Genomic DNA, 115,343 nt, shown 5'->3' on the forward strand with positions numbered 1-115,343 from the left:
TGGAAAAATTTTGAATAATGTAAACTTTAATGTGAAGTGCACATTATGAAAAATACACTCATCAACCAGCATGTAAGACAGCTGTAATATACCTCGTTGTTAATTTATGGAACCTTTATGCAAGTCTAGTGGCTTATTAACGCTATTTTTAGTCAAAATTACGAAATAAGCGGATTTTCTCCGTCTATTTATCAGCTCAGCTGCTAAACTAACACCAATCCTTTAGAAAAAAAGAAAAAGACCCCCTACGGAGTCCCTAGAAATTATAAAATTATTGCAATTAAGCCGCCTGAGCCTTCATTAATAATTCTTTCTAATGTTTCTTTTAATTTATAACGGGCATTTTCAGGCATCATTGCAAGTTTTGCTTGGATTCCTTCTCGTACAATTGAACTAAGGCTTCTTCCAAAAATGTCAGAATTCCAAATTGATAATGGGTTATCCTCAAAATCCTGCATTAAGTATCGAACAAGCTCCTCACTTTGCTTCTCCGTCCCAATAATCGGTGAAAACTCTGATTCAACATCTACCTTAATCATATGGATGGATGGAGCAACCGCTTTTAATCTTACACCAAATCTTGAGCCGTGACGTGTAATTTCTGGTTCATCCAAGCTCATATCAGCCAATGACGGAGCTGCGATTCCATAGCCTGTTTGCTTCACCATTTTCAATGCATCAGAGATTTGATCATACTCTGTTTTCGCATGTGCGAAATCTTGCATGAGCTCTAACAGATGATCCTTGCCTCTAATTTCAACGCCTACAATTTCTTTTAATACATCATCATAAAGATCATCCGGGGCGAACAAATCAATCTCTGCAATCCCCTGGCCCATTTCTATACCAGCTAAGCCTGCCCGATCAATAAACTCAAAATCACTAAATTGGTGTACGACTCTGTCAACATCTCTAAGTCTTTTAATATCCTTAACTGTTTCTTTCACTGCATCCTGATAGCTTTCTCGTAACCAATGATCTTCATGTAAAACCATGACCCAGCTTGGTAAATTTACATTCACCTCTAATACAGGGAATTCATAAAGGGCTTCACGCATGACATTCAATACATCTGATTCCCTCATTCCTTCGACACTCATAGCTAGTACTGGAATATCATACTTTTCAGCCAATTCATTTCGAAGTGCTTCCGTATTTGGGTGATGCGGCTGTACACTATTGATGACCATAATAAATGGCTTTCCAACCTCTTTCAGTTCATCAATGACTCTTCCTTCAGCTTCAAGATAGTTCACACGTGGGATTTCCCCAATTGTCCCATCTGTCGTTATGACTACTCCAATCGTGGAATGCTCTTGAATGACTTTCCTCGTACCAATTTCTGCTGCCTCATGAAACGGAATCGGTTCTTCATACCATGGTGTATTAATCATTCTTGGGCCATTTTCATCCTCATAACCTTTCGCCCCAGGAACTGTGTAGCCAACACAATCAACCAAACGAATATTCACATCTAATCCTTCATCAACATGAACTGTGGCTGCCTGATTGGGCACAAATTTCGGTTCTGTTGTCATGATTGTCTTACCCGCCGCACTTTGAGGGAGTTCATCCTGGGTGCGAGCGCGGTCAGCTTCATTGCTCATATTCGGCAATACAACTAGCTCCATAAATTTTTTTATAAAAGTTGATTTGCCTGTTCTTACAGCTCCAACTACCCCGAAATAGATATCACCACCAGTTCTTTCGGCAATATCCTTAAAAATATCTACCTTTTCCAAGTGATCCCCTCCTAAAATCTGTGGGATAATATTATCCTATCAAATACATCTGGACATTATATATTTATGATGTTGTCCTACTGTGTTATGACAGTTTTTTTAAAATTACCCCAGTTGAAGAGTAAAATCTTTTACAAACTTTATTTCTTGTTCATTACTTTTAGAGTTAAGAATCGCATAGAAGAAAAAAACCCTTCTCCCACATTATATTTTGTAGAAAAAGGGTTATGACTATTTCGTTAAAAAGATCGGGTTATTTGTTGCTGGATCAATAGTATATGGCAAGGAATAAGCAGGAACAAACGCTGAATCCTCAACAAGAATCCCTCTAATATCCTCACCAGGCTGATAGTTTATTTCTTTCTTCTTTGCTATCTCGAATAAATCACTCGTGTAGTCAACATATACTTCCGCATCACCTGTAACAACGAAAGGGAGATGCCTTCCAGTATAAGGACTTAACGCATATGGATCTTCCTTAAAGCCGATTTTACTAAAATCTAAAGAAAAAACATGTTCATCGAGTTTTTCTTTATAGGGAGGATAGCCTTGGGCTTGTATTCTAAATTTAATATCACGAATCGTCTCCGCAATTCTTAAATCAAAGAGCTTAACCGTTGGGTTTGTTTCAGCATCAACTAATACATATTGAAAAACACCCCCAGATTCATATGCATTTCCTGGTGGTTCCGCCATATACTTCGGTGTAAGCTTCTTAAAATCGATTGGATACTTATGATAAATCGGTGTAGACTGACTCTTCGTCTTGATTGGAAGGAGTCCACCATTATCCTCTTTATATTTATTCACTACTGTTTGGACAGCTTGAATCTGGTCCTCATACGGAATTTGGTTTTGTTTTAATTGGTCATCAGGATACATGCAACCCGATAATAATAGAATGGATAGCGTGAACAAAGAAAATATTTTAATCTTTTTTCTCAACAGGATCAATCCTTCTTAACTATGTATTTAATAAACGGACTATCTATTTCGCTCACTATTCGGGAGTAGGCCCAGAAAATACGACTATAAAAATAATTATTCCTGCTATAATCATCAAAATATAAGCGAATAGAGCGGTGATAAACTTCAATACACCTTTTAGCTTAAAACGACTCAAAAATATTAATAAAATTGATACAAACATAAAGCCCATTGAACCAAGTGATATCCACATTTTCATTAAAGAATCCGACATAATTTCAACTCCTTTTACCGAGAAGTATTATAACATAAGTTCTACTGTTTATCATTATCAAAAACGCCGGCCTTACAAATATAGAGCATATGAATAAATGGACATACAATAAAAAAACCGAGCTAAAGAGGGGCAATTCTTTAACTCAGCATTTGACTAAATAACCCATTTATCCTGTTCATTTTACTAGTTTGCTTCGTTGCATTGTATGCAAAAGTGATGTTCCTCGCATCCTCGAAATGCCTATATTTTGCGAAAAACATTACTTATTTTTAAAAATACATGCTGGTTCGTCAATTTAGCTGTTTTTTTCACCGAGAACATTCATGAGATCATCCATTTCATTCTTTTTCCCACGTGCCATAAGACGATCGACAGCATCTTTTGCATTTACATTATTAAAAAGAACATCATAAAGTGCATCCGCAATCGGCATATTCACTCGATATTTTTCAGCAAGCTGTTTCGCGGCTTTTGTCGTTCTTACCCCTTCAACGACCATTCCCATATTATCAAGAACCTCTTGAAGATTATGGCCTTTTCCAAGTAAATGACCTGCTCTCCAGTTTCGTGAATGAACACTCGTACATGTTACGATTAAGTCACCTATTCCAGTCAATCCTGAAAATGTAAGCGGGCTAGCTCCCATTTGCATGCCAAGCCGAGCTATTTCCGCTAATCCACGAGTCATTAATGCTGCTTTGGCATTATCCCCATAACCTAATCCATCTGTTATCCCAGCCGCAAGGGCAATGATATTTTTAAGTGCTCCACCAATTTCAACACCGATGAGATCTGGATTCGTATACACCCGGAAATGATTATTAATAAAAAGATCTTGAACCTTATCTGCTGCCTCCATATTTTTCGAAGAAACAGTAACAGTTGTTGGATGCCTCAAGCTTACTTCCTCTGCATGACTAGGTCCTGAAAGTACAACCACATGATCTAAAAGATTATCAGGCATTTCTTCTTCAATCATCTCAGAAATGCGAAGCAATGTATCTGGCTCAATCCCTTTACTCACATGTACAATCGTTAATGGTTCCTTTCGAATCGCACTAATTTTACCGATGACTTCCCTTATTGCCTTTGTAGGAACAGCTAAAATGATTGTATTAACGCCGAATAATGCTTCCTCTAATGAAGCATGACCAATAATTCTTTCTGGTAATAAAATATCTGGCAAATATTTACGGTTTGTATGATTTTCATTTATTTCTTTGATTTGATTAGGCTTATGTCCCCAGAGCTTCACATCATGCTCATTATCTGCTAAAACCATAGCTAAAGCTGTTCCCCAGCTCCCCGCTCCAATGACAGCAATCGATTCTTTCTTTTGCTCCATAAGATCACTACCTTCAAATAATATTGTTCTGTCAGTCCTTATAAAATTTACTTTCTTTCTCTTGCAAAGATCCTAATTGGTGTTCCCTCAAACCCAAATGCATCACGAATACGATTTTCTAAGAAACGCAAATATGAGAAGTGCATTAATTCAGGATCATTCACAAATACAACAAATGCAGGGGGCTTAACAGCAACCTGTGTTACATAGTAAATTCTTAGTCGTTTGCCTTTATCCGATGGTGTTGGATTCATTGCAACTGCATCCATAATGACGTCATTTAACACACTAGTCTCTACCCGTAATGAATGATTTTCACATGCTTTATTAATCATTGGGATCAACGTATGTATCCGTTTTTTTGTTTTTGCAGATAAGAAAACAATCGGTGCATAATCAAGGAATAGAAAATGTTCACGAATTTGCTCTTCAAAAGCTTTCATTGTCTTTTCATCTTTCTCAACAGCATCCCATTTATTCACAACAATGACGACAGCTCTTCCTGCTTCATGCGCATATCCAGCAATCCGCTTGTCCTGCTCGATTATCCCTTCTTCTCCATCAATAACAACAAGTACAACATCCGAACGTTCTATCGCCCTTAATGCGCGCAGTACACTGTATTTTTCAGTTGTTTCATATACTTTTCCTTTTTTACGCATGCCTGCTGTATCAATGATTACATATTGGTCACCATTAAATTTCAGTTCTGAATCTATGGCATCTCTCGTTGTTCCGGCAATATTACTAACAATCACTCGGTCCTCACCAAGAATGGCATTCACTAAAGAGGATTTCCCTACATTCGGACGACCAATTAATGAAAACTTAATCACATCATCCCCATAATCCTTTTGACCAGATTTCGGAAAATGCTTGGCTGCTTCATCAAGCAAATCACCTAGTCCTAATCCGTGTGAGCCCGAAATCGGAAATGGCTCCCCGAAGCCTAATGAGTAGAAATCATAAATCTGTTCCCTCATTTCCGGATTGTCAATTTTATTCACTGCTAGAACGACTGGCTTCTTAGCTTTATAAAGGATCTTTGCAACCTCTTCGTCTGCAGATGTTACTCCCTCTCTTCCATTTGTTAGGAAGATAATTACATCTGCTTCATCAATGGCTATCTCAGCCTGTTGGCGAATTTGCTCAAGGAACGGCTCGTCCCCTATATCAATTCCACCTGTATCAATAATATTAAATTCATGTGTTAACCATTCGCCTGAACTGTATATACGGTCTCTAGTCACGCCCGGAATATCCTCAACAATAGAAATTCTTGAACCGACAATTCTATTAAATATAGTTGATTTCCCTACGTTTGGACGCCCGACAATCGCCACCACTGGTTTTGCCATGAACATCACCCCTTTAATTTATTTCTTTCTAACATTACTTAAACATTCAACTCATCGCAAATTAACAGTCATAATGACTTCCACTCTCATAAATCGAACGGCAAAACTATCATACGAAGTCGGAAAGCAGCAGCCTGTTAAAAGCCTGACAATAAAACTTGTCCAAGTCAGACGAAAACCACTAGTTGTGGCATTTCTAAGCGTGATTAATCCAGCTATTCATCAGAGGTCATAAGCAGAAACCTTCCAATAGATGTCTCGCTTTCTTCATAAAGAAGCCTAAGAACGTACAAAGTTATTAAATAAACCCTTCCTTTAACAGAAGGGCCTAACTTCATTATATTATCAAAGCATTCCCTACATAAGCAAGAACAAATGCGCAAGCGCCTCGATCATCGCCGTACAAACTGGAAGGACTGGTTCTTTCGATAAAGGAAACACGGTTTGCGTGAGCGGACCGATGTTGACGCAATCGTTGAGGAGCAGTACTGAAGTTTGGTAGGCGATAGGCGCTCCTCCTATAAGAAGATCACTTATACTCGTGCGATGCATACGCTGCCGAAGTGTTCCTTGTGGAGCTGGACGTTAGAAAAGCAATTCAAATTTATTAACAACGTACGGTTATAAAATTATCTTGTGTATGAAAAACTTAGCAGATTGGTTAATGTTTCACAATCACATACAATTCATCATTCAATGCATGTGCAATTCCATCAAGGATTGCCTCAAGATTTCCAGCAATAGACTCCATTTCCTCCTTGCTATCACAGGAAAATACAGCAGGTGCCGCAGGAATCTTGGAAGGATTAGTTGTGATGACAGCTAGAATATATTTCTCTAAAACCATACTGCTTAACTCCCTTCTTTAGACGTATTTCTCTCTGTTGGCATCCGAATGGCATTTTCCAATGTAGGCACAGCTCCGATAATCTTCAATGCCTTATCTATGTTTTTCTCCTGTGGCAGTACGAATACCGCCACTCTGCCATCATCAAGATCCCTTTTCGCAAGCGGAACGAGAGCCGGTGTTCCAGAATCGCGATATACACCGAGAGCAGTTGAAACATCATGCAGAATAGCCTGCCTTTGCCCTAAATTCGCAATGGTTGAGCGTGAATTGAAATTTTTTGGTTTTAAAATAAAGCCCATCCCGTATCGTAAAATCTCTTCCTGTCTTTGTGGCAGTCCAATATTCATAATATATATATTGTCAACATATAGTCCTGCCCCATCAAAACGCGGTTCCATATATTCCACGTCGACAATATCAGCAATCCTCCCACCTGACATGAGGATTTTTGAAATAATTAATGAAATGACAGCAAAAAGAATACCGATCCAAATATTAAAGAGGAGATAACCTAGAACGCTTACAAGTGAGGTGAATATAACAAGATAATTCCTGCTTTCAAATGCAATGGCTATTCCTTCAATATACGTCTTTCCTCTTGGAACCATTTCATAACTATCTAATTCAGTTAACGTATTTCGTTCCATATTCCTTACCTCTCGAAACTGAGAAGCAGCTAACGTTAGAAAGGTGATTGCAGTAAACTCTTCGTTCAAAATAGATGGAATCGCTACTGCCCCTAGTCCCGCTGCAATAAACCCGAGTGCGAGATGAATGATTTTCCCATGTAAATAGGTTGGATATTGACGATAATCTGTCCGAAGCATGTAAAGTCTAGTTAATGTACCTGTAGTGATTCCGAAAAGAATCGGTAATGTATATTCATTCATGATAGTTTTTGCTTCTCCCTTTCCAATTGGTTAAAGTATTTTTCATAGAATGATGCCAATAGCTCTATTCCGTTCCATAATGCAACCAATCCTAATGCGATTGTCATTGTATCCAAGAAGGTCAAAGAAGCAATTAAATACGGAAATGAATATTTACTTAGAATGAGTGCATAAAGAATTTCCCCTTGGAATGAACCAAGGATGATAATATACATACGATTTCGTTTATTTTCTTGTAAAATTAAAGCTAGAAAGACAACCATCACTGAAAGCATCCAATTCCGCGGAAAAATGAGCCACACTGGATCAAAAAGTTCAAACAAATGAAAACATACATAAGCAAGCATAATTATAAACGCACAAATACATCCATAAACCATTTTCAATCTTTCCATCTTTGTTGCCAAATAAAAGAAAATGCTACAAAGAAAGATCCCAGCCATTGAAATTTCAAATTGAAAAATGGGCACAATATGCGGGGAAGCGATAATGATGACTAACAGAATCCATGATAACTTTAGACGTAATTGATCTTTCTTCATAAAGAAGGTTGCCATGATCCAGACCATCCACGATACCCAATAAAATATGATTCCTTCCAATTTCACTCACCCCCTATTATTTCCATTATGTCTTTTTGATATGTAATCTAATCAATTTTCATTTCAGTATAGGGTGAATAAATAATGTTGCCTCGTTTCATCTTATAGAGAGGGAGGTGTACATAATGGGAAAGGATCGTCAAGAAAGAAAGTTAAAACAAAGCAAAAGAGTAGAATCTGATCGTGATCAAGCACTTCACTATCCTGGTGCGACAAAAATGCAAAGCCCAGAAGAAGCAAGAGAACTGAATAATAATAAGCTGTAACAAGACCAAAAGCGCATGTGCCTTGATCAGATATGGGCATGGAATAGGGCTAACTGGCATGAGGGTTGCTCATTTAACCTTTTTTTAAATAGCTTAGATCAAGGAGGCCGTAGGAGCTCGTCCTATAAGAAGGTCACATACTCGTGTGAGTGACGAAGGGTTCCTTCTGGAGTTAAAAAGTAGACCCAACCATTCACAAAGTGATACACAACATGCGATTTTTTTATTTCCCAGACAACGAAAGAGCTCCCGCCTATTGGCGAGAGCTCTTTCATCGTTGACTATATTTCTTCGTATCAATATTTCTTTCATTTAACCAGTGATACGTTTTTCCAGATATAATGATCTGTGCATTTTGAAGCTCTTTAAGATTTTTAGCACCCAATGCTGTCATCATCATTTTTAGTTCCTCATGAATAACATGAAGCTCTTCCACTAAAGTGTCGACGCCTTCCTTCATAAGAATCTTTAAGAAGTAACCCGCTACTCCAACTCCATCTGCTCCAAGCGCGATTGCCTTTGCTATCTCTAAGCTCGTTTGTATCCCACCAGAAGCTAATACAGCACCTTGTTTGCTCGTCGCTTTAGCTTCTGCAATCGAAACCGTTGTAGGGATTCCCCATTCATCAAAAAAAGCTAAGGTGCTTTTACGCCTATTGTTCTCGATTCGTGCAAAATTAGTTCCACCAAACCCGCCAATATCAACTGCGGAAACACCAATCGAGAAAAGTTGTTCCACTGCTTCCTTATTCATACCAAAGCCAACTTCTTTAACAAGGATAGGAACATTTGCTCCTTTTACAATATTTTCTATACGTAAAAGTGCGGATGAAAAATCTCGGTCCCCTTCAGGCATCGTTAACTCTTGGACAACATTTAAGTGGATTTGTAACGCATTCGCTTCAATCATTTGAATGGCAGCCTTTGCCTGATCAACAGTTGCCTCGCTGCCTAAATTTCCAATGACCATTCCATTTGGGTTTTCTTTACGAACGATTTGATATGTTTTTGCTTCTGCAGGGTCTTTAAGCGCTGCCATTTGTGAACCAACAGAAATAGCCATGCCCATTTTTTCAGCAACAATCGCGAGGTCACGATTAATTTGTAATGTACGTTCACCGCCGCCACCTGTCATAGCATTGATGAAAATTGGCGAACTTACAGAAAGTCCGCCAATTTTTGTATCTAGCTTTATTTCATCTAATGAACAATTAGGCAAGCTTTGATGAATAAATGTAATATCTTCAAATCCCGCCTTTTGTTCCTGACCAGTTGCTAGAGCATAACGAATATGATCCCATTTTCTTTTTGACCTAGACACAATATATCACCATTATTTTTTCAAATTCTTTAATTGATCACCAATCATTTCACCAAGCTGGAATCCAGTGGATTCTTCAGGTAGCTCATAATCAGTTATATATTGATCTTCTTTTTCTTGCAATTCTTTAATACTTAGTGATAAGCGTTGATCCTTTTCATTGACTTCCAGAATCTTCACTTCGATTTCTTGACCTTCTTTTAACACTTCATGTGGTGTTCCAATATGTTTATGGGCAATTTGTGAAATATGAACAAGACCTTCCACGCCAGGGAATAATTCTACAAATGCACCGTACGATACAAGTCTTTTCACCGTTCCTTTAATTGTGCTTCCTTTAGGAGCCTTTTCAGCAATATCACTCCATGGTCCTGGGAGTGTTTCTCTTATTGAAAGGGAAATTCTCTCATTATTGCGATCAACACTTAACACTTTCACTTGAACACTTTGGCCTTCTGAAACAACTTCAGACGGCTTATCGATATGTTCATAGGAAAGTTGAGAAATGTGAACAAGACCATCAATTCCACCAATATCTACAAATGCACCAAAGTCAGTGATTCTTTGGACTGTCCCTTCTAATACTTGGCCAGCTTGCAGTGAATCAAGAATTTGATGCTTTTGCTTGCCTTTTTCTTCTTCAACTACTGCCCGATGAGATAAAATTAAACGGTTTTTATCCTTTTCTAGTTCGACAATTTTGAATGTCATTGTTTTTCCTTTATAATTAGAGAAATCTTCAACAAAGTGTGCTTCAACAAGTGATGCAGGGACGAATCCTCTCACACCTAAGTCAACAACTAATCCGCCTTTCACAACATCCTTTACTTCAGCTTCAAATATTTCACCTGATTGAAACTTCTTCTCTAGATCTTGCCAAGACTTTTCTGCATCCACTTTACGTTTTGATAAGATTAAAGCTTCCTCTTCCACCTTTAATACTTCTAGGTCTAAGAGATCGCCTTCAGATACAGCATCACTTGCTTTTTCTACATGAAGGCTCGATAGTTCACTAATTGGAATAATTCCATCTAGTTTGCTATCACGAATATCAACAATCACTTGTTTTTCTTCAACCTTTGTTACTTGACCTGTTACCTTGTCACCAATTTCGAAATTTTTCACTTCAACTTGATTCATTTCTTCAGACATATGTATTCCTCCTATTTTTAGATGCGGAAGCGCCATGTTTTGACACTGAAGATAGACTGCACGCCTTTTTACTAACTTCTTACAAACTACTTCTTTTGTCAAGCAAGAAGCTTTAGCTATGCTTTTTAATGAGGTTACTAATTTCTTTCATAATGATTTCTGTCGTTTCCTCCGCTGAAGCCTTTTGCTCACGTAAAGTCACCATATCAATTGGTGTACCATACACCACTTTTAATCTTTTAAAAGCTTTATATGGACCGATAATTGCACATGGCACAACCGCTGCCTCTGTACGGAGTGCGAAAAAACCTGCACCAGCAAGTCCCTTCTTTAATTCTCCATCTTTACTTCTCGTCCCTTCAGGGAAAAGCCCTAAAACGTGCCCATCTTTTAATAAGGATAGACCTTTTCTTAACGCTTCTCGGTCACTCATTCCCCTTTTAACAGGAAAGGCATTTAAATGAGGGACAAGCTTTCCTAGTACAGGGACGTGAAACAATTCTTCCTTCGCCATAAAATGAACTGGCCTTGGGGCATTTATTCCAACAACGGGTGGATCAAAATTGTGAATATGATTAGAACAAAGAAGAACGCCACCCTCCTTCGGAAAATCTTCTGTGCCAAGTACTTCAAAGCGATAAATTGGCTTTAAAACCCCATAGCAAACTGATTTTGCAAAATCATAAAACGTCAATCACGCCCCATCCTTTCATTAGTCAGGTCCATTATCTTTTCTACAACCTGTTCTATTGTTAAGGAAGTTGTATCAATTTCTTCAGCGTCCTCCGCTTTTTTCAATGGTGCTACTTCCCGTTCTGAATCTAATTTATCCCTAAGCGAGATTTCTTCTTTTAATTTCTCCAAATCTGATGGAAAACCCTTTTGAATATTTTCATTATGTCTGCGAAGTGCTCTTTCTTCAACAGATGCTAAAAGAAATACTTTCACTTCCGCATTCGGTAATACATGTGTACCTATATCTCTTCCATCCATGACAACTCCACCAGAATGTGCAAAGCTTTGCTGTCTGCTAACCATTTCTTCTCTAACTAGACGATGCATCGAAACGATGGATACTGAATTGGTTACTTCTGATGTTCTAATATCATTTGTAACATCTTCTCCATCCAAATAAATTAATTGACCTTTTTCACTAGGCAGCAGCTCAATGGATGTTTCATTTAAAATATTCATTAATGCTTGTTCATCTTCAAGATCAACCTTATTAGAAATAGCTTTATACGTTAACGCTCGATACATTGCACCCGTATCAATGTATATATACGAAAGCTTTTCAGCCACAATCTTTGCGACAGTACTTTTCCCAGCCGCAGCAGGGCCATCAATTGCAATAGAAATCTGATTATTCATAGTGCCTCCTAAATAGCGATAAATGCTCTAATTATTATTATATTTTACCATATGATCTAGTAAAATCACGTTATTTCAATCAGTTTGAAAGAAAAGCCATTTGACCACCAAAAACAATCGTTTGTGACCGCATTAAGTCATTTTTTCTCATAAAAAATAAGCAGGCGATTACCTACTTATTTCCATTAAATGTTTCGAGCAATTCCGTGAAGTTGTTGTCTGTTACCCCTTCATACTGGATAAGCTGGTTAAGTTCGGGAAAGGCATTCAATTTATGAAAAAAAATCTGTGTAATAATTAAAAATAAACATTGAATAATAACAATTTTAAGAAGAATTCTTTCAAATGTTTTCATATTAATCACTCCGCTCTGTGCTTTCATTCTATTATGAGAGCAAACGGAGGAAAATATTCCATTTATTAGTTAATCCAGCCCTTTTTTCCTGTATGCAAGCTGGCGATCGAAGCAGAAACGTAGAAGGAGCTGTCGATCTTTAGGGGAAATATCTACAAATTGAACAGAAATAATCGGATTCGCATCTTTCTTCTCTAATAACCTAACAACCTTACTTTTCAGCTTCAAATAATGTGTTTCTCCATTTTGCATAGGCAATACAAACCAATTATTAATCTCCATGCTTGGCTTCAACGGACAGTTCTTGGGGCTAATTATTGCGGCACCCCCTGCACTAATGTCATCAGTAATTGTAATCATTGGCGGAAATTCTGCGTTCATTGAATGTACAGCAACATCTACGGGCGTTTCAACACGGACATATTGTCTTCGTTGAATTCGCATGAGGTGTTCCTCTCCTGGATAGGATAAGACAATCATCGGAATATTATGCTTTACTCGACTTAGTACTTCACACTCAAAAAGGTAAACAGTATCATCCTCTGTGACAAAATTCCCTTTTAACTGTGTTCCGTCTAGGAGAAATACGGTTCGATTCGTTTCCATATTTTTAGGGTAATCAATGTATATTTTATTGTTTGTTTTTTCAACAATCTTACATTTATATTTTTCATCTTTCTCTGAATCACTCGGTTCCAAAATAAGAATATCACCAATATTAATCATGCTGACCACACTTTCTCTTCTAAGGATCATCTTATCTTAATTATGACATGCACGGAAAGGTTTGTACATATATGAAAGGGGAAGAACTTACCAAAAAAAAGCATAGTGATTGTTTCATAACAGCCTTTAATGAATTCATTATATAGCGCCTATATGAAGTATTTTTCGTCATATCCTAAAAAAAAGAAAAGCCGCTCGGGCTTTCCTTTTAGATAACATTTTCGTATATTGGTTCAGCATTTTTTAATTTTTCTACCTTTTCCTCTGTTCCATCTTCGGCATTAATAAATATACGATACGTATCATCGCCAAGTATTCCTAGGAATTCATAGCATAAAACTTCTTGATTTAGATCATTTATAATAATCGCCTTGCCTTCTTCCATTACATTCACTTGTGAACTAATTTTTGACCTAGCCTCTTCCGCCGAGATAGTTGGCACTGGTATTTCCCTTACATGATGTGCCCTTAAATAATCTTCTGCAGAAAAGCCAATCATCTTACCATTGTCCATTGCAATCTTAATTTTAACTGAATCTGGATAGATTCGAACACCCTTTTCTTTTGTGACAAAAGTAAATACGCCAATATTATCGTATTGTACACTTTCAAATAAATCTAGGCTCTCAAACTGATTATCCTTAAGAAATTTAACTGCCTTTTCACTCGCTTCATTAAGGCTGATTGTTTGTTTTTTCACATCTCTTGAGAGAATGAACCAAATTGGATACCCACCTTTTTTCGTAAGATCCATGCTCGCTTCGTTTTTTGTTTTTTTATCAAGAATAGTCACACTGTAAAATCCGTATTTAGAACCATCCCCATTTTCGGTTATGTTCACTTTCACATTATTGCCGAGCGATGCATATTTCTTAGCAATTTCTTCTGCCTCATTTTTCGTAATTTCTTTTCCTTCAAGATATTTGAAGTTCTCATCCTTTTTCTGCATATTGACAAATGCAGGGCCAAAATCAGTTTCTCCATAACCTTCTACCGTTTTTTCAACTGTTTTAAATCCATCGATAATTGTATTATCTGCAGGCTGCGAATCAGTGGCAAGCGCTAATTCTACATCCATCCAACGAAGATTATTTTCAAGCACCATATGCTGAACCTTGCGTAAATCCTGCTGAATGTCTCCTGCTTGCGAATATAAATTCTTTAAAGCCTGATATTCCTTATCTGATAATGGTTCTTTATCTAAATCCCTTACAGCTGTTTTATAACTGAAGTCACCAATTTGCGCAAGGAATTCCTCTGTCTTATTAAACGGAAGCAATGTTAATGGAAGCTGCCCAACATTTGAATGTGCTTCAGATGTAAGCTTCCAAACATCTGCTAATGCTGGTGACAAAGAAGAACGTGAATTCATCGCTAAAGTTGTTCCAATTTTATCATGCAAAACATCCATTTGATACGTTAAATCATGGAACGCACGTTGATAATTATTTTCCGCGTTAATTAAGATTGCATTTTTCTCGCGATGCTCCTGATACCCCCAAAATGCAGTTCCTGCTACACCGATAGTGAGTACACCGATCAAAATTCCTCTAAGCAATATTCTTCACCTCTCTATTTACAAAAAATATGTTTACCAATTTTCTTAATTTGAGGTCTAGTCCAAATCCAGCCGCTTGTAGCTGTATCCGGATTAAAATAATATAAAGCATTGCCTGTTGGGTCCCATCCATTAATCGCGTCTAATACTGCTTCTTTCGCCTTTTCATTCGGTGTTAACCAAATTTGGCCATCAGCTACTGCTGTAAATGCCCTCGGTTCGAAAATAACACCTGAAACAGTATTCGGGAAGGAAGCACTATTCACACGATTCAATATGACTGCTGCAACAGCTACTTGACCAGTATACGGCTCCCCCCTTGCTTCACCATAAACTGCATTTGCCATTAGTTGAATATCGTTTGAAGAGAAGCCATTTGGTGTATTTGCAGCTGACGGCTTTTGCTCTGTATTTTTATCAGCAGTTCCTGATCCGGTATTTGCCGGCTGTTTTGGTGCCTCAGTATTTTTTTCTCCTGATGGCTTTTGCTGCTTTTCAAGATCTACACCACCATAATGAGTAAATTTATTTCCCTTTTTGATTTGTTCGTTAACAAATTCTTTATTATACTTTGATGCATCAGTTAATTTCTTTTTTGTTTTCTCCCCTGCCATTCCGTCAATATCTAATCCAAATTCATATTGAAAATTTCTTAAAGCCCAATAAGTTCCCCAACCAAATACACCATCAATCTTTCCGTTATAAAAACCAAGGTATTGCAACCTTGCTTGCAGTTCAATCACATCATCTCCTACTGCACCTTGCTGAATGATTTGATTTGTAAACGCTGTGGCTTTTTCCTCATTCCCACTAATTGGAATCAAGAGCATACATAAAGTAATGATTAGAAATACTTTAGTTATGAACATATTTTTTTTCACAGATAGCACCTCCAAAGTAAATCGTTTTGCATTATCTCTATAATTTGTAGTAACTGGCTTTTTATGCAATTTCTATAGATTTAAATTAATGCAATTAAATTTCAAAGTTAAAACTAGCATATTTTGACGGCTGTTTTCGCAAATATTGTTGCTTATTAAGATAAAGTTGGTAAAGGTTGATTCCTGCGTACGTGTGCTCGCTTTCCGTGGGGTTGTCCACTTTAGCCTCCTCGTCACTCACGCTCCTGCTTAGGTCTCAGCTGTCCAACGCTTCCCACAGGAATTTGAGTAGGCTACTTAGAATTCACACCACACGAAGGAAATGCGACAGCATTTTCGAGGAACTCGCACCTTCCGCTCCAATCAACCGACCTATTTGGTCAAACTTCAAATATTTGATTCAAAAGCAATAATCCTTTAGATAAGAGCCTTTTATTTAAATCCTTTGCCCTTCAATTAACCTTCATTTAACACTTTCCTTTATGTAACTAAATTACATTTAGATAAGAGAAATGAAAAAGGGTACGATACCCATGATGGATTTCGTACCCTTTTTTTAATGTTGATGTAGAAATTCTTTGCTTTTAAACTGTTAAATTTATTAAAAGTGGAGTTGGTTTTCAAGATGTTTTGTATTTAAGGCTCTAGCTTTCTTTACTTTTCTTAAGCCTAGCCACCAAAGAAAGATCATGAAAGGAAACATAATAAACATCCAATTTTTCTGAGTCATTAAAATAAAGTCATATGTGCCATGCAAAACAAAGGGGAAAAATAGCGAAAGGAAAATCCATTTATATTTATGTGTTGCTGTAAATTTCCCTTTTCCGATATAATAACCCATGATAACACCAAAAAGGGCGTGGCTTGACACAGGAAGAAGTGCTCTTCCTAGTGCATGATCAATGCCATGGGCAACTAAATACAAAATGTTTTCTAACGTAGCAAATCCTAAGGATACAGATGCACCATAGACGATTCCATCATATGGTTCATCAAATTCAACATGCTGATAAACAATGTAGTAAATAATAAACCATTTAAAAAACTCTTCCAGCATGCTTGAGGAAAAAAAGGCACTTAAGAAGTTTGATTGGATAATGCTTTCAGTTTCAATAATATATTGGATAAACATGATTGGGAATACAAGGATTACCCCAAAAAAGAATGTTCTTAAAACCATCGAAATTGGCTCGGTGCTATATTGATCCTTTAAGTAAAAATAACTTAATAATGCTAATCCTGGGGCAATACCCGCAGATAAAATTCCAATCATGAGCTGCCCTCATTTCAAGTTGCTTTTCTCTAATCGTAACATGTTCATTTAAGATTGAAAATGATTTTTCAAATATTGGAATCAGAAAAGTAAAAGCAAAATATTTTATTATGATGGAGGAATAGATGCATATGAAAAAAATCTTAGTTATACATACAGGTGGAACGATTTCAATGAGTGAGGATGCTGCTACTGGTACAGTGAAACCTACAGAAGTAAATCCTTTAACTGAGAAAACAAATGAATTACTATCGCTAGCTGATATTATTATTGAGGAACCCTTTCATCTTCCTTCTCCGCATATTACGACTATTGAAATGTTTGAATTAAAAAAAATAATTGATAAATATCTTGATGAAAAGGAAATTTCAGGGGTTGTTATTACACATGGAACAGATACATTAGAAGAAACAGCTTATTTTCTTCATTTAACAGTTAATTCAACGATACCAATCGTAGTGACCGGGGCGATGCGTTCAAGCAATGAGATCGGTGCAGACGGTCTTTATAACTTGATTTCATCAATTCGTGTTGCAGCTTGTGAAGAAGCAAAGAATAAAGGTGTGCTCGTTGTATTAAATGACGAGATTCATACAGCAGAGAATGTAACAAAAACACATACAAGCAATGTGTCTACCTTCCAAAGTCCACAGTATGGGCCGATCGGGATCGTGACAAAAAGAGGGGTTCTCTTTCATCACCTACCGACAATAAATGAATTTTATCCCATTACAGGCATCACTAAACGAGTGGCTTTAATAAAAGCACATGCAGGGATGGATTCAACCTTATTATTTGCTATTAGAGATTTAGATTATAATGGAGTAGTAATAGAGGCTCTTGGACAAGGCAATCTTCCACCTGCATCAATAGATGGTATAAAAGCATTATTAGCTAAAAAGATTCCAATTGTCCTTGTCTCTCGCTGTTTTAACGGCATTGCACAGGATGTATACAGCTATGAAGGTGGAGGGAAGAATTTAAAAAGTTTAGGTGTTATTTTCTCCAATGGGCTTAACGGGCAAAAAGCAAGAATCAAACTCTTAATTGGCTTAGAGAGTACAGATCATGAGAAGACAATTGATCAAATGTTCGAAGTATAAACCAAAGAGCTGGCAAGGAGAAACAATCTCCTTGCCAGCTCTTTTATATTTAGGCTGTTTTCATAAATATTGTTGCTAATTAAGATAAAGTTGGTAAAGGTTGATTTCCACTCCAGGTTGCTCCCTTTCCGCGGGGTAGTCCGCTTGAGCCTTCTCGTCGCATTCGCTCCTGCATAAGTCTCAGCTGTCCTACGCATCCCGCAGGACATTGAGTAATTGAGTAGGCTTCTTAGAATTTACACCGCACGAAGGAAATGCGACAGCATTTTCGAGGATCTCGCACCTTCCGCTCCAATCAACCGATCTAGTTGGTCGACTTATTCATTCAAATATTTGATTCAAAAGCAACAAACTTTTGGAAAAGAGCCTATATTTAAGTTCAAAATTAAATGATTCTTTACTTCTTCTTTTCCATTATTGCTTTGGCTATGAGTTCACCATGAAATCGGCCATTTTCGATAAAGATTTCATTTGCATTATTTCCTGCTGCGATCACACCTGCGATGAAAATACCTTCTACATTCGTCTCCATCGTTTCATTATTTATAAATGGTCTCCCTGACTCTGCATCAATGGCTATACCCATTTCTTTAAGAAATTGATGATCGGGATGATATCCTGTCATTGCAAAAACGAAATCATTATTAATTACAAATGACTGTCCATTTTTACTATATTTCACTTCATCTTCGGATATTTCTTCTAAATGGGCATTAAACTCCATTTTAATCAGCTGATTTCGGATAAGTGAATCAAACTCCGGTAGAATCCAAGGCTTAATACTAGGAGAATATTCAGATCCCCGATAGATAACAGTTACCCTTGCACCAGCCTTTACTAACTCTAAAGCAGCATCTACACTTGAGTTCTTCCCGCCTACAACGACAACATCTTTATCAAAATAAGGGTGGGCTTCTTTAAAATAATGAAATACCTTTGGCAAGTTTTCCCCTTTAATATTCAGTAAATTTGGATGATCATAATAGCCTGTTGCTATGATGACGTGATTTGTTACATATTGTTGCTTCGATGTCTTAATAAGAAATTCCTGACTTTCAAGCTTTTCGACTTTTAACACTTTTTCATATGCTTGTACATTTAATTTTCTTCTTTTCACTACTTCCCGATAATAGGTCAATGCTTCATTTCGACGAGGCTTATATTCCACTGTAATAAATGGGATCTTGCCGATCTCTAACTTCTCACTTGTACTAAAAAATGTTTGATGTGTAGGATAATTGTAAATGGCGTTTACGATATTGCCTTTTTCAATAATTAAGGGGGTAAGATTTATTTCTTGCATGGCAATTGCAGCTGCTAAGCCGCAAGGACCTCCCCCAACGATAATGACATCTTCTCTTTTCATTTCTCCATGCTCCTTTAAATAATGGCTATTCCCATAAACCTTATTGCTAATTAGCACATATATGGCGAAAGTTGATTTGCTATTGGATGCGCATCAAACCTAAAGGAACGAGCGATAACACTCCTGCTCAGATCTCAGATGTCCCACAACTTCCTCTTCAATCAACTAGACCATTTTTGCACTAGTATAATTTTAATATTTTAACCAATCACAACATTCTTTTAGAAATAAGCCTAATAATAATAAAAAATCTCCCACCAATAATGATAGGAGATTTTTCTTGATAATTCAAATATACGTTTAAACCCAACCGCGGAATCTTGAAGCTTCAGCCATTTTTCTCACACCGACCATATAGGCAGCTAAGCGCATGTCTACACGGCGAGCCTCTGCCGTTTGATAAATATTTTCAAATGATTGGATTAAAATTTTCTGTAGCTTTTCTTCAATTTCTTCTTCTGACCAATAATACCCTTGATTATTTTGAACCCATTCAAAATAAGATACTGTCACTCCACCAGCAGATGCCAATACATCTGGTACTAGTAAAATGCCTCGTTCAGTCAAAATTTGTGTAGCTTCTAATGTAGTTGGTCCGTTAGCGGCTTCAACAACAATTTTCGCTTTAATATTATGTGCGTTTTCATCTGTTATTTGGTTTTCAATCGCAGCTGGAACTAAAATATCACAATCTAATTCCAATAGCTCTTTGTTTGTAATCGTATCATTAAATAAATTAGTTACTGTACCAAAACTATCACGACGGTCAAGTAAATAATCAATATCAAGTCCATTTGGATCATGAAGCGCACCATACGCATCAGAAATACCAATTACTTTTGCACCAGCATCATGTAAAAATTTAGATAAGAAGCTTCCTGCATTACCAAATCCTTGTACAACTACTCTTGCACCTACAAGATCGATGCCTTTTTTCTTAGCAGCTTCTCTAATACAAATTGTTACACCTTTAGCAGTTGCCGTTTCTCGGCCATGGGATCCACCTAATACTAGCGGCTTACCTGTGATAAATCCAGGGGAGTTAAACTCATCCATTCTACTATATTCATCCATCATCCAAGCCATAATTTGTGAGTTTGTGAATACATCTGGAGCTGGAATATCTTTTGTTGGGCCAACGATTTGACTTATCGCACGAACATATCCGCGACTTAAAGCCTCTAGTTCACGGAAGGACATATTTCGTGGATCACAAATAATTCCACCTTTCCCTCCTCCATATGGAAGATCGACAATCCCACATTTTAAACTCATCCAGATAGAAAGAGCCTTAACCTCTTTTTCTGTTACACCTGGATGGAAACGAATACCACCTTTAGTTGGACCGACTGCATCATTATGCTGTGCCCGGTAGCCGGTAAAGACTTTCACAGTTCCATCATCCATCCGGACTGGAATTTTCACTGTCATCATTCGAAGAGGCTCTTTTAAGAGCTCGTACACTTCATCTGAATATCCTAGCTTCTCCAATGCCTTGTGAATGACAGTTTGAGTTGACTTTAAAACGTCAAGTTTGTCCTCATTATTCGTTTCAGTACCATTCTTGGCTACCATCAGTAAACCTCCTAGAAATCTCTTTCATCATTTGATGTCCTATCCAGACATTAGTATACACCTTTGTTTAATTTATGCAAGAAGAAAAAATGTTTTTTCTCATTTTTTGATCAATTTAATGTAAACGCTCCCAATCCTTTATCTACACTAAAAGAGGAGAGAAAAGTTACTCTCCCCCGCCTATTATTGAAAATGCTTGATCAGCACTTCAATTGCCTTATTTTTAATGATTTCATTCCCATATTCCTTTAGCATATGAATACTTACAATCGATGGATTTCCATACTCTGTAAGTAGTGCAACTAATTTATTGATTTCTGCGGGATTATGGTTTGCAAGATGGAAATAATATTGATCATTAAATGAATACAATGATCCCTGTGTAATATTAATATTAGCGAGTCGTTTAGCCATCTGTATTACAGTCTCAAACTCATCCATTTCAAAAAGAATATCCTCACCCTCCATGATCACTTGCATCTCAATCAAGCCATCTTGAAAGTTTTCATCATCTTCCTGTTCTTCCATCGTTACAATCATAATCATCCCTTGAGCCTGCATGGAAAAAATCTCAACCGCAACAGAGCCATGGATTTCAACACCAAACTCTTCACTAGCTTCCTCCAACATTTCATGAAAAAGCTGGTGCCATTTCAAGGAATCCTTCCAAATATCATCTTTTGTAAGGCCTCTTTCCGTTAAATCATCTAATGTGAGGAAAAACTTAATCTTATTATAATTCAAACGTTCTAAGCGCATGCAAATGCCCCCTGCCGTGAACCAACTCTTTTGTTTAGTGTATGAAATGCTTCCATCTTTGTGAGTCGTCCATAAATATTGCATGCTGCGCTTTTACAAAAACTTATCCTTTACTTAATGTAATAAGATGCGTCTCCGACTTCGCTCCTAATCTAAAGGGCAAAGCTGTTGTTCCATACCCATTACTAATTAATAAGGTTGTGTCCTTTATCTTTTTTACCTTTCCTTTTTCATACGGACTGTACCCCAAAATATGAATTTGTCCGCCATGTGTATGACCACTTAATACAAGCCGTATTTGATGTTCAGGTTCAATTTGACTAATGATTTGTGGATTATGACTAACAAGAATTTTGAATCCTCCTTCACCAGCATCCGCTAAAGCTAGATCTAGCCGATCCCTTTTTTGGCTTATATCATCTACCCCCAAAAACGTTAGTCTCTCACCTTTTCGAGACTCAAAAAAGACAGCCGTGTTATCTAATATCTTTACACCATACTCAAGCAATAATGCATCTAAATATCGATATTCCACTTCATAATCATTGTTTCCCCAAACAAAGAGAACATCTCCAAGTGATGTTAACTTTTGAAGATTTTTTTTTACTTTTTCAAAGGAAACGCCCTTTTCTAATAAATCCCCACCAATAATAACAATATCTACTTTCAATTTCTGTACTTCTTCAATGATCTGATCTGTTACTTCTCTTTTATGAATGTCAGAAATAAAAAAGAGCTTTACATCTCCAAATGTTTCCGGAAAATCAGCAAAATTCATCTGCAATTGAATCACCCGGTTGGCAAATGCCTCCTTGATCATATAAATAATTAAGAAACACACGAATAATAGTATGGCAATGATGAAAAAAAAGCCCATATTTCCTCCTAGCTAAAGCAAAATTATAATCTAGAGTAATATTACTTTTATATTATCTAAAGAAATAATAACATGATGATAAAAAAGATGAAATGAGCAAGTATCCTCATGGGCCTTAAAATCTGGCAATGATGGAGGAGCCGCCTTCTCTATGTATAACTGGATACATAATCAAATCAATTAAAAACCCTCATATTTCAAAATATGAGGGGGGACTAGTATCACTTCATTTAATCAGTCTTCCGTCACATCAAGAATTCGGAAACCTGAATTTTCAAGTTTTTTAATGAATTGATTGATATTATCATTCTTTTCTACTTTCATCACGATTCTTCGGATAAGCTTATCTGTTTCATCAAACGTCACAATTGAAATAATATGCTCATGGTACTGGTGGGCAATATCTGAAAGCTTCGCCAATCGGCCTTCGATCTCAGAACTAGTAAAGGCAATTCGGATGCCTGGTTTATTCATACCAAATGCAGATTGAAATTGAGCCAAAACATCATAACGTGTAACAATTCCTTGGAATTTTTGCTTTTCATCAAGGACTGCCAGCAAAGGGAAATCCTTTAAATCAATAAGGGTATTCTCAAATATTTCATTCCCCTTTAAATAATGATCCTTGTGAGTAGCAATATCCTTCACTTTTGTATTCTGTAAATAGTCCTCTTTCATAATATTAGCCGAAAAGTAGTTTTCGTATATTCCGTATCTTGTCACAATCCCAACATACGTTTCTCCATCCAAAACTGGCAAGCCATCAATATGATTTGCTTCTAATTGTTCAAGCGCTTCCTTTACTGACTTGTTATGGTCAATCGTATAGCTTTTATATTTTGGAATTAAAACACTTTTCACAAACATTATCCATCACCTCAAAATATTATTTACAGCTACAATAATATTATTCCACATTCAGCTTAGGAAACCTTCTTTCAAAGAAAACATTCGTATTAATTTGTGTACAAATAGAGAATTCCGTATATCCCATTAAGGATTGTCTTCGTCTTTCTGAACTATTTCCAACAATTCTATATTACACTCTTCACTATTTATTCTCATGATAAAGATTAATATCATAGTTTGCTTTCATCATTTCAAAAACGATATGACGATTCTTCCATTCTTCTTCCTTTTTCCATAAATCTTTGCTTTTATCAATGATTTCACATCGAAGTGCTTGATATTCTTTCTCCGCTTTTTCTTTTTTTGTTTTTAATAAATTCATGAAGCCAAAGAGGCTCACAGTAAAAACAATTAAGTATAAGTTTTCGGAATGATTCACATAGGCGGAGAACATAGCTGCAAAAGAGTAAAAATATGGTTCAATCACAGTCTGATTAATATACAGCAAGTAGAAAAAAGAAAGAAATACGGTTGCCCACATAACAATTAAATGGCGGAGCTTCAATTTATCGAATTTTCTTTTTCTCTCAACAACTTTTTGAAGCATCTGTCTTGTTGCCTGATCTGTTCTTTCATCAAGCATTTTAATTGACGTTTCCATTTTACCCTCCTTACAAAGCTCAAGTAGGAATGAATACTTATGTATTCTAACTATATGAGCTTGTACGAGAGGTTATGAACATTTGAAAACAAATTAATTTTTCGGAATCGTTAATACTTGACCTACACGAATTTCATTGTTCTTCAGATTGTTTGCCTTCTTAATCTTTTCAACACCAGCTGGTGATTGATAATAATTCATCGCAATCCGATATAATGTTTCACTCTGCTTAACCGTATGGTATACGACCTTCTCTTGCTCTGGTTGCTGCTTCTCAACTGGGGCTTTAGGCTGTTCCTCTTGTTCAGCCGCATCAGAAGCACCTTTATCCCCCTCATCTCCCGTTACAGGATCTCTTGGAGGAGGAATGACCTCATCTGTTACATTATTAGCAGCATCATCAGTTGATGGACGATCCTTATGAACCGGTGTCTCTTCGCTTTCTTCGATCATTATTTCCTTATTTTCATCTCTATTCTCATATCCAACTGTTTCAAATCCCGATTTTGTTGAATCCACTTTTTCTGCATCATCCCTATTTTGTAGATATTGATACATACTAAAAATAGTAATTGGCAAGAGGATAAAGAATAGAGCAAGCAATCGAATAACAGGGTATTTAATCTTCCATTTATTTTTCTTGCGTTTTTCTTGATGTAGCCTGCTTCTAGGGGGCAATGCTTCTTTTACTGGCAATGGTTGATCTGATTCGATTTTATTTTTTGCGATTTTTTTCCGAAGCCGTTCAGCTTGATCTCTGTAAGGATCTTCTCTATTCATTGAACATCCCTTCCTGTTTGTTATTCCTGTACTTAATCAGTACACCTAATAAAAAATCAATAATAAAATGCATAAATATTGTTACGACTAAATTACCTGTTACTTCGTATAAATAACCGATGAAGAAGCTCAAAAGAATAATATTTAAAAATAAAAACCAGTTAAATAAGTAACGATAGTGGATCACTGCAAAAATGATACTTGCAAAAACTAAGCCAACATTTGTCTGGATAATTCCACGAAATAATATTTCTTCACTGATTGAAATCATCGCAGCCATTAAAGCAATATGGGAAATAGAACGGTTGCGAAAAATCCTTTCATTCAATCCACCATCATCATAGTAAGATGATGGGAGAATTTTCATTAACGTAAAATCAAGCAAGACGACAACCAACCCTGCGCCACCGCCAATTAAAAGAATATTCCGATCCTCCCAATTAAATAGCTGAGTGAATTCACCCACATCATCAAATAATATCATACCCAAAATAACTGCAATCGTTAATAGGATGATTTGCGTTAAATAAAGATGAAATACTAGCTCTCGATCAGACAGCTCTTTTATCATTTCCGCATGCTTATTTTTCATCGCTTCGCTCACTTACTAAAAGAATATTTGCCAATTGTTGTTTCCAATTATAAGAGGAATTGGCAACTTGATGTTTGCTTATTTTCAAATCAAAAACTGTCAAATCTATTCCACATTGATCACAGCAATTCTCTACCTCTATTGTCATATCTTCATCAAAATACTTCAAGATTTTTTTTCTCCTGCACTGCTGTATTTGTGAACAAATCCATAAATGCATCTCACTAATTTTTCTTTTTTTAACTTGTAGACGCTCATTTATAAATAATGTTAACTTTTGGAATTGAACCTTTAGCAACAATTCCTTTTGATCTACTAAATAATCCCTTATTATCCGCCATTGAGTTTCTGTTAGCCCCGAAATTCTTCTGATGTCAATTTCGAATGAAGCTAGATTAGTTGTCATATGATGATTCATTTCAAGATACTGATAAACAGCGTTGACTTGGACTTCACTTGGCAATTCTGCCTCTGCAATCTGGTATGGTAGCTGCTCATCACCAGGAGAATATAAAAGGATGGCTACACTTTTCTTTCCATCTCTTCCAGCCCTGCCTATTTCCTGTAAATATGATTCAAGCTGGAGTGGCATATGAAAATGGATGACAAATCGAATATCCTCTTTATTAATACCCATCCCAAATGCACTAGTTGCACAAATGAGATCTAATTGACCATGTAAAAACTGTTGCTGAATCAGAACTCGGTTTTCCTGCTCCATGCCCCCATGATAGGCCATGACCCTAGTCATTCCATGCTCCCTTAAGTAGGCGGACATCCACTCTGTTAGTTTTTTACTCGAGAAGTAAATAATTCCAGGACCTTCTAGTCTTTTGACTAGTTCAACTATTCGTTCTGACTTCTCCTGATAGGATTCAACCGTTTCTACTACTAAAGAAATATTGGGGCGATCAACAGAATAAATAAATTCATTCCAATGATCCAAATGAAGCGAAGCGATTAACTCATTCTTTACTTCCTTAGTTGCTGTAGCGGTTAGAGCGAGAGTTAATGGCTTCCCTAATTTATCACGCGATTCCCCTAGCTTTAAGTATTCTGGTCTGAAATCGTATCCCCACTGTGAAATACAATGTGCTTCATCAATAACAAATAAAGAAATATGCAGTTTCTTTAATCCATCTATCACACTTTTTGATCGCAGCATTTCAGGTGAGAGGAAGATAAATTTATAGTGATGCAATTGTAATAAAGCATGATTCTTCTCATCAGCAGTTAAGAAAGAATTAAAGGCGATTACTCTCTTTTCACCATTCATCATTAACTGTTCAACTTGATCCTGCATTAAGGATAATAACGGTGAAATAATAATGACTTGCCCTTCTAATAAATAGCCAGGTAGCTGATAGCATAATGATTTCCCTGTACCTGTTGGGAGCATGGCAATTGTATGATTCCCTTCTAACAAGGAAGTAATAATTTCCTTTTGACCTGGCCGAAAGGATGTGTAGGCAAAATACTTTTCTAATTGTATTTCCAAATTCATTTCTTCTCACCTGCCTTCGCAAGAACTAAGCGAATTTCGAAATAATCCGCATTGGGAACAAGTTCTCGAATATACTTGAGCTGCTTTGAAGTGGCAGTCTTAATTGCATTTGAGATGACTTTTTGCTTTTCATCATTTATAAAAGGAGAAATATCAAAGGACGGCATATTCAGAGCTATTTCAACTACATGATCTTCAATCGTGCTTCTTTTTAGCTTCCTTATCGTACTAATCTTCTCTAATGAATAGCCATTATTTAGTAATGAAAGGGTTTTACGGCTTGTTTCAGTTAATGGGACAAAACTTCTTCTATCCGCTATAAGCAAATTTAATAAAGGATACTCACTCTGTTTCATTTCGCATATTTCTAACATATAATGGAGAATCCCGAGAAATTGAAGATGATATTCATCCTTTTCCATACAAAGTTGCTCAGCTGCCTGACCTTCTGTTAATCCAATCTGACGAAAACCTGTTAATCTTTTCACAAAAATATCTGGATTTACGTTCGGATGAGCTTCCAAACATTTCACTAACTCATCATATAGACGATCTCCTAATTCATCTCTGCTTAAATGGGCTTCTCGCAAAAAAAATTTGAGCCATTTTTGCAATTCCCTTTTTTTGTGAATTGGCAAGTATTTAGACTCTTGATTTCTAAGCTGTGAAATTACTTGAACAACTAAAGAAAGCCTTTCCCAAAATAATTTCGTCGTCTTATGAAATTGCCATCCGTTTAAATGATTGGGAATCGGATGCCTAGAAAAATAAGCTTCTATCGCTTTTATACCTTTTTGTGTAACAAGAAAACTTTGTTCAGAAATAGGTGCAAGGTATTCTTGTTTACACAGGCTTGAAATTATCTCATCTAAGTATGATCTCGTTAATAACGGATACGTACTAAATACATTTGTCAGCTTAAATAAATGAGCATCCTGAATGGTTTGAGCTGATTTTTTTCCGTTTAATAAATGCAGAATAGAATAAATTGTCCGCTCTCCACTAATGTGCTGCAAACATTGTAAAATGATCATTGCTAAATATTTTTTTTCCAATTAATCACCCGCTAATCTCAATAAAAAAACAGGATTGATTCCTATTAATCTATTCATTATAATATAGTGACCTAGATCTTATTTTATCATGAATGAATTTAATAGAGTTTGTTTATTCTCACTTTTGTTTGGAATCTTTGTGTGATAAGCATTCTCATTACTTTTTCTATTGAAATATTGTTCATTCAGTCTTACAATAGAAATGAGAAATACAGATTACGATTCAAAAATAACAGAATATTTGTTTTAAATCTTGGGAGGTATTTTCATGGCAAAGTATACTATTGTTGACAAAGACACTTGCATCGCATGTGGGGCTTGCGGCGCAGCTGCACCAGACATTTATGATTATGATGACGAAGGCATTGCATTCGTTACACTAGATGATAACCAGGGAATTGTCGAAATTCCAGATGTATTAATTGATGATATGATGGATGCTTTCGAAGGCTGTCCAACAGACTCCATTAAAGTTGCTGATGAGTCATTTGATGGCGACGCACTTAAATTTGAATAGTTCTTTCATATTGCTGTAAGATATTAGCTCCCTTCGATCGAGAAAGGGAGTTTTTTATATGTCATGAATGGAAATCCGCTATTCAAGGAGGAGACAAATGTATACTTATATAGAGTTTAATCAAACAATGGCTGATGAATTAGTAGAGTTTTTAACATCAGAAACATGGAGTTTTCATGGGCAGGAGAATCCAACTGAGGAGTCTATAAGAAAAAATGTGGCGAACGGATTTTATAATGAAAATGGGAACCAAACATTTTGGATCGTCGATAATCATTCAAAAATTGGTATTATAAGAATTTTCGATTTAGACGATCCCATATGTTTATTCGATTTACGATTGAAAAAAAAAGTAAGAGGCAAAGGAATGGCTAAGCATGTCCTTCATTGGTTAAGCGCGTATGTCTTCAATACTTACACTCATATTATTAGAATCGAAGGTCATACGAGATCTGATAATCTTGCGATGAGAAAAACGTTCTTTAATAGCGGATTTGTAAAAGAAGCTTATAACCGCAGATCATGGAGACAAAGTGGACAATTATTTGATTCAGTTGGGTATGCAATGATAAGAGAAGACTGGGAGAACAATACTAAAACAATAGTAGATGATCACTTTCCATATTAACGGACAAAACTACATAGAACAAATGCATAGGCGCCTAAGGTCTCGCCGTACAAACTGGATAACTGCCCCTCTCGATAAAGGAAACACGGTGAGCGTGAGCTAACCGCGTTTGACGCAATCGTTGCGGAGCGGTACTGAAGTTTGATAGGCGATAGGCGCCAATGCTGGACGTAGACTAAACTACTCATAAAGTTATACACAATGCGCAATTTTATAGTTTCCCAAACAATAAAAAAGCAACGGTACAGTGGCCGTTGCTTTTATCTATTAAATAGCTGTTTTGAATGAACCTTGTTTTTTGATCCAAGGACTCATACGTGCAAATAACAGCATAAATACAAATGTAATTAGTAAGCCTTTAACAAGATTAAAGGGCAAAATCGCTGTAACTACAACCGTCCGTATTTCTGGAGCGGACATTGCAGGCATATTCAAAAACAGTGTATAGGCTGGATAAATGACAAAATAATTCAGCACACTCATAACAGTAGCCATTATGAACGTACCTATAACTAACCCAAAAGTCATGCCTTTTTTTGTTTTCATTTTGTTATAAATATAATACGTAGGAAGAATAAACAAAACGCCTGCAGCGAAGTTTGCAAGATGACCAACTGGAACACCCGTTGCACTTCCTGTCATGAAATAATCTAAAATATTTTTGATTAATTCAACTAAAATACCAGCAATGGGACCAAAGATTAAAGCAGCAATCAATGCAGGAATATCGCTGAAATCAATCATTAAAAATCCCGGAAACGGTGGCAATGGAAAGTTCAGCAGCATTAAAATATACGAAATACTGCTTAGCATCCCAATCCCTACTAAAGCTTTAACTGTTAATTTTTTCATTTTCCTCTCTCCTTTTTAGGACTATCTCTCCTAAAGAAGAAAGGTTCAGCAGAATTAAACGCCCATGCAAAAGAAAACCCTCAAGCTTATCACTTGAGGGAGATTACAAAGGCTCACTTAATAAACGTTCAAATAACCTGCATTTTTTGAACGTCTGCAGAACCTCCATCTTCTCCCATCCAGACTGTACTGTCGGCTTTGGAATCACACCAAATCCTGCCCCAAGCAAAAACTTCATCATGTTTAACATGTAAACATTGAAGAAAGAATTTGCTATTATAGGCTCGCGGGCTTAGAATCAAAGACTCATCACCGCCGGTCGGGAATTTCACCCTGCCCCGAAGATAGACCGTATAATTTTATACAAATATAATTATACTCGAAAACAAATAAATTTGGAAGAATTTCATATGTAAATTGTCAAATACTTATTAATCATTATTTTCGACAATTATACCCCAGCTGCATTAGGTAAAAACTTGGCGTATTGGTTTTCATAAATGGATCATTAGCCAAGTGCCCCCATCTCTTTCTACATTAACTTTTGAAGACAATTCTAGCTTATTATCTCTTCAACTTTAGCCATTTCAATTTCTAGCTGGTCAATCTCAATCATTTCCGCCTGTATATTCCTCCCACCAAGGAATAACAAGCTCACACATACCCCCATAATTCCTGCTATCGCAAAACGTTTAACATAATCCACTTTACTTTCTCCTCCATTCAATCCATCCTACCATATTCACCATATGAAGATGGGACAGCCTTTAGTACAAGATTTGCGTAAACACCTTGATATTCGCATGCATAGCTGAGTAAAGCTTATTTTTGACTGATTGGTGTGTTGCCTAGAGGGTAACTACTACTTAGTAGATGAAAGAAATCGAGGCATCATGATTATCCTTCTATACTTTTCAAAAGCGGCTTACCCTTCAAAAAAAAGATAAGCCAGATGGCTTATCTTTTTAGTTACGGCAAGCTGCGTTTATTAGCTGCTATTGGTACCTTGATTTCCTGATTCAAATCAAATTTGCCTACTGATTCAATATTTGCATTTTCAATTTTTACTGTTTGATAATCAAAATCCTTAGCAGTTAGTAGAATGGCTTCGATTACATGCAATGTCGCTTCGTCATTCATTATAGTAGACCCTTCAATAAGATGGATCGTTAAATTTTTATTAGTTTCATCCTCTTTTGTTTCAAAATTTAAAGTTTCTGGAATAGAAGGTTGTAAATTCGCTTCTTTCCGATGTTCTTTCATTGCTACAAATGCTTCTTTTATCGAATCTAATTTTTCTCCATATGGAACTATAAATGGCTGGGATGCTGTTGGATCTGGATAATAAAAATAATAAGCATGATTGCCGGTAAGAGCATCCGGTACGAAGCTCTCGATAAATCCATAATGGCCAAAATCAATTCCTAGTTTTCCATTTGTCAGTAATTGAACCTTTTCAATATTTAACTCAGCCATCGTATAGCTTAGCGCATCATTAAAAATGTTTTCAGAGGCGGAACCCATCCCATACGTATGATCAGTCGGAACATCTACTGTTAATAAATTACTTTCCTCATCAAATGAGAGCTCAGCGTTTAGCGGGAAATAATCAGTAAGTCCCCATTCCTCTTCCATTAAACTTCCCATATTTTTTTTGAACAGCTCAAATTTCGTCTGTCCCTCTTCCTTCGAAACAAGAATGCTTACTGGAACGGTCAGCATTATATTCGGATCTGGAATGGCGTAAGTTAACACCTCCAGGTCACCAAGGTCTTCTTCATATACAGCGGTGGAAGAATCAGACTCATTAAACATTCTGATGCCCCTGTCACTTTCATTCTCAGTATCAATACTTTCTTCTGTTTTCTTTTCGTTTTCGTCAAGTACCGTTATATTCTTTTGCTGTTTATCAATAGAATCCTCATTCATAATTGAAATTTCCGATGTGGCAGTATCCATTTGGTCCAATGCTTTTTCTTCAGAAAACTGACCTTCTAAAAGGGTGGGTGCAAGAATGAAGAATAGGAGTGCAGCGGCTGCAGCTGCGGCTGTAGGCATGATCCATCCTTTTTTCTTTTGTTTATTCATCTTCATCGTTATATTTTGATAAAGTTCGTTTGGATCACGTTCATCTTTTATTTTTGGCATTTGTGCTAGTAATTCTTTAATCTGCTGATCGTTCCAATCTGGCTCCTTCACTTTCCGGCCCCTCCTTCCCATTCATTTCTTCCATATGTTTTCTTAATACTTTCAATGCTCGATGCTGGGTTGTTTTTACTTTACTTTCTGTCCAGTCTAAGCTTTGAGCTGTTTCAATGATTGAAAATTCGTGAATATATCTCATAACAATGACAAGTCTTTGATCAATCGTACATTTATCTAGGCATTTATAAATTTTTTGAATCTCTTCATTTTGAACAGCAATCTCTTCAGGAATTGGATGATCATCCTTCACTTGAGCGGTAGACCAGTCAAATTTCTCCAAAATACGCTGTTTCCATCCTTTTTGTTTGCGGAAAGAATCGATTGCCACATTTCTCGCAATTGAAAATAACCATGTTTTTTCACTGCTTTTCCCTTCGAATCTTTCATATGATTTTAATACTCGAATATATACTTCTTGTACTAAATCTTCAGCCTGCTCTTTGTTTTTGACCATATAAAAAAGAAATTGAAAAACGTCATGATGATATTTTCTATATAATTCATCAAAAACGGAGTCCATCGATTCCCCTCCCCGTTCATTAATATAGTCGCAAAATAATAAAAAAAAGTTACACCTTTAAATATAGTATTTCCTATACAGAAAAGGAAGGATTTTTCTAAAAATCCCTCCTCTTTCAAAAAAGATCATTATGAATGTTTCTCATGAATCAAGAACAATCGGCAGCTTCTTCTATATTATTCGAATTTTCGAGGAATAAAGATGGAAAATGTCGTCCCTTGTCCTAGTTTGCTTTGAACTGAAATTTGTCCTTTATGTGCAGTGACAATATGCTTAACAATTGCAAGCCCTAAACCAGTTCCAGAACGTCCTCTTGTTCTAGCTTTGTCCGCTTTGTAGAATCGCTCAAAAACAAATGGCAAATCCTCCTCAGGAATACCTGTTCCTGTATCAGTAACTTCAATAAATAATCCCCGCGTATCACATCGTTCGATTACCGTCACATTCCCTGCATTTGGCGTATGTCTAAGTGCATTATCAATTAAATTGATTAATACTTGCTCCATTCGGTCAGGGTCAAAACGAAAGTATCTTTCTGCTTCATCTATTTTACATTCTAGATGAATTCCCTTTTCTTTTGCGAGCCCAAGAAATTTCCTAGTAATTTTCTCAAGATAGGGATTGATTTCTACGTCTTCAATCGTAAGCTGAATATGACCTGCTTCCATTCTTGCAAGATCAAGTAGTTCATTTACAAGCCTGCCCATTCGTAATGATTCATCGTAAATCACTCGAGCCATTTCTTTCTTTTCCTCATCTGTTCCAGCAATATCATCAACAATGGCTTCACTATATCCTTGCATCATTGAAATAGGTGTTCTCAACTCATGTGATACATTTGCAATAAAGTCCTGTCGAAGTTTATCAAGCTTTCTTTCTTCTGTCATGTCACGAATAACAGCCACTGCACCTCGAATGTACTCATTATTATAGAGTGGACTGACAATCATCACCCAGAATCTTCCCTGAATAGAGATCTCTCCAACCTGCTCTTTCTCTGTATCGACAGCCTGCTGATAGAGTTCCATCACTTTTGAAGGGACTGCACCTGCATCTATTTCTCCATCCACTTTTTCATAATGCCAATTTTGCAAGAAGCGTTCTGCAGGAGGATTCGTAATAAGAATGGTTCCATCCTTATTAAATGTAATTACGCCGTCTGCCATCCCACTTAAAATACTTGCTAGCTGCTCTTTTTCTTGGCTTAAAGCATTCATATTAAACTTTAGCTGTTTGCCCATTTGGTTAAATGCAATCGCTAATTCACCAATTTCATCACTCGATGATAACAAAATCTTCGTATCGAATTTTCCTTTTGCCACTTCAAATGCTGCTTCTCTCATTTTTCTTAATGGTGCAGTAATTCGAGTGGATAGGAAAAAAGCAAAAATAGTTGTTAAAATAATCGCTACCCCTGCAGCAAGAAAAATAAATTTTGTTGTTGTTCTTGTTGTTTCCTGCATCACAGTTAATGATTGATAAATGAATACAGCATCATCCATATTTTCTGTATCTTTTAACGGCACACCGATAATTAATATTTTCGAATTATGATCTTCATCAATCCCACTTTCAGAAATAGAAGACATTTTTTGCACCGTTTTATTTTCTGTAAAAACCTTTTGTAAATCCTTGTCCTGCCTTAAGTACGACAATGGCAACTTGAATGCTTGATTTTCATTAGGTGAATAACTAAATTCATTTTCATTATGGATAACAACAATCTTTGTCACATCATCGACTAATTCCCAGGCAATCTCTAACCCAATATCTTTTTCATGCTCATCTAATATACGAGCAATCTTTTGTGTAGTATTTGTAAGACCCTTTTCTGTTTGATTAATATAATAGTTGTCGAAAAACTCTAGAAGCATAATGGTTAAAATAAATAGAACAAAAGATACGAGTAAAATAATAGTAAACCAAAGCTTACCTACTACACTGCGTAAAAACATCATTCATTAATAACCTCAAACTTGTAGCCTACACCCCAAACAGTAACAATCATTTTAGCTGCTTGTTCAGATACTTTATTAAGCTTTTCTCTTAATCGTTTCACATGAGTATCCACTGTTCTTAAATCACCAAAGAACTCATAATGCCATACTTCTTTAAGCAATTGCTCACGATCAAATACTTTATCTGGTGATTTTGCCAAGAAATATAATAGTTCGTATTCTTTCGGTGTAAGACTTACCTCTTTCCCATCAGCTAACACACGATGTGCATCATTATCAATGGTTAAGTGTGGGAAAACGATTACATCTTTTGTAGTTGTTTCAGTTTGAATATAAGTTGTACTTGATGCACGGCGTAATAACGCTTTTACACGCAATACAACTTCTCTTGGACTAAATGGCTTAACAATATAATCATCTGTACCTACTTCAAATCCTTGTACTCTGTTAACTTCCTCCCCTTTGGCAGTTAACATAATAATAGGCGTAGCTTTCTTCTCTCTTACTTCACGACATACTTCAAGTCCATCCTTACCAGGCATCATTAAATCAAGAAGAATGACGTCATAATCATTTCCTAAAGCCTTAGATACAGCCTCATTTCCGTCTTCCGCTTCATCAATGATATAATTTTCTCTTTCTAGATACATTTTTAATAAACGACGAATTCTTTCTTCATCATCTACAACCAAAATCCTTACTTCTTTTTCCATAAATAGCTCCCCCTTCTTATATCCCCCAAATTATTTTAAAGAAGCCTCCACTAACGTGAAGTGAAGGCTTTTGTTCAATCTGTGTTTAACATTGAATGACACTTATCCGGCATATGAATGAAGACCAGCAATAACAAGGTTTACTGCAACAAGGTTAAACATAATAATAATGAAACCAATTACAGCAAGCCAAGCAGATTTCTCTCCATGCCATCCTTTTGATAGACGTAAATGCAAGTACGCAGCATAGAATAAGAATGTAATTAATGCCCATACCTCTTTAGGATCCCATCCCCAGAAGCGCGTCCACGCGATTTGCGCCCAAATCATTGCAAAGACTAAAGCACCAAGGGTGAAAACAGGAAACCCAATTAATACGGAACGATAACCAATTTCATCTACTAAATCAAGATTAATATGCTTTGTTAAAGGTTGCAAGGCTGCTCCAATTCGTTTTCGTAAAACTAATCTTAGCAACAAGTATAGAATTGACCCAGCAGCTATTGACCAAATCACAGTATTGAGTTTTTTTGCATTGATAATACCAGGCATAGCGAGAAGCGGTTCAAATTTATCATCTGTAAGAAGTTCCCATTCATTAGGACCTATAATAGCAGGCATTGCATATTCAATTTGCGCTTCTTGATCAAATTTATCAATATAATTAAACTCTGCTTTATAGCCCATGCTTGAGAAGACTGTTGTCATGATGATAAAACCAAGCGTACAAACAAGCCCATACATGATTGCCTCTAACCAAAAATTACTTTTAGTTGCTTTTGTCTGATCTAGCGACTTAACCAAATAGATTAATCCAGCAGCAAAGCTGATTGCTAATATTGCCTGTCCAGCAGCAGCAGTTGTCACATGGATGTGAAGCCAATCACTTTGCAGAGCAGGGATTAGCGGCGATATTTCCTTCGGGAACATACTCGCATACGCAATCAATAGAATCGCTACAGGCAATGCAAATACACCAAGTACCGGTGTTTTATAAATAAAGTAAATGATGATAAAAGCACCAACAAGGCACATGCCAAAAAACGTTGTAAATTCAAATAAATTACTTACAGGTGCATGTCCAGCCGCAATCCAACGAGTAATAAAGTAGCCTACATTTGCTACAAAACCAAGAATCGTTAAGAAAACTCCGATTTTCGCCCATTTATTCGGTCCTTTTTCTAATTGTTTCCCCTTTTTATCTTTAATAGAACCTGCAAAAAAGACTGTTGCTATTAAATATAGTATAAAAGCAACATATAATAAATTCCCACTTAAAGAAACCATTGAGTTCCCCTCCTTATTCTTGACCTTCTTCTTTTTGCACTTGATCTTCTGGTTCTTTAATTCCTGTATCTTCTAGAACCAATTCAATATCTCTCTTTAAACCGTGCCAATTTTTATTTGTATGTCCAGCTACCCATACTTCATCATTCACCTTACGAATCCAAATACGACGATGATTCCAATACGAGCCCTGGGCAACACCGATCATAAAGATTATTCCACCAACCGCAAGAATCCACAAGGTTAAATCTTTACGAACAGTCAATGCCGATACATTTAGTGTATCAATCCCTACAAAATCCAACTTATAATCATTATCCCCAAATGGCTCAATTGTTTGCTGGATAGCAACAAAGCTAATCTCGCCATCTTGTTTGTCAGGTGTAATCATCTTGAAAACAAATGCTGGGTTATTAGGAACTTTAGACTTTGTTGTTGGCTCTCCCTCTGTATTAAATTCAAAATCTGGGAAGTAGCTCATTATTTCTACAGAATAACCATTTCCTAGATCATATTGATCTTGTGGATTGTATAAATCAATCTTCAGCTCACCAAATGTTTCATTCTTTTGCTTATTTGATAGAGAGAAGGTCATTTGATTTAACTCATCCATTTTGTAATCCACCTGATATAATGCGAAGCTCTCAAATTTCAATGGTTGATTTACTTGAATGGCTTCATCTTTTACTTTTTCAAGTTCTTGTTCTTGTCCAGCAACCGTTTCACCGATTTTCTTATATAAAGTTACATTTGATTGATAGTTTTTAGCTACCATCCCATTTTTTTCGATTGCTTCACTAAATGCCTCATTATCTTTATCTTTATCGTATACTTCTAGAATAAACTCATTATTTTTTAAGTAATATTCTCCATCCGTTTCTGGAATGAGCTTCGTTTCTCCTTCTCTAACCCAAAGGACTTCATCAATATACATTCCAGGTACAAATCGCAGCATTCCACCGATTAAGAAGATAATTAAGCCGATGTGGTTTACATAAGGACCCCATCTAGAAAATCTTCCTTTTTCAGCAAGAATATTTCCATCTTCTTCACGAACATTGTATCTTTTTGCTTTCAATTTTTCGATAATTTTTTGAGAAGAATCATCTAGATTTACTTCTGTTACACCAAAAACACGCTGGCGCTTTAAGAACCCTTCATGTCTTGTTACTCGCTGAGCTTTTAATGCTCTCCATAACGGAATCATTCGATCAAGACTGCAAATGACTAAAGAGATCCCAATTGATGCGATTAATATTAAGTACCACCAAGAACTGTATAAATTATGGAAGCCTAAATCATAAAACAGCTTACCAATCCATCCATATTGATCCTCGTAAAATTCAGAAGCCGGCATTACAGGCGGAATATACATTTCCTGTGGCAATAATGTTCCCAGTGCTGATGCGACTAAAGTAATCACAATTAGCCACACACCGACCTTAACGGATGAGAAAAAGTTCCAAATTTTATCGATAAACGTTTTATTATATGTTTGTGATCGGCGTGCACTTCCTTCATAACGCATGTCTACAAGTTTCTTCTCTTTTTCTGACTCTACAAGAACTCTTCCACATGACTCACAAAGTATCGTTCCATGCGGATTTACATGCCCGCATTCACATTTCACATGATTCATTTTAAAATCTCCCCGTAACTTATGGCTGCACTTCCTCCATAAAGTCTTTAATCATTTCTTCTGTCAATTGTCCAGTATGGTATTTAACGACCTTTCCTTCTTTATCAATTAAATATGTCGCAGGAAGGGCACCAATTTTATAAGCAGTCTGAACTTGTCCGTCTTTATCTAAGAGAATCGGGAATGATAAATTATGACGTTCTGTAAATTTACTTACTGCAAGCTCTGACTCACCTACATTCACAGCCAATGTTTGTACACCATTGTCTTTAAACTGTTTATACTGATTATCCATATATGGCATTTCTCTTTCACACGGCTTACAATATGTACCCCAGAAATTTAAAAAGACACCTTGCCCTTCATAATCAGAAAGTCGATGCGTTTCCCCATCCAAATCCACTAACACAAAATCAGGCGCTTTTTCCCCCATGACAACCTTTTTACTATCTTCTTTTGTAAAATTTGCATACAAGGTATAGGCAACTGCCGCTCCTAAAATAAGCAGAATGACCGACCTCATCACTAATCGTCGTTTTTTCATTACATTCTCCCCTTAAATAAATGGTAGCCGTCTTTCGTGAAACAGTCGATTTTAATTATAGCATTTATCAACATACTAATAATGTTAACAATTTGAAGTAACTGTGACTTTTCTATGAAATTTCCATAAAAAATCACTTTACATTATTTAGCTTGTGCAAGTGTGCGTAACTGTTTCACTTCATGTGCAGTTAATTCTCTTGCATCTCCTGCCGTTAAGCCTTGAAGTGTTAATGAACCATACCTTTCTCTTTTCAATTTCAGAACAGGATGGCCAATCGCTTCAAACATCCTTCTTACTTGACGGTTTCTTCCTTCATGTATCGTTAACTCAATAATGGCTGTTTGCTTCTTCTTATCCATCGAGATCATTTTTGTTTTAGCAGGAGCCGTCTTCCCATCTTCTAAGCGAACTCCTCTTTCAAGACTTCTCATTTCTTCTCGAGAAGGAATACCTTTCACTTTTGCCACATATACCTTTTCGATTTCACTTTTAGGGTGCATTAATAAATTGGCAAACTCCCCGTCATTTGTTAGTAACAACAGTCCAGATGTATCAAAATCAAGCCGTCCCACAGGATAAATTCTCTGTTCAATCTGTTGGAAGTAATCCGTTACAACTTTTCTCCCTTTATCATCTGTCACACTCGAAATGACTCCTCGAGGTTTATATAGAATAAAGTAGACTGGCTCCTCTCTCTCAACAGGAATTCCTTTTACTTCTACACGATCAGAAGCTGTTACTTTAATTCCTAATTCCTTTACGATCTTTCCATTTACTTTCACATGCCCTTCTTTAATAAGCTCCTCCGCTTTCCTGCGAGAAGCAACTCCTGCATGTGCAATTACCTTTTGTAATCTTTCCATTTATATCACTCCAACTTCAGCTCATAAAAATTATACCTATTTCTATCCTTATGAATTATGACATAAATCATCATTTTTTCAAAGTAGACACCTTTTTTTAGAATATTTGCATGAATGGATGGGGAAGTTTTTCTTTATTATATATCCTTTTATTAAGGCTATTTTCGCAAATATTGTTGCTATTTATATCTAATTTGTAAAGGTTGATTTCCGCTCCAGGATGCTCGCTTTCCGCGGGGTTGTCCGCTTGAGCCTCCTCGTCACTCACGCTCCTGCGGGGTCTCATCTGTCCAACGCATCCCGCAGGAGTCTCGCACCTTCCGCTCCAATCAACTGACCTATTTGGTAACTATTCATTCGAACATTTGATTTAAAAACAACAATCTTTTAGAAAGAGCCTTTATTAAAGACATCCTTTCCTCCTTTCTATTCGTTATTAACATTTTTACGCAAAAAAAATACCTGTTTTCAGGTATTTCTTAACTAGTAAATAGGAGGGTAACGACAACAATTGCAGCAATAATTCCTACTAAATCAGCTAATAACCCTACCTTCAGCGCATCACCCATTTTCCTAATACCTACTGCACCAAAATAAACAGTCAAGACATAAAATGTTGTATCTGTGCTTCCTTGAAGAACAGAAGCCAGACGGCCAATGAATGAATCTGGACCATGAACAGCAATTAGATCACTCGTTATTCCAAGCGCAGCTGATCCTGAGATGGGTCTGATAATTGCTAACGGTACAATATCTGGCGGGACCCCGATAGCCAAAAGAGCAGGTCTGATAAATTCCATGAAATACTCCAATGCGCCAGATGCTCGGAATACTGAAATAGCTACAAGCATACCAACTAGAAAAGGGATGATTGAGACGGCAATTTTTATCCCTTCCTTTCCTCCATCCACAAAGCTCTCATATGTTGGAACACGCTTGATCGTTCCGTATACTAATATGAAAGCAATTAGAACAGGGATAAACCATAAGGAAATTACTGATATAATTTGCATTGGACTTCATCCTTTTCTTGTTCTCCTGTAATAGAAATACCGGTCAATTAATATCGCGCCAAGTGCAGAACAAAATGATGCGACTAGAGTAGGGCCGACAATTTCAGTTGGTGATACGGACTCATATTTCATCCGAATGGCTATAACCATTGTGGGAATAAGTGTGATACTAGATGTATTTAACGCTAGAAATGTAATCATTGATCTGCTTGCTACATCTAAGCCTCCATTTAATCGCTTCAGCTCTTCCATTGCCTTGATGCCAAGTGGGGTTGCCGCATTGCCAAGTCCAAACATATTTGCCATCATATTCGATAAAATATAACCCATTGCAGGATGATCTTTCGGAACTTCAGGAAATAATCTTTTCACAATTGGGGTAAATAATAAGGATAATTTCTTTAACAGCCCTGCATTTTCGGCAATCTTCATTATTCCTAGCCAGAATACAAGTACACTTATTAACCCAATACACAAGGTTACTGCCTCTGCTGCCCCATTAAAAATAGCCTCATTTACTTGATCCATCGTTCCATTTATCATCGCAAAGATAATTCCAATTACCGTTAGAAATACCCAAATAATATTAACCATTTGTTCTGACACCAACTATCGATATGAATAAGTTTCTAAATCGATCAAAAAAAGACTGCTTGTCTTCTTCCTCTACCTGCTTATAGTAAATAGGCATTGTTTTCACTTGCTGATCACCAAAGTAAATAATCGTTCTCCCTACAATTTCGGGAATATCCTCTTTCCACTCTCGATTAGGATTCAACATTTTGTATTCAATTCGGAATTGTTCTTTTTCCTTGGCTGTAACAGGGTAAACAAAGGAATGATCCACATACACTTTCTTTTTATAAAATTCATCCTTCATATTTTTAATCAATCCCTTTGGCAAAACTTCTACTAATTGATATGTTTTAAACCCTGCCTCATACATTTGGATATGATCATTCCAATCATCCGGACCATTTAATGTAACAGCAATTAGATCCAGTTCTCCCTTTGTTGCAGTTGATACTAATGTCCGTTTCGCACGTTTTGTGAAGCCAGTCTTGCCTCCAGTTGTATAATCATATAAACCTGTTAACAATCGATTTTTATTCGTCCACTTCCGATCCCAATTTTCAGTCGGGTGTGGGGAGCGATGGACTTTTGTTCCTGAAATTTTTTTATAGACTTTATTATTCATTGCGTAACGAGTGAGAAGTGCCATATCAAATGCAGTTGATAAATGGTTTTCGTGATCATCAAGACCATGCGGATTAGCAAAATGAGTATTTTTCATTCCAATTTCCTCCGCTTTCTGGTTCATTAAATAAACAAAACCATCAAGGCTGCCACCCACATGCTCAGCAATTGCGATGGCTGCATCGTTCCCTGAGCGAAGCATTAGGCCATACACTAAATCCTCTAATTTGATTTTCTCACCAGGGATTAAATAGACAGAAGAGCCCTCTGTCTTAACCGCGCTATTACTTACCTTCACCATCTCATCCATTTCCCCTGATTCAATGGCGATGATTGCTGTCATAATCTTAGTAATACTTGCAATTCGCATCGGTTTATATGCATTTTTTTCATACAATACTCTACCAGAGCTTTGCTCCATTAATATGGCACTTTGTGCACTCGCGTAAAAGGAAGCTTTTGCTTTACTCGGAATCAATGCCAGCAAAAGGGTCATGATTATCGGGATGATTAGCCACTGTTTCATTTTATTTTTCATTGCAGTCTCCTTCATCGGTTTGTACAATTTTATGCAGGACAAGTATTGATATGACAAAAAAAAACCGCTAACAGCGGGAAAAAAGTCAAAATGGTTTCCATTTCAATTTAGAAGCTTCTATATATCGGTCACTTACATCTTTCCAGTTAACAAGATTCCACCAATTTTTCACATAATCTGTGCGCTTATTTTTATATTGTAAATAATAAGCATGCTCCCAAACATCCAAGACAAGCAATGGAATCGTATCCCACTGTGTTAGAAGCATATGTCTCTCTGATTGCAAGATTTCCAGATGGTGTGCTCTTGGCGACCAAACGAGCACCGCCCACCCAACCCCTTCTACTTGATTTGCAGCCTCTGTAAATTGCTGCTTGAACGCCTCAAAACTGCCAAAATAGTTTTCTATTGCTTTTAATAATGCCCCTGTCGGCTTCCCACCGCCATTTGGCGTCATATTATGCCAGAAGATCGTATGCAAATAATGCCCTGAGCCATGGAAGGCAAGCTCCCTTGACCAATGCTTGATGAGTGAGAAGTCGCCTTTTGCCCGTGATTTTTCAAGCTCTTTCTCTGCTTTATTCAACCCATCCACATAGGATTGATGATGCTTATTGTGGTGAAGCCGCATAATTTCCTCAGAAATATATGGCTCAAGGGCATGGTATGAATAGGGCAAAGGCGGCAATTTATGATTGCCTACAGCTACGCGTGTTTCGTTTAAAAATCCACTGCCTAGCTCCTGCCTTTTCGAAAAATACGATTCCATCTCTGCATGAAGCTCATCTACTTGATGTTGTACATCTACTAATGATTGATCATTTAGAGGCTGTTTAATCCCATCCATAATATTCGTAAAGTGATCCATTTTTCTCCAAAGTTCATCATTTTTATTGACGTTTTCTGATTCAAGAAATGATTGCATTTCTTTATTCCACTTAAATACATCTTGAATATACGCATCCAGCTTGCTCATCCACTTTCCTCCCACTATTCTTTAGTCCCTAACTATCGTATGAGATGCTAGATGAAATATTGCCTTTCCATGCATCAGATGAACAAAATAAAGAGCAGCTTGATAGCTGCTCTTTACATTTTTATTCTTATTGTGGCTGTACGATAAATTCAAGTGGAGAACGGATCGAATAGCTTTTACTTGCCTCTAATTCTTCAAAAATAACAGGCAGCTTTGTATAATCAACATTGTCAAAATATGAGGCAAATTCATGCTTAGAGTTAATGTATACACGTTTACGATGCCTAAACTCTGGATTCTTCAATAAACAAACGAGTGCAACAATGTCTTTAAAATCCACTTCTCTTGCACCCGCTTTAAAAACAGGATTCGCTTTGTAAGGTGTATATTCTTCCATCATTTCATCAAAAAAACGGACATATAAAACATGCAATGTTTTCTCTTTTCCATTCTCTTCAAACGTTATTTCACTCCGATTAAAAAAATCCTCTGACGTATTTGACTTCTCTTTTTCCAATTCATATCCCTGGCATTGTTTAATAAGCATTTATTTCCCTCCCAAAACGTATTCATATGTATAAATAATAAGGAAAGAAAATGCTTCATTAGAAAATGAAGCATTTTTGTACAATTATATAGTAACATAAATAGTTTCAATTGTAAGAAAAAATCAGGAATCGAGTGTCTCTTGAAATTTATCAAAGAATAAATCGGCTTCCCCTTGAAGAAAATCGCCATCCTCATCTATTTTTTCAGGCAGCGGCGGCAGCTCCTCAATCCGTTTTAATCCAAAATAATCGAGAAATTCCTTTGTTGTACCGTACAGGAATGCCCTCCCTGTTCCCTCTGCCCTGCCTACTTCTTTAATTAGTGCTTTTGCAGTCAAGGTATGTATTGGCCGCTCTGTTTTCACACCTCTTATTTCTTCAATTTCTACTCTTGTAATTGGCTGCTTATAAGCAATGATAGCAAGTGTCTCCAATGCAGCTTGAGACAATGCGGCTGAAGATGGGGCTGCAACAAGTTTTTTTAAATATAGAGAATGCTCCTTTTTCGTTACTAATTGAAACGTCCCTGCTAGTTCAACGATGGTAATCCCACGCATGTCATCTTCTTGATAATTATTCATTAAATCTTTAATAATTTCCTCCGCCTGTAACTCATCAACCTCTAGTACAATCGCTATTTGCTTTAACGAAAGTCCTTCATCACCTGCAGCAAATAGCAAACTTTCTACAATCCCTTGCCAATTAATCATGTTAACTAACCCCTTCCATTGATGTAACAAAGATTTCCGAAAAATTGTTTTCTTGTTCAATGTGAATTTCTTGACGTTTGATTAACTCCAAAACAGCTAGAAATGTCACAACGATTATTTCACGGTCATGTACTGGAAAAAGGTCATTAAAGCTTTTTGGCCCATTCGCTTCCCTTAAATCATCAAGAATTTCATTCATTCTTTTCTCGATCGGTATTTCTTGTCGAGCGATTTTAGTAGTTAATGGTTTTTGAAGCTTTTGTCTCCTTAAAAGCTTTTGAAAGGCACCTATCATATCATACAAGGTAACGTTTAGTTCTGTTTTTTCTGGTTGAATCTCTTTAGCATAATCGGATAGATCACTAGGAGGCTTCGTAAAAATTAATCCTCTTTCTCTTTCCATATTCTTCAAATCAAGCGTTGCTTCCTTAAATTTTTTGTATTCAACGAGCTTTTCAACGAGTTCTTCCATCGGATTCTCTTCATCTTCCACATCAAATTCCATTTCATCTAATTCTTCCTCGTGTTTAGGAAGCAGCATTTTGCTTTTAATTGCCAGCAATGTGGCAGCCATTACAAGATATTCACTAGCAATATCAAGCTGCAACACCTGCATTGTATGAATATATAATAAATATTGCTCTGTTATTTCTGCAACTGGGATATCATATATATCAATTTCAAGCCGATTAATTAAGTGAAGGAGTAAATCAAGCGGTCCTTCAAAAGCATCAATTTTCACATTATAATGTTCCATTACTATTCACCAATATTTCTTTATAAGTTCCTTTTCAAAGACTACTTAAGTATAAAATATATATACAAGTTATCCAATAGAAAAGTTTGCTGGTAAAAGCAGGAAAAAATTCTCGCGCATTCGCCCAAACAATTATGATTCTGCCTACATAAAATAGCTTGAAGAGTAAAAAGAAAACAGGAGGAATGCTGCATGTCTAAAGGAAATCATGGGTGTGAGGGCTCTAACTTGGGCTCTGGCTTCGCGTTAATCGTCGTACTGTTTATCTTGTTAATTATTGTTGGAGCTGCTTGGTGCTAAGATTATTGCATTTAATTTATGACCCAGTTTATCTGGGTTTTTTATTTTTTTCATGCTTTATATTATGATAGGATAGGTGTATAGCTACTGGGGGTGAAGTGGTGTATACAAATGAATACATTGAGTTTTTAATTCAATTCCACGGGAAAAGAGATTATTTTGAATGCCACGAAATTCTAGAAGACTATTGGAAAAGTGTTGATCCCAAAAATAAACAATCTATATGGGTAGGTCTGATTCTTTTAGCTGTTTCTAATTACCATCATCGCCGTGGAAATTTCAGTGGATCAGAGAGAACCTTAGCAAAATCAATATCCATTCTTCAAAAGAATTATAAGCAGTTGTCTGAATTAGGACTTGATGCAGAATCGTTGATGAATGACCTTCACATTAGGCAAGAGAAAATTTCAAGTGGAGAATATTATATTAGTTATCATATGCCCATTCAAGATGAAGCTTTGCTTGCTACTTGTATAAAGCAATGTGTCGAAAGAGGAATAAAATGGGGAGTAGAAAGTAATTTAAAGGACCTAGAACTCATCCATCGACATTCCTTAAGAGATCGAAGCATGGTCATACAAACGCGATTAGAAGCGTTAAATAATGGCACTGAGTAATAGGAAGAATCGTGCAGTCTCACCGTACAAACTAATCTGGATAACTGCCCCTCTCGATAAAGGAATTACGGTGAATGTGAACAGTGCCGACATTGACGCTCTTGGGCCGTAGCCGGATGTAGACTAAACTGCTCATAAAGTTATACACAACATGCAATTTTATCATTTCCTAAAAAGAAAAAAAAGACAGGAATTTTATTCGCTGTCTTTTTCCCTTGTACTATTGAAATCACATTTACTTAAGAATGATTCCGTCTCCTCATTCGCTGTTAAGGTTCGTTCTGGATATAATTCAATGAATGCTTTCACCATTTCTTTTCCAATTCCTTGCTGTCTATGGGAAGGATTCACTGAGATATGTTGAATAATTGCTGTATTCTCATACATGGAAACACCTAATAAACCAATGATATCTTCTCCTGCTTTCCACAAAAATAATTGCAGGTCCTCATCATTTTCATATTGTTTCATCGTTTGCTGTAGCTTCTTCAACTCTTTTTCATTTGGCATAAATGATAACAAGCCCATAGCAATTTTTTCGAATGTTTTTTTATAACGTATTAACATGATTATCCCTCATTATTTTCAAGCATTCCAATCTATTATCCCCAAAATCTGATCATTCTAAACTATATTTATACTATATGTAATAATTCTTTGTTTGCACAGTTCTTAATCCATTTTATTATTGTGCCGGAACAATAAAAAACCAATAGTACAGTCCCCATAGTATACCCAATAGTAATATGAAAATAAAAAGTATCCAGTTGTTCTTTCTCATAAATCCTCCTATCACAAAATCGTTACATTTGTGTTTTTATGCTTGGATTATGTTTATTCTACACGAAATATAATAACTTTTCCATTGTACTCTTTGAATGAACGAAAGTGCAAGTGACTTGATTAAGCATTCAAACTGGAAGGACTCCTTCTCACGATCAATGAAACACGACATGTTATAAGGATTATTAATTGAATTTGATGTTTTGCATTCGTATTTCTTTTTTAAAAAAACTTCCTAAATAAGGAAGTTTAATTGTTTATCTTTGCTTTTATCGATAAGTCCATCTGGATCAAATCCTCATAGGTTTCTCTTCTTACAACGAGCTTAGCTTCCCCATTTTCGATAAATACAACAGGAGGCCTTGGAATTCGATTGTAATTATTCGCCATCGCATACCCATAAGCACCTGTGCAAAATACGGCAAGCAAATCACCACTGTTTGACTTAGGAAGTGGAATATCCCAAATGAGCATATCTCCTGATTCACAGCACTTACCCGCAATGGAGACTGTTTCTTCTGTCTCTGCTAACACTTTGTTTGCAATCACAGCTTCATATTTGGCTTGATAAAGAGCTGGTCGAATATTATCACTCATTCCTCCATCTATCGCTACATATTTCCGGATATTTGGGATTTCTTTTCTTGAACCTATTTTGTATAAGGTCGTACCAGCATCCCCAACAAGTGAACGGCCAGGTTCAATCCAAATTTCCGGCATTTGCATTTCATACTTTTCTACTTGCTTTTGGACTTCAGCAATAATTTCAGACACATATTGAGCAGCTTGAAGTGGGTGATCATCATTTGTATAACGAATGCCGAATCCTCCACCAAGATTCAATACCTTTGATTCAAAAGCAAAAGTATTCTTCCATTCATTGAGCTTGTCGAATATTTTCTGAGCAGCGACGATAAAGCCTGTCGTTTCAAAAATTTGAGAACCAATATGACAGTGAAGGCCGAGCAGCTCTATTCTATTAAACTCCAATGCTTGCAACAATGCTTTTTCAGCTTGTCCGTTTTGAAGATTAAAACCAAACTTAGAATCTTCTTGCCCAGTTGTAATATAATCATGTGTATGCGCTTCTACACCAGGAGTTACTCTTAGCAGAACCTTCATTGTCTTATTTATAGTTTCACATATTGATTGGATCAGTTCTAATTCATAAAAATTATCTACGACAATACATCCAATTTCATGCTGTAATGCCATTTCTAATTCTTCTTTGCTCTTATTATTCCCATGAAAATGGATCCGTTCGGCAGGAAACTCCGCTGCAATGGCAGTATACAATTCTCCACCTGATACGACATCAAGTGATAGACCTTCATCTTCTGCTAATTGTACCATTGCTATAGTTGAAAAAGCCTTACTTGCATAAGCCACTTGAGCTTTTACCCCTGAATCATCAAAGGCTTTCTTAAATCCCCTTGCTCTTTCCCTAATTAAAGAAACATCATATACGTATAACGGTGTTCCATATTGTTCAGCTAGCTTTACAGTATCGACACCGCCAATTTCAAGATGCCCCTTATCGTTCACTTTCGATGTGCCATGAAAAAACATAAATCAACCTCTTCTCTATTTCTCATTTTAACTTGAGAGAAATAGACAGTATCTAAATTAGAAACTGTCTATTGTATTTCTTGCCCCATTTTATTTTAAGAAATTTTAACATAATTCGGTTAAATCCGCAATTTCGAAAGTAGTATATTAAACAAATTAGTTGTTTGGCTGTTTAAAACGATTACGTGTATGAATAATACTTGGTCGAATATTTGATCCAGGAACAGATGTACGGATTAATATCTGCCACAGTGCTTTTGGATGAAACGGGATAAATGGCCATAAATAAGGTGTGTTTAACGCTTTTATACTCACTTGCCAAAGGATAAATAATGTAATACCAATCACAAATCCTGGCGTATGGAATGCTGCCACTAGAATTAAAAAGGCCAGTCGTACGATTTTATTTGCAATACTTAACTCATAACTAGGAGTAGTATACGTACCAATCGCAGCAAGTGAGACATAAAGTATAACCTCAGGAACAAATAATCCTACATCAATGGCAATTTGTCCAATTAACACGGCCGCAATTAAACCCATCGCTGTCGATAGTGGGGTTGGTGTATGAATAGCAGCAATTCTTAAAAATTCAATCCCAATATCTGCAAGAAATAACTGTACAATGACTGGCACATTCGTTTGTTCATTGGGACCAATGAATGCGATGGATTCAGGTAATAAGGAAGGCTCTAACACAAATAAAAACCAAAGCGGCAACAAAAATAGTGAGGCAATGACACCAAGAAAACGAATCCAACGGACAAATGTACCTACAGCAGGAGATTGTCTATATTCCTCCGCATGCTGTAAATGATAGAAGTATGTTGTCGGTGTGATCATAACACTTGGTGAAGTATCCACATAAATAAGGACATGTCCTTCAAGCAAATGGGTAGCCGCTACATCTGCCCGCTCAGTATACCGAACGAGTGGATATGGGTTATATCCTTGTTTTAGCAGAAATTCTTCAATTGTCTTATCCGCCATTGTTATTCCATCAATTTGAATGGCTGCGATTTCTTTTCGAATAACTTCAATTAAATCAGGATCTGCAATATCCTTAATATATCCGATTGCCACATCTGTTTTTGAACGTTCCCCCACTCTCATGATCTCAAATCGCAGACTCTCATCTCTAATTCTTCTTCTCGTTAATGCTGTGTTAATGATTATATTTTCCACAAAGCCATCTCTTGAACCACGAACAACCTTTTCTGTATCAGGCTCCATAGGTGTTCGGCCAGGATAGCTTCGGACATCGACAACTAATCCATGTCCAACACCTTCCATAACAACAACAATAAGACCTGACAATACTTGATCAACTAGCTCGTCCATCGTTTTTATTTGTGCAACAGATTGATGAACTAATCGATTCTCAACCACTTTACTAATATTTGTTGTTAGTTTCTCATGATCATTGATTGCTACTAACTCTTCTACTAATTCAATAATGAATTGAGTATCAGTGAGCCCATTCACATAATAAAAATGGACATTTTTTTTAAGGATAATTAATTTCCTTACTCCTAGATCAAAGCTTTCCCCTAGTCCAATCCGATTCTTCATATACTTTTCGATTTCTTCTAATGATTCAGGAATAGGAATTTTATTATTCTTGTTGTCTTTCACGATAGCCACTCCTTTCCAAAATTAACTCGACAGCCTTCTTTGTTATTGGTGAACCGATATCAAGATGATCCTTTTTCGCCATTTTTCCGATATCACCAATTCCTACAATGATCGGAACATCGATTTCATCGAGACAGTAGACTGTGTCACCATAAAGCCGGCCTTGTTCCATTTCAGGAATACCGAATTTATCAACTCCATATGGAGTAAGTTCACCATCACGATCAATACATATATCTACTTTCGTCCATTCCGCCTGTCTTGTTTTTGCTGCAACAGCAATCACACCTAATACTTCAATGTCTGCATGGGTGGCCACATACTTTAATGCACGCTCTCCAGCCCCCTCTCCCGCTAGACCACTATCATCAAACATAACGAATACAGGATCATACGGTGCTTTTTTAATTAGCTTCACAATGAGCGGTCCATCAATGGTTGTAGGATTACCGTGAGATAATGAGATACATCTACCCCCGATTTCCTTTGCTACGTATTCAATCGTTTTTCTTGCATAGTCGTCTCCATCTGTAATTAAAATGACGTGCCTCCGTTCATCCATATTCTTAAATCCTTTCATCATAGGATGGTGGCTTTCTCAAGCTCTATTACTTATTCTGTTTTCGCAAACATTGTTGCTATTTACAAAAAATTAGGTAAAGGTTGATTTCCGCGCACGTGTGCTCCCTTTCCGCGGAGCAGTCCGCTTGAGCCTCCTCATCGCTTTCGCTCCTGCGTAAGTCTCAGCTGTCCCACGCATCCCGCAGGACATTGAGTTGGCTCCTTAGAATCCACACCGCACGAAGGAAATGCGACAGCATTTTCGAGGAGTGTCGCACCTTCCGCTCCAATCAACCGACCTAGTTAGTCAAACATTGATTCAAAAGCAACTATCTTTTAGAATAGAGCCTAAAAACTACAAAGTTCTATTATTTTTGGACAAAATAGATCCACTGATAAAGCGAGCCGAGAATTTTTCCTAAAACGATTGCCATTAGTAAATAAACAATTTTTCCATCTATCCCAATTCTCTTCGCTAAAATTGGAAAGACATTCAGCACCTCTGTTAAAGCAGCAGCTAACATTCCTACAAATACGCCTGTTGCCAAGCCGATTGGAATGAGCAAATAGCGTGTGAGGGTAAAGATTGGATTCCATAATGAAGCCATTGACCCAATAATGACTCCGATCACAACAGCCCATTCATAGAAACGAATCATTTTCATTGTTTTTGTAAGCTGCATAAGCCTTGGGATAATTCCTAAAACAGATAAAAATGCGACAACGCCAGACCCAACTGCCAAGCCACTAGCAAGGCCTACAAACATAACAAACAGAACATTACCTGTCGTCAAATTGCTTCATAATCTCCTTGTTTTCTTTTAAAGCAACATAATTATCAAGATCGAGCTGGTAATTAAACATCTCAACTTCTAATGGACTTGGCTCTTCATTTAAACGTTTTTTAAATAAATGATTAAAAAAAAGAATCATCCCTAACCCTAAACCAATTGAATATGGGATCTGAAAAATTAAAGGTTTAGAATCAACTTCCCCGGTAATAATGGTGTAAATTCGTTGCTGCACTGCTTGCATGCTAACATCTTCATGAAAATTCATAATCGTAAGGGCAGCCCCGAAGAATAATAATAGCCATACTAACAAAAAGAGTGGAAGTGACACTTTTTGTCTTTTTGCTATAACTTCAACTAGTACTTGAGCTGGCCCTTGTGGCTGTATATCAACATTTGGCATGATTCCTTTAATTAAACGAATCACCATCATGACATCAATAACAACCCGGTTTTTATCCTTTTCAGATACTTCATATACTTTTAAATTTCTAACCTGCTCATACAGATTCTCCTCAGCAACCATTTGAGCAATATCCTTTAAATAAATCGTTTCATTTGTTCGTACTTGTATGCGGTGTCGCAATCGAATATAAATACTTTTTTCCACTTCGTTCACTTCCCACACATTAATTTCCTTGTATGTGTAGTATGAGTTACATATATTGACTTCATGATGACCAATAATTGGTTGTCATATAAATAAGCCTGTTGATTGGAGCGACAATCAGCCTTTATTAATTATGTATAAGATTGGAAAAATAACTTTTTTTACTAGAATAGGTCAGTTTAAGTCCATTTGCAGATTTTCGGAATTTCAACCAAGTCCATCTTGATTTTCTCCTATGCAAATCCTCAAAAAAAAAGACCGAATAGATTATATATCCATTCGGTCTTTCATCTGCTGGAGAATCTTTTTTTCTAGGCGAGAGACTTGAACTTGTGAAATGCCAAGCCTAACAGCTACCTCTGACTGTGTTTGGTCCTTATAGTAGCGTAAATAAACGATTAATCTCTCACGATCATCAAGTTCATTGATCGCTTCCTTTAGCGCAATTTTATCGAACCATTTCCCTTCATTGCCATCATCAATTTGGTCAAGCAATGTAATTGGATCCCCATCATTTTCATACACTGTTTCATGAATAGATGCTGGACTGCGGCTTGCTTCCTGCGCAAGAATGATATCCTCCGGCGGGATATCAAGAAACTCAGACAATTCGGAAACTGTCGGAGTTCTGCCAAGTGATTTTGATAATTCATCCTTAGCCTTTCGGATTTTATTCCCCATCTCTTTTAAAGAACGGCTAACCTTTACTGTTCCATCATCACGGATAAACCGTTGAATCTCACCAATAATCATTGGGACCGCATAGGTTGAAAACTTCACATCAAAAGATAAGTCAAATTTATCAACTGACTTTAATAATCCGATGCAACCAATTTGAAAAAGATCATCCGGCTCATACCCACGATTTAAGAACCGCTGGACAACGGACCAGACGAGTCGCATATTTTTTTGGACAATTAAATCCCGCGAGTCTTGATCCCCTGCTTGGCTTTTTTTGATTAAACTTTTGACTTCATGATCCTTCAAAAAAGTTTGGCTTTTTTCTGTTGTTTTAACCTCCACATCCATAGCAAGACTCCCTTAATTGCATAGCATTTTACTATTTGATAAATGCTTTCTTAATCGGACCTCTGTGCCTTTACCTGGTTGCGAACTAATTTCTATTTCGTCCATGAAGTTTTCCATAATTGTAAAGCCCATACCAGATCTCTCAAGTTCAGGCTTAGTCGTAAACAGTGGTTGACGCGCTTCTTCTACATTCATAATTCCTAATCCTTCATCCCTAATTGACATATCAATAAAGCCATCCTCTATTTCTACTGAAATATAGACAAGTCCATTTGAATCATTGTCATATCCATGAATAATTGAATTGGTCACCGCTTCAGAAACAACCGTTTTAATTTCTGTCAGCTCATCCATCGTTGGATCTAATTGACTAATAAATGCAGCAACAGTCACACGAGCAAAGGATTCGTTTTGACTTAATGCACTGAATTTTATTTGCATTTCATTTTTCATGGTTCATGCAACCCCCAGTCTTTGCAAAGCGAATTCTTCTGTCGGCTCTAGACGGATAATCTTAAATAAGCCTGACATATCAAATAATCTTTGAACGGCTGGAGAAATCGCACAGACAACCATTTCACCGTGCTGCTGTTTGATTTGTTTATATCTGCCTAGAATGACGCCTAATCCCGAACTATCCATAAAGGACAGCTGTTCAAGGTTGAGGACAATATGATGAATATCATATTCTTCAATCGCATTAGACGCTTGTCTCCTAAGCTCGTCAGCAGAATGATGATCTAATTCTCCGCTTAAACGAATACATAATACATCTTTTTTCACTTCTAAATTAATCGTAAGACTCACTATCCTAGCCTCCTTATCTAGTATCCCATTTTATGAATCAATCGCTTTTTCAAAAAAAGCAGCTCATTCATTTATCGGATCTTTTCGATGCCTATAACTAAAAATGACATCCTTCTGGCCTTATAGTGAGTCAATTTCGATATGCACGAACTTATTTCCTTCTTCAAAACAAAACTAGTGTGATTTCGCTAAAAGTTGCAGGAATGTTCTTCGATTCGACAAGAGGTAATTCCTATTGTCCCGCCTTCGTAAACATACCCATCGAACGCTTAAATAACGTCCACCAGCCCGCTTTCTTGCTTTCACCCTTAGCTACAAGCTCTGTTTCAACGATTGTTTTTCCATTTTGCTTTAATTGAAGCACACCGACCTTATCTCCTATTTGAACAGGTGCTTTTATATTTTTATCGAGAACAATCGATTGTTTAATGTCTTCAATTCCTTCGCCTTTTTTCGTTAAAATGGAGATTGGCTCACTCGTTACAGCATCTACTCGTTTCTTCTCCCCTTTGCTAACTACTACTTTGCCTAACGTTACATTTCTTTTATACATTGGATGTGTTTCATATTGACTAAATGCGTAATCAAACATCTTTGTCACTTGTGCATTTCTAGCTTTTGAAGTCGGCGCACCGAATACAACAGCAATCACTCGCATGCCATCCTTTTGGGCTGTAGCTGTTAAACAATATTTTGCTTCATTCGTGAATCCTGTCTTTAATCCGTCCACTCCTGGATAGAATTTAACAAGACGATTTGTATTCACTAGCCAAAATTTCTTGTCTGTATTTTCCCGAAGATAGGATTCATATGTTCCCGTAAATTTCGTTATTTCTTCATATTTGAGCAATTCCTTCGCCATAATGGACATATCATGAGCCGTGCTGTAATCTCCATGACCAGGCAAACCTGTCGCTGTTTTAAATTCTGTATTTTCTAGTCCAAGCTCTTTTACTTTCTTGTTCATTAGCTTGACGAATTCTTCTTCAGATCCGGATAACCTCTCAGCCATAGCAACAGAAGCATCATTCCCAGAACCAATTGCAATTCCTTGAAGCATTTGTTCAGTTGTCATCTCTTCCCCTGGTTCAAGGAAAATTTGCGAACCTCCCATGGATGCCGCATATTCACTTGTACGGATTTTCTCATCCATTGTGAGCTTCCCTTGATCAATGGCTTCCATAATCAATAACATCGTCATGACCTTTGTCATACTTGCTGGTGGCAGTTTGTCATGGCTATTTTTATCGTATAAAATTGTACCCGTATCCCGCTCAATTAATATCGCTGATTTCACATCTTTTGCTAAATCCAATCCATCATTTTCCTTAGCAAAAGTAGAAGGTACAAAAATGGTTGTTAATAAGAAAATCATAACAATTAATGAGATAATTCGTTTCATCACATAAACCTCCATTCTTTATAGCCTCCATCTTTTCCATTTCAGGTGAATTTATACAATAATACAACCTTATTAAACGAAAAATTTGCAGTCTTTTTATCAAAGGGAGGAGCTTCACTCAAATGAAGCATGCTTTTTTCAGCCTAGGCATAAACAAGTAGGAAATCGTTATTGGTTACACAAATTACGGCGAAAAGCATTGACAAAATGGGGCGAATTATGTATTGAGAAGAGATAAAAAGGTCCGTTAGGGGGATCCAGTTGAGCAATTGAACGGAGAAATAGGCGGAGAAAGTCCGCTTATTTCATAATTATTAATAAAAACAGCTTAGATAAGCGGAAAAATTCCGCCTATTGCCTCAAAAAAGTTCAATAATGAGAAATTTGCATTGCATAACCGGAAAATCTCCGCTTATTTTCTCCAAAATGAGCTTCATTCTGCATTTAAGCGGAAAAACTCCGGTTATTTTACTTTTGCTGGTTACTCGATGATAGACAGGAAGTGAGGTTTATAGCAGGGATGTGAATTTGTTTGATCATCTAAAAAAAATAGTAATAATTAGATTATAAAAAAGCAGAGGATACAAAACCCTCTGCTTTTTTCTGTCTGAAAGTATGTGAATTTGCTTGATGAATTTGCTTTTTCTACTTCAAAACCTCCTGACACTTTTTTATTACTCAGTAATTTCACAATGAACAAGTGTTGGTGCTGCTACTTTTTCGCTTGAAATAAGAATATTTTCATATAGCATTTCTTTCACTTCTTCTACATTTTCGAAATTGCTGTAAATCGTAACAATTGAATCTCCTTTTTTCACTTGATCCCCAATTTTTTTACGAAGTACAAGTCCTACAGCAAGATCAATCACAGATTCCTTTGTTGCTCTGCCAGCTCCAAGAAGCATTGCAGCTGTTCCAATTTCATCTGCTACCATTTCTGAAACATATCCATCTGTCTTTGCTTCTAATTCAAATGTATATTTAGCTTGCGGAAGTCTGGATGGATCATCAACAACTGAAGCATCTCCACCTTGTGAACTTAGGAATACTTTGAATGCTTCTAGTGCCTTCCCATTTTGGATGACCGCTTCTAGCTTTTCACGAGCTTCTTTTAATGTTGATGCTTCTTTTGCAAGGTAGACCATATGACTTCCTAATGTTAAGCAAAGTTCAGTCAAATCTTCCGGTCCTTCTCCTTTAAGTGTATCGATAGCCTCTTTTATTTCAAGCGCATTTCCAATAGCATAGCCAAGAGGTTGGCTCATATCTGAAATAACAGCCATTGTGTTTCTTCCAACATTATTTCCAATGTTGACCATTGCTTTTGCTAGTGCAATCGAATCATCAATGGTTTTCATAAAGGCACCTGCACCTGTTTTTACATCTAGAACAATCGCATCTGCACCTGCTGCAATTTTTTTACTCATAATTGAGCTTGCAATTAAAGGAATGCTATCAACAGTTGACGTAACATCACGCAGAGCATAAAGCTTTTTGTCAGCTGGTGTTAAATTGCCACTTTGCCCAATGACCGCAATTTTGTTTTTATTGACAAGATTAATAAATTCATCATTTTCAATTTCAACATGGAAACCTTCAACAGCTTCTAACTTATCAATTGTTCCTCCAGTGTGCCCCAAACCACGGCCAGACATTTTTGCCACTGGCACACCAAGAGCTGCAACTAATGGGCCAAGTACAAGTGTTGTTGTATCACCAACACCACCTGTTGAATGCTTATCAACTTTGATTCCTTCAATTTTTGTTAAATCAATTTGATCGCCTGATTCAACCATAGCCATTGTTAAATCGGCTCTTTCCTTCTCAGTCATTCCCTGGAAGTATATCCCCATTAATAATGCACTCACTTGATAGTCAGGAATTGAACCGTCTGTATATCCATTCACAAAAAATTGTATTTCTTCTGTTGTTAATTCTCTTCCGTCTCGTTTATTTTCAATTATATCGACCATTCTCATTGTAATCACCGATCACTTTCATTAAAGTATTATTTTGTTCCTAATTCCTTTACGAGTGCCTTTACATAGCTAAGAAAATCAGCTTTCACTCTTTCGGTTGTTTCGATTACTTCTTCATGATTTAGCGGCTGATCCAAAATTCCAGCAGCCATGTTCGAAATACAAGAAATGCCTAATATCTTCATTCCTGCGTGTCTTGCAACAATCACTTCAGGTACTGTAGACATGCCAACCGCATCTCCCCCTAAATGACGAAGCATACGGATTTCAGCCGGTGTCTCGTAAGTTGGACCTGTATTCCCAACATATACGCCTTCTTGAACATTCAATCCCAATTTCGCAGCAATTACTTTGGCTATCTTTCTATATTCAGCTGAATAGGCTTCCGACATATCAGGGAAGCGTACACCTAATTGCGCATCATTTGGTCCAATTAATGGATTGCTTCCCATATTATTTATGTGATCACTAATGAGCATTAAATCTCCAGGAGAGAAGCTTTCATTTACACCTCCAGCTGCATTCGTTACGATTAATTGTTCAATCCCTAATGCTTTCATCACACGAACAGGGAATGTAACCTTGTCGAATGAATAGCCTTCATAATAATGAAAACGTCCTTGCATAGCTACAACCTGCACACCATTAAGGAGACCAAATACAAGCTGACCTGCATGGCCTTCCACAGTCGAAACTGGAAAATCAGGAATCTCATTATAAGGAATTTTCACAGCCTCTTCAATTTCATCAGCTAAAATACCAAGTCCTGAGCCAAGAATCAGTCCCATTTTTAGTTGTTGAGGATATTTTTCTTTTAAAAAACTTGCTGCTTTTTCTATTTTTTGAAAATCCATCTTTCTCTTCCCCCCTATTTCAAATCTGCTAAAAAGCTTTTTCCATATGAAGGCATTTTCACCTGGAAATTATCAGCAATCGTTGCACCAATATCGGCAAACGTTTCTCTTATCGGCAGTTCTTTTCCATTTTCATTATTTTTTGCATAAACAAGTAGAGGAACATATTCTCTCGTATGATCTGTTCCATGATGTACCGGATCATTTCCATGGTCAGCTGTAATCATCAGTAGATCGCCTTCACGCATTTTCTCAAATACTTCTGGCAGACGTGCATCATACTCCTCAAGCGCTTTTCCGTATCCTTCTGGATCGCGTCTATGGCCATATAATGCATCAAAATCAACTAAATTTAAAAAGCTTAATCCTGTAAAGTCCATATCAAATGTTTGAACTAATTTATCCATTCCGTCCATATTTGAGATCGTACGCAAGGATTTTGTTACACCTTCACCATCAAAAATATCTGAAATTTTTCCGATTGCAATGACATCCAATCCAGCATCCTTCATTTCAGACATGACTGTACGATCAAAAGGCTTTAATGCATAATCATGACGATTGGAAGTTCGTTTGAAACTGCCAGGTTGTCCAATAAATGGTCTTGCAATGACTCGACCAACCATATATTTTTCGTCCAGTGTTAATTCACGGGCAATTTGACAAATTTGATATTGTTCTTCCAGTGGAATGATTTCTTCATGAGCAGCAATTTGGAGAACTGAATCAGCTGAAGTATAGACAATTAATGCGCCCGTCTTCATATGTTCTTCACCAAGCTCATCTAGAATTTCCGTTCCACTAGCAGGCTTATTGCCAATAATCTTTCTGCCTGTGCGTGATTCGATTTCAGCAACTAATTCCTGTGGAAAGCCGTCAGGAAAGACTTGAAATGGTGTTTGAATATTCAAACCCATGATTTCCCAATGACCAGTCATTGTATCTTTTCCATTTGAGGCTTCTTGCATTTTTGTATAATAAGCAAGTGGTTTCTCTGCTTTTTCAATTCCTTTAATTTCACGAATATTACTAAGCCCAAGCTTCCCCATATTCGGCATATGTAAGCCATTCATTCTTTCAGCAATGTGACCGAATGTATCTGCCCCTTTATCCCCAAATTGCTCAGCATCGGGCGCTTCACCAATCCCAACTGAGTCCATTACTACGACAAAAATCCTTTTGTATGCATATGAATCCATTTTAATTCCTCCTACTGTAGATGAATGCGGTTACATTAGCAATTGGATATTAATAGATTACCCCTTATAATTGTGTTTATCACAATGATCTTTTTAAAAATACGTCAGAAGTCTGACATCTACATTTTACCTAATATCAATAAAAAATGAAAGAAAAAGCTACCAAATTATTTATGGCAGCTTTTTATGCTCTTGGATGAAATTGACTATACACATCTTTTAATCTTGTTTTTGTTACATGAGTATATATTTGTGTTGTTGATATATCTGCATGCCCGAGCATCTCCTGAACGGCCCGTAGATCCGCTCCATTTTCAAGTAGATGGGTTGCAAATGAGTGTCGCAATGTATGTGGTGTTAAATCCTTTTCAATACCAGCTTCCATTGCTAGCCTTTTTAAGATTTTCCAAAAACCTTGTCTTGTTAATCCTCGTCCATGATGATTTAAAAATAGTGCATCATCCCTATATTTTTTAGAAACAAAATGGCTTCTTCCCTCTTGTAAATAGCGATCAAGCACTTGTGCAGCTGTTTTCCCAATTGGAATAATTCGTTCTTTATTCCCTTTCCCTATACAACGAACAAACCCCATTGTTAAATGGACATCACCTAACTTTAGTCCAATTAATTCACTTACTCGGATGCCTGTTGCATATAACAGCTCCAGCATTGCTTTATCACGCAAGCCATAATGATCTCCCGCCTTTGGGGAATCTAATAAGATTTCCACCTCTTGCATATTTAAAACCTTTGGCAATGTTCTTTCCTGCTGTGGTGACTCTAGATGCACAGTTGGATCCTGCTCCACTGTCTTTTCACGCAGCAGAAATTGATGAAAAGCTCGTATAGATGCAATATGCCTTGCCAACGTTTTGGAAGATTTCCCTTGTTCCTTTAACATTTTAAGGAAATGTACAATTTGAACTCGTTGAACATCATTCAAATTATTAATTGCTTCGACCGTATCTAAATACTTTACATAACTTTTTAAATCTCGTTCATACGAAATAATTGTATTCTTTGCCAATCCTTTTTCTACAACTAAATAATGAATGAAATCCTTCAATTCATCCTTCATTTCCGACACTACTCCCCATTTAAATAGAACAGAATTAACCGATCCAACCAGTTAGCTGAACCATCACTGGTTCCACTCGAAGATACCTTTACAGCAGTCCCCTGTGGCTCCTCATAACGGTGATAATCCTGATATTCTTCATTTAACCACATAATACCATAATAAAAAAGGATTGTGCATCCAGTGAAAAGCACGAACACCTTGATTGTTTGCAACGTCATCTTTAGCCAGGATTTCATTCATACGTCCTCCACATGATCTTTATATTAAAAGATATGCCAATTTGGACAAGAATTATACCTGAAATTATCAAAAGAGGAAGCGCCTGAGGTCATCGCCGTACAAACTGGAAGGACTTCGACTAAGATAAAGGAAACACGGTGAGGTACGAACCGATGTTGACGCAATCACTGCGGAGAAGTACTGAAGTTTGGTAGGCGATAGGCGCTGGCGCTGGAGCTAGACGAATCAAAAGCGGAAGCGCCTAAGGTCTTGCCATACAAACTAGAAGGACCTCATTTCACAAAAAGGATAACAAAAAACCTTTTCCGATTTTAGAAAAGGTTTCGTTATTATTTTTGTTCAATTTTTTCTGATTCTTCGTTTTTAGTTGTATCATGACAACGATAGCATATCCCATGAAAGGTTAAACGATGGTCTTTAATCTTAAAATTCCATCTTCGTTCCACAACTTCTTCTACATCCTCTAGCAAGTCTTCCTGAATCTCGTCAACTGCACCACACTCAATACAAACTAAATGATGATGAAAGTGTGCTGCACCTTCTTGACGAAGATCATAGCGAGAAACACCGTCACCAAAATTAATTTTATCGACAATCTTTAATTCTGTTAATAATTCAAGCGTTCTATATACAGTTGCTAAACCGATCTCAGGCGATTTTTCTTTTACCAGGAGGTAGACATCTTCCGCACTTAAATGGTCTTCTTCATTTTCTAATAACACGCGAACAGTAGCTTCACGTTGAGGCGTTAATTTATAGCTTGACGAATGCAAATGTTTCTTTATTCTATCAATTCTACTTTCCATCCGAAGTTCCTCCCTCGCCACTAACATTCTCATTATAACAGATATAGCATTAGATTCAAAATAAAATTATTACAAATAACACTTTATATATATTACTATATAATAATTATTATCGAAAATAAAGCGTTTGTTTTCGACAGTAAATGATAAAAGCGGATAAACATTTTTAGTTTATCCGCCTGATTATTATTTATAGCTTGATTTTATCATTAAAAAGAATTGATAACTGATTTCATCAAGATTGGAGAAATTAGGGCTTCAATGCTTGCAGCAGCACACAAGAAAAGGATTGCAACAACAAAAGTAAACATGTATCTGCCTAGCATCGGCAGCATCGGATGACCAACCTTTTTCTGAAACTGCCTACTAATCATTTTTAATGAGAAAGAAACAGAAATCGTTGCAGCAATGATAAAGACAGGAATAATAATTAAGTTTTGCGGCAAAACAGTGACAAATGAAAGCAGAAATCCATCCCAGCCCATTTGACTTACGAGAAACCCTACCGTAAATCCAACAACCATCCCTTTCATAAACAATAGAATCAAAATAACTGGCAAACCAATAATTGAAATGCCTAAAATCCACATTAAACCAATAAATTTTGTGTTATGAAAGAAGCTTTGCTTAAATAAGTCGGTTGCTCCAGCTACATTTCCATCTGAAACTTGTCCAAAAAACTGAGAAAGATAAAAAAATAAATCTTCTTTCTGTGTAAAGCTAAGACTATTAACAATAATCGCACCAAATATAACACCAATTAAAAATAACACAACTATAAATAAATAAATTGAGGAATGCTCACGAAAATGATTTGCGACGACGTTCTGGTACATTTTTTTTCTCATTGCGATCCTCCTGCAAGCTCTGATTATTAGTAAATTGTATGCTTGTCCTTCGGATGTATGACAAAAAAAATCTAGCTCCATTATCGGGAACTAGATCATAGGAAATATTTTGTTTACGTTCAGCTGCAGCACCTACCCCTCTTGGATATAAGTCAAGTCTCTTAGAAAGGAAAAGAACACCTTTCAAGAGACTCGTCTTATGCTTGTCGGGGGTGAGCAAGGTGCTTCCGCATTTGTTGTTATTCTGCAATTTTTCCGTACTTCCCGCCACCGCCGGCAGATAGGCTTAGTTTCCCTTCACGTGCTTTGATGATCAATTCTGCTGTTTTTGCTGGAATGATCTGCTCTAGTTCTGCTAAAGGAACTTTATGCAAAATCGCCATTTCCGTTCCAAAATGATCAAGCAGCTTCCCAAGCATTTTCGGTCCAAGACCTGAAATGAATTCAAGCGGCACTTGATGGATATATGGCGGGCGATTCACAGGTGATGTGTTTGCTGTTTTTAGTTCGGTAATTCGATCGGCCACTCCTTTAATATACTTCGTGCTGCCGCAATGATTGCATACACCGTTTTCTGGATCAAACGGAGTAAAGCACTTGGAACATACGGTCTGATGATATTTTCCAAGGAGCGGGTCAAGGCCGTAATTCGCTTTGACTTTGCGTCCATCTATTTTATGCAATGCTTTTTCCAGTTCATTAAAGGTTGGCTCTGCCATTTGCAGAACATGATATTCCCTGGCAATCTTTTTCAGAGAATGAGCGTCCGAATTGGTTACATAGGAAAACTCATGCAATTCTTTAATTTGGTCTGCCATTGCTGTATCTGCACTTAACCCCAGTTCAATTCCATCGATCAGGTTTTTATCAAACACTTCAGTTAATGAGTGAATGACCCCTTTTCCGAACAGACTTTTAAAAGGGGTAAACACATGGGCAGGAATAAATAAACCGCCCAGCTCTTTCACCTTTAATTGCAGTTCTCGGCCTGAGACATAAATTCGCTGAGAGCTGAGTGTAATATTTTTCAGATGATTAGATAGCCACATCGAAAAGCTTTTCATTTTATCCAAAGTGGCAAAATAACAGAGTACATGGATAGGCCCATGACAATTCTCATCATAAATTTCCAACTCTGACCCTGGAATGATCGTTAAATCGCCAAATTGCAATCCACCTTCTGGATGCTCGATTACATCTCCTGTTTCCATCAGCTCAGCAATTTCTAAGATCACTTCAGGAGAATGGCAATCAATAATTCCAATAATATTCAAGCCCTTTTCATTTCTTGCATGCTCGATAATATTCGTAAAGGTAAGAGACTTTGCTCCCGTTATTTTTACTGGTTTCCCTGTTTTTGTTCTTCCGATATGAATATGCAGATCTGAGTAATACTGATTCATTTCTTACTTCAACGCCTTCTGTAATTGTAAATATTGGACAGCATAAGCGGTTTTTGCATCATATATTTTCTGTTCTCTTATGTAACGCTCTGCTTCTTCTAATGTGATCTCCATTAAATGAACAAATTCATCCTCATCAAGGGATGCTGCATTTTCCTTCTTTACTAAGCCTTTTGCAAGATATACATGAACGATTTCATCTGCAAATCCAGGTGATGTGAAAAAGGAAATAAGCAACTCCAATTCCTTACAGCTATACCCTGTTTCTTCTTCTAATTCTCTTATAGCACAAGTTTTTGGATCTTCATTAAGCTCGAGCTTTCCTGCAGGTATCTCAATAATAGTTCGTTCTAATGCCTTTCTATATTGCTCCACCATGACAATTTTATTCTCATCTGTTAACGCTAGAATAGCAACTGCCCCTGGATGCTTAATGATTTCACGTTTTGAGGTGTTTCCATTTGGCAATTCTACATCCTCTATTTGAAGGCTTATCACTTTGCCACTAAAAATTTTCTCTGTTTTAATTGTTTTTTCTTCTAGGCGACTCATCTTTCATGGCACTCCCGTTCTATTCCGAATATGTTTTCTCATACATATTATCATACTTTAATTGGAGGAGTTGGCTATGAGAATTTATGTACATGAGAAAGGCATTGTACTCGTCGGGAAAGCTTGGGAAATTCGTGCGAAATTAAAGGAATATAGCAAGGATCATCATTTATTGAAGGACTGGGTTCATTCCTGTTCGAAAAAAGAGAATTAAACCTCTTTCATTGCAATCCCATTTGTTTATTTTATAAACTAGAAGAAAATGAAATCGAGGGCTAGAGAAATGAAAAAAAGACAATTAGGGAAATCAGATTTATACGTAAGTGAACTTGGCTTAGGGTGTATGTCGCTTAGTACAAATCCAAAACATGCTCAAGCTGTTATCGAAGCAGCATTAGAAGAAGGGGTTAATTATTTCGATACTGCCGACCTTTATGACTATGGGAAAAATGAGCAAATTGTCGGACAAGTGCTAAAGCCTATAAGAGACAAGGTCATTATTGCTACGAAAGCAGGAAACCGCTGGAATGAGAATAAAGATGGCTGGAGCTGGGATCCATCAAAAAAACATATAAAGGAAGCAGTTAAACAGAGCTTAACAAGACTTGGCACAGACTATATTGATTTGTATCAGCTTCATGGCGGCACGAAGGAAGATCCCATTGATGAAACAATCGAAGCTTTCGAGGAGTTAAAGGACGAGGGCTTTATCCGCTATTATGGCCTTTCATCGATTAGGCCAAATGTCATTCGTGAATACATGAAAAAATCAAACATGGTCTCGGTCATGATGCAATACAGCCTGTTAGATCGCCGTCCAGAGGAAGAGCTATTGCCACTTCTTTTAGAAAATAGCATTAGCGTAGTTACCCGAGGACCACTGGCAAAAGGTTTATTAAGCAACAAAATGCTAGAGATGGCTTCTGAAAAGGGATATTTAGATTATAGCTTCGAAGAATTAAATCATATCCTCCCACTATTAAAAGAAAAGCTTACCGATTCCCGTACAATGACAGAAATCGCCCTTCAATATAATCTAGCTCATCCAGCGATTTCTTCAGTAATAGCAGGTGCAAGCAAGGTTGAGCAGATGAAAGAAAATGCTAAGGCGGTGCAGACGAACCCACTCTCAGAAGAGGAACTTTCGATTATTCAGTCCATTACTAAAATGAATCAGTATGAAGAGCATCGGTGAAAGGAAAGGATAGATAAACAGGAAAGATAGTACCTGTTTTCATCTATCTTTTTTTTACTACATATGACTCCAAAAGCATTCAGAAAAACACATAAATTATCTAATCAGTTTATATATATGTAAGTAGAGTATTTAAATTAACAATTCGGTAATTACTCAATCCTTAGTTTTAAATGGGGGAAAATATTAAGTAGGAGTGATAAAGTGAACAGATCTAAAAGGATTTTTTACTTTGCAATAATTTTATATTGTTTAACGCTAACAGGCTGTAGCGAAGCCAGAATGAATAATAATCTCGAAATTGTAAACAGTACTATTCTCGATACCCTAGATACATTTCATGATAATGAATTGTATCTGTTTAAATACTTATTAATTCAAGTTGTGGAGGAAGAACAACCTGAAAAAATTGAGGGTATGATCGAACTCTACTTATTAAATAATAATAAAACGCTTCCTTATATTCTTTCCTTAAATAATAGTAATACCATTCCAGCAGAAGATAGTACTACATTAATTGAATTATATGAAAAATTACATAAATATATAAACACACTAGATTTTATGTTAAAAAACAACACTATTAAAAATGATGCAAAGGAACTAGAAGAACTTATTATTTTAACAGAAAAATCACGGAATAAAAAAATTTTATCTGAAGAAAACATGAAAAAAACCAAGTTGCTTTTAACCACACTAAATAAGTATGTAAAAAAATAATTTTCAGATTTTTTGCATTTATTAGTCATTATAGGAGATATTGACGTTTTCTTTTTGTTGTATAAGTTCCCTTTTGAAATCTTTACGTTTTTCCTTTTGATATTTTCAACACTTAGGTTTGGCTTTATTAGTTGTTAATAAGGTTATTTAAGAGGTCTTAAAAACAAAAAGTACACCACTTTATATAAATGATGTACTAATTTTAATATAATGTGTGACATATTCCTGCTTATTTAAATTCCTTCCAATTCATATTGCTTTCACCAAGCAATTCTTCAAAGCTTTTGTTCTTTTCGCGCAAGCGTCTTTCTTCTTTTTTGCGTTGTTCTTCCTCTTCTTTTTGCTTATCTTCAGCCGCTTTTAATTGCTGCTTTGTATCCTTTAATTTCTCCATTAATTCTTGGTTTAGCATATCGCCAAGTGTTACTGGCTTATCCGCCTTTTTAGGCTGGGTCTGCTGTTTTTTCTTTTTCATTGAAATCCCCTCATACTAATAATTTACGATTTATTATATCATTTTCATCGCAAAAACTCGAGAAACTCAATCCGATTGCCGAATGGATCATCAACGAAAAATCGGCTTCTTCCCTCAATTGGCGGTTCCTCTTTTATACGAATCTCGTGCTTTTCCAAGCTTTCGCGCAAAACTGATAAATTTTCTACGACAAATCCAGGATGAGCTTTTTTCGCAGGATGAAAATCTTCTTGCACACCAATATGTATTTCTTGGTTTCCACACATAAACCAGCAGCCTCCACGTTTTTGCAGGTTTTCAGGCTTCGGGATTTCTTTCAGTCCAAGAATGCCCCCAAAGAATGCTCGCGCTTGTTCCTCACAGTCCTTTGGTGCGGCTAGCTGAATATGATCAATGCCTATAAATGAAAAATTCATACATCTCTCCTCCTAAAAATAACGAAAAGCACAGCATTTACTACTGCACTTTTCGAAATAGATTAATAAGCTTCTGTCAGTACATTCTCATCTACTTGTAATTCTGCTCCAGTCGATTGGATAATCTCCTCTACCGTGTAGCCTTTTGCAACTTCGACAAGCTTTAAGCCTGATTCCGTTACATCAATGACTGCCCGCTCTGTAATAATACGATTCACAACTGCTTTTCCTGTCAGCGGAAGTGTACATTCTTTTAAAATTTTTGACTCTCCATCTTTATTCGTATGATCCATAATGACAATAATTTTTTTCGCACCATGGACAAGATCCATCGCACCGCCCATTCCCTTAATCATCTTCCCAGGAATCATCCAGTTTGCAAGATCACCTTTTTCTGAAACTTCCATACCGCCAAGGATGGCGATATTCACATGCCCGCCACGGATCATCGCAAAGGATTCGGCACTGTCAAAATAAGCTGATCCCGGAATGGCTGTCACCGTTTCCTTGCCCGCATTAATTAAATCAGGATCCACTTCTTCATTCGTAGGGTATGGACCAATGCCAAGCAAGCCATTCTCTGATTGTAGTACCACTTCTTTATCATCTGAAATATAGTTAGCTACAAGTGTTGGCATGCCAATCCCAAGATTAACATAAAAGCCCGTTTCAATTTCCTTCTCAGCACGTCTAGCAATTTTTTCGCGAACAGCAGCTTTATCATTAGTCATTGCAGCGTCTCCTTCCTAAAGCGTTTTTACTTTTGCACTGTTAGCCTTTCAATTCGTTTCTCCTGATTTCCTTCTATCAATGCTTGAACATAAATACTCGGGGTATGAATACCGTTTGGATCTAGCTCACCGATTTCGTACAGATTTTCTACTTCAGCAATTGTTACCTTCCCTGCCGCAGCAATCATCGGATTAAAATTTCGAGCTGTTTTGTGATAGACGAGATTACCCATTTTATCGGCCTTCCACGCTCTCACCAAACTGAAATCAGCAATCAATGATTCTTCAAGTAAGTATTCTTTTCCATGAAAATTCTTTGTTTCTTTCCCATCAGCGATTGGTGTTCCTACTCCAGCAGGCGTATAAAAGGCTGGGATTCCTGCTCCGCCAGCACGGATTTTTTCAGCTAATGTTCCTTGAGGAAGCAGCTCCACTTCGATCTCTCCAGAAAGCACTTGTCTTTCAAATTCTTTATTCTCGCCAACATAAGAGCCGACCATTTTCTTTATTTGCTTATTTTTTAGAAGTAAGCCAAGCCCCCAGTCATCGACACCACAGTTATTCGAAATGACTGTTAAATCCTTGACACCTTTTTCCACTAATGCAAGAATTAAGTTTTCAGGTATGCCACAAAGACCAAATCCGCCAACCATTAACACAGCGCCATCATGAATATCCTTCACTGCTTCATTAAAGGAAGTACAAATTGTTTTCACGTCATTCTCCCCCTCGTTTGAGAACGTTTATTTATATAAAAAATGAAAATTGCTTGTGTTAGTGAATTAAGTTAGCTCGACAATGGTTGCGACTCCTTGGCCACCGCCGATACATAGAGTGGCAAGACCTTTTTTCGCCTGCCTTTTTTGCATTTCATGAATTAATGTAACAAGAATTCGAGCGCCGCTTGCACCAATCGGATGGCCTAAGGCAATGGCACCGCCATTGACATTTAATACTTCTTTATTAAAGTGAAGCTCTCGGTCAACGGCAAGTGATTGGGCTGCAAACGCTTCGTTTGCTTCAATTAGCTCTAAGTCTTCCATTGATACCGCTGCTTTTTCTAATGCTTTTTTTACTGCATTTACTGGTCCAATTCCCATAATGCTCGGATCGACTCCTGCACTTGCATTGGCTTTAATGACAACTAATGGCTGAAGTCCTAGCTCGTCGGCCTTCTTTCTGCTCATTACGACAAGCACAGCTGCTCCGTCATTTATGCCTGACGCATTTCCAGCTGTTACGCTGCCGTCTTTTCTGAATGCTGGCCGCAGTTTTGCTAATTTCTCAGCTGTTGTTCCTTTTTTCGGATATTCATCCGTATCAAAAATAATCGGATCTCCTTTTCTTTGCGGAATGACAACAGGAACAATTTCATCCTTAAATCTGCCTTCTTCTATCGCATTTACTGCCTTTGTCTGACTGGCTGCAGCAAATTCATCCTGCTCTTCCCTTGTTAATTCGTATTTATCACAGAGGTTTTCTGCAGTCACCCCCATATGATAATCGTTAAATGCACATGTTAAGCCGTCAGAAGTCATTGTATCGATCAGCTTCTGGTCACCCATTTTGAAGCCATTGCGCGCATTTTTTAATATGTATGGTGCCTGACTCATATTTTCCACGCCACCGGCAACAATAATTTCTGCATCCCCTGCGATAATTGCCTGTGTTGCCAAATGAACGGCCTTTAAGCCAGATCCGCAAACCTTATTAATTGTCATCGCGGAAACGCTTACAGGAAGTCCCGCTTTAAGTGCTGCCTGTCTTGCAGGGTTTTGGCCAATGCCTGCTTGAAGTACATTTCCTAAGATAACCTCATCTATTTGCTCAGGTTTCAAACCCGCTTTCTCAAGTGCGCCTTTGATGGCTATTGCCCCTAGTTCTGGAGCAGAAACATCCTTTAGACTTCCGTTAAAACTGCCGATCGCTGTTCTTACAGCACTTACAATAACTACTTCTGTTTGTGTCATATCCCTCATCCTTTCAATCCCATATCACTACTAATATTTCGCGAAAAATCATAGAAATCCTTTTATTATGTCAAAATTTCTATTATTCTTGCTTTTTGAAAAACAAACAGAATAAAATAAGAGAATAGAAGAGCGGTCGCTCAGTTTTGATTAAGAAAAGCGCATGCACCTAAGGTCTCGGCCGTACAAACTGGAAGGCTTCTCCTCTCGTTAAAGGAAACACGGTGAGCGTGAGCAACTGCTTTTGCGCAATCGTTGCCGAGAAGACCTGAAGTTTGATAGGAGATAGGATGCTTGCGCTAGACAGTTCTCTGTCTCAAAAGTTATACTTTCTTAATTTATTTGTAATCGTTTACAGCTTAAATCCTACCCTTATAAACTATGTGATTGGAGAGAAAAACATGACGCTGCAATTGCCTGAAAAAGTAACAATCATTGAAGTTGGTCCCCGTGATGGGCTGCAGAATGAAAAAGCTTTTATCCCAACTTCGGTTAAAAAGGATTTTATTAAAGGCTTGAGAAACGCTGGTTTAACGGAAATAGAGCTTACTTCTTTCGTATCACCAAAATGGGTTCCACAAATGGCTGATGCCGCTGAAATTGTCGCCGATTGCCTTGATGATCAAACAAGGAACATCGTTTTAGCTCCGAACCAAAAAGGAATAGACAGAGTTTATAAAACTGATTGCAAAGCGGTTGCTGTTTTTGTTGGGGTCAGTGATACATTTAATCAAAAGAACATCAATAAATCGACGCAGGAAAGTATGCTTGAGCTCATCCCAATTATTCATGAATTAAAAGAGAATGGATACTTCGTCCGTGCTTGTATTTCTACTGCCTTTTACTGTCCTTATGAAGGAAAAATAGAATTGGAAGATACGATGCGTTTATGCAGGCAATTTGTTGAGGCAGGGGTTGATGAGCTAAGTGTAGCTGACACAATTGGCCTGGCTGTACCGCATGAATCCTTTGCCGTATTTAGCAGCTTGAAGAAGGAATTTACGAATACCTTATTGACTGCTCATTTCCATGATACGAGAAAGATAGCCCTCGCCAATATTTTTGCTGCATTACAAGCTGGGGTTGACCGTTTTGATACATCAGCTGGTGGTCTTGGCGGATGTCCATTTGCTCCAGGGGCTTCTGGAAATGCAGCTACTGAGGATGTTGTCTACATGCTTGAACGTATGGGCATTCAGACGAATATAGATTTAGATAAATTAGTTGAGGCCATTTCGATTGTTCAGCCACATTTATCACGAGCAATCGATAGTACATATTACCGTTTTCAGCAACAAAACCGTTAGCTAATGAATAAATTCCTCCTCTATCATCCATCTTATTAGGTGAATCATATTAGAGGGGGGATTTTTTTATGAGTCAAAAAAGGGATAAAGGCTTCAGCCAAAAGGGAAAGCCGAATAGTGATACAGTAAACCAAACAATTGCTGCTGAAGAATTAGAAAAAGCGATTCATCCGACAAAGCGTCAAAATTCAAAGCAATAATACTTTAGGAACGCTTGGCTACCGGATTTGTGCTTTTATTAAGGGGACGGGATTAGACCTCCCCTTTTTTATTTCCCCCATTTTAAGCTGAGTTCATGTTTTAAATTCCACTAAAATGGTAAAATAAAGAAAAGGAATATTAGGGGGATGGGACATGAAAAGACTGCTTCGTATTATTCGCTACCTTCTTTCTTTCCTTCTCTTTCTCACTTCCATTGGTATTTATTTTACAAATCGGCTTATGTACATGAGGAAGAAAGAAGATCAATTTATCTTGGATCGGGAACAAGAAGCTGGACGGCTCGATTTGATGGAATATGAAGGACTTCCAAAGAAGGAAATTCTCATTCCTTCTCCTTTTGGCTACAACCTCAAAACAGTGATAATCAATCCAAATAACAATCATCGCTTCATAATTATCTCTCATGGTGTAACGGAAAATAAAATGAATTCCATTAAATATATGCAGCTCTTTTTAGAACGCGGATTTAATGCCGTAATTTATGATCATCGCCGTCATGGGGAGTCCGGCGGAAAAACGACAAGCTTTGGCCATTATGAAAAATTCGACTTAAAGACCATTGTCGATTGGCTAAAGGAAGAATATGGATCAAATATTGAGATAGGCATTCATGGTGAATCAATGGGGGCAGCAACCATGCTGCTATATGCAGGCATGCTTGAGGATGGAGCAGATTTTTATATTGCCGACTGTCCTTTTTCTGACTTTAGGGAACAGCTTACTTACCAAATTAAAAGAGAATTAAAGCTTCCGCCAAAGCTTATTCTGCCTGTTGGTGATTTATTTTTGCGCATGCGGCAGAAGTATTCCATTAAAGATGTCTCTCCTATTTCAGTTATTGAAAATATCCAAAAACCGATCCTCTTTATTCATAGCCAAAAGGACGATTTTATTTTGCCAACAATGTCTAAAGCGTTGTATGATTTAAAAAAAGGCCCCAAAAAGCTCTTCCTTGCTGCCAATGGAGTCCATGCGCAATCTTTGAATGAAAATAAGGATGACTATGAAAAGGTCATTGATGAATTTTTAGAGGAATATGTTGATGGAAATGAGGCTTAGACGTTCATATGCCTCATTTCTATTCCAGATACACTTCATTGCTCACGTTTGTAGATACTCCCCTAGCAAACTCATACTCTCCTACTTTTAAGAAGTAGCGGCCGCTCTCCCTTTCAATAATCCTTGCCCTTTTCAACTCTTCTTTCCCTACTACTTCAATTAGGCTAATATCACTTTTCTCTATTTGCCCATAAATAACGGGGATTCTATTTTCCAATCCTCCCCTGGAATCATAATCATAGAAAACATTTTTAAAGACGGTCAATCTTTCATCTTCACCAAATTCCCAATGATTATGCCCGGCATTTTCCCACCCATCCTTCTCATTCCCCTTTAGATAGGCTACTGTGACCGCATCGAATTCCTCTTTCTTTTCATTTTTCTGTCTTGTTGTATACAACAGAATCACGCCGTCTCTCACTTTTTCTTTATGGATGACTTCCTTTACATTAAAAGGAATTTCCTCTTCGATTACTTTATTTATTGGTACCGCCCTGCAAGCTGTCAACAATAAAAAAAGAATCAATATGATCGGCCATGTTTGTTTCACATCTGTCCCCCCACTTTAGCAACATCTTTACCATTAGATGTTGCTAAGTGAAGGAACATGCCTCGTTTTTGAATTTTCTGGATAAAATTACGAAAACAAGCTTAATTTATGATTGTCTTTGCAATCTCTAGTAATGCTTTCTTCTCTTCTTCCTCTAAGACACATAACTGTCTACTCATGTGACAGTTTTCAGAAAATAAAAAGTGAAACTTCTTAGGAGAGTCCCTTGCTAGAAGTTTCACTTTCTACTTAAAGTTATTTAACTGTCTGTCCTGTCATACAAACTCATTCTTGGATTTAAGTATTGGTTCGGGCTTTTTAATTGAAAGCAATTCGCCTTCTCTGAAAAATCGATTGTCATTGATTCTTCGAAAAAGACTTCCTTTGATTTTTCAATGTAGATACTGCCTATATTTGTTTTAATCTCATGATCCTCAACTTCTAGTCCATTTACTAGCCAAAGAGCTGATACACCACTTACTACACACCCGCAGCCCTCTGTATCATATTTAAGCTTCAAGTAGCCATTTTTGTTAGCCAATTTCGATTCTATTTTATTTGCTGCTTTTTCGGTTACGATAATTTCCAATCATATAACCTCCTTACTGCATTATTTTATCATAATTTAGTATACATACCCTTTTTGTTGCTTTTTTTTCGTTTACCTTATAACATCAAGAGAAATATGACAATTTTATGAAGGAGTGGATATGTATGTCAAAGATTACGATTAAAGTGAATGATAATGGATCTTATCGTATTACAGGTGATGTTGAACTCATTGATGGGGAAGGAAATTCATTTGTCACAAAGCAGTCATTTTCGCTCTGTCGCTGTGGGAGAACATCTAATGCTCCGTTTTGTGATGGAAGCCATAAAGGGGTGTTTGAATCAGTTGTTCGTGCTCCGAAGCCTACTGAAGAATAAAAGAATGTTCATGCATGAATAAGAGTAAAAGGAGAGTTAGATTGGCATCATTTCCAATCACACTCTCCTCATTCATCTATACATTCCTTAATTAAATGATTGCTTAATATTTTCTGTACTATCTACTGTTTGTTGAATATATTCTGCGATTAAATGATTATCTGCGGTAATCTCATCAATCGATGCACTTACTTGCTGTAGGCTTGCAGTTGCTTCCTCAATGATTGCAGCAAATTCATTCGTTGATGATTCTACATCTTCACTGTTTTTCCCTACCCTTTTAGCTAGAGAGTCAAACTCTTGAAACTTTTTATTTACCTTATTCAGCATGGCATTCAGTTCAGAGAATTTATCGTCTACTTCTTTGGATGATTCAACACTTTGCTTTAAATTCACACTGCTCGTTTGCATATTTCCTTGAGCTAATTCATTTGTCTTATTAACCTCTATAAGGTTTTCGGTAATTTTAATGGTAATTCTTTTCGTTGTATCAGCTAAATTTCTTATTTCTTCTGCAACGACGGAGAAGCCTTTCCCCGCTTCACCTGCTCGAGCGGCCTCAATTGAAGCGTTTAATGCCAGTAAATTTGTTTGTTCTGTAATTTGCTGAATTTGATGGGCAAATTGATTGGTTTCCTCTATTTTTTGAGTTAATGTTAGAAAGTTTTCATTAAGTGCATGAATAACTGTTTGTAAGTTATCCATCTCACCTATTAGATGCTTAGCCTTCAATTGACCTTCATCAGCAGCAATACTTGATTGAATCGATTCTTCAATCAGTTCTCTCGTTGACTCATTCATTTCCTTCAAAACAATTAAATTATTATGAGCATTACTGGAAATTCCCGTGATTTGTTCGCTTTGTACTTGGCTGCCTGCTGACACTTCATTTATTGCAATTCTCATTTCATCTTGTGAAGCAACACTAATCTGAACTTTTCCATTCAGCTTACTTAACGTATCGGCAATTGTAAATAACTCTTTCTCAAGCTTCACTTTTTGTTCTGCCTGTGCTTTTTCATTTAATTCTGCTTGATCGATATATTCGATAAGCTTTTTGTATTGCTTATCATTTAAATAGATTAATACTGTTAGAAGGACACTAGACAATAAATAAACCATTAAAAATGCAGCAAATTCTTCTTTTAGATAGACATACGATTCCGAAGGGAAAAAGCAATTATAAATAAGAATAAATATCCCGAAGCCAAAACCAATACCAAATAAATCTTTTTTGAATTGAACAGCAGCAAAAATGGTAAAGAAGAATACGCTTATGATACCCGATAAACTACCGCCATATATATAAGTAGGGATGATCGTTCCTATGTTCATACCAATAACAATAATGTACGGAAAGATGATTTCCTTCTTACTTTTGTTTGCAATAAAATAGACAATTGGATAAACGATTAATTGAATAAGATAAATGATACTTGTTATTGAAGTGGCATCTAATGCCACAGCCCCAAACAATCCGATAATCGTGGAAATTAAATAAACAGAGAGCATTAATTTGTTCTTACTTTTCAAATCCATTAATTTTAATTGTTGTATGGCATTCATCTTATTCCTCCGATAGAAAATGATTTATTATTTATACTTATCTATCGACTTAATTAAGGATTTTTCAATAGACATGATTGCATTAATTTTGAGTAAATATTGTCTTTATTTCTAGTTTATTCATATCCTCATTTATCCCCATTCAAAACAGGACATCAATAATATCAGCTATATTTATCCAAACGAAGGTATCCTCTTGAGTAAGTTGTATCTTTTTCTGTTGCTGATCTACTTTCACTACGATCCCTCTTAATTCTCTATCGTTAAATTCCTCAAATAAAACGAAAATAACCTCCTTCCTATCATGCATAGCTTCGAAAATAATCTGAGAGAGTCGCTCTTTTTCTTGATCGTCAATTAGTGGACGTACTTTCTTTTGCAAGCTTTTCTGATGCAGGATAAAAGCCTCCTTATGCTCTGGAAGCATCATTCTTGATGATTCGAACAAACCGTTTCCTTGTAGTTTTTTGCTCATTTCGTATGCCCTCCAATTTTTTGCGCTCGCTCTCTTGCTTGACCGAAGCGCTTTAAAGAAGATGCTCTCATAATTACGGCATTCCCGTATTTTTCTTTCATGCGGTCAATCGTCCTTTCCAATAATAACTTTTGCTCACGATTATCAAATAAGGTTAACTGATATTCATGATCGCTTATAAGTTGACTGAGCGTAATCCCAATCTTTCGAATCGGCTGGCCATCCCAGTTCCTTTGAAATAATGTTGTTGCTGCTTCGTACACCTCATTTGTCAGATTGGTTGGATCGAACAATTTCATTTGTCTGTGAAAGCCGTGGGGGTGATTAAAATCTGCTCCTTGACAATCTACTGAGACGACCCATCCCATATACCCTTTCGCTCGCATCCGCTGACATACTAGCTCAGAAAGTTCTAATAAAGGCACCTTAATTTCATCAAGTGTACAAAAATCAAATGGAAGAGTCATCTGATGTCCAATTGCTTTTTGTACATCATGGGCAGCTGGTTTGACAGGGGAGAAATCCTGCCCATTAGCAATAAGCCACAGCACCTCACCGTTAACGCCCCATTTCTCCCTCAATTTTGATAATGGCGTTTGTGCCAGCTGCCCAATTGTAAAAATCCCCATTCCTTTCAAATGCTGACGCATCCTAGAACCTACCATGAACATTCGCTGAACTGGCAGCCGCCAAAGAGTCTCTTGCAATTCCTCCTTGTGTAAAGTGAAGATACCTGAATGGTTCTTCTTAGCAAAATTGTCACATGCCATCTTTGAGAGCACTTTATTTTCACTCATTCCAATCCGTATATATATTCCCGTTTCGTTCATTACTTTTTGTTGAATACTTGTAGCAATTTTAATGGGATTACCAAACAGTTTTAAACTTCCTGTGATGTCCAAAAATTGTTCATCAATACTGTACGGCTCAACTAAATCCGTATAAGATTGAAAAATCTCTGTAATTTGCAGAGACACGTTGATGTATTCTTGCATATGCGGGCGAACGAGCACTAAATCAGGACATTTTTTTAGTGCCTCGCCAAGACTTTCTGCTGTCGTCACACCGTATTGTTTTGCTAAAGGACATGCAGCAAGAATAATTCCTGAGCGACGAGCTGGATCTCCCGCAACAGCAAGCGGTCGATTGGCATATTCTGGGTGAGCCGCTTTTTCAACACTCGCATAAAATGACTGACAATCCGCCAGCATGACAATTCGTTTTTTCTTGTCGTTATTCATCTTTTCTTCCTCAAATCAATGTGCAAATACATATTTAAGCATTTGTATTGTTCCGCCCTTACTAGATTCCAAAGCATGGAGAACTTGTGATGGTAGCCTCTGCACAAATAATGAGCCTCAACGAATAATTTGTTCTGTTGCTGCTCATACACTTTTATTCCTCGTTCGCGCATCTGTTTTCGGAGTTCGGCCATCTTAGTAATAATCTGATCTTGTACTTGCCTTAGGCTTTTTTCGTAAATATCATTCATCTTTAATTTTGCTGTTCGGAATTTTGTAATATCGCTTTCTAAAACATCCAGTAGAATAGGGAGGAGGACGTATTCTTTCACCAATTGAAGATCCTCTTCCATAACTAGAGGGGCTTGCTTCATCCTTATCCGTCCTTTCAGTGGATACCTACAAGAAATAAGCATAAATAATGAATACTCATTTTTAATGCCCTTCATATTCGTGTTTATTTCAAATTTTCATTACTCCTGTAATCCTTAGGAGGAGTCATCTATACACAAAATTCGTATTTCTGGCATCATGTGGTTATCCATCCTATCTATCCTCTCCTAAAAACAGGAACGTTTGTTCTTATCCTATCCATCATAATACTCGAATATACGTTCGGTTTCAATGGAAATTTATCGACTAATTTCTTGAAATTAGGAAGTTTTCTCCACAACAAAAACGTATACTCTTTTATAAAGAGGAAAGGGAAACTAATTTATAAATGGTGCAGAAGCGCTTGAAGCAATATAACGAGGATAGCGAAGAATTTATTGCCATACATGACAAAATCCTCACTTCTTAAAAAGTGGAGAATCATTTACACAAGGTTGAAAATGATGTTGTTTATGGATGGATAACGGATTCACCTTATTTTTAAAAGTTGAAAAACCGCCAGACATGGCGGCTTATTTATTTCTTATAAAATAATGTAAGAAGAAAAAACATCATGAAACTTACAAGTAATGCCACACCGCCACCAATGTATAAGGAGAGTGTAACACCTTCCGGCAAGTTAAATGGTTTAACCATATATAACCACATACCTACAGATAGACCGACAGAACCAATAATAGCGCTCCAAACATGGATTCTCGTTAAAATGGTCTCGGTCGTCTGAAACACTTTATAGAAAACGGCCCATCCAAAAAGTGATAACCAGCCAACAACAAGGATATGTGCATGGACAGGACGGAAAGCATATGCCCCCGATCCAGCCATATGTGCGCCAAGGATTGCTCCGATTAACCCAAAAACACCTGCAAATCTTAATAAAACTAAACTATGGTTATTCATCAAAAATCATCCTCCATTTTATACAGATCTTCTCTTTCATACTCTTAAATTTACTTTATGAATATGAACGGAGGATGAATAGATATTTACAAATTTCAGCTTATAGGCAGCTCCACAATAAACGTAGTTCCTTCATTTTCTTTGCTTCTAACGTGAATGTGACCACCATGGAGACGAATAATCGTTTCAACAATAGATAGCCCTAATCCTGTTCCCTCTACTGTTCGTGTGCGTGCAATGTCGGCCCGATAAAAACGATCAAAAATTCTCTCTACTTCCGTCTTGTTCAATCCGATTCCAGTATCTTCAAATGTGATAAAAACCGATTCACCTTCTTCTCTAATCGATAGCTCAATACTGCCGTCCTGTTTATTATATTTAATCGCATTTGATAAAAGATTATCCCACACAGTATTCAGTAAAGAAGGGTCCCCGTTAATATCGATATCAGGCAATGAATAGCTAAGCATTAATCCTTTTTCACTAACTGCCCATTGATAATTTCTCACTAATTCCTTTATTTGCTTGGCAACATTAAATCGTCCTTTATTTAAAAGATCCTCATTTCGATCTAATGAGGCAAGCAGTAATAATTGTTTTGTTAAAGTGGAAAGTCGTTTAATTTCATCATTAATAATGGAAACATATTGCCGTCTTTCTTCCACACTTATCGATTCATTCTCTAATAGATTCGTATAGCCTTTAATATTGGATAGTGGTGACTGGATATCATGAGAAATATTCGATGTGAATTCCTTTCTCATATCATCCATTTGTTCTAGCTTTTTTGCCATTCGTAAAAAGCTATCAGTAAGATCTCCAAGTTCATCCCGACGTGTGCGATCAAGTTCAACATTGAAATTTCCATTTGAAAGTAACTTAGTCGCCCTCGTTAAGTTAGAAATTGGTTTAACTAAATACTTTGTACTAATAACGACCATAGAAATACTTAAAGCAACCGTTAATACAAGAATCCAACCAAATAAAATATGCATCTCATTGAAAAGAAGTTTAATATCTGGTCTCACAAAGAGAGCAAAGCTTCTTCCATTGTGCTTCAATGGAACACCAATCGTATTTCCAAGTTCATTTGCAAAAAAGCCCGTTACAAAGGTTTCCTGTGGAAAGTCGAGAATTCCGTGGAAAACACTCCCATTCAATACATACTCTTTTGTTGAGTCAGGCAGACGTTTATCTCTAAATGCTTCTCCATAAAAAACACCATGTCCATTACTGTCTACTAGATACATTTGGTAGCCGACTGCGGTAATGCTTTCTAAATACTCTGCTAGGTCAACCGTTGGGTGCTCTTTTGCAAAAGCAGCAATATCTAAGGCGATTTTTGTATTTTTTTCGTCATTATAAGGCTTTAATTTTTGCTGATAATAACTATTAGAAATTAAAAAAGCTAAAATAAAGCTTACAAACATGATACTAATCGTCATTACAGTAAATTTCACATACAGCGTTTTCATTGACGGTGGACCTCCAATAAATATCCAATCCCACGCACTGTTTTTATTTGAAAATCATCAGTCAATTGAGAAAAACGCTCCCTTAATCTTTTTATATGAACATCAACAGTTCTCTCATCCCCTTCATAATCTAGACCCCAAATCTGTTCAATTAGCTGCTCTCTCGAAAACACTTGCATCGGGTTAGAAAGGAGAAAAAATAAAAGCTCAAATTCCTTTAAGGGCAAAAGAAAGGTTCGGTCCTTAATCTTCACTTCATAGCTTTTTTTATTTATTGTTGTATTTCCTACGCGCACGATTGATCCATCTGGTTGATGATCATAACGGCGCAACAAGGCTTTTATGCGAAAGCTTAATTCCTTTGGTTCAAATGGCTTGACTAAATAATCATCTGTTCCAGCTTGAAACCCACGCTCCTTGTCTTCAATTTGATTTTTAGCAGTTAAAAGGATCACCGGAATATCATACTGATTTCGAATCGCTTTCGTTAGCTCATAGCCATCCATGAACGGCATCATTAAATCCACAACAGCTAAATCACATGCTTCAGTTTTCAGAATATCTAAAGCTTCCATCCCGTCTTTTGCTTGAATTACTTTATACCCCGCCTCAGTTAAGTGGATATGTACGAGTCTTAAAATATTAAGATCGTCATCTACAATCAGAATATTGGTCATCATCAATTCTCCTATACGATAGCTAAACTAGCCCTGATTGATATCAAGGCTAGTTAATAATTTTAATATACTATACAACTTGCCCATCACTTATTGTAATGATTTGATCGGCATAAGTAAGCATTTCTTCGTCATGGGTAACCATCAATGTAGCTATATTTAGCGTTTTCGTTAAATCGCGGATTAGCTTCATAACATCTTTTGACCTTTTTGAATCTAAGCTTGCCGTCGGTTCATCTGCAAAGAGAACTTTTGGTTTATGGATAATCGCACGAGCAATGGCAATCCGCTGTTTTTCCCCACCTGATAATGAAGACGGATACGCTTTTTTCCGATGGGACATTTCTACTAAACCTAGTAGCTTGTTTATTTCTTTTTGTGCTTCATCCTTCTTTAATTTCGTTTCGGCAACATCCAGCATGAGCATCAATTGTTCTTCTACTGTAAGAAAAGGAACGAGATGGGCAAATTGAAAGACAAAGCCAAATTTACATGCTCTGATTTTCCGCACTTGCTCTGAATTCATGGAAATCATATTTTCCCCTTCAAATATGACTTGTCCATCAGATGCACGTTGAAGTCCTGCTGCTATTGTAAGCAACGTACTTTTTCCAGAACCTGATGCACCAACTAATGCTGTGATCTCCCCTTCTTTCAAAGAAAGATTCACACCTTTTAATATTTCTTCCTTCACTTCGCCATTCAAAAATGTTTTTCTAACTTCATCTATAGTAAATATTGTCATCTTAAACCTCTCCTTGTTGAATGGCTTGTAATGGTTCGACTTTTTTGATTTGTATCCCTGAAAGTGTCGCTCCTATAAATCCAATCACCAGGAAAATAATCGACAATTGTATAGTCGTCTCCATCGTTAAATGAAACGGCATTCCATTAGGCGCAATTTGAGTAAACACTTGGCTAATTGCAATCGATAGACAAAGCGCCATGACTGTAATAACCATCATTTGTGTCCACATCATTTTAAACAAAGCATTTGTCTTTACTCCAATAGCTTTAAGAATCCCGTAAAGGCCCATTTTTTGAACATTCATCATGTAGAAGAAAATCGCAAATAGCATCCCACTAATGACGACTAAAAACCAAACAATCATATTTAATGACATTTGCTCTGCGCTATAGCTTGGAATTGTATTGAGAAAATCCTTCTTTGAAAATAACTGTAACCCAGCAATTACATGTGACAACTCTCCATCTGGTACGAAAACAAACTGCATTTCCAAGGCACGGTACATGTCCTGATAGTCTCTCATATGAATAAATGCAACAGGCGCATGACTGTATTTCTTTTGATCGACAAATCCTTTTACAATAAACTGACCATTATATTGATTATTTGTCAGTGTATCACCAATCTTCACTCCTTCTTCCTGTAATGAGCGATCCAATACAATTTCTCCCCTTTTCACATGAGGAAAAAATGTTGAGTCCGTTGCTGTTACAAAAGCAACACTACGCTGCTTACCCGCTTCCTCATTCAAAAAACCCATTTGAATGGACAGCGCTACGGCATCCTCCTCTTTATTTAACAGCCTCTCTTGGGTACTACTATCTATTCTTGACAGATTATAGGTTTCCTCTGCATCTTCACTCATATAAAATGAACCATTTGGTAAATCTTTAATTAATGCGGCATTGTCTTGTGATAGTCCACTCGCCAAACCAGATATAATAAACGTCAATAAACTAACAAGAAAAACGATTGAACCTAAAATCAAAAATTTCCCCTTATTTTTCTTCATTTCTTTCCAACCAATGTTCATCTTTATTCCTCCAATCTCCTCTTTGACATCCTTAGTTTATAATCGTTATGTGAACTGCAGATGAACGAGTCGATTCCATTGGAAAGAAAAATGACGATAATAAAGAGCCAAAGAAATATATTCTCAGGCTCTTTATCATCATCATCTATTTTTTATCAAACATTTTCCCAGCAACTTTCTCAGCCAGATGAGGAAAGACATTGTACAGCGTACTGCCAATATCCATCCATCTTGGCAGATTCAACTCACGCTTAGGATGAATCATTAATTGAGTAATTTTATTAGCTACCTCATCGGACTTAAGCATGAATCTCTTTACGTTTTTTATATAATTCCCCGATTTATCAGCAATCGTGAAGAAGTTCGTTTCAATTGGACCTGGATTCACAGCTGTCACAAATATATTTGTCTTGGCAAGCTCCATCCTTAAACTATTTGTGAAACCAAGCACCGCATGCTTCGTCGCAGAATAACCGCTTGATTTAGGAGTGGCTAATTTTCCTGCTTGAGAGGCAATGTTAATGATATGTCCTGCATTTCTTTCAAGCATGGACGGAAGGACTTCCTTTGTACAAGCCATTAATCCTAGTACATTCACATCAAACATCTTTGCAATTTCCTCAAAGCTTGCTTCAGAAAAAGCATCGAACACACCAAAACCAGCATTATTGAGAAGGATATCCACATACCCAACCTCTTCATAAATTTGTTGAAAAACCTTTTTTACTTGTTCAAAATCGCTCACATCAAGTTGAAAATAAATACTATTTACGGCTGTTTTTTTATTGATAGTCTCGCAAATTTTATGTAATCGATCACTGGACCTAGCTAAAAGTATCGGCCGTGCACCTAGTTCAGCTACTTTCATGGCGACATTTTCACCAATCCCTGATGAGGCACCTGTAATGACAATATTTTTATTGACTAATTTGTTCATTTTTCACCTCAATAATAATTGTGAGAGCCTATTGCGATAAAACTATATATGATATAGAAATGCCTGTCCCTTTTTATTAATCATAATTTCGCCGATTGCGTGCAAATAGTCAAGCTGGGCAACTGTTTCAGACAGTGTCAGAGAAAGCTCTTTTTCATACACAGTTGGAAATAGGCGGCGACATATTTCAAACACAGTGAGCGACTCTGACTCTAACCATTTCCTCACATGCAAGGCCCGTTCATGCTGGCGGGCAAGCCGTTTTTCAATGAGCTCATTCACTTGATCAATATCCTCCCCATGCCCAGGATAAACAACCTGAATCGGAAGGTGCATTAATTTTTTCAGTGATTCATTGTATTGTAATTGGGGTCTAGGTCGTTCTGTTTCTCCTGGTAATGGCGGCTCAAGCAATGGATTTGGTGAAATGTGAGCAAGCAAGTGATCACCGCCAATATATACTCCATCTATTTCTCGAAAAAGTCCAATATGGCTTTGAGCATGGCCAGGCGTTTCAATCACTCGCCACGATTCAAGACCCGGCGGTGTATCTCCTTCTACTAATTCACCAGTAAGTGAACGATTACAAGTGAAGCGTAGCGTTTTTTTCATTAAACCAATCAATGATAAATATTTCTCAGGTATGCCAAATTCATGGAAGAGCTGATAATAAAATTCATCATGTGAGCTTAAAAAATCTTCTGTACGAGATAGCCATCTTTGATTAAAGCGATGTCCATACACTTCTAAGCCCGGTGCAAAATAATCCAAAAGACCAGCATGATCTGGATGATGATGGGTTAGCACAACCTGCTCAATATCATGTGGGGTTAATTCTAAAGCTTTCAGCTGTAATGTTAAAGCTTCCCATGCCGTTTCTGTTTTAGGCCCAACGTCAATAAGGGTTAGTTTCTCCCCTTTTACAACATATACATTGACATCACCGACTGGAAAAGGAGTCGGGATTACGAGTTTGGCAATGCCATTTTTCCATTCTGCCATCATTTCATCTCCTCAAAATACTATATCTAGATAGATTTATATTCAACTGTATTAATGCTTTTTTAAATATACAACTAATTTTACCTTTCTTCTTGATAATTGTCATTATTTTCACATAACTTTAGGGTTTGTTTATTCATATAACACTTCCGCTGCAAAAGAATCGATAGAACAACATAGGTTGTTCTTTTTAACGAATATCTGTTATTCTGTACTTAATTGAAACTTTAGCATTTGATGGAGGGATAATGAAATGAGGTCCACTTCTAAAAAGAAAAAAAGAAAATGGATCCTGATAACCGGAATCATCAGCCTATTTGTACTCATCTGTGCAGGGATATACGGGTATTCCATATACAAATCATTAACAACAGCGGTTGCAACGATGCATCAACCAATCGAAAGAGAACGATCCGAAAAAAGAATAGAAGAAATTATCTTTGAAAAAAAAGAGCCATTTTCCGTTCTCATGCTAGGGGTTGATGAACGCGAGGACGATCGTGGACGTTCTGATTCAATGATTGTTTTAACCGTTAATCCGAATCAAAATTCTGTCAAGATGCTCAGCATCCCTCGCGATACTCGCACAGAAATTATTGGCCGTGGAGAAGAGGATAAAATTAACCATGCCTATGCTTTTGGGGGCATCGAGATGTCAATTGCTACCGTTGAACATTTATTAGATATCCCCATTGATTACTATATCCAAATAAATATGGAAGGTTTTATGGATATCGTTGATTCGGTTGGTGGGGTAACTGTGAATAATGATTTAGATTTCACGATAGGCGATAGCCATTTTCCTAAAGGTGAAATCACGTTAGATGGTGAAGATGCTTTGCTGTTTTCCCGAATGAGATATGAGGATCCGAGGGGTGACTTTGGCCGCCAATTAAGACAGCGTGAAGTCATTCAAGCAATAATTAAAGAAGGAGCAAGTCTTTCATCCTTAACTAACTATCAAAAGATTTTTCGTGCATTAGGGAAAAATATTAAAACAAATCTAACGTTCAATGAAATGATCGATATCCAAAGAAATTACCGGAATGCAGCAAAAGCGATTGAACAACTGCCACTAGAAGGAGATAATCAATTAATCAATCAAATTTATTACTTTATGATTTCCGACGAAGAAGAAGAACGTATTCAAGGGGAACTAAAAACTCATCTGGAATTAACATAATTTTTCGTTTTTTCTCATAATGCCTCTTGACAAACAAGCTTGTCCACCTTCATAATCACTATTAATATCTTAAGAATGAAAATGTAGCGATGAATAAGGCCAGTAAATGGATAATGACGAAAGAGAGTGAAGTTCGAACCCGGCTGAAAGACTTCACCGTCCACTTCCCCATTGAACCTACCTTATGAGCGGTTAGGCAAACCTAAACGTGTGATCCGGCGTTAACGGAATTGAGATGCCTTTTTCTCAGCTTTTTTGGGAGAGGCAATTGAAGGTGGTACCGCGAAAAGCTTAGTCCTTTCGTCCTTTACAGGATGGAGGGGCTTTTTTTATTGAAATTACATTTCTAGGAGGAGGAACAACCATGAACAAATTAGCTATCATCGGTGCGGGCTCAATGGCAGAGGCTTTGCTGTCTGGCATTGTGAAAAATAAGTTAATGGATAGCAAGCAAATATGGATGACGAATAAAGCCGATCATGAAAAATTAATTGCCTTGCAAAATCAATATGGTGTGCAGACTACTTATGATTTAGAAGCAATTTTTCAAGATGTCGATGCCGTTATTCTTGCAGTAAAGCCAAAAGATGCAGCTGAAGCCATTTCTTATATAAAAAGCTACTTAAAAGAAGGATTGCTCCTCATTTCTGTCATGGCAGGCGTGGGCATTCAAACAATTGAGAAACTTGTCGATCCATCTTTAGCCATTGTTCGTGCTATGCCAAATACATCCGCTGCCATTGGAAAATCCGCTACCGCTCTTGCAATCAATACGAAGGTATCCCCTACACAGTTAGAACTTTCACTTAATATATTTAAAACCGTTGGCCTAACAACAACTGTCCAAGAAGATCAGCTTGATGCTGTCACTGGTCTTTCTGGCAGTGGGCCTGCTTATATCTATTACTTAGCAGAAGCAATGGAAAAGAGCGCAATCGATAGCGGTCTTGAGAAAGATGTTGCAAAGGAATTAATTATCCAAACATTAATAGGTGCAGCAGAAATGCTAGCAAAATCAAAAAAAGAGCCTGAACAGCTAAGAAAAGAAGTAACAAGTCCTGGCGGAACAACAGAAGCAGGTTTGAAAATTTTAGAAACCTATCGTGTACAGCATGCATTTATCGATTGCATTAAAGAAGCAACCGCACAGTCTAAACGACTTGGCGAACATATTCGTGCTGGGATGAAAATGAATAGTTAGCCTTTTGCGATCGGCTTTACGGACCTTATTTAGTTTTTTTGAGTATACATTCTTCCTTTTTTTGATCCAGTATAGGGAAGGTTCATTTTCTTTAAGAGGCGGCTTGCTGTATAGGGTGAAGATAGATGGAGAAATTCACATAATTTTTTATTTGTAATTGTGGAATTTATTAGAAGGAAATAATCATTCATTGCTTGAAGATGTGCATCTTTATTTTTCAATTGGCAAGTTGGGCAATGCCAGGTTCCATGTATTCGTTCCATGCCAAATTTTTCACATTGAAGACACTGAACGCCAGTTATAATATCCGTTTCAGGTATTTTAAAATAGCTTAGGACATCATATGTTTCTGGAATATGATTTTTAATTAACAATTTTGCTAATTTCTTTATATCATTGGATGTTAACTGATCCTCTGTGTATTGCATACTTAGTTTATTCATTCTTTCTCCTATCTCTTGTGGATGGATTACATTCCGCTGCGCTTCATAGTACTGAGGATCTGATTTTATGATTGTGGATGGATTGCTGATAACAACTAAATAATCTAAGGGTAATTGAATTTTTCTTTCTTTTAGCCAGTTTGTCCATTCCTCTCGCTGCCTTTTCGCTTGAACAATTGGGCAAAGATAAGCCTTTTCAAGATTATTAACTGACTGAATAAGTTGCTTGTGCTTGGAATCAAAGTAAATTGTACCTATATAATTCTTAATCTCAAGGTTCAAAGTTAATTTCTTACTAAGAATCATCGTATCCATTTGGAAGAAACTATCCCCATTTTGAAGTCGTAATCCATGAAAAATAAGGTATTCCTTCTCAGGTAGCTTTTTCACAAAATAATCGGATGCCTTTTCTCCCTGGTATCCAGCCATTCTTTTCCTTTGTTCCGATTCAATAAGAGGACGTTTCACATGATTTTTTGAGAGCCTGTTAAGTAACACCTCATTTTTGTGTAACCTAAGGGGCTTAACTCTTTCCAATGCAATCAAAGATCTCACACCTTTCTTAAATTTCAAGGATATATTCGATTCAATTGATAAGAACTCCTGCTTTATGAATAACTATTTGCAAAGGTTTGCGATATTTTTGCAAATACAGATATATTTTTTGCGGAATGAGTTTAATAGCCATTGTATTTATTTGCAATCTAGTTACTATTTTTGCGAGATTCGATTTTTATTTGTGATCTTGCTACTTTTTTGCGATATTTAGTTTTTATTTGCGAACTTGCTACTCTTTTTTGCGATATTTTTCTTTTATTTGCGAAACAGCTACTCTTTTTTGCGATATTTTTCTTTTATTTGCGAACCGGCTACTTTTTTTGCGATATTCGATTTTTATTTGCAATCTTGCTACTTTTTTGCGATATTTTATTTTTATTTGCGAAACAGCTTCTCTTTTTTGCGATATTTTACTTTTATTTGCGAAACAGCTACTTTTTTGCGATATTTTATTTTTATTTGCGAAACAGCTACTTTTTTTGCGATATTTTACTTTTATTTGCGAAACAGCTTCTCTTTTTTGCGATATTTTACTTTTATTTGCGAACCACTACTTTTCTTGCGATATTCAAGCTTTATGTGCAATCTAGCCATTTTTTACAAACCCCTACCCAAAGAAGCTAGTTCTTTTTCATTTAACGAAGCGATTGCTATACTAGAGAGGGACATACATAATAGGAGGTTTTTCTAATGGAAGCAAAGCTTTTTACCCCTTTTACGATCAAGGATACGACGATTAAAAATCGGATCGTCATGGCACCGATGTGCATGTACTCGTGCCCTAACGAGGATGGCATTGTCCAAAATTGGCATAAAACACATTATACGAGCCGCGCTGTCGGTCAAGTTGGTCTCATTATTATCGAAGCGACTGCTGTGACACCACAAGGGCGCATATCTCCGAATGATCTAGGGATCTGGAGCGATGACCATATAGCTGGATTGAAGGAATTAACAGATTTAATGAAGGAACATGGAACAACAACAGGCATTCAGCTCGCACATGCTGGAAGGAAAGCAGTACTAGAAGGCGAAATCCTTGCACCTTCAGCGATCGCCTTCAATGAAAAATCAAAAAGGCCAAAGGAAATGACAAAAGAAGAAATTCAAGATACGATTGAAGCCTTCAAACTTGGGGCTGAACGGGCAAAAAAGGCGGGCTTTGAAATCATTGAAATTCATGGTGCACATGGCTACTTAATAAATGAATTCCTGTCTCCACTGTCTAATCAGCGTACAGACGAATACGGAGGATCAGCAGAAAATCGGTACCGTCTTCTTCATGAAATCATTGAAGCAATTAAAACGGTATGGGAAGGTCCGCTTTTTGTAAGAGTTTCAGCAAATGATTATCACGAAGATGGCTTAACTCCTCAGGATTATGTCCAATTTGCTCACTGGATGAAAGAGCAAGGCATTGATCTGATTGATGTAAGCTCAGGAGCTGTTGTTCCAGCCAAAATCAATGTGTATCCAGGCTATCAAGTGACGTATGCGGAAAAAATCAGAGCAGAAGCGAATATCCCAACTGGTGCTGTTGGCTTAATTACCTCTCCCCTGCATGCAGAGGAGATCTTGCAAAATGAGCGGGCCGATTTAATTTTCCTTGCACGAGAGCTTCTACGTGATCCGTACTGGCCACGACGTGCAGCCAAGGAGCTTAATACAGAAATTAATTTCCCTAAACAATATGAGCGTGGTTGGGTGTAAGTAAAAAAAGTGGATGACCTCTCAAAAAGGCCATCCACTTTTTTATCCTTATATAAGATTTAACGAATCCAAAAACACAACAATAATGACAATCGGAACGATAAAACGCATTAAGAAATACCAAATCGTAAAAACAAAATGAAGTCCCTTTGATCCTTGAATGAGCTCACTCTTGAGAAGATCCTTCTTCATCTTAAACGACACAAAGATTGAGATGAGCAACGCACCAAATGGCAACAAAATATTACTAACAAGAAAATCTGCACTATCAAAAATAGTTCTTCCAAAAATTGAGATATCAGACAAAAGGCTATATGATAGCGCTGAAGGAATGCCTACTGCAAAAATAGCGATCCCCATCAACCAAGTCATTTTATTCCTTCCTTTGCCCTTCGTTAAAGCAGCAACAACAATTTCAAGCATTGAAAAGGCAGATGTTAATGTAGCGAATAAGAACAAGGATAGGAATAAGAACAAAAATACTTTTCCAAAAACCATTTGTTCAAAAACAGATGGGAGTACGATAAACAATAGACCTGGACCATCCGTTGGTTCAAATCCCAACGAAAACACGGCTGGGAAAATAGCTAATCCTGCTAAAATCGAGATGAATAGATTCATCAAAACGACAGATATAGCCGGCTGCAACAAGCTCTCTTTCTTTGATAAATAAGAGCTATATGTAACCATAACCGATATCCCAACACTTAAAGAGAAAAAGGATTGGCCCATTGCATAAAGAAGGCTTTCAGAGTTTAAGCTTGAGAAATCTGGCTTCAAAAAGAAGCGAACACCATCCATTGCACCATCCAATGATAAAGAACGAACGATTAAAATAAGAAAGATAAGAAAGAGTGCAGGCATCATGATTTTACTCATCTGCTCAATCCCTTTTTGAACTCCTCTTGCGACAATAACAACTGTGATCAATAAGAAGATTCCTTGAGAAACAACAGCAATTGTTGGATTAGCAACAGAGTTTTCAAAAAAGACTTTATATCCACCAGCTTCTTGATCCATCCCACCAGTTACAGTAGCAAATAAATAATGGATAATCCATCCGCCGATCACACTGTAAAAAGACAATAAAATAAAACTTGTAAATACACCTAGATAACCAATCCAATGCCATTTCGTCCCCGGTGCAATTTTCTTATAAGCACTAATTGCTTCCTTCCCCGTACTGCGTCCAATCACAAATTCTCCAAGCAAAAGAGGAAATCCAATTAACACAGAAAAAATCAAAAACAGGAGAATGAATGCGCCACCACCGCTATTACCTGTCACATAAGGTAATTTCCAAATTGCCCCTAGGCCAATTGCTGACCCAGCAGAAGCTAGTATAAAGCCAATTTTTGAAGACCATTGTTCATTTTGCTGCATTTTACTCTCCTCCATTTTCCTACAAGGCGTGAATCGTTCAGAAATTGGCCAAATTTCGACGAACTGTTTATCGTATTTTTGTTGCAATCCAATTGGTAATTGTACATGAGATGATCCGTCAAAGACGCAAAAAAAGCCATCTCTTTCTAAAAGGGACGTGATGAACTCACGCGGTACCACCCTTTTTGAAAGCAAATGACTTTCCACTCAATAGGTTAACGAAAAATGATTCCGTTCTCCTGCCAAAAATATGCAGGTAGAAAAAGCTCCAAGGTGAAATTCATCTTATTTTTGTATCAGTTTCCACCAGCCACTGACTCTCTATTAACAGGGAAATAAGACTTAGTTACTCTCTTCATAGCTTTATAAATATGAACTTTTTTGTATAAATGTGAGTATATTATACTCATTAGGACAAGTCAATACTTTTTGAAAAAATAAAAAAATGAAGATTACCGTAATGGAAGATGAATCTCTTTAAAATCCTCTGCTATAACGGTTACTGGAAAAGATTCTCTTGCTTCTTCCACTAATCGCATCCAATCTGTTCGATCATACCTTGAGCTAATATGTGTTAAACAAAGCTTTCTTACCCCTGCTTTCTCAGCAACCTTGGCAGCTTGAACAGTAGTGGAATGAAAATATTCATAGGCAAGTGATTCTTCCCCACTAGAAAAAGTTGCTTCGTGTACAAGAAGATCAGCATCAAGAGCTAATTGAATAGCAGCATCACAGTAGCGTGTATCACCAAGAATAGCAATGATTCTTCCCTTTTGCTTAGGGCCTAAAAAGCGTGCACTTTCAATGATTTCTCCATTTTCGAGTTCAATAGGCTCCCCATTTTTTATTTTTTTATAGATAGGTCCAGGATTAATTCCTGCTTTCAGCAGTTTATCCGCGAGCAAGGTTCCAGGTCTATCTTTTTCAATGATACGATACCCATAAGAAGGGATGCCGTGCTCGAGAAGTTTCGCTTCCACAATGAACGCATCATCCTCAAAAATAACCCCTTCCTCAATCTCAATGATCTTTAGTGAGTATTTAAGATAAGTCTGACTAGTCGATAAGGAAATTTCCACATAGTCCTTCAGTCCCTTTGGACCGTATAATGTGACTTCCGATTCTCCTCCTTGAAAGGAGCGGCTTGATAATAACCCTGGCAGTCCGTAAATATGATCGCCATGTAAATGTGTAATAAAAATTTTTTCGATTCTTCTCGGTTTGATTGATGTATGTAGTACTTGATGCTGAGTCGCTTCTCCACAATCGAAAAGCCATATGGTACCACGTTCCTCAAGCAATTTCAATGCAATTGAAGTAACATTTCTCAGCTTCGCAGGCATCCCCGCACCTGTACCTAAAAAAAAGACTTCCATCTAAATACGCTCCCCTTTAACTGAATGTCCTTACTATACCATAGCTTCCCTTATTAAAAACATAGAGCATAAAGAAGCTATGACTTTACCGTCTATGTGATTACTTATCTTCATGATCGGCTTTTCGATACGGGAAATCATGGAGAAAATCCTTATTAAAGCTCGTTTCTGTTCCAATTTTTTCTTGCTGTTTTTTTATTTCAGGCATCATTCCTGCCCGTTCAATAATATGGCTTCCAAATTTCTCTCGCAGCTCAGCTAATGCCTGAAAAAGCGGCTCCTTTTTTGCCTCTTTTTCAAAGCTAAACAGATCAAGCTGTTTGCTTGCCTCATTGTATTCGACCAAATCCATCGTTGTCACACCAAGTAATCTAACTAGATCACCATTCCAATGCTTAAGAAAAAGCTGTTTGACAACTGTATAAATTTCATCTTGATTCCCAATTGGATTCTGGAGCTTCTTGCTTCTAGTAATTGTTTTCCGATTTTTAAATCGAATGGTAACTCCTACTGAAGTTGCTAGTACTTTTTTTCTTTTAAGCCTTACCGCTACAGTTGCAGCTAATCTTTCAAGCACAAGCAGAAGTTCCTGCTGGTTTGACACGTCTCTTGGCAGCGTAGTCGAATTGCCAATGCTTTTAAATTCAGCAGCTGCATTCGGATCGACCGCTCTTGTATCCCTTCCATTTGCTCGTTCCTTTAATCTGTGACCATTGATTCCAAGGAGTGACTTTAACTGGATTTCATTTGCCTTTGCTAAGTCACCAATTGTATTTATTTGAATCGTTCTAAGCTTCTCTCCAGTTTTCTTTCCAACGCCGTGCATTTCCTCTACCGCTAGTGGCCAAAGAACAGCTTGAACATCTCTTTTGCGAAGAATCGTAATGCCCATTGGCTTCTTCATATCAGAAGCAGTCTTTGCAAGAAACTTATTTGGTGCAATTCCGATGCTGCATGGCAAATCTAGCTGATTTAGCAGTTGCTTTTGGATTGAATGAGCAATTTCAAGCGGTGTGCCAAATTCATAACTATCTGTAATATCTATATAGCCTTCATCAATTGATACAGGTTCAACTAAGGATGAATACTGATTTAAAATTTCAAACATCGCGATGGAAGCCGTACGGTATCGATCAAAATTTGGCTTTTTTACAATTAGCTGCGGGCAGAGTTTTTTTGCTTCCCAAAGAGCCATCGTTGTTTTCACACCATAGCTTCTCGCTTCATAGCTGCAAGTAACAATAATTCCTCTTCTTTCCTCCGGGTTTCCTGCAATCGCTAAAGGCTTGCCCTTCAATGAAGAATCATAAGCCATTTCAACCGATGCATAAAAACTATTCATATCAACATGTAAAATGACACGCCCATTTTTTGGATACATTTGTTTCATGCCGGCACTTCCTTATGAAAATTCTCCTCCTATTTTAACAAAAAAACAGAGAGCTTGTTTGCCTCTCTGTTCAAAAATATTAAGTCGTTTCTTTCTGTGATTTCATGAATTCCTGAATTTCTCTTATCCCATCAAGTGATTGGACTAAAATTGATGGATCAATCATTGTGATCACTCGGGAATCAAGATTTGCAACGCCAGTAAAATAGGTTGTCTTTTGGTAAGCGATTAAACCTAATTGCTTTAATTTATCTGATGGAATATCAATGATTTCCTTTGCCTCTGAAACAATGACACCTATTGAGAGCATCTCTGTTTGTAAAACGATCATCTTCGTTGCCTCAGACATCTCATATGATCGATTATAGAGAATCTTTTCAAAATCAATCACAGGAATGAGCTCATCTCTTACTTTCGTAATCCCATTTACATAGCTTGGTAAGTGAGGTATCGGTGTTATTCCTTCTACTTTTTCAATTGACATCACAAACTGAATTGGAATTGCATATTCTTCATTGCCAACTTGAAAAACAACTACCTTATTAATATTATCCAATTTTCTCCACCCTTCCATTCAGATAGGTGTATATTACCACTATCAATTTATTACAAATATATCATATTCTCCTTATATGGACTAGCAAAGGAAGTTGATTTAGTAGATAAGTCACGGATTTGCTATTCTTCAATCATCTAATGTAAAAAGAGAACCAAACGAGGTTCTCCTTTTTATCAAGCTGATACTTCTTCAATAATCGCAATGACCATTTCAGCTAATTTATTTAATTCTTCAATTGGCATACGCTCATTCGTTGTATGGATTTCTTCATAACCGACAGCAAGATTAACGGTTGGAATATCAAAACCTGCAATGACATTCGCATCACTGCCGCCGCCACTTTTTAATAGCTCACTGCTGCGGCCAATTTTCGCTGCAGCTTTGCGTGCTACTTCAACCACATGGTCGCCTTCACCAAATTTAAAACCAGGATACATCACTTCAACTTCAACCTTTGCTTGTCCACCCATTTCAACAGCAGCTGTTTCAAATGCTTCCTTCATTTTGCTTACTTGCTGTTCCATTTTTTCATTAATTAATGAACGTGCCTCAGCCAAAATTTCCACATGGTCACAAACGATATTTGTTTGTGTACCACCTTCAAAGCGGCCAATATTTGCAGTTGTTTCTTCATCAATTCGCCCTAATGGCATTCTTGAAATCGCCTTAGAAGCAATTGTAATTGCTGAAACACCTTTTTCTGGTGCAACACCCGCATGCGCTGTTTTGCCGAAGATCGTCGCTTTTACTTTTGCTTGTGTTGGCGCTGCAACAATAATATTTCCTACCTTGCCATCACTATCAAGCGCATAACCGTATTTAGCTGTAATTAATGATGAATCAAGCACCTTTGCACCAACTAATCCAGATTCTTCCCCAACAGTAATAATAAACTCAATTTTGCCATGTTGAATCTTTTGTTCCTTCAACACTTTAATTATTTCAAGCATGACTGAAAGACCTGTTTTATCATCTGCACCTAGAATAGTTGTCCCGTCTGTTACAATATAGCCATCTTGAATGGATGGTTTCACTCCTCTTGCAGGTACGACTGTATCCATATGTGAAGTAAAGTAGATTGTGTCTACTCCCTCCTTCGTTGCTGGAAGGGTGCAAATTAAGTTGCCAGCACCATGTCCAGTCTGTGCTGTCGTATCATCTTCAAAAACTTCAACACCGAGGTCAGAGAACTTCTTCTTCAGAACCTTGGCAATCTCTGTTTCAAATTTTGTTTCAGAATCAATCTGCACAAGCTCTAAAAATTCATTTAATAATCGTTCATGATTAATCATCTTCCATTCATCCTCCCAATATATGTATAAATCAATATGTTCTTAACTATTCTAGTATACCTTTACGATAGTTGTTTGCAAATAGATTAAGAAGAGCATCGCAGAAAACGATTTTTACAAAGGAATATTCCCATGCTTCTTCTTTGGTCTTGTTTCCTTTTTGTTTTTAAGCATATCAAGTGCTTGAATAAGCTTGATTCTCGTTTCCCGTGGATCGATAACATCATCCACCATTCCTCTGCTGGCAGCTACATATGGATTGGCAAATTTCTCGCGGTATTCTTCAATTTTCTGTGCTCTTGTCGCTTCTGGATCGTCACTATCTTGTATTTCTCTAGCAAATATAATATTTGCCGCTCCTTGTGGCCCCATGACAGCCACTTCTGCATTTGGCCATGCAAAAACAAGATCTGCACCAATTGATTTACTATTAAGCGCTACGTACGCTCCCCCAAACGCCTTACGTAAAATAACAGTAAGCTTTGGAACAGTTGCTTCTGAGTACGCATACAAAATCTTTGCTCCATGACGAATGATTCCACCATGCTCTTGCTTTACACCTGGGAAAAAGCCTGTCACATCTTCAAAGGTGATGAGCGGAATATTAAACGAATCACAGAAACGGATGAATCTTGCTGCCTTATCTGATGAATCGATATCCAGACCACCAGCCATAACTTTCGGCTGATTACAAACTAAGCCAACAACTTCGCCTTTGATTCTAGCTAGTCCGACAACAATATTTTTCGCAAAATCTTGCTGAACCTCCATAAAGGAATCTGTATCAACAACTTGCTCAATTACTTTTCTAACATCATAAGGACGAACCGCATCAAAAGGAATAATATCTGTCAAGTCTGGACGATAGTCTTCCTCTTCTCCACCATCGAGCATTGGAGGTTTTTCCTCATTATTTTGCGGAAGATAGCTAAGAAGCTTTCGTACTTCGGCAATGACCTCTGCTTCTGTTTCCGCTTTAAAATGAGCATTCCCACTAATTGAATTATGTACGCTTGCTCCACCCAAATCTTCTGGGGAAATTTTCTCACCCGTTACTGTTTCAATTACCTTTGGCCCAGTAATAAACATCTGACTTGTTTTCTCAACCATAAATACAAAATCAGTAATTGCTGGGGAATATACGGCACCACCCGCACAAGGTCCCATAATAACCGATATTTGAGGAATGACCCCTGAATAAATGGAATTACGGTAAAAGATATGTCCATACCCGTCAAGAGAGACAACCCCTTCTTGAATTCGTGCCCCGCCTGAATCATTCAAGCCGACAAAGGGCGCACCATTTTCAGCTGCCAAGTCCATTACATTGGCAATCTTCTTCGCATGCATCTCACCTAACGCCCCTCCAAAAACAGTGAAATCTTGTGAAAATAAAAAAATGGGCCGGCCATTTACTTTCCCGTAACCTGTTACGACCCCATCACCAGGTCCCTTTTGTCCATCCAGACCAAAGTCTGTACAGCGATGTTCAATGAAAGGATTTAATTCAACAAATGTCCCTTTGTCTACTAATAACTCAATTCGTTCTCTAGCAGTAAGCTTGCCTTTTTCATGCTGTTTGGCAATTCTCTCATCTCCGCCACCTAATTCTATTTCTCTGCGGCGGTCATATAATTCATTGATTTTTTCATAGATGTCTGCCATGCTATTTATCCATTCCTTTCTTCTCACAAAATTCATAGAGTACACTTCCAGTTGATTTTGGATGCATGAATGCTACCTGTGCTCCCCCAGCTCCAGCTTTAGGTACATCTTGAATCATTCGGATGCCATTTTCTTTCATTTCTTTAATTCGCTCTTTAATGTCATCTACTGCAAGTGCCACATGATGCAGCCCTTCTCCTCGCTTTTCAATAAACTTTGCAACTGCACTCTCTTCACTCGTAGGCTCTAATAGCTCTAGCTTTGTTTCCCCTGCTTGAAGAAAGGCTACCTTCAGCTTTTCGCTTTCTACTTCTTCAATCCCTAGCAGTGGGAGCTTTAAACAGTCTGTATAAAATGGCAATGCCTCTTCTAGTGAACGAACAGCAATGCCAATATGGTCAATTTTTTTTATCATTAGTACCCCTCCATTTGCAGAGAAATTCTCTTCATTCAAAAATTATACGCTTATTTTTATAATAAGAATATACTGATACTTTAATTATTCGCTAAATATGTCGAAAACCCTTTTTTAAATTGAGCGGTTGTTCATTATGATCTTTCCTAGTAAAATAGAAATAGGAGAATTATTTTTGGGGAGGTAAATGTATTGTCTAATAGAAAAATGCGGAAGATGGTTGTTTATTTAATGATTTTTGCCATGCTTGCCTCAACATTACTTATTGGTCTATCCATGTTTTTATAAGAAAAGCGAAGTGCCTCTTCCTTTATCAGCTCACCTTGTGACTTCGAGGCAATTGGCGCTGTAGAATTTTTAATAATAAACGCAAAAAAGAGGTGCCATAACGCACCTCTTTAACTTTTTTCACTTTATTGCTCCATATTCTCTCCCAATCTGTTCATAGTCATCCTCTGTTGATGTCACTACTATTTTTGTTCCAATTGGGATTATTTCGTAGAGAGATTCGATTGCTTCATTCTGAAGCCGGATACAGCCTTGGGAAACATATTTTCCAATAGATTCAGGAGTATTTGTCCCATGAATCCCATAAATTCTCCCATCGGTATCTTTCGCGTCAAATCCAATCCATCTCGTGCCTAACGGATTTGCTGGATCTCCTCCCTCTATATCTTTCTTCCGATAATATGGATTTTTAGCTTTAACTATAATGGTAAATAGTCCTTCAGGTGTTAAATCTTCTGTCTTCCCAGTAGCGGCAGAAATGACCGTCTGTACTCTATTTTCATGAATAAAAGCGACTTCATTTGTTTTTTTATTTACGATAACAAAGGGATCTCCAGGCATTGGATTCGGTCCTAACGGCCAGAGTGGCGAGATAACAAGTACAATTAGCATAGAGGAAATGAATTTTAACAACTAATCACCTCTCTTTTCCCCTTAGTCTGTACCTGTTTCAGTAAAATGATTCCCTGTTCCTTCCTGCTTTAACTCTTTTGAGACACTTTTGATCCATAAATATTGCTCCATCTCTCGTACAAATTGATAAAGAGCGGCTCGTGCTTCAAATTCTTCTCTTGTTTTTGGCAACTCCATCCTTTTAAATGATGATTTCATTTCATATAACTTATCTAAGAAACGGCTAGCTGTATTTCCCGGGTGAATATTCGCCGCTAACTCCTCAATAAAATCAGCAACCATATCTCCTTGTAAAGGCATATATGATAGGGATGTAATAATTGGAAGAACCCGTTCGATAATTTCAAATTGCTTTTCCCGTAATTTAAAATAATGATGATACGTATGTTCATTTCGAAGGAAGCGATTCTCCACATCCCTATATGCGAGTAATTCTGCTTCTTCAATTAATTGCGCGGTTTCAGTTATTTCCAATCCATCCCAATTACTTTCACTCGTTCGCAAGTAAAGAACAATCTCATCAAATATTCGTTTGAAATTCTCTTCAATCTGAATTTGATAATCCTTTAGTTTCTGATCAACACTAGGCATATAAAGGTTTGCAAGAAGGGCAACACCAATTCCAATTGTAATGATTCCTAATTCATTTAAAAGAATAGAAAGCGTAACCTCTCCCGCAGAATAAATATGCAAAATAATCACACTGCTAGTGACAATTCCATCGCTTATTTTAAGGATGACAGTTGTCGGAATAAATAGAAGCAAAAGAAAGCCAATGATAATCGGATGAAAGGCCATCCCTTCAAAGAAAACAGTCGCAAATCCCATTGCCAGCAAGCATGCCAGAAAACGATTCAAAGAAGTTTTCAATGATTTCACTTTCGTTACTTGTATACACAGAATCGTTAAAATTCCCGCTGAAACAAAATGATCAAATCCAAGAATCTGTGCAAAAATAATTGATACAGTTGTACCGATTGCAGTCTTAATTGTTCGATAACCAATTTTAAACTTCATTTCAAAACTCCTATTTACCAAATTCCTCTACCAATTAAATTATGTCCAAAAAAATAGAAGATGATCAGCAAAGACCATCTTCTTCCACTTTTATATTCAATTATAGCATTTTTTGCAAAAAGTCCCTTGCACGTCCTGATTTTGGCTTTGTGAAAAACTCTTGCGGTGGTGCATCCTCAACAAGCTTACCCCCATCTAGAAAGAGAACACGATCTGCCACCTCTCTAGCAAAGCCCATTTCATGAGTGACAATCGCCATCGTCATCCCAGTATGTGCTAATGATTTCATTACATCAAGAACTTCCTTTACCATTTCTGGATCAAGTGCTGAAGTCGGCTCATCAAAGAGCATCACTTCAGGCTGCATCGCGAGTGCCCTTGCAATGGCTACCCTTTGCTTTTGCCCACCAGATAACCGTTTTGGGTATTCATTCGCTTTGTCTGACAAGCCAACTTTCGCTAATAGTTCAAGGCCTAGCTTTTCTGCTTCTTGCTTTGTTTGCCCTTTCACCTTCATCGGTGCATAAATTAAATTCCCTAATACAGTCATATGGGGAAATAAGTGAAAATGCTGAAAGACCATGCCTACATTTTGCCTAATGTCCATAATATTCGTTTTCTTCTCTGTAATATCCTGATTGTTTATAAAAATACGGCCAGTTGTCGGCTTTTCCAATAAATTGATGCAACGAAGGAACGTTGATTTCCCCGATCCGGATGGACCGATAATTGCAACGACCTCGCCTTCTTTAATCGATGTTGATATCCCTTTTAATACTTGAAGCTTCCCGAAATCTTTATATAGTTGATCAATTTTAATCACCGCGTCTCATTCTCCTTTCAATCACTTTTCCAAGGATTGTTAATGTCATGACCATGATGTAGTAAATGAGACCCGCCAATAATAACGGCTCAAAAAAGCTATATTTATCTGCCCCAACTTGATAAGCTCTTCTCATAATATCCATTACACCAATTGTTGTAACAATTGCAGATTCCTTTGTTAATGTGATGAACTCATTCATTAAAGCAGGTAAAATGTTTTTCAAGGCTTGTGGCAGGATGATATTGAGCATCATCGGCCGGTATGGTACACCTAATGCCATAGCTGCTTCACTTTGCCCTTTATCAACGGCTAATATTCCTGCACGAATGATTTCAGAAATATAGGCTGCCGAGTTTAGACCAAATGCTAACACTGCTGCTACATACGGTTCAATTTGATAACCCAAAATTTGCGGAGAACCAAAATAGATGATCATTAGTTGCAGCACTAATGGTGTTCCTCTAAATATAGAAGTATATATGTCTGCAAACCAACCTAACACTTTAATCGAGCTAATCTTAAATAAAGAAAGAATAATACCGAGTAAAAACCCTAACAGGCCTGCCAATGCAACAATTTGCAATGTCACACCAATCCCTCTTAATATATATGGCAGGGAAGGGAGAATGGATGTAAAATCTAAGTTCATATTGCTACCTCAATCCTCTCAATAAGAAATGCGTATGCGCCTTGATCACCCCCGACATGCACAAGACAAGCTGGCTAGAAGGTTTGTCCTTTAACCTTCTGGACAGATTGGCTTGTGACCTCGAGGGGGTAGGCGCAGGAGCTGAACAATAAGAAATGCGTATGCGCCTTAATCAGGGATAACAAACATAAGACAGGGCAGGGAATAGGTTGTTCTTTTCCCTTCGTGCTAGATTAGGATCATAGCCCCCCTAAGCGCATAAGCTAGACAATAAGAAATACGGGTATAACTTTAAGGGAAAAAACGTTCAGAAGTTGTGACTCTTCTGAACGTTTTTAGGAGATTAAAAGTCTAGCTTATAATCATTCACCTTCAAACCACTTTTTCAAAATCTTATCTAATTCCCCGTTATCAATTAATTCTTTCAATGCTTTATTAAATTCTTCAGTTAGTTCGCTGTCCTTTGGAAGGGCAATCGCATAACCGCCATCCGTATCTTCAATTGTAAAGCCATCAATATCTTTATTATTTTCTAAATAGCCCTTTGAAACTGTGTCCTCAATAATAACTGCATCTAAACGTCCCGCTTTGATTTCTTGAATTAATTCAGGAACACGATTGCGGCTTTCAACGGCCATATCAATTTCTTCTGCTAATTCATTTGCTTTATCCTCTTGAATCGAGCCTAATTGAGCACCTACTTTTTTGCCCTCAAGATCTTCAACCTTAGTAATCCCACTGTCCTTTTTAGAAACGATCATATGCTTTGATGTATAGTACGTATCACTGAAATCCACACTTTTTCTTCTCTCATCATCAGCATTCATTGCTGATAGAACAAAATCTACTTGACCAGATTTGAGTGCTTGAATTAAACCGCCGAAATCCATATCGCGAACTTCAAACTCATAGCCAAGCTTTTCTGTTACCGCCTTTGCAATATCGATATCGATGCCAATAATGTCATCCCCTTTTGCTGTATCAATATATTCAAATGGTGGATAGTCTGCTGACGTTCCCATCGTTAGAACTTTTTTATCAGAACCCTTATCGTTAGAGCCATTAGATGATGCTTCCTCACTTGAACCACATGCTGCTAGTAATCCGATTAATAGAATGCTAATAAAAAAATATGAGAATGCTTTTTTCATTATTATTTCCCCCTGTATTTTTTCTGAAAATTAGTATAATTGCCTATAATCTATTATTAGTGATTAATTACTATTTTTCAAGTATCAATAAAAAATTAATAATTATTCATCTGAATGTATTTTAACACATAAATAGACTTATGCAATACTATTTTTAAAAATAAATAGGGTTGCATTACCTTCTACAAAATAAAAAAAAAGCCTCTTCTCGAGACTTTTTTTCTATCTTATAAATCTTTGCAATGTTGTTCAAATGCATTTTGAAGTTTATTAATGACTGCCATTGGTTCATGGCCTTCAATTTCATGGCGTTCTACCATTTGGCAAAGCTTCCCATCCTTTAATAAGGCAAAAGATGGAGATGATGGTGGAAAACCTGTAAAGTAGCTGCGTGCTGCATCTGTTGCTTCTTTATCCTGACCTGCAAATACTGTTACTAAATGATCTGGACGCTTATCATAGTGTAAGGAATGAGCAGCTGCTGGACGAGCAATTCCACCTGCACAACCACAAACAGAGTTAACCATTACAAGTGTAGTTCCTTCCTTATTCAATGCTCTTTCAACGTCTTCAGGTGTTTTCAATTCTTCATAGCCTGCATCGACGATTTCTTTACGTGCATTTGTAACAACATCATTCATGAAAAAGTTAAAATCCATATTCATAAAAGTAGTACCTCCATAAAAATAGTAAAGACTATCTATATCATACCAATAGTTGGAGGGGTTTTTCAATGTATGGATTGTTGCAGAATAAAAATTCAACCGTTTTCTTCCTCGACTTTGATCCAGAAAACTTATTTTGTTATATAAATACGAAATAGCTCTTCAACAGCTGATGTAGCTGTTCTTGTGCCAGCCATCACTTCATTCTCAAATTTGGGCAGCTGCTGTTTCACCTCTTGATGGTAGAAGAAACTATATTGAAGCTGATCCATGATCATCGAATAAATCCATTCCTTCGTTTGGGCTCTTCTTCTTTCTTCAAAAACACCTGATTCTTTCGTCGTTTCCTCAAATGCTAGGATTAATTCCCAGATTTCCTTCATGCCTTCATGATACAGCGCAGAGCAGATGGAAGCACGTGATTTCCAGCCCTTTGTTGCAGGTTGAAGAAAATGCATGATCCGATTGTATTCAGCCTTAGTTTTTAATGCTAGTGGCTTATTTGGTCCGTCAGCTTTGTTAACAAGGACGGCATCCGCTAATTCCATTATTCCTTTTTTCATTCCTTGAAGCTCATCTCCTGCTCCTGTTAGCACCAGTAGCATGAAAAAATCGACCATTTCTCTTACAATCACTTCACTTTGACCGACACCAACAGTCTCAACTAGAATGACATCAAAACCATAAGCCTCACATAGTAGCATCGTTTCTCGTGTTTTCCGGTGAACCCCACCAAGCTTTCCAGCTGATGGGGAGGGACGAATATAAGCCCTGTTATTTCTTGATAGCTGCTCCATTCTCGTCTTATCACCAAGAATACTTCCGCCGCTAATGCTTGAGCTTGGGTCAACTGCTAGTACAGCCACTTTCAAACCTAAGTTACATAAATATGTTCCAAAAGCTTCAATGAATGTGCTTTTTCCTGCGCCAGGCACACCTGTTATTCCAATGCGGATCGCTTTTCCAGTATAGGGAAGCATCTTCTGCAGCAATGCTTGTGCATAGCTAAAATGATGTTCTGCATTGCTTTCAATCAATGTGATGGCACGTGCTAGCATGCTTCGATCGCCGGTAAGAATGCCTTTTTCGAATTCATCTATATTCGGCTTCGTCCGATCTTTCTTCTGGAAACGGTTATTAATGACAGGATTCGTACTCCCTTGATCTGTCTGAACCCCTTTTCTTACGACGCTCATAAAATTTTCTGGATTTCCTCCATCAAACCATTCCGGCCTTTTGTCCATTTTACTCTACCACTTCCTCATAACCGAGGCGACTGTAGATGGCTCGTATGACCTTTTGTGCGGCAACAGGAATAACTGTACCAGGACCGAAAATAGCTGCAGCTCCCTGTTCAATTAAATAATGATAATCTTGTGCAGGGATTACACCACCTGCAACAACAAGAATATCTTCTCTGCCAAGCTTCTTAAGCTCCTCAATCAGCTGTGGAAGAAGGGTTTTATGACCAGCCGCCAGTGAACTCATCCCAATCACATGGACATCATTTTCCACAGCTTGAATAGCTGTTTCTTCGGGTGTTTGAAACAATGGTCCAATATCAACATCAAAGCCCAAATCAGCGAATGCGGTTGAAATTACTTTTGCCCCACGATCATGTCCATCCTGTCCCATCTTCGCAATGAGAATTCGCGGCCTTCTGCCTTCATTCTCCAAAAACTCTTCTGTCATCTTTTTGACTTCGAGAATTTCCTCTTCATTAGAAAAGGCAGAACTATATACCCCACTAATCGAACGAATAATTGCTTTATGACGATTGGCCACTTTTTCAATTGCATCAGAAATTTCCCCGAGTGTTGCCCTGACACGAGCCGCTTGAACAGCTAGCTTTAATAAATTCCCTTCACCAGTCTCCGCACTCTTTGTTATCGCCTCAAGTGCAGCCAGTACTTGACGCTCATCACGAGAAGCCTTCAGCTTTTCCAGTTTTTCAATTTGTTTTACCCGGACAGCTGTATTATCAATATCAAGGATTTCAAGCGGTTCTTCTTTTTCAAGGCGGTATTTATTCACGCCAATAATTATCTCCTTGCCTGAATCAATTTGCGCTTGTCTGCGAGCTGCTGCTTCTTCAATTCTCATCTTTGGCAAACCTGTTTCGATCGCTTTCGCCATCCCGCCAAGGTTCTCAATCTCTTCAATATGAGCCCAAGCACGCTTAATTAATTGATCCGTTAGTGACTCAACATAATAAGAGCCTGCCCATGGATCAATCACATTTGTTATTCCAGTTTCCTCTTGTAGAAATAGCTGTGTATTACGAGCAATCCGTGCGGAAAAGTCAGTTGGCAATGCAATTGCTTCATCAAGTGCATTCGTATGAAGTGACTGCGTATGCCCCATTGCTGCAGCATGTGCTTCGATAAGTGTTCTCGTCACATTATTATAAGGATCCTGTTCTGTTAAGCTCCAGCCTGATGTTTGTGAATGAGTTCTTAGCACCATCGATTTTTGGTTTTTCGGAGCGAATGTTTTCATCATTTTTGCCCAAATAAAGCGGCCTGCACGCATTTTAGCCACTTCCATAAAGTAATTCATACCGATTCCCCAGAAAAAGGACAATCTAGGTGCAAAAGAATCAATATCGATCCCGGCCTTCAGTCCTGTTCTAACATATTCCAGCCCATCTGCAAGTGTATAAGCAAGCTCAATATCTGCCGGTGCTCCTGCTTCTTGCATATGATATCCTGAAATACTAATACTATTAAACTTTGGCATATAGTTAGATGTATATTCAAATATATCAGCAATAATCTTCATTGACATTTCTGGTGGGTAAATATATGTATTTCGAACCATATATTCTTTTAAAATATCATTTTGAATGGTCCCAGATAATTTGTCCTGACTAATGCCCTGTTCTTCGGCAGTGACAATAAAAAAAGCCATAATAGGCAGGACTGCCCCATTCATTGTCATTGAGACAGACATCTGATCCAAAGGAATCCCGTCAAATAGTGTTTTCATATCAAGTACTGAATCAATCGCAACGCCTGCCTTACCAACATCTCCAACCACTCTAGGATGGTTAGAATCATACCCACGATGCGTTGCAAGATCAAATGCAACAGAAAGACCCTTTTGTCCCATCGCTAGATTGCGTCGATAAAAGGCGTTGCTCTCATCCGCTGTTGAAAAGCCTGCATACTGGCGGACTGTCCATGGTCTATTAACATACATCGTTGGGTATGGTCCGCGTGTATATGGTGGCAGTCCTGGTTTCCCATCCATATGTTCGAGTTCTTGCATATCTTCTTCCGTATAAAGTGGCTTTACTTTAATTTGTTCATATGTTTCAAAAAGTAGATGATCGATTGATTGATTTAATTCTTCATCGATTTTCTTTTTCCAATCCTCGTTTATTGTTTGTTTCTGATCAAATAGAGCTACCTTTTTAAAATTAGGCTTCTTACTCATTGATTGCCACCTCCATTTCATTCAGTAAAATGGCGAGGATTTCATAACAATTGCTCTTTACATGAATAAATCGTTCAATGCCTGCAGCGTTAAGTTCTTCCTGTTGACTTGCTTCTGGAAGCCCTGCTAAAAATACTTTTATATTTGGATTTTTCTCTTTTATTAAGCGTGTGATGCTTAGCGCTAATTCACCATATTGCTTATTTGTCCCACAGATCACATAATGATTCAATTGTGTTTCTTCGATAAAGTTTATGGCCATTTGTGACTGTTCAATCTCTAGGCTCTTAACTGCTTGAATGCCTCCTGGTGTGAGAAAACCAGTCATAAAATCAGCACGTGTCTTATGTTCCTTTAATTCACCTAAGCATATGAGGCCAACCTTTGTATGAATGCCAGATTGTTCCATTTGCTCTGCGGCTCTGCGTAATTTTTCAAAAGGCTCTGACAGTCGCACTTGTGGAATTGATAGATTATGTCCATGATCATTTTGCACATTCTGAAGTGGTTTATCAGCTAGATTCGCATATATATTTGTCCCGATTAGGCTCTGTTTCCGGGTAAATATATCTTCCTTTCTTTTCTCCATGACTTCTGCAATTTGCTCTTGAAGCCAACCCGCTGATAATGCTTCTACTATGCCGTTTTTTTCCTCCATTTGAAGAAATAATTCCCATGCATTTACAGCAAGATCATTTGTTATGCTTTCCACATACCAAGATCCCCCCGCCGGATCGATGATATTCTTCAAATGTGCTTCTTCTTTTAAAATCAATTGCGTATTCCGAGCAATTCGTTCGGAAAATGGGGTTGAGTTTCCTTCAGGGTCGTTAAAGGGACTAACATGCAGGTACTGAATGCCACCTAACACTGCCGCAAAAGATTCATTCCCTGCTCTTAATATATTCACATACGGATCATAGGCTGTTTTTGTAAAAGATGAGGTTTCAGCTGAAATGACCATTTTTTGATCTTCTGGTTTTGCACCATATGCTTCTGCCACTTTGCCCCAAAGCAATCTTGCGGCTCGAAGCTTTGCAATTTCCATAAAAAAGTTTGCACCAATTGAAAATTTAAAGACCATTTTCGATAAAATCGTTTCTAAACGTATGCCTCTCTCTATTAACTGCTGAATATGATGAACACCTGTTGCTAGTGAAATAGCAAGTTCCTGAACGGCATTTGCTCCACCATTATGATAAACAGTTGTATCAATTAAAATCGTTCTTAACTTTGGCATGCTTTGATCTGCTAATTGGATAGTTGTAACCCATTTATCATATATTTCTGTTAAGGATGAAGCCGATCGATTAAGAATAATTCCTGCGACTGGATCTGCAGCAATATAACCTGAGATTTGCTTAGCATCAGCAAGCTTTGCCAAGTGATTAAGTAAATCATTTTGATATTTATCTGTATCAATGCAAAAAGGATAGTTTGTATATATACCTGCAATCAGCTTGTCCATATCAGAAAGTGGGAGACCTTCTACACAAAGTGAAATTGCCGTCTGCCCTCTGTCAATGGCTTGAAGGAGTTTTTCTCTTAAAAGCTCGGCATTTTCTGCACGGAGCTTTTGGGCAATTTTCCAATTGTCCGAAACGTTCCCAAACTTTTCAGAACCCCTTCTAAAGTCTGGGTAACCAGGATATTCGTTAAGTCCCTTTTGATCAACAGTCTCTTTAGAATAAAGCGGTTTCAATTGAATATTTTCATATGTAATCTTTGATAAGGATTCAACAGGCTTTCCCTTTAACGTTTCTTCTGCTTTTTGCTTCCAAGCATCCAACGTTTGCTCTTCAAACGTTTCATTCATCATCTTATTTAGTGTCATAGCCACTGTCTCAAAGCAGACAGCCTTCCCCCCTTTAGATGCGCAATAATAATAAAATTCAAAATTATTTTCTCTTTATTATTTTAATATACATAATAAAAACAAGCAATTTAATATCGGGAAGGAGTAGTATAACAAAAAAACCGCTGCAATTGCAGCGGTTTTTTGCATCTATATTAATATACAGAAGTATTTTCTTTAGACGTGTTTTCAAGAATTTCTTTTACGCGTTTTAAGAAGTTTCCGCATACTAGTCCGTCTAACACACGGTGGTCAAGTGACATACATAGGTTAACCATGTCACGTACAGCAATCATGCCATTATCCATAACAACTGGACGTTTAACAATTGATTCTACTTGAAGAATCGCTGCTTGTGGGTGGTTGATGATTCCGTTTGATTGGATTGAACCAAATGAACCAGTGTTATTCACTGTGAATGTACCACCAGACATTTCTGCGCCAGTTAATTTACCTGCACGTACTTTTCCTGCTAGCTCACCAATTTCACGAGCAATGCCTTTGATCGTCTTTTCATCCGCATTTTTAATAACTGGAACGAATAATGCATCTTCAGTTGCAACTGCGATTGAAAGGTTGATATCTTTCTTCTGAACGATTTTATCTCCAGCCCACATAGAGTTGATCATTGGATAATCCTTAAGAGCTTGAGCAACAGCTTTTACGAAGAAAGCAAATGGTGTAAGGTTGAAGCCTTCTTTCTTTTTGAAGTCAGCTTTTAATGAATTACGGAAATTCATTAGGTTTGTAACGTCAACTTCAATCATCGTCCAAGCGTGTGGAGCTTCATGCTTAGATTTAAGCATGTTTGCAGCGATTGCTTTACGTACGCCAGATACTGGGATTTCGATATCACCAGGTACAACTGGTACATTTGTTGGAGCAGCTGATTTAGCAGGTGCCGCTGCTGCCTTTGGAGCAGGAGCTGCTGCTTGTGGTGCTGCCTCTTGTACAGGTGCTGCTGGTGCAGTGCCTGCTTTTGGAATATTTCCAGACTCAATAAGTGCATTTAAGTCTTTACGAGTAATACGGCCGCCAGCACCTGTACCAGCAACTTGACTTAAATCAATGCCATGCTCTTGAGAAAGCTTAAGAACTGCTGGTGAGAAACGTGCGCCGCTATTATCAGTTTTTGCAACTGGAGCTGCTGCTGCAGGAGCTGGAGTGCTAGCTGCCGGTGCTGCTGATGCTTCAGCCGCTGGTGCTGCTGGCGCTTCAGGAGCTGCCGATGCTCCGCCTTCAGTTTCAATAGTAAGGATTACTTCACCAACTTCGTAAGTTTCTCCTTCTACAGCAATCAACTCTTTAATCACACCATCAAAAGAAGATGGAACTTCTGAGTTTACTTTATCTGTTGTTACTTCTGCAAGTGGATCATATTTTTTTACTTTATCTCCAACAGAAACGAACCATTGATTGATAGTACCTTCTGTTACACTTTCCCCAAGTTTGGGCATTTTAATTTGTTCGATAGCCAATGGGATTGACCTCCTTCAAGCAATTATATTTCTAGCTGTCATCATCAAGCTGTAGCTCATAGCCCCTCTAGATATCCTAGTGAGGCATATGAACCTTTTATTATGAATTAGTATTCAGCAAGTTCTCTTGCTGCTTTTTCTACTTTTTCAGGGTTAACCATGAAGAATTTCTCCATAGTTGGCGCATACGGCATTGCAGGTACATCAGGACCAGCAAGACGCATGATTGGCGCATCAAGATCAAATAGGCAGTTTTCAGCAATAATTGCAGCTACCTCACCAATAATGCTACCCTCTTTATTGTCTTCTGTTAGAAGAAGTACTTTACCTGTTTTAGAAGCAGCTTCGATAATTGCTTCTTTATCTAATGGATATACAGTTCTTAAGTCAAGAACATGTACAGAGATGCCATCTTTAGCTAATTTTTCTGCCGCTTGTAATGCGAAATGCACACATAGTCCGTAAGTGATGATTGTTAAATCTTCACCTTCGCGTTTTACATCTGCTTTACCAATTGGCAATACATAATCATCATCAGGCACTTCACCTTTGATTAAACGGTATGCACGTTTATGTTCAAAGAAAAGTACTGGATCTTCGTCTCGAATTGCTGCTTTTAATAAACCTTTTACATCATAAGGAGTAGAAGGCATAACAATTTTCAGACCTGGTTGGTTAGCAAATATTGCTTCAACCGATTGTGAGTGGTATAACGCACCGTGTACTCCGCCACCATATGGTGCACGGATAACCATTGGACAAGTCCAATCGTTGTTCGTACGGTAACGAACTCTTGTCGCTTCAGAAATAATTTGGTTCACTGCAGGCATAATGAAATCAGCAAATTGCATTTCTGCGATTGGACGCATGCCGTACATTGCCGCTCCAACACCAACACCAGCTATTGCAGATTCTGAAAGTGGTGTATCCATTACTCGATCTTCACCAAATTTTTCATATAAACCATTAGTAGCTTTAAATACGCCACCCTTTAATCCTACGTCTTCACCTAAAACAAAAACTTTTGGATCTCTTTCCATTTCTTCGCGGATTGCCATGGTTACCGCATCAATATAAGAAATTACAGCCATGTTTATTCCTCCTTACTATTCAGCGTATACGTATTTCATTGCATGTTCTGGATCTGCATATGGTGCATTTTCAGCGTAATCTGTCGCATCATTAACAATTGCCATAATACGATCTTCGAATTCTTTTTCTTTTGCATCATCCATGATTTTGTTTTCTTTCAAGTATGCTGCGAAAGTGATCATAGAATCAATTTTCTTAGCTTCTTCTACTTCTTCACGTGAACGATATGGACGATCATCATCATCGGAAGAGTGTGGAGTTAAGCGGTATGAAACAGTTTCAACTAATGTTGGGCCTTCGCCTTTACGTCCTCTGTCTGCAGCAGCTTTAACAGCTTCATAAACAGCAAGTGGATCATTTCCATCAACTGTTACACCAGGCATTCCATAACCAATTGCACGGTCAGATACTTTTTCACATGCTAATTGTCTTTCAATCGGAGTAGAGATTGCGTATTTATTATTTTCACACATGAAGATAACTGGAAGCTTATGTACGCCCGCAAAGTTTGCACCTTCATGGAAATCTCCTTGGTTAGAAGAACCTTCACCAAATGTTACAAATGTAACTAGGTCTTTTCCTTCTAATTTTCCGCCTAATGCCACACCAACAGCATGTGGAACTTGTGTTGTAACCGGTGAAGAACCTGTTACGATACGATTTTTCTTTTGACCGAAGTGACCTGGCATTTGACGTCCGCCTGAGTTTGGATCTTCAGCTTTTGCAAATGCAGAAAGCATTAATTCTCTAGCAGTCATACCAAAGTGTAATACTACACCCATATCACGGTAGTATGGCAGTACATAATCCTTATCTTTATCAAGTGCGTATGCTGCACCAACTTGAGCCGCTTCTTGACCTTGACATGAAATAACAAATGGAATTTTACCAGCACGGTTTAGAAGCCACATACGCTCATCAATACGACGTGCTAAAAGCATTGTTTCATACATTTCTAATACTTTCTCATCGCTTAAACCAAGCTCTTTATGACGATTTTTTTTAGCCATTTTATAACCTCCTAAGTTAAGTATGTATGAGAGCTAACATGTAGCTCTCAAATTATTATTATCCGTGAATTGCTTTCCCATCCACAGCTAATGCTGCTTCGCCCATTGCTTCTGATAATGATGGGTGAGGGTGGATTGTGTGTGCCACTTCCCATGGTGTTGCGTCAAGAACTTTTGCAAGACCCGCTTCAGAAATCATGTCTGTTACGTGCGGTCCAATCATGTGCACACCTAGAATATCATTTGTTTCTTCATCAGCAACAATTTTCACAAAGCCATCAGATTCACCAAATACAAGTGCTTTACCGATTGCTTTGAATGAAAATTTGCCTGTTTTTACTTTAAAGCCTTTTTCTTTTGCTTGATCTTCTGTAATCCCAACACTTGCAGCCTCAGGAGCACTATAGATACATTTTGAAACAAGATCATAATCGATTGGATGTGGATTTTCTCCAGCAATATGTTCAACAGCAACGATTCCTTCATGTGAAGCAACATGTGCTAATTGTAGTCCACCGATTACATCACCAATTGCGTAAATATGAGATTCTTTCGTTTGGAAGAACTCATTTGTAGCGATGTAGCCTTTTTCAACTTGAATATCTGTATTTTCAAGGCCAATTCCTTCAACGTTAGCTTGACGTCCAACAGAAACAAGAACTTTTGCAGCTGTAAATTCTTTCTGCTCTCCTTTAACCTCTGCAGAAATTGATACAACATCCCCTTGCTTAAGTGTTTCAGGAAGAACTTTTGCACTTGTTACGATTTTCACGCCTTTTTTCTTCATCAGACGTTGCATTTCTTTCGAAATCTCTTTGTCTTCTGTAGGAATAATGCGATCTGCATATTCAATTACAGTAACATCTGAACCGAAATCTGAAAGCATAGAAGCCCACTCGATACCAATTACGCCACCACCAACGATGATAATTGACTTTGGAATTTCTTCCATTGCTAATGCTTCATCAGAAGTCATTACATTTCCGCCAATTTCTAGTCCTGGCAATGTACGAGGGCGTGAACCTGTTGCAACGATCACATTTTTAGGTACTAGCATTGCATTATCTTCACCGTTGTTCATTTCTACAGAAATTGTTCCAGGCATTGGAGAGAAAATAGATGGACCTAAAATACGGCCAAGTCCTTCATAAATATCAATTTTCCCTTGTTTCATAAGGTGTTGAACGCCTTTGTGAAGCTGATCAACAATTTTCGTTTTTCTTTCTTGTACCTTACCGAAGTTTACAGAAACATCACTAGATAGAACACCAAATTCTTCACTATTTTTTGTTTGTGCATATACTTCAGCACTTCTTAGTAACGCTTTACTTGGAATACATCCTTTATGTAGGCAAGTACCTCCAAGTTTTCCTTTTTCAACTAAAGCTGTTTTTAACCCTAATTGAGAAGCACGGATCGCTGCTACATATCCGCCAGTTCCTCCACCAAGTATGACTAAATCATATTCTTCTGCCATTTTTACTTCCTCCTATCATATGCCCAATTAGACGGCCGGAATGTTGCCCATTTGGACAACAGGATCCGGCTTTTACGAACATCCCTTATTGAACAGTAGCTGCTACTTTACCTGGGTAAGTCTTTTCTGTTTCTTCTCCACGAAGAACACGAAGAGCGCCTTCAGCAAGTGCTTGTAATTCATCTTCACCTGGCTGTACGATAACGTCAGCAATCCAGCTAATGCGATCGCTGATTTCTTTTACGAAGCCTTTCCCGTAAGCAAGTCCACCAGTAATGATAATCGCATCTACTTTTCCGTTAAGAACTGCACTTGCAGAACCGATCTCTTTTGCAACTTGGTAAGCCATTGCTGAGTATACCAACTTCGCATTTTCATCGCCATTTTCAATCATTTTTTCTACTTTGACTGCATCATTCGTACCTAGATAGCCAACAAGACCACCTTGACCAACTAGCTTCTTCATGATTTCTTCACGGTAGAATTGACCTGAATAGCATAATGATACTAATTCTCCTACTGGCACGGTTCCAGCACGTTCTGGACTGAATGGACCTTCACCATGTAAACCATTGTTTACGTCGATTACTCTTCCTTGTTTATGAGCACCGACTGTAATTCCACCACCCATATGGGTAATGATTAAATTAAGCTCTTCATATTTCTTTCCAAGTTGCTTAGCAACTCTACGCGCAACTGCCTTTTGGTTCAATGCATGGAAGATACTCACACGTTCAACGAGTGATAATCCAGAAACACGAGCAATTGGCTCCATTTCGTCAACAACAACTGGATCAACGATATAGGAAGGGATATTTAAAGCTGTTGCAATTTCATACGCTAAGATACCACCAAGATTAGAAGCATGCTGACCCGCAAAACCTTCACGTAAGTCACTTAGCATCGCATCGTTTACATTGTAAGTTCCACCTTCAATTGGTCTTAACAATCCGCCACGACCACATACAGCACTTAGTTTCGATATATTAAAGCCTTCTTGATCCAACGTCTCAAGAATAGCGTTTTTTCGGAATTCATATTGATCAATAATATTTTCAAATGTATTAATGACATCCGTATCATGACGTAATGTTTTTTCTAGAATAGAAATGTCATTATCGAAAACGCCAATTTTCGTTGATGTAGAACCTGGATTGATGACGAGAATTCGATGTCCTTGTTCTTGCACTGTTAAACCTCCAATAGAAACAGATCCTCCCAGCAGATTTCTAAGCTGATATCTGCTGGAATAGACGGCTGCTTCATTATTTCTAAAAAGTGAGGGCGCTGAACTTTTATTCAGCGCTTTGCTCTTGCTATCATTGTTTTACTTGCTTCTTATAAGGATATTTCGTAAAAACTTGTTAAATCTGATCAAGCCGCTTCCACTTTTCTCTGTCCAGCTCCAGCGGCTACCTCCTCGAGGTCATAAGTCAATCTGGATTGAAGGTTAAAGTACAACCTTCATTCCAGCTCGTCTTATGCTTGTCGGAGGTGACCAAGCCGCTTCCACTTTTCTAATTAACGGTGGCTTAGGATGTTGCGGCCATTTTGTAGGAATTGGCTGCGAGATTGTTGAACTCTTGCAATTCTTTCTTCAGCCATACGGTCAGCTGCTTTGTAAGAAGGAATACCATCGCGTTTTGAGATTTCCATAACTTTTGCAATTGTATCGTAAAGTCCTTCTACTTTCTTCATTGCACGCTCAGCATTGTAGCCGTATAATTCGTCAGCAACGTTAATAACGCCACCAGCATTAATTACATAGTCAGGTGCATAAACGATACCCATTTCATGGATGATGTCACCGTGACGTTCTTCTTTTAATTGGTTGTTAGCAGATCCAGCAATTACTTTTGCTTTGAATTGTGGAATTGTATCATCATTTACAGTTGCGCCAAGTGCACATGGTGCGTAGATATCACATTCAACGCCGTAGATTTCATCTGGGTCAACCGCTTTAGCACCGAAGTCATTAACAGCACGTTGAACAGCTTCTTTGTTGATATCAGTAACGATTA

Annotated in this window: 121 protein-coding genes, 1 riboswitch and 1 other annotated feature (1 of these 123 running past the window's edge); of the genes, 17 read left to right on the plus strand and 104 right to left on the minus strand. The window is 37.4% G+C overall.

Annotation, left to right across the window (positions count from 1 at the left end; genetic code table 11):
* Positions 1-263: 263 nt before the first annotated feature.
* From spoIVA to J2Z40_RS06145, 8 genes are all read right to left on the minus strand, one after another.
* Positions 264-1,742, minus strand: a complete 1,479-nt coding sequence (spoIVA, locus tag J2Z40_RS06110; protein ID WP_066395499.1) for a stage IV sporulation protein A — start codon at positions 1,740-1,742, stop codon at positions 264-266.
* 231 nt (positions 1,743-1,973) lie between these two features.
* The gene (locus J2Z40_RS06115) at positions 1,974-2,687 is read right to left on the minus strand and encodes a hypothetical protein (protein ID WP_066395502.1); all 714 of its coding nucleotides are present in this window, start codon (positions 2,685-2,687) and stop codon (positions 1,974-1,976) included.
* Positions 2,688-2,742: 55 nt separating this feature from the next.
* Complete coding sequence (locus tag J2Z40_RS06120; protein ID WP_066395505.1) at positions 2,743-2,943, minus strand: DUF2768 domain-containing protein; 201 nt, start codon at positions 2,941-2,943, stop codon at positions 2,743-2,745.
* 298 nt (positions 2,944-3,241) lie between these two features.
* A complete protein-coding gene (locus tag J2Z40_RS06125; RefSeq protein WP_066395509.1) occupies positions 3,242-4,291 on the minus strand; it encodes an NAD(P)H-dependent glycerol-3-phosphate dehydrogenase in 1,050 nt (349 codons plus the stop codon).
* A 47-nt stretch (positions 4,292-4,338) separates the two neighbouring features.
* Positions 4,339-5,649, minus strand: a complete 1,311-nt coding sequence (gene der / locus J2Z40_RS06130) for a ribosome biogenesis GTPase Der (protein WP_066395511.1) — start codon at positions 5,647-5,649, stop codon at positions 4,339-4,341.
* 661 nt (positions 5,650-6,310) lie between these two features.
* On the minus strand, positions 6,311-6,496 hold the full coding sequence (locus tag J2Z40_RS06135; protein WP_066395513.1) for a capping complex subunit for YIEGIA: 186 nt from the start codon (positions 6,494-6,496) through the stop codon (positions 6,311-6,313).
* Between the two features lie 5 nt (positions 6,497-6,501).
* A complete protein-coding gene (locus J2Z40_RS06140) occupies positions 6,502-7,389 on the minus strand; it encodes a YIEGIA family protein (protein WP_066395515.1) in 888 nt (295 codons plus the stop codon).
* Complete coding sequence (locus tag J2Z40_RS06145; protein WP_066395518.1) at positions 7,386-7,991, minus strand: YphA family membrane protein; 606 nt, start codon at positions 7,989-7,991, stop codon at positions 7,386-7,388. Before J2Z40_RS06145 ends, J2Z40_RS06140 begins: the two co-directional genes overlap by 4 nt.
* Positions 7,992-8,116: 125 nt before the next feature.
* Here J2Z40_RS06145 and J2Z40_RS06150 point away from each other — a divergent pair, with 125 nt between their 5' ends.
* Positions 8,117-8,257: a YpzI family protein gene (locus J2Z40_RS06150; RefSeq protein ID WP_066395520.1), complete on the plus strand. Its 141-nt coding sequence runs from the start codon at positions 8,117-8,119 to the stop codon at positions 8,255-8,257.
* A gap of 271 nt (positions 8,258-8,528) precedes the next feature.
* On the opposite strand, the gene fni is transcribed toward J2Z40_RS06150, so the two are convergent.
* From fni to prsW, 9 genes are all read right to left on the minus strand, one after another.
* A complete protein-coding gene (fni, locus tag J2Z40_RS06155; protein WP_066395522.1) occupies positions 8,529-9,578 on the minus strand; it encodes a type 2 isopentenyl-diphosphate Delta-isomerase in 1,050 nt (349 codons plus the stop codon).
* Positions 9,579-9,590: 12 nt separating this feature from the next.
* The gene (gene rpsA, locus J2Z40_RS06160; RefSeq protein WP_066395529.1) at positions 9,591-10,730 is read right to left on the minus strand and encodes a 30S ribosomal protein S1; all 1,140 of its coding nucleotides are present in this window, start codon (positions 10,728-10,730) and stop codon (positions 9,591-9,593) included.
* 112 nt (positions 10,731-10,842) lie between these two features.
* Entirely contained in the window at positions 10,843-11,424 is a 582-nt protein-coding gene (locus J2Z40_RS06165) for a lysophospholipid acyltransferase family protein (RefSeq protein ID WP_066395531.1), read from the minus strand.
* Positions 11,421-12,101, minus strand: coding sequence for a (d)CMP kinase (gene cmk / locus J2Z40_RS06170; protein WP_066395533.1), 681 nt, complete (start codon positions 12,099-12,101; stop codon positions 11,421-11,423). The genes J2Z40_RS06165 and cmk overlap by 4 nt, the downstream gene beginning before the upstream one ends.
* Positions 12,102-12,273: 172 nt before the next feature.
* Positions 12,274-12,456, minus strand: coding sequence for a YpfB family protein (locus J2Z40_RS06175; protein ID WP_066395539.1), 183 nt, complete (start codon positions 12,454-12,456; stop codon positions 12,274-12,276).
* Positions 12,457-12,525: 69 nt separating this feature from the next.
* Complete coding sequence (locus J2Z40_RS06180; RefSeq protein ID WP_066395542.1) at positions 12,526-13,182, minus strand: flagellar brake protein; 657 nt, start codon at positions 13,180-13,182, stop codon at positions 12,526-12,528.
* A gap of 208 nt (positions 13,183-13,390) precedes the next feature.
* Positions 13,391-14,740: a germination protein YpeB gene (gene ypeB / locus J2Z40_RS06185; protein ID WP_066395545.1), complete on the minus strand. Its 1,350-nt coding sequence runs from the start codon at positions 14,738-14,740 to the stop codon at positions 13,391-13,393.
* Positions 14,741-14,754: 14 nt separating this feature from the next.
* Positions 14,755-15,570, minus strand: coding sequence for a spore cortex-lytic enzyme (gene sleB, locus J2Z40_RS06190; RefSeq protein WP_245350004.1), 816 nt, complete (start codon positions 15,568-15,570; stop codon positions 14,755-14,757).
* Positions 15,571-16,222: 652 nt separating this feature from the next.
* The gene (gene prsW / locus J2Z40_RS06195) at positions 16,223-16,894 is read right to left on the minus strand and encodes a glutamic-type intramembrane protease PrsW (protein ID WP_066395551.1); all 672 of its coding nucleotides are present in this window, start codon (positions 16,892-16,894) and stop codon (positions 16,223-16,225) included.
* A 131-nt stretch (positions 16,895-17,025) separates the two neighbouring features.
* Between prsW and J2Z40_RS06200 the strand changes: the two genes are divergently transcribed.
* Complete coding sequence (locus J2Z40_RS06200; RefSeq protein WP_180316779.1) at positions 17,026-17,997, plus strand: asparaginase; 972 nt, start codon at positions 17,026-17,028, stop codon at positions 17,995-17,997.
* Between the two features lie 397 nt (positions 17,998-18,394).
* Here the strand turns inward: J2Z40_RS06200 and J2Z40_RS06205 are convergent, their stop codons facing one another.
* The 10 genes from J2Z40_RS06205 to J2Z40_RS06250 form a co-directional block, all read right to left on the minus strand.
* Positions 18,395-19,363, minus strand: coding sequence for a YpdA family putative bacillithiol disulfide reductase (locus tag J2Z40_RS06205; RefSeq protein ID WP_066395555.1), 969 nt, complete (start codon positions 19,361-19,363; stop codon positions 18,395-18,397).
* A 300-nt stretch (positions 19,364-19,663) separates the two neighbouring features.
* Positions 19,664-20,938 (minus strand): Glu/Leu/Phe/Val family dehydrogenase, encoded by a 1,275-nt coding sequence (locus tag J2Z40_RS06210; protein ID WP_066395558.1) that lies wholly within the window; start codon positions 20,936-20,938, stop codon positions 19,664-19,666.
* 183 nt (positions 20,939-21,121) lie between these two features.
* Positions 21,122-21,697, minus strand: a complete 576-nt coding sequence (locus tag J2Z40_RS06215; protein ID WP_066395561.1) for a genetic competence negative regulator — start codon at positions 21,695-21,697, stop codon at positions 21,122-21,124.
* 103 nt (positions 21,698-21,800) lie between these two features.
* Positions 21,801-22,574, minus strand: a complete 774-nt coding sequence (locus J2Z40_RS06220; RefSeq protein ID WP_066395564.1) for a metallophosphoesterase — start codon at positions 22,572-22,574, stop codon at positions 21,801-21,803.
* A 234-nt stretch (positions 22,575-22,808) separates the two neighbouring features.
* Positions 22,809-23,441 (minus strand): CBS domain-containing protein, encoded by a 633-nt coding sequence (locus J2Z40_RS06225; protein WP_066395567.1) that lies wholly within the window; start codon positions 23,439-23,441, stop codon positions 22,809-22,811.
* Positions 23,442-23,625: 184 nt separating this feature from the next.
* Complete coding sequence (locus tag J2Z40_RS06230) at positions 23,626-24,084, minus strand: YpbF family protein (protein WP_066395569.1); 459 nt, start codon at positions 24,082-24,084, stop codon at positions 23,626-23,628.
* 93 nt (positions 24,085-24,177) lie between these two features.
* Positions 24,178-24,864, minus strand: a complete 687-nt coding sequence (locus J2Z40_RS06235; protein ID WP_066395572.1) for a LysM peptidoglycan-binding domain-containing protein — start codon at positions 24,862-24,864, stop codon at positions 24,178-24,180.
* Positions 24,857-25,456 carry a CPBP family intramembrane glutamic endopeptidase gene (locus J2Z40_RS06240; RefSeq protein WP_066395576.1) on the minus strand — a complete coding sequence of 200 codons (600 nt, stop codon included), beginning with the start codon at positions 25,454-25,456 and terminating at the stop codon, positions 24,857-24,859. The genes J2Z40_RS06235 and J2Z40_RS06240 overlap by 8 nt, the downstream gene beginning before the upstream one ends.
* Positions 25,446-26,960: a RecQ family ATP-dependent DNA helicase gene (locus J2Z40_RS06245; RefSeq protein WP_066395579.1), complete on the minus strand. Its 1,515-nt coding sequence runs from the start codon at positions 26,958-26,960 to the stop codon at positions 25,446-25,448. The genes J2Z40_RS06240 and J2Z40_RS06245 overlap by 11 nt, the downstream gene beginning before the upstream one ends.
* Positions 26,957-28,015 carry a YpbB family protein gene (locus J2Z40_RS06250; RefSeq protein ID WP_066395582.1) on the minus strand — a complete coding sequence of 353 codons (1,059 nt, stop codon included), beginning with the start codon at positions 28,013-28,015 and terminating at the stop codon, positions 26,957-26,959. Before J2Z40_RS06250 ends, J2Z40_RS06245 begins: the two co-directional genes overlap by 4 nt.
* A gap of 268 nt (positions 28,016-28,283) precedes the next feature.
* Between J2Z40_RS06250 and J2Z40_RS06255 the strand changes: the two genes are divergently transcribed.
* The gene (locus J2Z40_RS06255; protein WP_003206564.1) at positions 28,284-28,532 is read left to right on the plus strand and encodes a ferredoxin; all 249 of its coding nucleotides are present in this window, start codon (positions 28,284-28,286) and stop codon (positions 28,530-28,532) included.
* A gap of 97 nt (positions 28,533-28,629) precedes the next feature.
* Positions 28,630-29,160, plus strand: coding sequence for a GNAT family N-acetyltransferase (locus tag J2Z40_RS06260; protein ID WP_066395584.1), 531 nt, complete (start codon positions 28,630-28,632; stop codon positions 29,158-29,160).
* Between the two features lie 267 nt (positions 29,161-29,427).
* Here J2Z40_RS06260 and J2Z40_RS06265 read toward each other — a convergent pair whose 3' ends face one another.
* The 17 genes from J2Z40_RS06265 to J2Z40_RS06345 form a co-directional block, all read right to left on the minus strand.
* Positions 29,428-30,012: an ECF transporter S component gene (locus tag J2Z40_RS06265; protein ID WP_066395587.1), complete on the minus strand. Its 585-nt coding sequence runs from the start codon at positions 30,010-30,012 to the stop codon at positions 29,428-29,430.
* Between the two features lie 163 nt (positions 30,013-30,175).
* A riboswitch (FMN riboswitch) is annotated at positions 30,176-30,362 on the minus strand.
* Positions 30,363-30,568: 206 nt separating this feature from the next.
* Positions 30,569-30,718, minus strand: coding sequence for a hypothetical protein (locus tag J2Z40_RS06270; RefSeq protein WP_157087830.1), 150 nt, complete (start codon positions 30,716-30,718; stop codon positions 30,569-30,571).
* Between the two features lie 263 nt (positions 30,719-30,981).
* The gene (locus J2Z40_RS06275; RefSeq protein WP_066395590.1) at positions 30,982-32,211 is read right to left on the minus strand and encodes a GerMN domain-containing protein; all 1,230 of its coding nucleotides are present in this window, start codon (positions 32,209-32,211) and stop codon (positions 30,982-30,984) included.
* On the minus strand, positions 32,177-32,737 hold the full coding sequence (sigX, locus tag J2Z40_RS06280; protein WP_066395591.1) for an RNA polymerase sigma factor SigX: 561 nt from the start codon (positions 32,735-32,737) through the stop codon (positions 32,177-32,179). The genes J2Z40_RS06275 and sigX overlap by 35 nt, the downstream gene beginning before the upstream one ends.
* A 176-nt stretch (positions 32,738-32,913) precedes the next feature.
* Complete coding sequence (locus J2Z40_RS06285; RefSeq protein ID WP_066395594.1) at positions 32,914-34,695, minus strand: ATP-binding protein; 1,782 nt, start codon at positions 34,693-34,695, stop codon at positions 32,914-32,916.
* Entirely contained in the window at positions 34,692-35,408 is a 717-nt protein-coding gene (locus J2Z40_RS06290) for a response regulator transcription factor (protein ID WP_066395596.1), read from the minus strand. The genes J2Z40_RS06285 and J2Z40_RS06290 overlap by 4 nt, the downstream gene beginning before the upstream one ends.
* 102 nt (positions 35,409-35,510) lie before the next feature.
* Positions 35,511-36,695, minus strand: a complete 1,185-nt coding sequence (ccsB, locus tag J2Z40_RS06295; RefSeq protein ID WP_066395598.1) for a c-type cytochrome biogenesis protein CcsB — start codon at positions 36,693-36,695, stop codon at positions 35,511-35,513.
* A 13-nt stretch (positions 36,696-36,708) separates the two neighbouring features.
* Positions 36,709-38,334: a cytochrome c biogenesis protein ResB gene (resB, locus tag J2Z40_RS06300; protein WP_066395604.1), complete on the minus strand. Its 1,626-nt coding sequence runs from the start codon at positions 38,332-38,334 to the stop codon at positions 36,709-36,711.
* 19 nt (positions 38,335-38,353) lie between these two features.
* Complete coding sequence (gene resA, locus J2Z40_RS06305; protein ID WP_066395608.1) at positions 38,354-38,878, minus strand: thiol-disulfide oxidoreductase ResA; 525 nt, start codon at positions 38,876-38,878, stop codon at positions 38,354-38,356.
* A 143-nt stretch (positions 38,879-39,021) separates the two neighbouring features.
* Complete coding sequence (gene rluB / locus J2Z40_RS06310) at positions 39,022-39,744, minus strand: 23S rRNA pseudouridine(2605) synthase RluB (RefSeq protein WP_066395611.1); 723 nt, start codon at positions 39,742-39,744, stop codon at positions 39,022-39,024.
* 479 nt (positions 39,745-40,223) lie between these two features.
* The gene (locus J2Z40_RS06315; RefSeq protein WP_066395617.1) at positions 40,224-40,757 is read right to left on the minus strand and encodes a spore maturation protein; all 534 of its coding nucleotides are present in this window, start codon (positions 40,755-40,757) and stop codon (positions 40,224-40,226) included.
* 6 nt (positions 40,758-40,763) lie between these two features.
* Positions 40,764-41,351 (minus strand): nucleoside recognition domain-containing protein, encoded by a 588-nt coding sequence (locus J2Z40_RS06320; protein ID WP_066395619.1) that lies wholly within the window; start codon positions 41,349-41,351, stop codon positions 40,764-40,766.
* Positions 41,344-42,492 (minus strand): D-alanyl-D-alanine carboxypeptidase family protein, encoded by a 1,149-nt coding sequence (locus J2Z40_RS06325; protein WP_066395626.1) that lies wholly within the window; start codon positions 42,490-42,492, stop codon positions 41,344-41,346. Before J2Z40_RS06325 ends, J2Z40_RS06320 begins: the two co-directional genes overlap by 8 nt.
* 85 nt (positions 42,493-42,577) lie before the next feature.
* A complete protein-coding gene (locus J2Z40_RS06330) occupies positions 42,578-43,468 on the minus strand; it encodes a superoxide dismutase (protein WP_066395628.1) in 891 nt (296 codons plus the stop codon).
* A 127-nt stretch (positions 43,469-43,595) separates the two neighbouring features.
* Positions 43,596-44,015: a hypothetical protein gene (locus J2Z40_RS06335; RefSeq protein WP_066395631.1), complete on the minus strand. Its 420-nt coding sequence runs from the start codon at positions 44,013-44,015 to the stop codon at positions 43,596-43,598.
* Positions 44,016-44,138: 123 nt separating this feature from the next.
* Positions 44,139-44,726 (minus strand): SMC-Scp complex subunit ScpB, encoded by a 588-nt coding sequence (gene scpB, locus J2Z40_RS06340; RefSeq protein ID WP_066395633.1) that lies wholly within the window; start codon positions 44,724-44,726, stop codon positions 44,139-44,141.
* A gap of 1 nt (position 44,727) precedes the next feature.
* Positions 44,728-45,483: a segregation/condensation protein A gene (locus J2Z40_RS06345; RefSeq protein WP_066395636.1), complete on the minus strand. Its 756-nt coding sequence runs from the start codon at positions 45,481-45,483 to the stop codon at positions 44,728-44,730.
* A gap of 192 nt (positions 45,484-45,675) precedes the next feature.
* Between J2Z40_RS06345 and J2Z40_RS06350 the strand changes: the two genes are divergently transcribed.
* Complete coding sequence (locus J2Z40_RS06350; protein ID WP_066395646.1) at positions 45,676-45,783, plus strand: YjcZ family sporulation protein; 108 nt, start codon at positions 45,676-45,678, stop codon at positions 45,781-45,783.
* Between the two features lie 101 nt (positions 45,784-45,884).
* Positions 45,885-46,400, plus strand: coding sequence for a DUF309 domain-containing protein (locus J2Z40_RS06355; protein ID WP_066395648.1), 516 nt, complete (start codon positions 45,885-45,887; stop codon positions 46,398-46,400).
* 195 nt (positions 46,401-46,595) lie between these two features.
* Here J2Z40_RS06355 and J2Z40_RS06360 read toward each other — a convergent pair whose 3' ends face one another.
* From J2Z40_RS06360 to J2Z40_RS06450, 19 genes are all read right to left on the minus strand, one after another.
* A complete protein-coding gene (locus J2Z40_RS06360) occupies positions 46,596-46,967 on the minus strand; it encodes a GNAT family N-acetyltransferase (protein ID WP_066395650.1) in 372 nt (123 codons plus the stop codon).
* Positions 46,968-47,432: 465 nt separating this feature from the next.
* Positions 47,433-48,752 (minus strand): diaminopimelate decarboxylase, encoded by a 1,320-nt coding sequence (gene lysA, locus J2Z40_RS06365; RefSeq protein ID WP_066395652.1) that lies wholly within the window; start codon positions 48,750-48,752, stop codon positions 47,433-47,435.
* Positions 48,753-48,908: 156 nt separating this feature from the next.
* Entirely contained in the window at positions 48,909-50,387 is a 1,479-nt protein-coding gene (locus J2Z40_RS06370) for a spore germination protein (RefSeq protein ID WP_180316780.1), read from the minus strand.
* Complete coding sequence (gene spoVAEA, locus J2Z40_RS06375) at positions 50,368-50,949, minus strand: stage V sporulation protein SpoVABEA (RefSeq protein WP_066399391.1); 582 nt, start codon at positions 50,947-50,949, stop codon at positions 50,368-50,370. The genes J2Z40_RS06370 and spoVAEA overlap by 20 nt, the downstream gene beginning before the upstream one ends.
* A 367-nt stretch (positions 50,950-51,316) precedes the next feature.
* Complete coding sequence (locus tag J2Z40_RS06380; RefSeq protein WP_083954011.1) at positions 51,317-51,715, minus strand: stage V sporulation protein AB; 399 nt, start codon at positions 51,713-51,715, stop codon at positions 51,317-51,319.
* Between the two features lie 13 nt (positions 51,716-51,728).
* Positions 51,729-52,349: a stage V sporulation protein AA gene (locus tag J2Z40_RS06385; protein WP_066399393.1), complete on the minus strand. Its 621-nt coding sequence runs from the start codon at positions 52,347-52,349 to the stop codon at positions 51,729-51,731.
* Positions 52,350-52,616: 267 nt separating this feature from the next.
* On the minus strand, positions 52,617-53,378 hold the full coding sequence (sigF, locus tag J2Z40_RS06390; RefSeq protein ID WP_066395656.1) for an RNA polymerase sporulation sigma factor SigF: 762 nt from the start codon (positions 53,376-53,378) through the stop codon (positions 52,617-52,619).
* A gap of 12 nt (positions 53,379-53,390) precedes the next feature.
* Entirely contained in the window at positions 53,391-53,831 is a 441-nt protein-coding gene (gene spoIIAB / locus J2Z40_RS06395) for an anti-sigma F factor (RefSeq protein WP_066395661.1), read from the minus strand.
* Between the two features lie 3 nt (positions 53,832-53,834).
* Positions 53,835-54,185: an anti-sigma F factor antagonist gene (spoIIAA, locus tag J2Z40_RS06400; protein ID WP_057764249.1), complete on the minus strand. Its 351-nt coding sequence runs from the start codon at positions 54,183-54,185 to the stop codon at positions 53,835-53,837.
* A gap of 232 nt (positions 54,186-54,417) precedes the next feature.
* Complete coding sequence (locus tag J2Z40_RS06405; protein WP_180316781.1) at positions 54,418-55,587, minus strand: D-alanyl-D-alanine carboxypeptidase family protein; 1,170 nt, start codon at positions 55,585-55,587, stop codon at positions 54,418-54,420.
* A 674-nt stretch (positions 55,588-56,261) separates the two neighbouring features.
* Positions 56,262-57,566 (minus strand): pyrimidine-nucleoside phosphorylase, encoded by a 1,305-nt coding sequence (locus tag J2Z40_RS06410; RefSeq protein ID WP_066395663.1) that lies wholly within the window; start codon positions 57,564-57,566, stop codon positions 56,262-56,264.
* A gap of 29 nt (positions 57,567-57,595) precedes the next feature.
* Positions 57,596-58,420, minus strand: a complete 825-nt coding sequence (locus J2Z40_RS06415; protein ID WP_066395666.1) for a purine-nucleoside phosphorylase — start codon at positions 58,418-58,420, stop codon at positions 57,596-57,598.
* A gap of 14 nt (positions 58,421-58,434) precedes the next feature.
* A complete protein-coding gene (gene deoB / locus J2Z40_RS06420; protein ID WP_066395668.1) occupies positions 58,435-59,619 on the minus strand; it encodes a phosphopentomutase in 1,185 nt (394 codons plus the stop codon).
* A 184-nt stretch (positions 59,620-59,803) separates the two neighbouring features.
* On the minus strand, positions 59,804-60,697 hold the full coding sequence (gene xerD, locus J2Z40_RS06425) for a site-specific tyrosine recombinase XerD (protein WP_066395671.1): 894 nt from the start codon (positions 60,695-60,697) through the stop codon (positions 59,804-59,806).
* 8 nt (positions 60,698-60,705) lie between these two features.
* On the minus strand, positions 60,706-60,936 hold the full coding sequence (locus tag J2Z40_RS06430) for a YqzK family protein (protein WP_066395674.1): 231 nt from the start codon (positions 60,934-60,936) through the stop codon (positions 60,706-60,708).
* A gap of 333 nt (positions 60,937-61,269) precedes the next feature.
* On the minus strand, positions 61,270-61,746 hold the full coding sequence (fur, locus tag J2Z40_RS06435; RefSeq protein ID WP_066395676.1) for a ferric iron uptake transcriptional regulator: 477 nt from the start codon (positions 61,744-61,746) through the stop codon (positions 61,270-61,272).
* 209 nt (positions 61,747-61,955) lie between these two features.
* The gene (gene spoIIM, locus J2Z40_RS06440; RefSeq protein WP_066395682.1) at positions 61,956-62,594 is read right to left on the minus strand and encodes a stage II sporulation protein M; all 639 of its coding nucleotides are present in this window, start codon (positions 62,592-62,594) and stop codon (positions 61,956-61,958) included.
* 239 nt (positions 62,595-62,833) lie between these two features.
* Complete coding sequence (locus J2Z40_RS06445) at positions 62,834-63,997, minus strand: endonuclease Q family protein (protein WP_066395683.1); 1,164 nt, start codon at positions 63,995-63,997, stop codon at positions 62,834-62,836.
* Positions 63,998-64,000: 3 nt separating this feature from the next.
* Complete coding sequence (locus J2Z40_RS06450) at positions 64,001-64,549, minus strand: NUDIX hydrolase (RefSeq protein WP_066395684.1); 549 nt, start codon at positions 64,547-64,549, stop codon at positions 64,001-64,003.
* 76 nt (positions 64,550-64,625) lie between these two features.
* On the opposite strand from J2Z40_RS06450, the gene mciZ reads away from it, so the two are divergent.
* The 3 genes from mciZ to J2Z40_RS06465 all read left to right on the plus strand — a co-directional run bounded on the left by mciZ (position 64,626) and on the right by J2Z40_RS06465 (position 66,464).
* Positions 64,626-64,763, plus strand: coding sequence for a Z-ring formation inhibitor MciZ (gene mciZ / locus J2Z40_RS06455; protein WP_083953920.1), 138 nt, complete (start codon positions 64,626-64,628; stop codon positions 64,761-64,763).
* A 69-nt stretch (positions 64,764-64,832) separates the two neighbouring features.
* Entirely contained in the window at positions 64,833-65,744 is a 912-nt protein-coding gene (locus J2Z40_RS06460; RefSeq protein WP_066395686.1) for an aldo/keto reductase, read from the plus strand.
* 204 nt (positions 65,745-65,948) lie between these two features.
* Positions 65,949-66,464: a hypothetical protein gene (locus J2Z40_RS06465; RefSeq protein WP_066395688.1), complete on the plus strand. Its 516-nt coding sequence runs from the start codon at positions 65,949-65,951 to the stop codon at positions 66,462-66,464.
* Between the two features lie 229 nt (positions 66,465-66,693).
* On the opposite strand, the gene J2Z40_RS06470 is transcribed toward J2Z40_RS06465, so the two are convergent.
* The 5 genes from J2Z40_RS06470 to J2Z40_RS06490 form a co-directional block, all read right to left on the minus strand.
* Complete coding sequence (locus J2Z40_RS06470; RefSeq protein WP_066395690.1) at positions 66,694-66,939, minus strand: YqkE family protein; 246 nt, start codon at positions 66,937-66,939, stop codon at positions 66,694-66,696.
* 44 nt (positions 66,940-66,983) lie between these two features.
* Entirely contained in the window at positions 66,984-67,355 is a 372-nt protein-coding gene (locus J2Z40_RS06475) for a VOC family protein (RefSeq protein WP_066395693.1), read from the minus strand.
* A gap of 62 nt (positions 67,356-67,417) precedes the next feature.
* On the minus strand, positions 67,418-68,086 hold the full coding sequence (locus tag J2Z40_RS06480; RefSeq protein ID WP_066395696.1) for a CoA transferase subunit B: 669 nt from the start codon (positions 68,084-68,086) through the stop codon (positions 67,418-67,420).
* Between the two features lie 26 nt (positions 68,087-68,112).
* The gene (locus tag J2Z40_RS06485; protein ID WP_066395697.1) at positions 68,113-68,802 is read right to left on the minus strand and encodes a 3-oxoacid CoA-transferase subunit A; all 690 of its coding nucleotides are present in this window, start codon (positions 68,800-68,802) and stop codon (positions 68,113-68,115) included.
* Positions 68,803-68,868: 66 nt separating this feature from the next.
* Positions 68,869-70,056 carry an acetyl-CoA C-acetyltransferase gene (locus J2Z40_RS06490; protein ID WP_066395700.1) on the minus strand — a complete coding sequence of 396 codons (1,188 nt, stop codon included), beginning with the start codon at positions 70,054-70,056 and terminating at the stop codon, positions 68,869-68,871.
* Positions 70,057-70,457: 401 nt separating this feature from the next.
* On the opposite strand from J2Z40_RS06490, the gene J2Z40_RS06495 reads away from it, so the two are divergent.
* From J2Z40_RS06495 to J2Z40_RS06500, 3 genes are all read left to right on the plus strand, one after another.
* Entirely contained in the window at positions 70,458-71,363 is a 906-nt protein-coding gene (locus tag J2Z40_RS06495) for a hydroxymethylglutaryl-CoA lyase (protein WP_066395703.1), read from the plus strand.
* A 68-nt stretch (positions 71,364-71,431) separates the two neighbouring features.
* Positions 71,432-71,563, plus strand: a complete 132-nt coding sequence (locus J2Z40_RS19975; RefSeq protein WP_281064448.1) for a hypothetical protein — start codon at positions 71,432-71,434, stop codon at positions 71,561-71,563.
* Between the two features lie 154 nt (positions 71,564-71,717).
* On the plus strand, positions 71,718-72,644 hold the full coding sequence (locus J2Z40_RS06500; RefSeq protein ID WP_425351367.1) for an alpha/beta hydrolase: 927 nt from the start codon (positions 71,718-71,720) through the stop codon (positions 72,642-72,644).
* 19 nt (positions 72,645-72,663) lie between these two features.
* Here the strand turns inward: J2Z40_RS06500 and J2Z40_RS06505 are convergent, their stop codons facing one another.
* Positions 72,664-73,194, minus strand: coding sequence for a hypothetical protein (locus J2Z40_RS06505; RefSeq protein WP_066395706.1), 531 nt, complete (start codon positions 73,192-73,194; stop codon positions 72,664-72,666).
* A 259-nt stretch (positions 73,195-73,453) separates the two neighbouring features.
* Entirely contained in the window at positions 73,454-73,783 is a 330-nt protein-coding gene (locus tag J2Z40_RS06510) for an iron-sulfur cluster biosynthesis family protein (protein WP_066395708.1), read from the minus strand.
* A 125-nt stretch (positions 73,784-73,908) separates the two neighbouring features.
* Here J2Z40_RS06510 and J2Z40_RS06515 point away from each other — a divergent pair, with 125 nt between their 5' ends.
* A complete protein-coding gene (locus tag J2Z40_RS06515; protein WP_066395711.1) occupies positions 73,909-74,121 on the plus strand; it encodes a CDGSH iron-sulfur domain-containing protein in 213 nt (70 codons plus the stop codon).
* Between the two features lie 87 nt (positions 74,122-74,208).
* On the opposite strand, the gene J2Z40_RS06520 is transcribed toward J2Z40_RS06515, so the two are convergent.
* The 11 genes from J2Z40_RS06520 to J2Z40_RS06570 form a co-directional block, all read right to left on the minus strand.
* On the minus strand, positions 74,209-75,687 hold the full coding sequence (locus tag J2Z40_RS06520; RefSeq protein ID WP_066395712.1) for a methyl-accepting chemotaxis protein: 1,479 nt from the start codon (positions 75,685-75,687) through the stop codon (positions 74,209-74,211).
* A 142-nt stretch (positions 75,688-75,829) separates the two neighbouring features.
* Positions 75,830-76,162: a YolD-like family protein gene (locus J2Z40_RS06525; protein ID WP_066395713.1), complete on the minus strand. Its 333-nt coding sequence runs from the start codon at positions 76,160-76,162 to the stop codon at positions 75,830-75,832.
* Positions 76,159-77,403, minus strand: a complete 1,245-nt coding sequence (locus J2Z40_RS06530; RefSeq protein ID WP_066395714.1) for a DNA polymerase IV — start codon at positions 77,401-77,403, stop codon at positions 76,159-76,161. Before J2Z40_RS06530 ends, J2Z40_RS06525 begins: the two co-directional genes overlap by 4 nt.
* Positions 77,400-77,777 (minus strand): YhjD family protein, encoded by a 378-nt coding sequence (locus tag J2Z40_RS06535; RefSeq protein WP_066395715.1) that lies wholly within the window; start codon positions 77,775-77,777, stop codon positions 77,400-77,402. Before J2Z40_RS06535 ends, J2Z40_RS06530 begins: the two co-directional genes overlap by 4 nt.
* Positions 77,778-78,312: 535 nt before the next feature.
* Positions 78,313-78,696: a hypothetical protein gene (locus J2Z40_RS06540; RefSeq protein ID WP_066395716.1), complete on the minus strand. Its 384-nt coding sequence runs from the start codon at positions 78,694-78,696 to the stop codon at positions 78,313-78,315.
* Positions 78,697-78,791: 95 nt separating this feature from the next.
* The gene (locus J2Z40_RS06545; RefSeq protein WP_066395718.1) at positions 78,792-80,171 is read right to left on the minus strand and encodes a sensor histidine kinase; all 1,380 of its coding nucleotides are present in this window, start codon (positions 80,169-80,171) and stop codon (positions 78,792-78,794) included.
* The gene (locus tag J2Z40_RS06550; RefSeq protein ID WP_066395719.1) at positions 80,168-80,848 is read right to left on the minus strand and encodes a response regulator transcription factor; all 681 of its coding nucleotides are present in this window, start codon (positions 80,846-80,848) and stop codon (positions 80,168-80,170) included. The genes J2Z40_RS06545 and J2Z40_RS06550 overlap by 4 nt, the downstream gene beginning before the upstream one ends.
* 70 nt (positions 80,849-80,918) lie before the next feature.
* Positions 80,919-81,593 (minus strand): ABC transporter ATP-binding protein, encoded by a 675-nt coding sequence (locus J2Z40_RS06555; RefSeq protein ID WP_066395724.1) that lies wholly within the window; start codon positions 81,591-81,593, stop codon positions 80,919-80,921.
* Between the two features lies 1 nt (position 81,594).
* Positions 81,595-82,629, minus strand: coding sequence for an ABC transporter permease (locus tag J2Z40_RS06560; RefSeq protein WP_066395726.1), 1,035 nt, complete (start codon positions 82,627-82,629; stop codon positions 81,595-81,597).
* A 145-nt stretch (positions 82,630-82,774) separates the two neighbouring features.
* The gene (locus J2Z40_RS06565; RefSeq protein WP_066395728.1) at positions 82,775-83,566 is read right to left on the minus strand and encodes an SDR family NAD(P)-dependent oxidoreductase; all 792 of its coding nucleotides are present in this window, start codon (positions 83,564-83,566) and stop codon (positions 82,775-82,777) included.
* A gap of 42 nt (positions 83,567-83,608) precedes the next feature.
* Entirely contained in the window at positions 83,609-84,568 is a 960-nt protein-coding gene (locus J2Z40_RS06570; protein ID WP_066395730.1) for an MBL fold metallo-hydrolase, read from the minus strand.
* Between the two features lie 253 nt (positions 84,569-84,821).
* Between J2Z40_RS06570 and tagU the strand changes: the two genes are divergently transcribed.
* Both tagU and proC read left to right on the plus strand, forming a co-directional pair.
* Positions 84,822-85,751: a polyisoprenyl-teichoic acid--peptidoglycan teichoic acid transferase TagU gene (gene tagU, locus J2Z40_RS06575; protein WP_066395732.1), complete on the plus strand. Its 930-nt coding sequence runs from the start codon at positions 84,822-84,824 to the stop codon at positions 85,749-85,751.
* A 364-nt stretch (positions 85,752-86,115) separates the two neighbouring features.
* Complete coding sequence (gene proC, locus J2Z40_RS06580) at positions 86,116-86,952, plus strand: pyrroline-5-carboxylate reductase (protein WP_066395735.1); 837 nt, start codon at positions 86,116-86,118, stop codon at positions 86,950-86,952.
* A gap of 29 nt (positions 86,953-86,981) precedes the next feature.
* Here the strand turns inward: proC and J2Z40_RS06585 are convergent, their stop codons facing one another.
* Entirely contained in the window at positions 86,982-87,941 is a 960-nt protein-coding gene (locus tag J2Z40_RS06585) for a nuclease-related domain-containing protein (RefSeq protein ID WP_066395737.1), read from the minus strand.
* A gap of 702 nt (positions 87,942-88,643) precedes the next feature.
* Between J2Z40_RS06585 and namA the strand changes: the two genes are divergently transcribed.
* Entirely contained in the window at positions 88,644-89,663 is a 1,020-nt protein-coding gene (namA, locus tag J2Z40_RS06590; RefSeq protein ID WP_066395739.1) for an NADPH dehydrogenase NamA, read from the plus strand.
* A 48-nt stretch (positions 89,664-89,711) separates the two neighbouring features.
* Here the strand turns inward: namA and J2Z40_RS06595 are convergent, their stop codons facing one another.
* The 7 genes from J2Z40_RS06595 to mce all read right to left on the minus strand — a co-directional run bounded on the left by J2Z40_RS06595 (position 89,712) and on the right by mce (position 97,743).
* Positions 89,712-91,046 (minus strand): sodium-dependent transporter, encoded by a 1,335-nt coding sequence (locus J2Z40_RS06595; RefSeq protein WP_066395743.1) that lies wholly within the window; start codon positions 91,044-91,046, stop codon positions 89,712-89,714.
* A 148-nt stretch (positions 91,047-91,194) separates the two neighbouring features.
* Positions 91,195-91,414, minus strand: a binding site (T-box leader).
* 84 nt (positions 91,415-91,498) lie between these two features.
* Positions 91,499-92,422, minus strand: coding sequence for a ribonuclease Z (gene rnz, locus J2Z40_RS06600; RefSeq protein WP_066395746.1), 924 nt, complete (start codon positions 92,420-92,422; stop codon positions 91,499-91,501).
* Positions 92,423-92,522: 100 nt separating this feature from the next.
* Positions 92,523-93,812, minus strand: coding sequence for a DNA polymerase IV (locus J2Z40_RS06605; protein ID WP_066395748.1), 1,290 nt, complete (start codon positions 93,810-93,812; stop codon positions 92,523-92,525).
* A gap of 79 nt (positions 93,813-93,891) precedes the next feature.
* Positions 93,892-94,368 carry a chemotaxis protein CheW gene (locus tag J2Z40_RS06610; RefSeq protein ID WP_157087831.1) on the minus strand — a complete coding sequence of 159 codons (477 nt, stop codon included), beginning with the start codon at positions 94,366-94,368 and terminating at the stop codon, positions 93,892-93,894.
* 176 nt (positions 94,369-94,544) lie between these two features.
* Positions 94,545-95,663 (minus strand): tripeptidase T, encoded by a 1,119-nt coding sequence (locus tag J2Z40_RS06615; RefSeq protein ID WP_066395750.1) that lies wholly within the window; start codon positions 95,661-95,663, stop codon positions 94,545-94,547.
* A gap of 114 nt (positions 95,664-95,777) precedes the next feature.
* Positions 95,778-97,328 carry an acyl-CoA carboxylase subunit beta gene (locus tag J2Z40_RS06620; protein ID WP_066399397.1) on the minus strand — a complete coding sequence of 517 codons (1,551 nt, stop codon included), beginning with the start codon at positions 97,326-97,328 and terminating at the stop codon, positions 95,778-95,780.
* Position 97,329: 1 nt separating this feature from the next.
* Positions 97,330-97,743 (minus strand): methylmalonyl-CoA epimerase, encoded by a 414-nt coding sequence (gene mce / locus J2Z40_RS06625; RefSeq protein WP_066395751.1) that lies wholly within the window; start codon positions 97,741-97,743, stop codon positions 97,330-97,332.
* Between the two features lie 192 nt (positions 97,744-97,935).
* On the opposite strand from mce, the gene prli42 reads away from it, so the two are divergent.
* Positions 97,936-98,031, plus strand: coding sequence for a stressosome-associated protein Prli42 (prli42, locus tag J2Z40_RS06630; RefSeq protein ID WP_209795146.1), 96 nt, complete (start codon positions 97,936-97,938; stop codon positions 98,029-98,031).
* 120 nt (positions 98,032-98,151) lie between these two features.
* Here prli42 and J2Z40_RS06635 read toward each other — a convergent pair whose 3' ends face one another.
* The 15 genes from J2Z40_RS06635 to bcd all read right to left on the minus strand — a co-directional run.
* On the minus strand, positions 98,152-98,643 hold the full coding sequence (locus tag J2Z40_RS06635; RefSeq protein WP_066399399.1) for a L,D-transpeptidase: 492 nt from the start codon (positions 98,641-98,643) through the stop codon (positions 98,152-98,154).
* 42 nt (positions 98,644-98,685) lie between these two features.
* A complete protein-coding gene (locus J2Z40_RS06640) occupies positions 98,686-99,681 on the minus strand; it encodes an aromatic acid exporter family protein (protein WP_066395754.1) in 996 nt (331 codons plus the stop codon).
* 100 nt (positions 99,682-99,781) lie between these two features.
* Positions 99,782-100,504 carry an ATP-binding cassette domain-containing protein gene (locus tag J2Z40_RS06645; protein WP_066395756.1) on the minus strand — a complete coding sequence of 241 codons (723 nt, stop codon included), beginning with the start codon at positions 100,502-100,504 and terminating at the stop codon, positions 99,782-99,784.
* Positions 100,497-101,156, minus strand: a complete 660-nt coding sequence (locus J2Z40_RS06650) for an amino acid ABC transporter permease (protein ID WP_066395758.1) — start codon at positions 101,154-101,156, stop codon at positions 100,497-100,499. The genes J2Z40_RS06645 and J2Z40_RS06650 overlap by 8 nt, the downstream gene beginning before the upstream one ends.
* Positions 101,157-101,518: 362 nt before the next feature.
* Complete coding sequence (locus tag J2Z40_RS06655) at positions 101,519-102,307, minus strand: transporter substrate-binding domain-containing protein (protein WP_066395760.1); 789 nt, start codon at positions 102,305-102,307, stop codon at positions 101,519-101,521.
* Positions 102,308-102,534: 227 nt separating this feature from the next.
* Positions 102,535-102,972 (minus strand): BrxA/BrxB family bacilliredoxin, encoded by a 438-nt coding sequence (locus J2Z40_RS06660; RefSeq protein WP_066395763.1) that lies wholly within the window; start codon positions 102,970-102,972, stop codon positions 102,535-102,537.
* Positions 102,973-103,103: 131 nt separating this feature from the next.
* Positions 103,104-104,216, minus strand: a complete 1,113-nt coding sequence (meaB, locus tag J2Z40_RS06665; protein ID WP_066395766.1) for a methylmalonyl Co-A mutase-associated GTPase MeaB — start codon at positions 104,214-104,216, stop codon at positions 103,104-103,106.
* A 1-nt stretch (position 104,217) separates the two neighbouring features.
* Complete coding sequence (scpA, locus tag J2Z40_RS06670; protein WP_066395769.1) at positions 104,218-106,410, minus strand: methylmalonyl-CoA mutase; 2,193 nt, start codon at positions 106,408-106,410, stop codon at positions 104,218-104,220.
* Positions 106,403-108,244 carry a methylmalonyl-CoA mutase family protein gene (locus tag J2Z40_RS06675; protein WP_066395771.1) on the minus strand — a complete coding sequence of 614 codons (1,842 nt, stop codon included), beginning with the start codon at positions 108,242-108,244 and terminating at the stop codon, positions 106,403-106,405. The genes scpA and J2Z40_RS06675 overlap by 8 nt, the downstream gene beginning before the upstream one ends.
* A gap of 176 nt (positions 108,245-108,420) precedes the next feature.
* Entirely contained in the window at positions 108,421-109,743 is a 1,323-nt protein-coding gene (locus J2Z40_RS06680) for a dihydrolipoamide acetyltransferase family protein (protein WP_066395773.1), read from the minus strand.
* A gap of 107 nt (positions 109,744-109,850) precedes the next feature.
* Positions 109,851-110,834 carry an alpha-ketoacid dehydrogenase subunit beta gene (locus J2Z40_RS06685; RefSeq protein WP_066395776.1) on the minus strand — a complete coding sequence of 328 codons (984 nt, stop codon included), beginning with the start codon at positions 110,832-110,834 and terminating at the stop codon, positions 109,851-109,853.
* Between the two features lie 15 nt (positions 110,835-110,849).
* Complete coding sequence (locus tag J2Z40_RS06690; RefSeq protein ID WP_066395777.1) at positions 110,850-111,845, minus strand: thiamine pyrophosphate-dependent dehydrogenase E1 component subunit alpha; 996 nt, start codon at positions 111,843-111,845, stop codon at positions 110,850-110,852.
* Between the two features lie 58 nt (positions 111,846-111,903).
* The gene (gene lpdA / locus J2Z40_RS06695) at positions 111,904-113,322 is read right to left on the minus strand and encodes a dihydrolipoyl dehydrogenase (RefSeq protein ID WP_066395779.1); all 1,419 of its coding nucleotides are present in this window, start codon (positions 113,320-113,322) and stop codon (positions 111,904-111,906) included.
* A gap of 85 nt (positions 113,323-113,407) precedes the next feature.
* Positions 113,408-114,511 (minus strand): butyrate kinase, encoded by a 1,104-nt coding sequence (buk, locus tag J2Z40_RS06700; RefSeq protein ID WP_066395781.1) that lies wholly within the window; start codon positions 114,509-114,511, stop codon positions 113,408-113,410.
* Between the two features lie 332 nt (positions 114,512-114,843).
* Positions 114,844-115,343: the 3' portion of a branched-chain amino acid dehydrogenase gene (gene bcd / locus J2Z40_RS06705; protein WP_066395783.1), read on the minus strand. Its footprint extends 595 nt past the window's final position; only the last 500 of its 1,095 coding nucleotides appear in the window; the start codon falls outside the window, past its right edge; its stop codon occupies positions 114,844-114,846.

It is taken from the genome of Cytobacillus eiseniae, from assembly GCF_017874625.1.
In the GTDB taxonomy this organism is placed as follows: Bacteria; Bacillota; Bacilli; order Bacillales; family Cytobacillaceae; genus Cytobacillus; species Cytobacillus eiseniae.

Bases quoted from the DNA above. Each gene is read 5' to 3' on its own strand.
- J2Z40_RS06230 (WP_066395569.1), bottom strand. From the start codon at position 24,084: ATGGAAACGTCAATTAAAATGCTTGATGAAAGAACAGATCAGGCAACA.
- J2Z40_RS06655 (WP_066395760.1), bottom strand. From the start codon at position 102,307: ATGAAAAAAGCATTCTCATATTTTTTTATTAGCATTCTATTAATCGGA.
- scpA (WP_066395769.1), bottom strand. From the start codon at position 106,410: ATGAGTAAGAAGCCTAATTTTAAAAAGGTAGCTCTATTTGATCAGAAA.
- J2Z40_RS06225 (WP_066395567.1), bottom strand. From the start codon at position 23,441: ATGTTTGTGAAAAGTGTTTTAATTCCAAAATATAAAAGCTATACGATT.
- J2Z40_RS06480 (WP_066395696.1), bottom strand. From the start codon at position 68,086: ATGACTAATGATAAAGCTGCTGTTCGCGAAAAAATTGCTAGACGTGCT.
- J2Z40_RS06675 (WP_066395771.1), bottom strand. From the start codon at position 108,244: ATGACACTAAATAAGATGATGAATGAAACGTTTGAAGAGCAAACGTTG.
- J2Z40_RS06220 (WP_066395564.1), bottom strand. From the start codon at position 22,574: ATGGGCTTTTTTTTCATCATTGCCATACTATTATTCGTGTGTTTCTTA.
- J2Z40_RS06535 (WP_066395715.1), bottom strand. From the start codon at position 77,777: ATGAAGCAAGCCCCTCTAGTTATGGAAGAGGATCTTCAATTGGTGAAA.
- J2Z40_RS06350 (WP_066395646.1), top strand. From the start codon at position 45,676: ATGTCTAAAGGAAATCATGGGTGTGAGGGCTCTAACTTGGGCTCTGGC.
- J2Z40_RS06205 (WP_066395555.1), bottom strand. From the start codon at position 19,363: ATGAAAAGAGAAGATGTCATTATCGTTGGGGGAGGTCCTTGCGGCTTA.
- fur (WP_066395676.1), bottom strand. From the start codon at position 61,746: ATGGAAAGTAGAATTGATAGAATAAAGAAACATTTGCATTCGTCAAGC.
- J2Z40_RS06685 (WP_066395776.1), bottom strand. From the start codon at position 110,834: ATGGCTGTAATTTCTTATATTGATGCGGTAACCATGGCAATCCGCGAA.
- J2Z40_RS06565 (WP_066395728.1), bottom strand. From the start codon at position 83,566: ATGAACAAATTAGTCAATAAAAATATTGTCATTACAGGTGCCTCATCA.
- xerD (WP_066395671.1), bottom strand. From the start codon at position 60,697: ATGAAGGATGAATTGAAGGATTTCATTCATTATTTAGTTGTAGAAAAA.
- J2Z40_RS06640 (WP_066395754.1), bottom strand. From the start codon at position 99,681: ATGAAGTTTAAAATTGGTTATCGAACAATTAAGACTGCAATCGGTACA.
- J2Z40_RS06180 (WP_066395542.1), bottom strand. From the start codon at position 13,182: ATGATTAATATTGGTGATATTCTTATTTTGGAACCGAGTGATTCAGAG.
- J2Z40_RS06345 (WP_066395636.1), bottom strand. From the start codon at position 45,483: ATGGAACATTATAATGTGAAAATTGATGCTTTTGAAGGACCGCTTGAT.
- J2Z40_RS06325 (WP_066395626.1), bottom strand. From the start codon at position 42,492: ATGAAAAATAAAATGAAACAGTGGCTAATCATCCCGATAATCATGACC.
- J2Z40_RS06460 (WP_066395686.1), top strand. From the start codon at position 64,833: ATGAAAAAAAGACAATTAGGGAAATCAGATTTATACGTAAGTGAACTT.
- J2Z40_RS06650 (WP_066395758.1), bottom strand. From the start codon at position 101,156: ATGAACTTAGATTTTACATCCATTCTCCCTTCCCTGCCATATATATTA.
- J2Z40_RS06135 (WP_066395513.1), bottom strand. From the start codon at position 6,496: ATGGTTTTAGAGAAATATATTCTAGCTGTCATCACAACTAATCCTTCC.
- J2Z40_RS06255 (WP_003206564.1), top strand. From the start codon at position 28,284: ATGGCAAAGTATACTATTGTTGACAAAGACACTTGCATCGCATGTGGG.
- J2Z40_RS06285 (WP_066395594.1), bottom strand. From the start codon at position 34,695: ATGATGTTTTTACGCAGTGTAGTAGGTAAGCTTTGGTTTACTATTATT.
- J2Z40_RS06150 (WP_066395520.1), top strand. From the start codon at position 8,117: ATGGGAAAGGATCGTCAAGAAAGAAAGTTAAAACAAAGCAAAAGAGTA.
- J2Z40_RS06405 (WP_180316781.1), bottom strand. From the start codon at position 55,587: ATGAAACGAATTATCTCATTAATTGTTATGATTTTCTTATTAACAACC.
- cmk (WP_066395533.1), bottom strand. From the start codon at position 12,101: ATGAATAATCAGATTTCTATTGCAATTGATGGCCCTGCTGCGGCTGGG.
- spoIIAB (WP_066395661.1), bottom strand. From the start codon at position 53,831: ATGAAAAATGAAATGCAAATAAAATTCAGTGCATTAAGTCAAAACGAA.
- meaB (WP_066395766.1), bottom strand. From the start codon at position 104,216: ATGGACAAAAGGCCGGAATGGTTTGATGGAGGAAATCCAGAAAATTTT.
- J2Z40_RS06315 (WP_066395617.1), bottom strand. From the start codon at position 40,757: ATGCAAATTATATCAGTAATTTCCTTATGGTTTATCCCTGTTCTAATT.
- J2Z40_RS19975 (WP_281064448.1), top strand. From the start codon at position 71,432: ATGAGTCAAAAAAGGGATAAAGGCTTCAGCCAAAAGGGAAAGCCGAAT.
- spoVAEA (WP_066399391.1), bottom strand. From the start codon at position 50,949: ATGGATGAACGGAGGCACGTCATTTTAATTACAGATGGAGACGACTAT.
- der (WP_066395511.1), bottom strand. From the start codon at position 5,649: ATGGCAAAACCAGTGGTGGCGATTGTCGGGCGTCCAAACGTAGGGAAA.
- J2Z40_RS06415 (WP_066395666.1), bottom strand. From the start codon at position 58,420: ATGGATTTTCAAAAAATAGAAAAAGCAGCAAGTTTTTTAAAAGAAAAA.
- J2Z40_RS06530 (WP_066395714.1), bottom strand. From the start codon at position 77,403: ATGAATAACGACAAGAAAAAACGAATTGTCATGCTGGCGGATTGTCAG.
- J2Z40_RS06200 (WP_180316779.1), top strand. From the start codon at position 17,026: ATGAAAAAAATCTTAGTTATACATACAGGTGGAACGATTTCAATGAGT.
- J2Z40_RS06495 (WP_066395703.1), top strand. From the start codon at position 70,458: ATGACGCTGCAATTGCCTGAAAAAGTAACAATCATTGAAGTTGGTCCC.
- J2Z40_RS06245 (WP_066395579.1), bottom strand. From the start codon at position 26,960: ATGAATTTGGAAATACAATTAGAAAAGTATTTTGCCTACACATCCTTT.
- J2Z40_RS06410 (WP_066395663.1), bottom strand. From the start codon at position 57,566: ATGAGAATGGTCGATATAATTGAAAATAAACGAGACGGAAGAGAATTA.
- J2Z40_RS06525 (WP_066395713.1), bottom strand. From the start codon at position 76,162: ATGAGCAAAAAACTACAAGGAAACGGTTTGTTCGAATCATCAAGAATG.
- rluB (WP_066395611.1), bottom strand. From the start codon at position 39,744: ATGGAAAGATTACAAAAGGTAATTGCACATGCAGGAGTTGCTTCTCGC.
- J2Z40_RS06380 (WP_083954011.1), bottom strand. From the start codon at position 51,715: ATGTTTGTAGGCCTTGCTAGTGGCTTGGCAGTTGGGTCTGGCGTTGTC.
- J2Z40_RS06335 (WP_066395631.1), bottom strand. From the start codon at position 44,015: ATGCTTATTAAACAATGCCAGGGATATGAATTGGAAAAAGAGAAGTCA.
- J2Z40_RS06260 (WP_066395584.1), top strand. From the start codon at position 28,630: ATGTATACTTATATAGAGTTTAATCAAACAATGGCTGATGAATTAGTA.
- ccsB (WP_066395598.1), bottom strand. From the start codon at position 36,695: ATGGTTTCTTTAAGTGGGAATTTATTATATGTTGCTTTTATACTATAT.
- J2Z40_RS06635 (WP_066399399.1), bottom strand. From the start codon at position 98,643: ATGCTAATTGTACTTGTTATCTCGCCACTCTGGCCGTTAGGACCGAAT.
- J2Z40_RS06175 (WP_066395539.1), bottom strand. From the start codon at position 12,456: ATGAAAACATTTGAAAGAATTCTTCTTAAAATTGTTATTATTCAATGT.
- spoIIM (WP_066395682.1), bottom strand. From the start codon at position 62,594: ATGAGAAAAAAAATGTACCAGAACGTCGTCGCAAATCATTTTCGTGAG.
- scpB (WP_066395633.1), bottom strand. From the start codon at position 44,726: ATGATTAATTGGCAAGGGATTGTAGAAAGTTTGCTATTTGCTGCAGGT.
- J2Z40_RS06605 (WP_066395748.1), bottom strand. From the start codon at position 93,812: ATGAAACAAATGTATCCAAAAAATGGGCGTGTCATTTTACATGTTGAT.
- J2Z40_RS06475 (WP_066395693.1), bottom strand. From the start codon at position 67,355: ATGAATTTTTCATTTATAGGCATTGATCATATTCAGCTAGCCGCACCA.
- J2Z40_RS06360 (WP_066395650.1), bottom strand. From the start codon at position 46,967: ATGTTAATACGTTATAAAAAAACATTCGAAAAAATTGCTATGGGCTTG.
- J2Z40_RS06615 (WP_066395750.1), bottom strand. From the start codon at position 95,663: ATGATTAATCATGAACGATTATTAAATGAATTTTTAGAGCTTGTGCAG.
- J2Z40_RS06120 (WP_066395505.1), bottom strand. From the start codon at position 2,943: ATGTCGGATTCTTTAATGAAAATGTGGATATCACTTGGTTCAATGGGC.
- J2Z40_RS06660 (WP_066395763.1), bottom strand. From the start codon at position 102,972: ATGAATATGGATTTTAACTTTTTCATGAATGATGTTGTTACAAATGCA.
- J2Z40_RS06210 (WP_066395558.1), bottom strand. From the start codon at position 20,938: ATGGTAGCCAAGAATGGTACTGAAACGAATAATGAGGACAAACTTGAC.
- J2Z40_RS06265 (WP_066395587.1), bottom strand. From the start codon at position 30,012: ATGAAAAAATTAACAGTTAAAGCTTTAGTAGGGATTGGGATGCTAAGC.
- proC (WP_066395735.1), top strand. From the start codon at position 86,116: ATGAACAAATTAGCTATCATCGGTGCGGGCTCAATGGCAGAGGCTTTG.
- J2Z40_RS06540 (WP_066395716.1), bottom strand. From the start codon at position 78,696: ATGAATAACCATAGTTTAGTTTTATTAAGATTTGCAGGTGTTTTTGGG.
- J2Z40_RS06620 (WP_066399397.1), bottom strand. From the start codon at position 97,328: ATGGCAGACATCTATGAAAAAATCAATGAATTATATGACCGCCGCAGA.
- sigX (WP_066395591.1), bottom strand. From the start codon at position 32,737: ATGGACTCCGTTTTTGATGAATTATATAGAAAATATCATCATGACGTT.
- namA (WP_066395739.1), top strand. From the start codon at position 88,644: ATGGAAGCAAAGCTTTTTACCCCTTTTACGATCAAGGATACGACGATT.
- lpdA (WP_066395779.1), bottom strand. From the start codon at position 113,322: ATGGCAGAAGAATATGATTTAGTCATACTTGGTGGAGGAACTGGCGGA.
- J2Z40_RS06445 (WP_066395683.1), bottom strand. From the start codon at position 63,997: ATGAATCAGTATTACTCAGATCTGCATATTCATATCGGAAGAACAAAA.
- J2Z40_RS06125 (WP_066395509.1), bottom strand. From the start codon at position 4,291: ATGGAGCAAAAGAAAGAATCGATTGCTGTCATTGGAGCGGGGAGCTGG.
- mce (WP_066395751.1), bottom strand. From the start codon at position 97,743: ATGATAAAAAAAATTGACCATATTGGCATTGCTGTTCGTTCACTAGAA.
- resA (WP_066395608.1), bottom strand. From the start codon at position 38,878: ATGAAAAAACGACGATTAGTGATGAGGTCGGTCATTCTGCTTATTTTA.
- J2Z40_RS06240 (WP_066395576.1), bottom strand. From the start codon at position 25,456: ATGAAAAATAAGCATGCGGAAATGATAAAAGAGCTGTCTGATCGAGAG.
- tagU (WP_066395732.1), top strand. From the start codon at position 84,822: ATGAGGTCCACTTCTAAAAAGAAAAAAAGAAAATGGATCCTGATAACC.
- rnz (WP_066395746.1), bottom strand. From the start codon at position 92,422: ATGGAAGTCTTTTTTTTAGGTACAGGTGCGGGGATGCCTGCGAAGCTG.
- lysA (WP_066395652.1), bottom strand. From the start codon at position 48,752: ATGTTTTTTCATGGCACATCGAAAGTGAACGATAAGGGGCATCTTGAA.
- J2Z40_RS06450 (WP_066395684.1), bottom strand. From the start codon at position 64,549: ATGAGTCGCCTAGAAGAAAAAACAATTAAAACAGAGAAAATTTTTAGT.
- J2Z40_RS06290 (WP_066395596.1), bottom strand. From the start codon at position 35,408: ATGGAAAAAGAAGTAAGGATTTTGGTTGTAGATGATGAAGAAAGAATT.
- mciZ (WP_083953920.1), top strand. From the start codon at position 64,626: ATGAGAATTTATGTACATGAGAAAGGCATTGTACTCGTCGGGAAAGCT.
- J2Z40_RS06235 (WP_066395572.1), bottom strand. From the start codon at position 24,864: ATGAATAGAGAAGATCCTTACAGAGATCAAGCTGAACGGCTTCGGAAA.
- J2Z40_RS06470 (WP_066395690.1), bottom strand. From the start codon at position 66,939: ATGAAAAAGAAAAAACAGCAGACCCAGCCTAAAAAGGCGGATAAGCCA.
- sigF (WP_066395656.1), bottom strand. From the start codon at position 53,378: ATGGATGTGGAGGTTAAAACAACAGAAAAAAGCCAAACTTTTTTGAAG.
- deoB (WP_066395668.1), bottom strand. From the start codon at position 59,619: ATGGATTCATATGCATACAAAAGGATTTTTGTCGTAGTAATGGACTCA.
- J2Z40_RS06570 (WP_066395730.1), bottom strand. From the start codon at position 84,568: ATGGCAGAATGGAAAAATGGCATTGCCAAACTCGTAATCCCGACTCCT.
- rpsA (WP_066395529.1), bottom strand. From the start codon at position 10,730: ATGTCTGAAGAAATGAATCAAGTTGAAGTGAAAAATTTCGAAATTGGT.
- J2Z40_RS06550 (WP_066395719.1), bottom strand. From the start codon at position 80,848: ATGACCAATATTCTGATTGTAGATGACGATCTTAATATTTTAAGACTC.
- J2Z40_RS06320 (WP_066395619.1), bottom strand. From the start codon at position 41,351: ATGGTTAATATTATTTGGGTATTTCTAACGGTAATTGGAATTATCTTT.
- J2Z40_RS06330 (WP_066395628.1), bottom strand. From the start codon at position 43,468: ATGAGCAAGCTGGATGCGTATATTCAAGATGTATTTAAGTGGAATAAA.
- J2Z40_RS06215 (WP_066395561.1), bottom strand. From the start codon at position 21,697: ATGCGCTTAGAACGTTTGAATTATAATAAGATTAAGTTTTTCCTCACA.
- J2Z40_RS06555 (WP_066395724.1), bottom strand. From the start codon at position 81,593: ATGACAATATTTACTATAGATGAAGTTAGAAAAACATTTTTGAATGGC.
- J2Z40_RS06430 (WP_066395674.1), bottom strand. From the start codon at position 60,936: ATGAAATCCTGGCTAAAGATGACGTTGCAAACAATCAAGGTGTTCGTG.
- J2Z40_RS06520 (WP_066395712.1), bottom strand. From the start codon at position 75,687: ATGAATGCCATACAACAATTAAAATTAATGGATTTGAAAAGTAAGAAC.
- sleB (WP_245350004.1), bottom strand. From the start codon at position 15,570: ATGCTCTTGATTCCAATTAGTGGGAATGAGGAAAAAGCCACAGCGTTT.
- J2Z40_RS06490 (WP_066395700.1), bottom strand. From the start codon at position 70,056: ATGACACAAACAGAAGTAGTTATTGTAAGTGCTGTAAGAACAGCGATC.
- J2Z40_RS06595 (WP_066395743.1), bottom strand. From the start codon at position 91,046: ATGCAGCAAAATGAACAATGGTCTTCAAAAATTGGCTTTATACTAGCT.
- J2Z40_RS06140 (WP_066395515.1), bottom strand. From the start codon at position 7,389: ATGAATGAATATACATTACCGATTCTTTTCGGAATCACTACAGGTACA.
- J2Z40_RS06560 (WP_066395726.1), bottom strand. From the start codon at position 82,629: ATGAACATTGGTTGGAAAGAAATGAAGAAAAATAAGGGGAAATTTTTG.
- J2Z40_RS06500 (WP_425351367.1), top strand. From the start codon at position 71,718: ATGAAAAGACTGCTTCGTATTATTCGCTACCTTCTTTCTTTCCTTCTC.
- J2Z40_RS06545 (WP_066395718.1), bottom strand. From the start codon at position 80,171: ATGAAAACGCTGTATGTGAAATTTACTGTAATGACGATTAGTATCATG.
- J2Z40_RS06515 (WP_066395711.1), top strand. From the start codon at position 73,909: ATGTCAAAGATTACGATTAAAGTGAATGATAATGGATCTTATCGTATT.
- J2Z40_RS06690 (WP_066395777.1), bottom strand. From the start codon at position 111,845: ATGGCTAAAAAAAATCGTCATAAAGAGCTTGGTTTAAGCGATGAGAAA.
- prsW (WP_066395551.1), bottom strand. From the start codon at position 16,894: ATGATTGGAATTTTATCTGCGGGTATTGCCCCAGGATTAGCATTATTA.
- resB (WP_066395604.1), bottom strand. From the start codon at position 38,334: ATGAATCATGTGAAATGTGAATGCGGGCATGTAAATCCGCATGGAACG.